General features: G+C 42.3%; 107 protein-coding genes and 1 tRNA gene (2 of these 108 only partly in view). 62 read left to right on the forward strand and 46 right to left on the reverse strand.

The genetic code is table 11. The features are described from left to right. Positions 1-122, forward strand: the 3' end of a protein-coding gene (locus tag EGC80_RS06970; RefSeq protein WP_101033905.1) for a hypothetical protein. The gene continues 394 nt to the left of window position 1, outside the view; the window shows 122 of its 516 coding nt (coding positions 395-516); its start codon lies beyond the left edge, outside the window; it ends in the stop codon at positions 120-122. 137 nt (positions 123-259) lie between these two features. Here EGC80_RS06970 and EGC80_RS06975 read toward each other — a convergent pair whose 3' ends face one another. Further along, positions 260-1,141 (reverse strand): EamA family transporter, encoded by an 882-nt coding sequence (locus EGC80_RS06975; RefSeq protein WP_124012624.1) that lies wholly within the window; start codon positions 1,139-1,141, stop codon positions 260-262. Positions 1,142-1,287: 146 nt separating this feature from the next. Between EGC80_RS06975 and EGC80_RS06980 the strand changes: the two genes are divergently transcribed. After that, positions 1,288-1,779 carry a MarR family winged helix-turn-helix transcriptional regulator gene (locus EGC80_RS06980; RefSeq protein WP_124012623.1) on the forward strand — a complete coding sequence of 164 codons (492 nt, stop codon included), beginning with the start codon at positions 1,288-1,290 and terminating at the stop codon, positions 1,777-1,779. Positions 1,780-1,932: 153 nt separating this feature from the next. Here EGC80_RS06980 and EGC80_RS06985 read toward each other — a convergent pair whose 3' ends face one another. The 3 genes from EGC80_RS06985 to EGC80_RS06995 form a co-directional block, all read right to left on the reverse strand. After that, positions 1,933-2,184, reverse strand: a complete 252-nt coding sequence (locus tag EGC80_RS06985; RefSeq protein ID WP_101033909.1) for a DUF2999 family protein — start codon at positions 2,182-2,184, stop codon at positions 1,933-1,935. A gap of 154 nt (positions 2,185-2,338) precedes the next feature. Next, positions 2,339-2,722: a hypothetical protein gene (locus tag EGC80_RS06990; protein ID WP_124012622.1), complete on the reverse strand. Its 384-nt coding sequence runs from the start codon at positions 2,720-2,722 to the stop codon at positions 2,339-2,341. Beyond that, a complete protein-coding gene (locus tag EGC80_RS06995) occupies positions 2,722-4,290 on the reverse strand; it encodes a S41 family peptidase (protein WP_124012694.1) in 1,569 nt (522 codons plus the stop codon). Before EGC80_RS06995 ends, EGC80_RS06990 begins: the two co-directional genes overlap by 1 nt. A gap of 247 nt (positions 4,291-4,537) precedes the next feature. Between EGC80_RS06995 and EGC80_RS07000 the strand changes: the two genes are divergently transcribed. After that, a complete protein-coding gene (locus EGC80_RS07000) occupies positions 4,538-5,263 on the forward strand; it encodes an arginine N-succinyltransferase (protein WP_124012621.1) in 726 nt (241 codons plus the stop codon). Between the two features lie 175 nt (positions 5,264-5,438). Here the strand turns inward: EGC80_RS07000 and EGC80_RS07005 are convergent, their stop codons facing one another. Beyond that, positions 5,439-5,717, reverse strand: coding sequence for a peptidylprolyl isomerase (locus tag EGC80_RS07005; RefSeq protein ID WP_011639051.1), 279 nt, complete (start codon positions 5,715-5,717; stop codon positions 5,439-5,441). A gap of 160 nt (positions 5,718-5,877) precedes the next feature. Beyond that, positions 5,878-6,141 (reverse strand): hypothetical protein, encoded by a 264-nt coding sequence (locus tag EGC80_RS07010; protein WP_124012620.1) that lies wholly within the window; start codon positions 6,139-6,141, stop codon positions 5,878-5,880. 343 nt (positions 6,142-6,484) lie between these two features. Here EGC80_RS07010 and EGC80_RS07015 point away from each other — a divergent pair, with 343 nt between their 5' ends. Then, positions 6,485-8,578 (forward strand): prolyl oligopeptidase family serine peptidase, encoded by a 2,094-nt coding sequence (locus EGC80_RS07015; RefSeq protein ID WP_124012619.1) that lies wholly within the window; start codon positions 6,485-6,487, stop codon positions 8,576-8,578. Positions 8,579-8,823: 245 nt separating this feature from the next. On the opposite strand, the gene EGC80_RS07020 is transcribed toward EGC80_RS07015, so the two are convergent. Continuing rightward, the gene (locus EGC80_RS07020) at positions 8,824-9,396 is read right to left on the reverse strand and encodes a hypothetical protein (RefSeq protein WP_233768612.1); all 573 of its coding nucleotides are present in this window, start codon (positions 9,394-9,396) and stop codon (positions 8,824-8,826) included. Positions 9,397-9,403: 7 nt separating this feature from the next. Beyond that, positions 9,404-10,225 carry a cytochrome c3 family protein gene (locus tag EGC80_RS07025; RefSeq protein ID WP_124012617.1) on the reverse strand — a complete coding sequence of 274 codons (822 nt, stop codon included), beginning with the start codon at positions 10,223-10,225 and terminating at the stop codon, positions 9,404-9,406. A gap of 463 nt (positions 10,226-10,688) precedes the next feature. Between EGC80_RS07025 and EGC80_RS07030 the strand changes: the two genes are divergently transcribed. Together EGC80_RS07030 and EGC80_RS07035 are read left to right on the forward strand one after the other, a co-directional pair. After that, complete coding sequence (locus tag EGC80_RS07030) at positions 10,689-11,477, forward strand: winged helix-turn-helix domain-containing protein (RefSeq protein WP_124012615.1); 789 nt, start codon at positions 10,689-10,691, stop codon at positions 11,475-11,477. Positions 11,478-11,484: 7 nt separating this feature from the next. Then, a complete protein-coding gene (locus EGC80_RS07035) occupies positions 11,485-12,003 on the forward strand; it encodes a hypothetical protein (protein WP_101033919.1) in 519 nt (172 codons plus the stop codon). A gap of 329 nt (positions 12,004-12,332) precedes the next feature. Here EGC80_RS07035 and EGC80_RS07040 read toward each other — a convergent pair whose 3' ends face one another. Continuing rightward, the gene (locus tag EGC80_RS07040; protein WP_124012613.1) at positions 12,333-12,929 is read right to left on the reverse strand and encodes an acetate uptake transporter; all 597 of its coding nucleotides are present in this window, start codon (positions 12,927-12,929) and stop codon (positions 12,333-12,335) included. A gap of 881 nt (positions 12,930-13,810) precedes the next feature. Between EGC80_RS07040 and EGC80_RS07045 the strand changes: the two genes are divergently transcribed. Next, positions 13,811-14,317 carry a glycine cleavage system protein R gene (locus EGC80_RS07045; protein ID WP_101033921.1) on the forward strand — a complete coding sequence of 169 codons (507 nt, stop codon included), beginning with the start codon at positions 13,811-13,813 and terminating at the stop codon, positions 14,315-14,317. A gap of 313 nt (positions 14,318-14,630) precedes the next feature. On the opposite strand, the gene EGC80_RS07050 is transcribed toward EGC80_RS07045, so the two are convergent. Beyond that, entirely contained in the window at positions 14,631-15,620 is a 990-nt protein-coding gene (locus EGC80_RS07050; RefSeq protein ID WP_101033922.1) for a phosphotransferase, read from the reverse strand. Positions 15,621-15,875: 255 nt separating this feature from the next. After that, positions 15,876-16,505, reverse strand: a complete 630-nt coding sequence (locus EGC80_RS07055) for a flavin reductase family protein (protein WP_101033923.1) — start codon at positions 16,503-16,505, stop codon at positions 15,876-15,878. A gap of 131 nt (positions 16,506-16,636) precedes the next feature. On the opposite strand from EGC80_RS07055, the gene EGC80_RS07060 reads away from it, so the two are divergent. After that, complete coding sequence (locus EGC80_RS07060) at positions 16,637-16,843, forward strand: hypothetical protein (protein WP_124012611.1); 207 nt, start codon at positions 16,637-16,639, stop codon at positions 16,841-16,843. Positions 16,844-16,849: 6 nt separating this feature from the next. Here EGC80_RS07060 and EGC80_RS07065 read toward each other — a convergent pair whose 3' ends face one another. Continuing rightward, positions 16,850-17,593, reverse strand: coding sequence for a sulfite exporter TauE/SafE family protein (locus tag EGC80_RS07065; RefSeq protein ID WP_124012609.1), 744 nt, complete (start codon positions 17,591-17,593; stop codon positions 16,850-16,852). Between the two features lie 197 nt (positions 17,594-17,790). Here EGC80_RS07065 and EGC80_RS07070 point away from each other — a divergent pair, with 197 nt between their 5' ends. The 5 genes from EGC80_RS07070 to EGC80_RS07090 all read left to right on the forward strand — a co-directional run bounded on the left by EGC80_RS07070 (position 17,791) and on the right by EGC80_RS07090 (position 22,408). Continuing rightward, positions 17,791-18,663, forward strand: coding sequence for an alpha/beta fold hydrolase (locus tag EGC80_RS07070; protein ID WP_124012607.1), 873 nt, complete (start codon positions 17,791-17,793; stop codon positions 18,661-18,663). A gap of 170 nt (positions 18,664-18,833) precedes the next feature. Continuing rightward, a complete protein-coding gene (locus EGC80_RS07075; protein WP_164839433.1) occupies positions 18,834-19,883 on the forward strand; it encodes an alkaline phosphatase family protein in 1,050 nt (349 codons plus the stop codon). Positions 19,884-19,930: 47 nt separating this feature from the next. Continuing rightward, positions 19,931-20,962, forward strand: a complete 1,032-nt coding sequence (locus tag EGC80_RS07080) for an IS630 family transposase (RefSeq protein WP_124012034.1) — start codon at positions 19,931-19,933, stop codon at positions 20,960-20,962. A 6-nt stretch (positions 20,963-20,968) separates the two neighbouring features. Continuing rightward, a complete protein-coding gene (locus EGC80_RS22400; RefSeq protein ID WP_164839434.1) occupies positions 20,969-21,127 on the forward strand; it encodes a hypothetical protein in 159 nt (52 codons plus the stop codon). A 684-nt stretch (positions 21,128-21,811) separates the two neighbouring features. Beyond that, positions 21,812-22,408, forward strand: coding sequence for a 2-hydroxychromene-2-carboxylate isomerase (locus EGC80_RS07090; RefSeq protein ID WP_124012604.1), 597 nt, complete (start codon positions 21,812-21,814; stop codon positions 22,406-22,408). A 267-nt stretch (positions 22,409-22,675) separates the two neighbouring features. On the opposite strand, the gene EGC80_RS07095 is transcribed toward EGC80_RS07090, so the two are convergent. The 6 genes from EGC80_RS07095 to EGC80_RS07120 all read right to left on the reverse strand — a co-directional run bounded on the left by EGC80_RS07095 (position 22,676) and on the right by EGC80_RS07120 (position 28,553). Then, positions 22,676-22,867: a DUF3185 family protein gene (locus EGC80_RS07095; RefSeq protein WP_124012603.1), complete on the reverse strand. Its 192-nt coding sequence runs from the start codon at positions 22,865-22,867 to the stop codon at positions 22,676-22,678. 224 nt (positions 22,868-23,091) lie between these two features. Continuing rightward, positions 23,092-23,550, reverse strand: a complete 459-nt coding sequence (locus EGC80_RS07100) for a DUF1499 domain-containing protein (protein WP_101033927.1) — start codon at positions 23,548-23,550, stop codon at positions 23,092-23,094. Between the two features lie 263 nt (positions 23,551-23,813). After that, positions 23,814-24,812, reverse strand: coding sequence for an endonuclease/exonuclease/phosphatase family protein (locus EGC80_RS07105; protein ID WP_308199799.1), 999 nt, complete (start codon positions 24,810-24,812; stop codon positions 23,814-23,816). A 586-nt stretch (positions 24,813-25,398) separates the two neighbouring features. Continuing rightward, entirely contained in the window at positions 25,399-25,614 is a 216-nt protein-coding gene (locus EGC80_RS07110; protein ID WP_124012600.1) for a hypothetical protein, read from the reverse strand. Positions 25,615-26,106: 492 nt separating this feature from the next. After that, a tRNA-Ser gene (locus tag EGC80_RS07115) sits at positions 26,107-26,196 on the reverse strand. 200 nt (positions 26,197-26,396) lie between these two features. Next, the gene (locus tag EGC80_RS07120) at positions 26,397-28,553 is read right to left on the reverse strand and encodes a M3 family metallopeptidase (RefSeq protein ID WP_124012599.1); all 2,157 of its coding nucleotides are present in this window, start codon (positions 28,551-28,553) and stop codon (positions 26,397-26,399) included. Between the two features lie 287 nt (positions 28,554-28,840). On the opposite strand from EGC80_RS07120, the gene EGC80_RS07125 reads away from it, so the two are divergent. Continuing rightward, positions 28,841-29,101 carry a DUF5062 family protein gene (locus EGC80_RS07125; RefSeq protein WP_101033932.1) on the forward strand — a complete coding sequence of 87 codons (261 nt, stop codon included), beginning with the start codon at positions 28,841-28,843 and terminating at the stop codon, positions 29,099-29,101. 128 nt (positions 29,102-29,229) lie between these two features. Here the strand turns inward: EGC80_RS07125 and EGC80_RS07130 are convergent, their stop codons facing one another. Then, positions 29,230-29,919: a DUF3157 family protein gene (locus EGC80_RS07130; RefSeq protein WP_124012598.1), complete on the reverse strand. Its 690-nt coding sequence runs from the start codon at positions 29,917-29,919 to the stop codon at positions 29,230-29,232. Positions 29,920-30,234: 315 nt separating this feature from the next. On the opposite strand from EGC80_RS07130, the gene hcp reads away from it, so the two are divergent. Then, positions 30,235-31,893 (forward strand): hydroxylamine reductase, encoded by a 1,659-nt coding sequence (hcp, locus tag EGC80_RS07135; RefSeq protein ID WP_124012597.1) that lies wholly within the window; start codon positions 30,235-30,237, stop codon positions 31,891-31,893. Between the two features lie 115 nt (positions 31,894-32,008). After that, positions 32,009-33,205 (forward strand): hybrid-cluster NAD(P)-dependent oxidoreductase, encoded by a 1,197-nt coding sequence (locus EGC80_RS07140; RefSeq protein ID WP_124012596.1) that lies wholly within the window; start codon positions 32,009-32,011, stop codon positions 33,203-33,205. Between the two features lie 90 nt (positions 33,206-33,295). Here EGC80_RS07140 and EGC80_RS07145 read toward each other — a convergent pair whose 3' ends face one another. Together EGC80_RS07145 and EGC80_RS07150 are read right to left on the reverse strand one after the other, a co-directional pair. Continuing rightward, entirely contained in the window at positions 33,296-35,194 is a 1,899-nt protein-coding gene (locus tag EGC80_RS07145) for a sensor domain-containing phosphodiesterase (protein WP_124012595.1), read from the reverse strand. 988 nt (positions 35,195-36,182) lie between these two features. Continuing rightward, positions 36,183-36,701: a GNAT family N-acetyltransferase gene (locus tag EGC80_RS07150; RefSeq protein ID WP_124012594.1), complete on the reverse strand. Its 519-nt coding sequence runs from the start codon at positions 36,699-36,701 to the stop codon at positions 36,183-36,185. 162 nt (positions 36,702-36,863) lie between these two features. On the opposite strand from EGC80_RS07150, the gene EGC80_RS07155 reads away from it, so the two are divergent. Together EGC80_RS07155 and EGC80_RS07160 are read left to right on the forward strand one after the other, a co-directional pair. Further along, on the forward strand, positions 36,864-38,204 hold the full coding sequence (locus EGC80_RS07155; protein ID WP_124012593.1) for a M20 metallopeptidase family protein: 1,341 nt from the start codon (positions 36,864-36,866) through the stop codon (positions 38,202-38,204). A 108-nt stretch (positions 38,205-38,312) separates the two neighbouring features. Then, the gene (locus tag EGC80_RS07160; RefSeq protein WP_124012592.1) at positions 38,313-38,822 is read left to right on the forward strand and encodes a peptidylprolyl isomerase; all 510 of its coding nucleotides are present in this window, start codon (positions 38,313-38,315) and stop codon (positions 38,820-38,822) included. Between the two features lie 237 nt (positions 38,823-39,059). On the opposite strand, the gene EGC80_RS07165 is transcribed toward EGC80_RS07160, so the two are convergent. Beyond that, entirely contained in the window at positions 39,060-40,268 is a 1,209-nt protein-coding gene (locus EGC80_RS07165) for a porin (protein WP_124012591.1), read from the reverse strand. A gap of 369 nt (positions 40,269-40,637) precedes the next feature. Here EGC80_RS07165 and EGC80_RS07170 point away from each other — a divergent pair, with 369 nt between their 5' ends. Further along, on the forward strand, positions 40,638-42,098 hold the full coding sequence (locus EGC80_RS07170) for an MBL fold metallo-hydrolase RNA specificity domain-containing protein (RefSeq protein ID WP_124012590.1): 1,461 nt from the start codon (positions 40,638-40,640) through the stop codon (positions 42,096-42,098). A 45-nt stretch (positions 42,099-42,143) separates the two neighbouring features. Here the strand turns inward: EGC80_RS07170 and EGC80_RS07175 are convergent, their stop codons facing one another. Beyond that, positions 42,144-42,479 carry a winged helix-turn-helix transcriptional regulator gene (locus EGC80_RS07175; RefSeq protein WP_101033942.1) on the reverse strand — a complete coding sequence of 112 codons (336 nt, stop codon included), beginning with the start codon at positions 42,477-42,479 and terminating at the stop codon, positions 42,144-42,146. Positions 42,480-42,584: 105 nt separating this feature from the next. Between EGC80_RS07175 and EGC80_RS07180 the strand changes: the two genes are divergently transcribed. From EGC80_RS07180 to EGC80_RS07190, 3 genes are all read left to right on the forward strand, one after another. Next, positions 42,585-43,352 (forward strand): SDR family NAD(P)-dependent oxidoreductase, encoded by a 768-nt coding sequence (locus EGC80_RS07180; RefSeq protein ID WP_124012589.1) that lies wholly within the window; start codon positions 42,585-42,587, stop codon positions 43,350-43,352. A gap of 295 nt (positions 43,353-43,647) precedes the next feature. Continuing rightward, on the forward strand, positions 43,648-44,172 hold the full coding sequence (locus tag EGC80_RS07185) for a DUF3087 domain-containing protein (RefSeq protein WP_101033944.1): 525 nt from the start codon (positions 43,648-43,650) through the stop codon (positions 44,170-44,172). Positions 44,173-44,264: 92 nt separating this feature from the next. Then, positions 44,265-45,275 carry an LLM class flavin-dependent oxidoreductase gene (locus tag EGC80_RS07190; RefSeq protein WP_124012692.1) on the forward strand — a complete coding sequence of 337 codons (1,011 nt, stop codon included), beginning with the start codon at positions 44,265-44,267 and terminating at the stop codon, positions 45,273-45,275. Between the two features lie 114 nt (positions 45,276-45,389). On the opposite strand, the gene EGC80_RS07195 is transcribed toward EGC80_RS07190, so the two are convergent. Continuing rightward, the gene (locus EGC80_RS07195; RefSeq protein WP_124012588.1) at positions 45,390-45,812 is read right to left on the reverse strand and encodes an organic hydroperoxide resistance protein; all 423 of its coding nucleotides are present in this window, start codon (positions 45,810-45,812) and stop codon (positions 45,390-45,392) included. 390 nt (positions 45,813-46,202) lie between these two features. Here EGC80_RS07195 and EGC80_RS07200 point away from each other — a divergent pair, with 390 nt between their 5' ends. After that, positions 46,203-47,963 (forward strand): alkaline phosphatase D family protein, encoded by a 1,761-nt coding sequence (locus tag EGC80_RS07200; RefSeq protein ID WP_124012587.1) that lies wholly within the window; start codon positions 46,203-46,205, stop codon positions 47,961-47,963. A gap of 94 nt (positions 47,964-48,057) precedes the next feature. Here EGC80_RS07200 and EGC80_RS07205 read toward each other — a convergent pair whose 3' ends face one another. From EGC80_RS07205 to arfB, 4 genes are all read right to left on the reverse strand, one after another. Continuing rightward, positions 48,058-49,065, reverse strand: coding sequence for a class I SAM-dependent rRNA methyltransferase (locus tag EGC80_RS07205; protein ID WP_124012586.1), 1,008 nt, complete (start codon positions 49,063-49,065; stop codon positions 48,058-48,060). 75 nt (positions 49,066-49,140) lie between these two features. Next, the gene (locus tag EGC80_RS07210) at positions 49,141-49,536 is read right to left on the reverse strand and encodes a DUF3859 domain-containing protein (protein WP_124012585.1); all 396 of its coding nucleotides are present in this window, start codon (positions 49,534-49,536) and stop codon (positions 49,141-49,143) included. A 96-nt stretch (positions 49,537-49,632) separates the two neighbouring features. After that, entirely contained in the window at positions 49,633-50,079 is a 447-nt protein-coding gene (gene aroQ / locus EGC80_RS07215) for a type II 3-dehydroquinate dehydratase (RefSeq protein WP_101033950.1), read from the reverse strand. A gap of 158 nt (positions 50,080-50,237) precedes the next feature. After that, positions 50,238-50,654, reverse strand: a complete 417-nt coding sequence (gene arfB, locus EGC80_RS07220; protein ID WP_101033951.1) for an alternative ribosome rescue aminoacyl-tRNA hydrolase ArfB — start codon at positions 50,652-50,654, stop codon at positions 50,238-50,240. 373 nt (positions 50,655-51,027) lie between these two features. Between arfB and EGC80_RS07225 the strand changes: the two genes are divergently transcribed. From EGC80_RS07225 to EGC80_RS07275, 11 genes are all read left to right on the forward strand, one after another. Continuing rightward, complete coding sequence (locus tag EGC80_RS07225; RefSeq protein ID WP_101033952.1) at positions 51,028-51,393, forward strand: SpoIIAA family protein; 366 nt, start codon at positions 51,028-51,030, stop codon at positions 51,391-51,393. Positions 51,394-51,426: 33 nt separating this feature from the next. Next, the gene (locus tag EGC80_RS07230; RefSeq protein ID WP_124012584.1) at positions 51,427-51,603 is read left to right on the forward strand and encodes a DUF3012 domain-containing protein; all 177 of its coding nucleotides are present in this window, start codon (positions 51,427-51,429) and stop codon (positions 51,601-51,603) included. 520 nt (positions 51,604-52,123) lie between these two features. After that, positions 52,124-53,197 carry a CsgG/HfaB family protein gene (locus EGC80_RS07235; RefSeq protein ID WP_124012583.1) on the forward strand — a complete coding sequence of 358 codons (1,074 nt, stop codon included), beginning with the start codon at positions 52,124-52,126 and terminating at the stop codon, positions 53,195-53,197. A 227-nt stretch (positions 53,198-53,424) separates the two neighbouring features. Beyond that, on the forward strand, positions 53,425-54,051 hold the full coding sequence (locus EGC80_RS07240; protein ID WP_124012582.1) for a hypothetical protein: 627 nt from the start codon (positions 53,425-53,427) through the stop codon (positions 54,049-54,051). Continuing rightward, a complete protein-coding gene (locus tag EGC80_RS07245) occupies positions 54,048-54,857 on the forward strand; it encodes an ETEC_3214 domain-containing protein (protein WP_124693464.1) in 810 nt (269 codons plus the stop codon). Before EGC80_RS07240 ends, EGC80_RS07245 begins: the two co-directional genes overlap by 4 nt. Before the next feature lie 22 nt (positions 54,858-54,879). Continuing rightward, the gene (locus tag EGC80_RS07250; protein ID WP_124012580.1) at positions 54,880-56,238 is read left to right on the forward strand and encodes a transglycosylase SLT domain-containing protein; all 1,359 of its coding nucleotides are present in this window, start codon (positions 54,880-54,882) and stop codon (positions 56,236-56,238) included. 7 nt (positions 56,239-56,245) lie between these two features. Further along, a complete protein-coding gene (locus EGC80_RS07255) occupies positions 56,246-56,824 on the forward strand; it encodes a hypothetical protein (protein ID WP_233768613.1) in 579 nt (192 codons plus the stop codon). 266 nt (positions 56,825-57,090) lie between these two features. Beyond that, entirely contained in the window at positions 57,091-57,345 is a 255-nt protein-coding gene (locus EGC80_RS07260) for a transposase (RefSeq protein ID WP_206191830.1), read from the forward strand. Between the two features lie 179 nt (positions 57,346-57,524). Next, complete coding sequence (locus tag EGC80_RS07265) at positions 57,525-57,935, forward strand: hypothetical protein (RefSeq protein ID WP_124012691.1); 411 nt, start codon at positions 57,525-57,527, stop codon at positions 57,933-57,935. Between the two features lie 180 nt (positions 57,936-58,115). After that, positions 58,116-59,414, forward strand: a complete 1,299-nt coding sequence (locus tag EGC80_RS07270; RefSeq protein WP_233768615.1) for an efflux RND transporter periplasmic adaptor subunit — start codon at positions 58,116-58,118, stop codon at positions 59,412-59,414. 16 nt (positions 59,415-59,430) lie between these two features. Continuing rightward, complete coding sequence (locus EGC80_RS07275; RefSeq protein ID WP_124012578.1) at positions 59,431-62,622, forward strand: efflux RND transporter permease subunit; 3,192 nt, start codon at positions 59,431-59,433, stop codon at positions 62,620-62,622. A gap of 86 nt (positions 62,623-62,708) precedes the next feature. On the opposite strand, the gene EGC80_RS07280 is transcribed toward EGC80_RS07275, so the two are convergent. Continuing rightward, positions 62,709-63,935 carry a potassium/proton antiporter gene (locus EGC80_RS07280; protein ID WP_124012577.1) on the reverse strand — a complete coding sequence of 409 codons (1,227 nt, stop codon included), beginning with the start codon at positions 63,933-63,935 and terminating at the stop codon, positions 62,709-62,711. Positions 63,936-64,231: 296 nt separating this feature from the next. On the opposite strand from EGC80_RS07280, the gene EGC80_RS07285 reads away from it, so the two are divergent. From EGC80_RS07285 to EGC80_RS07310, 6 genes are all read left to right on the forward strand, one after another. Then, complete coding sequence (locus EGC80_RS07285) at positions 64,232-64,615, forward strand: hypothetical protein (protein ID WP_124012576.1); 384 nt, start codon at positions 64,232-64,234, stop codon at positions 64,613-64,615. 228 nt (positions 64,616-64,843) lie between these two features. Further along, positions 64,844-67,678 carry a hypothetical protein gene (locus EGC80_RS07290; protein WP_124012575.1) on the forward strand — a complete coding sequence of 945 codons (2,835 nt, stop codon included), beginning with the start codon at positions 64,844-64,846 and terminating at the stop codon, positions 67,676-67,678. Between the two features lie 84 nt (positions 67,679-67,762). Next, positions 67,763-70,447: a TonB-dependent receptor domain-containing protein gene (locus EGC80_RS07295; RefSeq protein ID WP_124012574.1), complete on the forward strand. Its 2,685-nt coding sequence runs from the start codon at positions 67,763-67,765 to the stop codon at positions 70,445-70,447. A 271-nt stretch (positions 70,448-70,718) separates the two neighbouring features. Further along, positions 70,719-71,129, forward strand: coding sequence for a hypothetical protein (locus tag EGC80_RS07300; protein ID WP_124012573.1), 411 nt, complete (start codon positions 70,719-70,721; stop codon positions 71,127-71,129). Beyond that, entirely contained in the window at positions 71,093-71,626 is a 534-nt protein-coding gene (locus tag EGC80_RS07305) for a hypothetical protein (protein ID WP_124012572.1), read from the forward strand. Before EGC80_RS07300 ends, EGC80_RS07305 begins: the two co-directional genes overlap by 37 nt. A gap of 194 nt (positions 71,627-71,820) precedes the next feature. Next, positions 71,821-72,714: a hypothetical protein gene (locus tag EGC80_RS07310; protein WP_124012571.1), complete on the forward strand. Its 894-nt coding sequence runs from the start codon at positions 71,821-71,823 to the stop codon at positions 72,712-72,714. Between the two features lie 601 nt (positions 72,715-73,315). On the opposite strand, the gene EGC80_RS07315 is transcribed toward EGC80_RS07310, so the two are convergent. Next, positions 73,316-73,954 carry a protein tyrosine phosphatase family protein gene (locus EGC80_RS07315; protein WP_124012570.1) on the reverse strand — a complete coding sequence of 213 codons (639 nt, stop codon included), beginning with the start codon at positions 73,952-73,954 and terminating at the stop codon, positions 73,316-73,318. A 723-nt stretch (positions 73,955-74,677) separates the two neighbouring features. On the opposite strand from EGC80_RS07315, the gene EGC80_RS07320 reads away from it, so the two are divergent. After that, complete coding sequence (locus EGC80_RS07320) at positions 74,678-75,472, forward strand: hypothetical protein (protein ID WP_124012569.1); 795 nt, start codon at positions 74,678-74,680, stop codon at positions 75,470-75,472. Between the two features lie 78 nt (positions 75,473-75,550). Here EGC80_RS07320 and EGC80_RS07325 read toward each other — a convergent pair whose 3' ends face one another. From EGC80_RS07325 to EGC80_RS07335, 3 genes are all read right to left on the reverse strand, one after another. Further along, positions 75,551-77,485 carry a B12-binding domain-containing radical SAM protein gene (locus EGC80_RS07325; protein WP_124693465.1) on the reverse strand — a complete coding sequence of 645 codons (1,935 nt, stop codon included), beginning with the start codon at positions 77,483-77,485 and terminating at the stop codon, positions 75,551-75,553. Between the two features lie 316 nt (positions 77,486-77,801). Then, the gene (gene mtgA, locus EGC80_RS07330; protein ID WP_124012568.1) at positions 77,802-78,479 is read right to left on the reverse strand and encodes a monofunctional biosynthetic peptidoglycan transglycosylase; all 678 of its coding nucleotides are present in this window, start codon (positions 78,477-78,479) and stop codon (positions 77,802-77,804) included. A 441-nt stretch (positions 78,480-78,920) separates the two neighbouring features. Next, positions 78,921-79,562 carry a DsbA family protein gene (locus EGC80_RS07335; protein WP_124012567.1) on the reverse strand — a complete coding sequence of 214 codons (642 nt, stop codon included), beginning with the start codon at positions 79,560-79,562 and terminating at the stop codon, positions 78,921-78,923. Positions 79,563-79,740: 178 nt separating this feature from the next. Between EGC80_RS07335 and EGC80_RS07340 the strand changes: the two genes are divergently transcribed. The 4 genes from EGC80_RS07340 (at position 79,741) to EGC80_RS07355 (ending at position 84,866) form a co-directional block, all read left to right on the forward strand. Beyond that, complete coding sequence (locus tag EGC80_RS07340) at positions 79,741-81,018, forward strand: glycerophosphodiester phosphodiesterase family protein (RefSeq protein WP_124012566.1); 1,278 nt, start codon at positions 79,741-79,743, stop codon at positions 81,016-81,018. Positions 81,019-81,350: 332 nt separating this feature from the next. After that, positions 81,351-82,304, forward strand: a complete 954-nt coding sequence (locus tag EGC80_RS07345; protein ID WP_101033967.1) for a TAXI family TRAP transporter solute-binding subunit — start codon at positions 81,351-81,353, stop codon at positions 82,302-82,304. Positions 82,305-82,407: 103 nt separating this feature from the next. Then, on the forward strand, positions 82,408-84,465 hold the full coding sequence (locus tag EGC80_RS07350; protein WP_206191829.1) for a TRAP transporter permease: 2,058 nt from the start codon (positions 82,408-82,410) through the stop codon (positions 84,463-84,465). Next, positions 84,465-84,866, forward strand: a complete 402-nt coding sequence (locus EGC80_RS07355; RefSeq protein WP_101033968.1) for a DUF1850 domain-containing protein — start codon at positions 84,465-84,467, stop codon at positions 84,864-84,866. The genes EGC80_RS07350 and EGC80_RS07355 overlap by 1 nt, the downstream gene beginning before the upstream one ends. 113 nt (positions 84,867-84,979) lie before the next feature. Here the strand turns inward: EGC80_RS07355 and EGC80_RS07360 are convergent, their stop codons facing one another. Continuing rightward, positions 84,980-85,903, reverse strand: a complete 924-nt coding sequence (locus EGC80_RS07360) for a manganese-dependent inorganic pyrophosphatase (RefSeq protein ID WP_101033969.1) — start codon at positions 85,901-85,903, stop codon at positions 84,980-84,982. A gap of 359 nt (positions 85,904-86,262) precedes the next feature. Then, positions 86,263-86,724: a YhcH/YjgK/YiaL family protein gene (locus EGC80_RS07365; protein ID WP_124012565.1), complete on the reverse strand. Its 462-nt coding sequence runs from the start codon at positions 86,722-86,724 to the stop codon at positions 86,263-86,265. A gap of 624 nt (positions 86,725-87,348) precedes the next feature. On the opposite strand from EGC80_RS07365, the gene EGC80_RS07370 reads away from it, so the two are divergent. Both EGC80_RS07370 and EGC80_RS07375 read left to right on the forward strand, forming a co-directional pair. Next, a complete protein-coding gene (locus EGC80_RS07370) occupies positions 87,349-87,927 on the forward strand; it encodes an LON peptidase substrate-binding domain-containing protein (protein WP_101033971.1) in 579 nt (192 codons plus the stop codon). Between the two features lie 114 nt (positions 87,928-88,041). Beyond that, positions 88,042-89,022 carry a pseudouridine synthase gene (locus tag EGC80_RS07375; protein ID WP_124012564.1) on the forward strand — a complete coding sequence of 327 codons (981 nt, stop codon included), beginning with the start codon at positions 88,042-88,044 and terminating at the stop codon, positions 89,020-89,022. An 84-nt stretch (positions 89,023-89,106) separates the two neighbouring features. Here EGC80_RS07375 and EGC80_RS07380 read toward each other — a convergent pair whose 3' ends face one another. The 5 genes from EGC80_RS07380 to metJ all read right to left on the reverse strand — a co-directional run bounded on the left by EGC80_RS07380 (position 89,107) and on the right by metJ (position 94,204). Next, positions 89,107-90,501: a tetrathionate reductase family octaheme c-type cytochrome gene (locus tag EGC80_RS07380; RefSeq protein ID WP_124012563.1), complete on the reverse strand. Its 1,395-nt coding sequence runs from the start codon at positions 90,499-90,501 to the stop codon at positions 89,107-89,109. A gap of 56 nt (positions 90,502-90,557) precedes the next feature. After that, the gene (locus EGC80_RS07385) at positions 90,558-92,270 is read right to left on the reverse strand and encodes a DUF3373 domain-containing protein (RefSeq protein WP_124012562.1); all 1,713 of its coding nucleotides are present in this window, start codon (positions 92,268-92,270) and stop codon (positions 90,558-90,560) included. Positions 92,271-92,420: 150 nt separating this feature from the next. Further along, positions 92,421-92,750 (reverse strand): c-type cytochrome, encoded by a 330-nt coding sequence (locus EGC80_RS07390; protein ID WP_124012561.1) that lies wholly within the window; start codon positions 92,748-92,750, stop codon positions 92,421-92,423. A gap of 317 nt (positions 92,751-93,067) precedes the next feature. Then, positions 93,068-93,814 carry a sulfite exporter TauE/SafE family protein gene (locus EGC80_RS07395; RefSeq protein WP_124693466.1) on the reverse strand — a complete coding sequence of 249 codons (747 nt, stop codon included), beginning with the start codon at positions 93,812-93,814 and terminating at the stop codon, positions 93,068-93,070. Between the two features lie 75 nt (positions 93,815-93,889). After that, positions 93,890-94,204, reverse strand: coding sequence for a met regulon transcriptional regulator MetJ (gene metJ, locus EGC80_RS07400; RefSeq protein WP_101033977.1), 315 nt, complete (start codon positions 94,202-94,204; stop codon positions 93,890-93,892). Positions 94,205-94,413: 209 nt separating this feature from the next. On the opposite strand from metJ, the gene metB reads away from it, so the two are divergent. The 13 genes from metB to EGC80_RS07465 all read left to right on the forward strand — a co-directional run bounded on the left by metB (position 94,414) and on the right by EGC80_RS07465 (position 108,523). Then, positions 94,414-95,583: a cystathionine gamma-synthase gene (gene metB, locus EGC80_RS07405; protein WP_124012559.1), complete on the forward strand. Its 1,170-nt coding sequence runs from the start codon at positions 94,414-94,416 to the stop codon at positions 95,581-95,583. Positions 95,584-95,735: 152 nt separating this feature from the next. Beyond that, on the forward strand, positions 95,736-98,129 hold the full coding sequence (locus EGC80_RS07410; RefSeq protein ID WP_124012558.1) for a bifunctional aspartate kinase/homoserine dehydrogenase II: 2,394 nt from the start codon (positions 95,736-95,738) through the stop codon (positions 98,127-98,129). A 538-nt stretch (positions 98,130-98,667) separates the two neighbouring features. Further along, a complete protein-coding gene (locus tag EGC80_RS07415) occupies positions 98,668-99,255 on the forward strand; it encodes a 3'-5' exonuclease (RefSeq protein WP_124012557.1) in 588 nt (195 codons plus the stop codon). A 389-nt stretch (positions 99,256-99,644) separates the two neighbouring features. Beyond that, the gene (locus tag EGC80_RS07420; protein WP_101033981.1) at positions 99,645-100,130 is read left to right on the forward strand and encodes a VOC family protein; all 486 of its coding nucleotides are present in this window, start codon (positions 99,645-99,647) and stop codon (positions 100,128-100,130) included. Positions 100,131-100,253: 123 nt separating this feature from the next. Beyond that, positions 100,254-101,573 (forward strand): IS4 family transposase, encoded by a 1,320-nt coding sequence (locus EGC80_RS07425; protein ID WP_124012472.1) that lies wholly within the window; start codon positions 100,254-100,256, stop codon positions 101,571-101,573. Positions 101,574-102,058: 485 nt separating this feature from the next. Next, positions 102,059-102,943 carry a methylenetetrahydrofolate reductase gene (gene metF, locus EGC80_RS07430; RefSeq protein ID WP_101033982.1) on the forward strand — a complete coding sequence of 295 codons (885 nt, stop codon included), beginning with the start codon at positions 102,059-102,061 and terminating at the stop codon, positions 102,941-102,943. Positions 102,944-103,157: 214 nt separating this feature from the next. After that, positions 103,158-103,745, forward strand: a complete 588-nt coding sequence (locus EGC80_RS07435) for a c-type cytochrome (RefSeq protein WP_164839541.1) — start codon at positions 103,158-103,160, stop codon at positions 103,743-103,745. A 10-nt stretch (positions 103,746-103,755) separates the two neighbouring features. Beyond that, complete coding sequence (locus EGC80_RS07440) at positions 103,756-104,874, forward strand: c-type cytochrome (protein ID WP_124012556.1); 1,119 nt, start codon at positions 103,756-103,758, stop codon at positions 104,872-104,874. Between the two features lie 252 nt (positions 104,875-105,126). Further along, positions 105,127-105,405 (forward strand): cysteine-rich CWC family protein, encoded by a 279-nt coding sequence (locus EGC80_RS07445; protein ID WP_206191828.1) that lies wholly within the window; start codon positions 105,127-105,129, stop codon positions 105,403-105,405. Between the two features lie 19 nt (positions 105,406-105,424). Next, complete coding sequence (locus tag EGC80_RS07450; RefSeq protein WP_101033985.1) at positions 105,425-105,790, forward strand: cupin domain-containing protein; 366 nt, start codon at positions 105,425-105,427, stop codon at positions 105,788-105,790. 221 nt (positions 105,791-106,011) lie between these two features. Beyond that, positions 106,012-106,185, forward strand: a complete 174-nt coding sequence (locus EGC80_RS22660; RefSeq protein WP_233768616.1) for a hypothetical protein — start codon at positions 106,012-106,014, stop codon at positions 106,183-106,185. 562 nt (positions 106,186-106,747) lie between these two features. Continuing rightward, positions 106,748-108,112, forward strand: coding sequence for an alanine/glycine:cation symporter family protein (locus EGC80_RS07460; RefSeq protein WP_101033986.1), 1,365 nt, complete (start codon positions 106,748-106,750; stop codon positions 108,110-108,112). A 120-nt stretch (positions 108,113-108,232) separates the two neighbouring features. Continuing rightward, a complete protein-coding gene (locus EGC80_RS07465) occupies positions 108,233-108,523 on the forward strand; it encodes a hypothetical protein (RefSeq protein ID WP_124012554.1) in 291 nt (96 codons plus the stop codon). A 235-nt stretch (positions 108,524-108,758) separates the two neighbouring features. Here the strand turns inward: EGC80_RS07465 and EGC80_RS07470 are convergent, their stop codons facing one another. Next, a complete protein-coding gene (locus EGC80_RS07470; RefSeq protein ID WP_101033988.1) occupies positions 108,759-110,111 on the reverse strand; it encodes a flavohemoglobin expression-modulating QEGLA motif protein in 1,353 nt (450 codons plus the stop codon). Positions 110,112-110,346: 235 nt separating this feature from the next. Here EGC80_RS07470 and EGC80_RS07475 point away from each other — a divergent pair, with 235 nt between their 5' ends. Continuing rightward, positions 110,347-111,324, forward strand: coding sequence for a PDC sensor domain-containing protein (locus EGC80_RS07475; RefSeq protein ID WP_124012553.1), 978 nt, complete (start codon positions 110,347-110,349; stop codon positions 111,322-111,324). A 92-nt stretch (positions 111,325-111,416) separates the two neighbouring features. Here the strand turns inward: EGC80_RS07475 and EGC80_RS22405 are convergent, their stop codons facing one another. The 5 genes from EGC80_RS22405 to EGC80_RS07495 all read right to left on the reverse strand — a co-directional run bounded on the left by EGC80_RS22405 (position 111,417) and on the right by EGC80_RS07495 (position 114,796). Next, positions 111,417-111,593, reverse strand: coding sequence for a PA3496 family putative envelope integrity protein (locus EGC80_RS22405; RefSeq protein WP_164839435.1), 177 nt, complete (start codon positions 111,591-111,593; stop codon positions 111,417-111,419). A 363-nt stretch (positions 111,594-111,956) separates the two neighbouring features. Next, positions 111,957-112,643, reverse strand: coding sequence for a TorF family putative porin (locus EGC80_RS07480; protein ID WP_124012552.1), 687 nt, complete (start codon positions 112,641-112,643; stop codon positions 111,957-111,959). 388 nt (positions 112,644-113,031) lie between these two features. Then, positions 113,032-113,304, reverse strand: coding sequence for an HU family DNA-binding protein (locus EGC80_RS07485; protein ID WP_101033991.1), 273 nt, complete (start codon positions 113,302-113,304; stop codon positions 113,032-113,034). 157 nt (positions 113,305-113,461) lie between these two features. After that, the gene (locus EGC80_RS07490; RefSeq protein WP_124012551.1) at positions 113,462-114,259 is read right to left on the reverse strand and encodes a response regulator; all 798 of its coding nucleotides are present in this window, start codon (positions 114,257-114,259) and stop codon (positions 113,462-113,464) included. A 138-nt stretch (positions 114,260-114,397) separates the two neighbouring features. After that, on the reverse strand, positions 114,398-114,796 hold the full coding sequence (locus tag EGC80_RS07495) for a hypothetical protein (protein ID WP_232772135.1): 399 nt from the start codon (positions 114,794-114,796) through the stop codon (positions 114,398-114,400). Positions 114,797-114,862: 66 nt separating this feature from the next. Here EGC80_RS07495 and EGC80_RS07500 point away from each other — a divergent pair, with 66 nt between their 5' ends. Further along, positions 114,863-115,343 carry the 5' portion of a DUF4240 domain-containing protein gene (locus tag EGC80_RS07500; protein WP_124012550.1) on the forward strand. The gene runs 29 nt beyond the window's last position, so the window shows 481 of its 510 coding nt (coding positions 1-481); its start codon is at positions 114,863-114,865; its stop codon lies beyond the right edge, outside the window.

Genomic DNA, 115,343 nt, shown 5'->3' on the forward strand with positions numbered 1-115,343 from the left:
CCGGTAATGAAAAACCAAACAATACTCGAGTGGTGCTATTAAATGCACAAGGTAAAGTGATTTACTTTTATGACCAAGGCTTTTCAGTTGATGCACTCAATCAGTTAAGAGCAATGCTGTAATTGCCAGCTAAGTAACTAGTCTAGTCACTCGCTTAATTTTTAGTCTATTAGTCACTAAGTTACTCGCTTAAAGGCTAGAGCGACTAGCTTAGTTACAAATCTAGTTACTCGCTAAGCGACTAATTTTAATCGCTAGCCTAAGTGCTGGGTATTCTTTGGCGTAACAACTGAATTAATGTTGGCGCGATAGAGGCTAAAATCATCCCGCTCATCAACAGATATTGCTGTGGTGTGTATGACTCACCCATTAATACCAGGCCGCAGACGATACCTGCTACTGGGTTGGCAATGCCGCCAAAAGTGAAGTCGACCACTGACATGCGTTGTAATAACCACACATACATACTGTAACCGAGTACGGTGTTGAGTAAGATTATCCAGCTGATGCCTAAACCATTAGTTAGACTAAATTGGTTTACCACATTGAGGTATTGCTCAGGTGAAAACAGTGCCTGAATACCTGCTGCAACCAATAAGAATGCACCGCCGATAACGAGTTGCCAGGTTAATATTGTCCACCAATGAATCCGCGAACCTAACGATTTAGTTACCGTGCTGCCGATAATAATACAGCTGATAGCCGCCAGCATCGCCACTAATCCGATCGGATTTAAGCTGATCGAATTTGGATCAAACAGCATCCAAGCTAAGGCCATTAAGATAGCGCCAGAAAAGGCTTGCTGCAGATTCGGGCGCTTTTTACTGCTAACCCAATGAAATAACATCGCGAAAACCGGCACTGAAATCATACCAATACCAGAAATGGCCGACGGAAGTGTGAGTGCCATAATAAAAATCAAACTGAAAAATACCGCAATATTGATTGCGCCGAGTTTAATCAAAATGGGCCAGTCTGCCTTTAGAGGTCGGCTAGGTTTTATTGCCAATAATATCAGTCCAGCAGGCAACGCACGTAGGGCACCGAGTAATAATGGTGGCCAGTCGGGCAAGGTGAACTGGGTCATCGCATAAGTGGTACCCCAAAAAAATGCTGGGATCATGGCCAGTAAAATATTCATTAACTACCTTTGTATTAAATATCTTCACGTAAAGATAAGTATCAATTCTGAACCGTTAAGTTATTTTTGTAAAGTACCTTTTTATGAAGTATCTTTACATTAAGTTTTTAACTTGTGTTTTGAGTGGCAAATGATAAGGGTGAGGTATGGAGGATATTGATAGAGTGGTAGCACAATGGGGCGAACAAAAGCCGCATTTAGATACGCTACCAATGGCGTTACTTGGGCGCTTTTTGCGTTTGCAAAAACACATTGAAGCCGAAATATCCGCTTGCCATAAACAGTTTGGCTTGACCATGGGTGAGTTTGATGTGCTGGCGACATTAAGACGTGCAGGTAAGCCTTATATCTTAACCCCTTCAGGGTTATTATCGTCAATGATGTTAACCTCTGGCGCGATGACAAATCGTTTAGATAAGCTTGAATATAAAGACTTAATTGCACGTGTACACAGCACTGAAGACAGGCGCAGTGTCTCGGTTGGCTTGACTGAAAAAGGTCTTGTCACCATAGATGAAGTGATTGAACAGCACGTGAAAATTCAGCACAAACTGGTCCAAAGCCTGTCTGATGCTGAAGTGCCCGAATTGAACCAACTACTCAAAAATTGGTTAACTGCTTTTGAGGGACGCCAATAGTGGGTCTATTGTAAGTCAATAACACGCAGTTATCAGGTCAAAGTGCTGTTTAATAAACGTTTATTATCCCGAGTTAAGATATGCTATAAAAAACGGCCAGTGTCTTTAAGACCCTAGCCGTTTTTGTTATTGCAGGTTGAAAAGGCTTTGCGCTTATGGCTGTAGCTGCGCTTTTGCTGCTTCAACTTTTGAAAAGTCTAAACCCAGTTCATCGACTGCTTCTTTGATTAAGGTTGGGTTTTGCATAACCATGCCCATCAATTGTTGTAGCTTATCCGCAGGGATCCCTAACTGGCCAATAGTCGCCATTGCGGCAAATGGGTTTTCAGTCAACGTCTGGAACAGCTCATTAATTTGCGCGTCACTGATATTGTGTTCTTTGAAGATGGCAAGAATAGGGTTCATTACGATACCTTGTGTGATCGTTGATGTTAAACATAGGCTAATTCTACCACATAACTGCGGTAGTAAGTTTTCATGGCGCTGGATACCAAGCCGTTAAGCTTGATCTGTATAAATGGCCCGACCGCAAGTGATATGCGCTCGGGCCATTTATCCGTTATTTTTCAGCGGCGCAACGTGCTTGCGACAACGAGGTGGTATTGCCGCTTTGCACATGACGCAATAGGCAATTATCGCCTTGTTTAAGCAGTTGCACAGTGACTGGCATCTCAGTACTGCGCCCCATTATGAGCAAACCATTAGCATCCTTGTGCTGCGCACGTTCAATCACTTCTTGGCTCAACTGTGTGAAGGCATCGTCTGCGATTAATACATTACTTGCCCCTAACAAAGTTGCCAATGCTTGTTGTAACTCAGCATGGATTTGGCTGCTTGGGTTGGTCAGTGTTGCACGTTGCATTTGGGCTGGCGACTCGTTTGCCGTTGCACCACAGCCGCCCACCGCCAATATCGCCAGTATGCCAATTAATTGCTTTAGCATTATTGCTCCAAAGCCAATGGCGTGAGAATACGGTTATTTTTAAGCACATTTTGATTACGTGTGTCTTGCAGCATAAAGCCTGGGTCGACAAAGGGATCTTGTGCTGGTGCGCGTGCGACTGCAGTTGCTGTCGATGGGCAGCGGTTGTTGTCGCGATAAAATAAGGCTGCACTCAATAATCTTTCGTTGGTATCACCTAATGCGTGCCCAAGGTCGTCGGCTAGCTCGCAACCTGGTACTTCGCTGTCTACGGTTGGATTGGTTGATGGCATAAAACCGTCAGAATACTCGCCAAAGCCTTTATCATTTACCCCTTTAAACTGGATGGTAAAATATGTTGTGTCGCAGTTATTGGTGGGGTAAAAGCCGTATGGTTTTCCACAGGTGGTCTCGCCGAGTTGAATTACCTCAACATCAATACCGCGAAGGGCATTCATTAAGGCTTCACTGGCAGAACAGGTACCTGGCGTTGTTAGTACAAATACCCGCTTAAGATTTAACGAAGGCAGTGGGACTCCGCTGCTAAGCAATGAAGTATTAAATCCAATTGATTCAGGAATAAACGGCATCGGCGTTAAGGCTTCGCGGGTAACGGGATTAACGGTAGGGTATTTGTCATTAAAGCTGGTGCGTTCAAATACTCGGTTGGCTGTAGCATTATCGCCGGCAATCATGTAGCCCATTTGGCTGGCGAGGGCTAACAATCCGCCGCCGTTATAGCGAATATCCACGACTAAATCGTCAACTTGCGCGTTGCTGAGCAAAGTCATGGCATCGTATAAACCTTTTTCAGCGGTTGCGATGTGGGCGTTAAATTGTAAATAACCCACTTTGCCACTAGCCGTTTGAATGATTTTGGTGTTTTGTACTGGTGTTGATACCACAGTGCTAGCAGAGAGTGTCACGGTGCGGTCTGTTTGTGCATCTAAATCACGAAGCGTAAACACGGTTTGCTTGCCACTGGTGCTGGGGAATAAACCTGCATTTATGGTGTCGATACTGCCGCTGTCATTGGCATCTGCGACGCTTACGCCGTCAACAGTGACAATAATAGCGCCACGGCTAATGTCTGCATCACTCGCTGGCGAGTTGGGTTCGTTGTAAGCCACAGTGACTTGTCGTGAAATACCTGCTGAAGCGTTACGCAAATTTAGCGTCATGCCATAACCAACCGAGGCGCCGGATCCATTGAGTAATTCCCATTCTGCTGTCGACATGGAAAAGTGAAAGTTATCTTTGAGGTTACCAGTGTCAGACAATTCTTCTGTTTTAAGCAGTTCAAAATATTCTGCTACGTTATAGGGCGCCGGATCGCGATCAATAATTTCGTTGTACCACAGGTAGGTGTCATTACTCCATGAGCGGAGCCACAGCTTTTGGGTTAATGGCGCGCTGCACTGATTTGCTAAGGTCGAATCGTCAGCAAATTGGCCTGCAACCCACTGAGGTGAGGTAGACCCTGTATTGGTGCTGTCATCGCCGCCAGATGAACCGCCACAAGCGGTTAATAGCAGCAAGCTGGCGCTGATAATCAATGGGGCTAATATGTGTCTAGGGAGTAACTTCATCATAATCCTTTAATATACTCAGATGTCATGGTTAATTTGAGTCTTTTATTATTTACAACTTTATTACAATTGACTTGATTTGTAACTCGGTTTATTGAACAAAGATAAGATTTAACAACCATGCTATCTGCGGTGTAATGATACTTTTATACGAGGGCATCCGTTGCAATGTTCAGTTTATAGTTGCTGTTTAACTAAAGAGAGCATTACCATGATAGGCCAACATAGAATAAAAAAAGGCGAGTCAATGCGAGCTTCATTAATCAATATCTCGGCGCTATGCCGTCGGCAAGGTGGCGCGTCTGGGGTTAAACTACTGCTGATTATTTTAGCGACCATGTTGGTGACTGTGGGATTAACATTTTTTATTATCCGCACTTATATCTTCCCGTCGCCGTTAACCCCCGTCACCTTAACGGCCAAAGAAACTCAACAGCTAGACCATAAACTGGCACAATTGGGCTGGCAAGCTGAGCCTAGCACTCAAGTGAGTCAATCGTCAGATCCCAACAAGCGAAGCAATCGTGGCAATAATAACAGCGCAGAGTTAACCCCACAGGCCTATCGAGAATTTGACGCCGACCGTCAGGTGACCTTTAGTGAAAAAGAAGTTAATTCAATGATTGGCCGCAATCCTGATTTTGCGCAGCGTGTCGCGATTGATTTTTCCAATAATTTAGCCAGCGCCAAAATGCTGATCCCCATCCCAGAAGATTTCCCGATTATGGCAGGGGAGATTTTACGAGTGAATACAGGGCTAGATATTCATTTAGACGCTAATCGTCGCCCGGTGGTCGCTCTGGTTGGCGTGAGCTTAATGGGCGTACCTATCCCGAATGCCTGGCTTGGGAATATGAAAAACGTCAATTTGGTGGGTGAGTTTGGCGATCGCGGCTTTTGGAATGCGTTTGCCGATGGTGTGGATGATATTCAAATTCGTGACGGTGAGCTGTCGATCAAACTGCGAGAGTAAATTTTGTAAACCGAGGGTGTTTTGAAAAGTGGGCATTGATATCAAGCCCACTATTTACCATTTACTTATCACAAGATTGTTCTGGACTGATTTATTCTAAGAGCGACTCATGCTAAGAACGACTATTCTAGGTGCGACTCATTCTAAGATCGACCATTTCTAGGTACGAGTATTTCTAGGTGCGATAAAGTACCTTCACCACATGCCAACCAAATTTGGTTTTGACTAAGTGTGGGGTAATTAATTCACCGTTGAAACACACTTTGTCAAATGGTGGCACCATCTGACCTTTTTTGAACTCACCTAAGTTACCACCACTTTTAGCTGAAGGGCAGCTAGAATGCTTTTTGGCTAACACGTCAAACTTGGCGCCATTATTAAGCTGCTTGATGATGTCTTCAGCTTGAGTTTGGTGTTTAACTAATATATGTAATGCTGCTGCGGTTTTGGCCATGATGTCGGTCTTAGTGTCGCTGTAGTTAGCGCATTATTATACCTGCTTTGTCAGCTAAATTGGCAGTAGATCCTTACCCGAATAATATATTCAATCCCATAAGGTCAAAGATGGTGAGCATTGAGTGATGTTTACACCATTATGTTGCCGGGTGACCAAGTCAATCTCTCGCCAAAAAAATCAATTGTAAACACAGCACGAGAGTAAAGAGGATTACGCCAACAATAACGATTGCCAGCACGAATAATAAGCTTGAAAACTGAATACACGGTGAATCAAAATGCGCTAAACAGAATTGCGTAAATTGACTGAAAACTGCCAAAGTCTCATAGGTAAACATCAATAATAGTGTTGCAATAATGATCACTGGCAGGTAAAAACCATATTGAGGTTTAGTCCAGCGTTGCCGCTTAGCTTTGCTCACAAAAAACGCATTCAAGAGTGTGTTTGACATGGGTATTTAGGCAGTCCAATGACGCGCTTACTATGGCGCACTTTAGCGTAAGACAACCGTGTTGAGATTTGCATCGTTCATGCTTTTCTTAGGCTGAATACGCTTACAAGCTCAGTTAGCTATGGCATATTATCTCATTGGGACTGGCCATTTTCGTGCCGTTGTCAGTGATATTCATTACGCTAACCAGTCAATCCGCTAGGCATAACTTGCTATCGTTTGCGCAAGTTTAGTGATTAAACACTGTTTAAATGGATTACAGTATTGGCAAGTTTATAAAATACCGCGAGCAGATAATGAAAAGGAAATTTTAATGCTTAAGCGAATCATACCATTATGTATAGCGAGTGCGATGACTATGGCAACACCTGTTCATGCAGAAGAAGACAAATATATTTGGCTAGAAGATGTTGAAGGCGCAAAGCCAATGGAATGGGTTAAGCAGCAAAATGCCCTGTCTGCGGCCCACATTAAGGCGTACCCAGGTTTTGATAATCTGGTGGCAAACAGCCTAGAGATCTTAAACGATAAAGCGCGTATCCCTTATGCCAGCCGCATTGGCGATTATTTGTATAATTTTTGGAAAGATGAAACCCACCAGCGTGGCATTTATCGCCGTACCACGTTAGCTGAATTCGCCAAAGCGCAACCTAACTGGGAAACAGTGCTTGATATTGATGCCCTCGGTAAAGCCGAGGGGGTTAATTGGGTATTTAAGGGCATTGAATGCCAATATCCACAAAACGAGCGCTGCTTGGTGTCCTTGTCTCGCGGGGGTGCAGATGCTGCTGAAGTACGCGAATTTAATTTAACCACTAAATCTTTTGTCGACAGTACTCAGCAGCCGTTTGTGTTGGCTGAGGCGAAGTCAATGCTAAGCTGGATTGATAAAGATAGCGTGTTTGTTGGTACTGATTTTGGTGATGGGCAAAGCATGACCGATTCAGGCTACCCAAGTGTGGTTAAATTGTGGCAACGCGGTACGCCATTGTCTGCCGCTAAATTAGTGTTTAGAGGCGATAAAACATCCGTTGCGGTGTCGGGTTATGTGATGTTTGATGATAAAACACCACTGAATATTGTCACCGAAAGCTTAACTTTTTACACTGCGAAACATTATGTTTATCAAAATAAAAAGCTGGTCTCGCTGCCTATTCCTGAGGATGCAGATTTAAAAGGCTACTTTAAGGGGCAGCTGTATATTGAGTTAAAAAGTGATTTAGTCACTAAAAAAGGTACTTTTAAACAAGGTGCCATCGTCTACACCCCAGTCGATAAGCTGATTGCGCAAAAACCAGCGTTTAGTGAATTGGTATCGCCAACGAAGCACGCCTCTATTTCGCAAGTGTCATTTAGCCAGAATGCTATTTTTGTCACTTGGTTAGATGATGTAAAAAGCCAACTTGTACGCTACATGCAAAATGATAAAGGTGATTGGCAAAGCAAGCCGGTACCCTTTGAAGCCAATGGCACCTTAAGTGTGTTTGATGTTGAACGTGATAGTGATGACTTTTTTGTTAACTACACCAGTTTTTTAGAGCCTGCCAGTTTATATCGCTTAAATGGCGCAAGCTTAAAAACAGATAAAATTAAAGCGATGCCACAGCAATTTGGCGCCGATAAGTTTGTCACCCAGCAGTATTTTGTCGAATCAAAAGACGGCACTAAAGTGCCTTATTTTGTGGTGATGGCTAAAGACATCAAACTCGATAACAGCAACCCTACGTTACTTTACGGTTATGGCGGTTTTGAAGTGTCTCGCTTGCCGGCCTATTCGGCCACTATTGGCAAAAACTGGTTAGAGCAGGGCGGTGTATACGTGCTTGCCAATATTCGTGGTGGTGGCGAATACGGCCCCGCTTGGCATCAAGCGGCGTTAAAACAACATCGTCATAAAGCGTATGAAGATTTTGAAGCCATTGCAGAAGACTTAATTGCCCGTAAAATCACCTCAAGCAAACATCTTGGCATTCAAGGTGGCAGTAATGGTGGCTTGCTAGTGGGCGCTGCATTTACTCGTCGCCCTGAGCTATATAACGCCGTAGTGTGTCAAGTGCCGTTATTGGATATGAAACGCTACAATAAGTTATTAGCAGGTGCCAGCTGGATGGGTGAATACGGTAATCCTGATATTGCACAAGAGTGGGCGTATATTAAAACCTACTCGCCGTATCATAATTTAACACCAGGGGTTACATACCCTAAAGTGTTTTTTACTACCTCAACACGTGATGATCGGGTTCATCCTGCACACGCGCGTAAAATGGTGGCTAAAATGGCAGATATGGGCATTGATGTGTTGTATTTTGAGAACATCGAAGGCGGCCATGCTGGCGCGGCAGATAACACTCAAGCTGCCGAGTTAAGCTCAATGGTTTACGCTTACTTAATGCAGCAGCTGCGTTAAAAAACTTGGTTAGTGATTAATAAAGAAAGGGTTTCAGTGCTGCTGAAGCCCTTTTTTATATTTTAGAATTCAACGTTGATTTTTACGCTAATTCTCACAGTGATGTTCACATTAGTGCATCGATGTTTAACCTACCCAATAATGAAAAAATTGCCGCAGTGAAGTACTGCGGCAAAATAGCCTGAAGCAAATGAGCGCGAGTGATCTTTTCGCGCCATTAGCTAGGGGGGTAGGCTCAATGACGATTAATTAGTGGCGCTAATTAACTCAATATCATTACTTGCCAGTGTGCCATTGATTTTAATGGCGACCTGGTAAAGCAGCGTCGCATTATCCGATGCTTTGCTTTGTAAGTCGAGGTCATGGACATTAAACGTATATGTACCGGTTGTGTCGGTGGCTTCCAATGTTCCAGTGCACTCATCGCTAGTTGAACTGTCGCATTGATAGCTTTGGGTGACATGCCAACGTTTCCAAGCCTTGGGTTTGGTTGACGCTGAGGCTGGGTCGGGAAAGCCAAAATACACAATATCGTAATCGGCTACGTTAGTGAGTGCTTCGCCGTCACTATTGGCAACGGTGAATGATAGTGCGCCAGTGGTGGCATCAAATGTGTCGAGTTTAACCACTACGCTGCTGGCATCATCGATACTAACGCCATCAATTACTGGCGGCACAACAACTGGCGGTACAACAACTGGAGGTACAACAACTACTGGTGGATCAATAACAGCCACGTCGTCATCGTTATCACTATTACAGCCAAACATTAGCAATGAACTGGCTAATATGGCGCTGAGATATTTAACTTTCATCATGCGCTCCTTAATTGTAATGGCCGGTATGACAAGTGGTGCATTCCATATCACTTTTCACGCTGGCGGCAGAACCCATGGTTTCGGTCACGCCATGACAAGACTGACACGCTTGCGCTTCTACAGACGGTTTAGCTTCTGGTAATACTGAAATATCTTCGCCGCCATAAGCGCGGTTTAGCAGATCAACAATATGATAAGCCATGCTGGCAGAAAGGCGTTTGCAGCGCTCACCTTTGAGTGCAAACACTTTACCTGATGCTGCAGACCAATTACTAATAGATGAATGGCATAGTGGGCTATTAGCGATTGAGGTTGCACCGACTTCTAATGATTTCTCTTCCGTAGAACCAATACCGGCAACGAACTCAGCAGAGGATAAAGGTAAATCTGTCGTTTCATAGTAGCGGAATGAAGCACCAATAATGGCACTGTTTTGGCCATTAATGTCATCTAGGAAATTGATTAACATACCCGATGCATTCAAGTTGCCACAAAGTGTTCCTTGACCCACAACCCCTGCCCAACCATAACCGGCTAATGCGGTTGGTATGGTGGCAAATTTGCTGGCATCAGCACTACTAGATGCTGCAAGCATAGTGATAATGGCATGGAAAACTTGGTGCATACAGCCGCCGCCAGTTTCATAGGCTAATTTAGCGGTTGCCATTGCATCTAAAGGTACATATTTGAGTTTTTCACCTAACTCTAAGCGGTAGTTACCGGCTTCATCGGTGGCGGCAAATGCCGATGTACCTAATAGTGTTGCCCCAGCAGCTGCGGTGCTTAATCCAATAATTTTTGTTAATGCTTGGCGTCTATTTATGCTCATTGTGGTTACCCTCTATATCATTGTTGTTATATTCAAGCGCTAATATTTGTTATGGCTTAGGCTTGTTTTGACATTCGTTGCTGGCCTGAATATCGACAGCAACGCGATGACCTAACAATAATCAATAGGGTTATTAATGGTGTGATTTATGCCCGATAAAACTGTTTTTAAAAAACCATTAAATTTAGCTAATAAACACTGACTATGACGGTCAAAAATAAATACCAAAAGCGCTTTTTTTGTGACAGTAGTCTTATTATTTATAAGATTTATGCATATTTATCTGTGTATTTATTGAAATTAACATCATGAAATTATGTGATTAACGTCTCAATTACATCATTGTTAGTCATTACACCTTACAAAATGTAAGGAATAATAGTGTGAAGATATCGGGATCACAGATTTCATAAGATTTTCTGCATACACTTTATCAATTATTAACAGTATTGAGGCAGTTGATATGCAATTGGGCCATTGCAGGTTTGATATCGACAAAGGTGCTCTGATCAATCAGGAAAGTGGCGTGGTGTGGCATCTTCCCCGAGCAGAGCTACATGTGCTGACATTATTGGTCGAGTATCAAGGCAAAGTCGTTGCTAAACCCTTATTAGAATCTGGCTATGGTGATAAATCGCATTTAAGCAGTGCTTCGGTGGCGCGAGCCGTATTTACATTGCGGTCTTTTTTTGGGCCACAGCAGGAATCTCTTATTGAAACGGTTAAAGGTCAGGGCTACTTACTGCGGCATCATCGTCCTCGTAAGCAAACCGCAAGTGTATTACCGTCGATTATTCGCCGTCATTCTGGATTACTAATCGTAACGGCAACAATACTAATCGTTTGTAGCATTGCTGCAGTGAAACTGATGCAGCCTATTGTTACACCAACCCCGCCTTTGAGTGTCAATACCGTTAAACTCTTATCTGGAAGTACCGTTGATGTGATGCTCTATGCCCCATCAAGAACCAACAATGAGCAGTTGATTGAACTTGGGCAACAAATACAGCAAAGCTTTGCCGATTGTGACGTGAGCAGTTGGGAAAGAGTTTATTTATCATTGTCTCACGACAAGCAAGTATTGAACATTACCTTGCGGGGAGATCTCTTAGGGCAGTCTCTTATTCGTAATTTAAAAATCAGTGATTTAAGGCAGCCTAAACAGTTTGTTAATCGTGATTGGCTCAAGCAGGTGAATATTTGTGACACGATTAACGCACAGCCAGCCCAAACAAGTCAGCATTTGGAGTAATAATAGTATGACTAGAAGTAGATTGTGGGCTATTAATATTATGATCTTAGTGTTATTGCTGGCCAGTATGGGAATTATTTATAGGCTTACTACACGTGTGCCAAGTTTTATGCTCAGTTGCAGTTCAGAATTATTTCATCGTAAGAGCGCGGCACAAGACCAACGTCATTATTTATTAGTCGATTTAGTCTCCAATGAAGGCCAAGCTCAGATTAATTATCGTTATTTTGACTACGAGGGTAATTTGGCGGGTACATTATCAATGAAAGGAACTGTGGATAGAATTGATACCGAAAATCAAATCTACGATATTTCAGTGACCACCAAAAAAGAATTCCTGGCGAGTCACAACTCAAAAGTGCCACAGCATTTAGCGTACTTGTCTTATGTCAGTAGTTTAAATTTAAATAAAAAAGGGCTGCATTCGTTATCGCTTCAAGTTATTGAGCGAGACGAAGCAAAAGATTATGCGGTGGTCCTGTTTCAACCTAGCAATACCGTGTGTGGTTGTCGCTTAGTGCATTAATCAAACCCAATAAAAAGGTCGATGCAAATGCATCGACCTTCTAGTGTCTAGGGCTTGTTGACCTTTCGTGTTCAAAGGGCTAAACGGTTTAGCGCTTTGAATAAAAATGCGGCGCCTAGCATTGTACGCTAATACCTTGCACAAACTCTTCGCTTACAAATAAGGACGACCGTTTAGCCGAACCCTTAGGGCTGCGTTTGTGGCTTCTTTGTACTGCGTTATCGCTTATTAATGTATAACAACATGTCATAAGCTCTGCCTTGGATAAAACTGCCACAAAATGCTGCAGCATTCACCTTCAAAGATCTACCGGCCCTAGTGACTACCCGTTATATTTTTATTGAGTTGAGCGAGACTTGTTTGGTCTGAGTGACTTCACCCACGGGCAAAATAGTACGGCCGTATTCGGCATTCAGTAACTGCGCCATAGCAAAATAAATGGCACTTGCTCCGCAGAAAATACCTTCAAATCCAGCGATAGTGCCAAGCAGGGCATTATCGGTAAAGTCGTGTGCAGCCAGTAAGAAAAACAACACCGTCAATGAACCAAATATCACTTGTTTTGCTCGTGGATAACGTAAAGACCCGACAAACATAAAGGCGGTAAATATGCCCCATAAGGTTAAATACCAGCCCATAAAATGAGCGGGACTGGCGGCAACACCCATGTTTGGCATTAATATTAGCCCAACTAAAGTCAACCAAAACAAACCGTAGGAAGTAAATGCTGTTGTGCCAAAGGTATCGCCGCGCATAAAGCACATGATGCCCACAATCACTTGGCCAATGCCACCGTAAAAAATCCCCATTGCAAGGATCATCGAATCAATTGGAAAGTAACCCGCATTGTGAATATTCAGCAAAATGGTGGTCATGCCAAAGCCCATTAATCCCAGTGGCGCTGGGTTGGCCAGTTTTGTAGACATTAAGTTCCCCTAGTGTAAAGGTCACTGAATCCTGTCGATTCAGTGAGCGTTAATCTGTATCTTTATAGCGTAAGGCGCGCATTCTAGAGAAAGGGGGCCGGGGTCGCAATATGCCTGAAGAGGTAGCAGCATTGTAAAATGTAATAATTAATTATCATTAAAAACAAATACTTAAGCTCATTGTGAGTAATTGACATATTTGAATGAAAATTAATATTGTAGGAAGTTATTTGAATTCAATTAGATAGACAGACATCTTACAATGAGGGTGATGGTATTCACCGTTTGAGTGGTAAGCGTGACCCCCATAATGTATCGCCTAAATAATCGCCAATTCGCCGCAGCAATAATGGGTTAAAGCCGCAGATATTTGTGATCATGCTTGGGTTAATGAGCTAAACTTGCTTAAGGCTACAAAACGTTAATAAAGTTTCTTTTAATGCTAAAAAGTGTGTCGTGACAGAGGTTGTTGTCAGTTAATGTCAGTTAATGTTAATTGATGCCAGCGCCGTTTTCGGTGTCTATCGGCTTATGATTCACTCAATATCACCTTATTTCGGGCGCTAATTTTGGACTGAAGCAATCCGGCATCCGCAAGATCGATTGCTTACTCTATCGGTATGTCTTGGTCGCTGAGTTCAACTACCCCAAAATTGGTGATAATGTTAATTTGCTGTCCGCAATTGTCATTGGCATGAGTCGGACAATGACCGAGTATATTGAGGGCTCTTTAAGGTATTGTTGGGCGAATTCAAATTATCTAATTTGTTTCCTAGGTCATAGATTAGCTTTCTAATGATAGTTAATCTGTGGTTAGCTCTTAACTAAAACCACATTAAATAGGTCAAAATCATTTTGGTTTATTTATCATCGGAGGTTATATGCAACATAAGTTTATCACTACGGTATTAGGCACTTTACAGCCCAATCTTCTGCAATCACTTGCTCAAGTCAGCCGTGAAATAGGCGCAAGTTGGGAAACCAGTAAAGTCATCAAACTCGACGGGCAATTTGTTGCAATGATGCGGGTTATGATAGATGTCGATAAGGAAGCTTCCTTAAAACAAGCATTAGAGCAGCAGTTTTCGCAATTGACTTTTGTCTATGCTGAGTTTGAACATCAATCTATACATTTATCTACAGAGTGTAAACTCACTTTAGATTGCAATGATCGTTCAGGTTTAACCCATGATATCAATGAAATTTTATCAGACCTTGATGTGAGTGTTGATCACCAAGAATGTTATCGTGTGCAAGTAAGCAGTTTAGGTAAAACGGTATATAGCGCGAAGATGACGTTAAGATTACCGGAGAACGTGACCAAAGCGCTGTTAGTATCTCAACTTGAAACCTTAAGCGATAATATTCGTATCGATGTTACTAAGTAAACTCTGCTTAAGACAAGAAACGATTATCAGACAGCCATTTGTTATGCTATCTGAGTTGCATTGACTTGCAATAGGTTAACTATTGACCCCGCGGTTAACACGTGAAAACGGCTTGTTAGCTAAACAAATGGCAAGTTTGATATGAAATAGATGAACTATGCTAATTTTTACCTATTTACCCCATGCTTAACCCGAGTTGAGGTTAAGTTGAGGTAGGGCAACCATTACGACTGTGTTTGTAAGCTGTCGACGGCAATAGTCGCCTTAGCCAATCGTGACAAATAGGTGGTTAATTAATTTACACTTATTGGTATTACACCATAGTAAGTTGCTTAATCGCCTGCTCGGTTAGCGATTCGGTATAAGGGTTAATTTTGCAATGCTCAACACTCCAACCTTTGACAAAACGCTGAAAATCAGCCCAAGCCACGCAATATAAAGGCCGCCATTGCTGTTGTACATCAAGCGGATTTATTTGAGGGTGAAACGCTATGAGTCCTTGCGTTAAAGCGGCAAAGTAATGATTAAGATGGTCATTAATTAAGGCTTCTGGCTCTCGATAGTTCAGCACACTGCTTAACAGCATGATCACGTCTTTCATGCCACAGCCCTGACCAATATATTGAAAGTCTACCGCAGCGGCGCGATCATCTGGGCTAAAGCAAAAATTAGCTAATTTTGCATCACCGTGTACCAAGGTTTGGTACTTAGATTGCCTCAGCGCTTGGTCGATAAGGTGAGCCGCTGACTTAAGCGGGCTGTCGGGTAGGGCGGCTAATTCATCCGGTCGGGTGCCTAGATGCCAGTAAGTGCCTATAGGCCAAAGCCCATTAGGCTCGACATGCATGTATTTAGCATGAAAATGTCCCAACCAGGTTAAACACTCGCGCACAGTCGCGGGTGTGGCAGTTTTTCTTACTTGGGTAAAACCGATGTTATATAAATCTTGTAATATTAATAGGGTTTCATCGGCTTGTTGGTCGACATGTATGCAACGGGGCAACGGGCACATTGAGTGCTCTGCATGGGCATTAGCATAGTGTTGATACCAATTAACTTCTACTTGATACGACCGCAATTTACGTTGATGCGACAGCGGCGTGTTCCAACCTTTAGGATGTGATTCTGGTTGAGGGAAACAGATATATTTTACAATCACAGACGGGTATGGCTTGCCAGTGACATAGGCTCGAAATAGCTGACCATACCCTCCCCAAAGCGGCTGTATTTTCTCGATATGATCTAGCGAAGTTGCACCTAGGGCATGGGTAATTCGCGTTAGTATATTAGGTGGAATACTCAAGGTGTTCTCGTGTTAGTGATGTTATCGATATGATTTTTTAATCGCGACCTTAGTCTTGTAATAATAGTAACAAATTTTGTTGGTTCAATTAAATATTCGCTAACATGCTAGCCAAGACTGGTTGAGGATATAGTCAATTTGATATTATTTTACTAAAAAATCATGATATTAAAGGTAGTGAAGAGACTATTTTATTCTTTTCAACAACAAGGCTGCCAATGGCAACTTTGTTGTTAAGTCATATTTATGAGTGGCTTACACCGTTGGGCGGTGTAAATCAAAGCGTAACTGGTCTGAAATACCATAATAGGCAGATGGACCGCCAGCACGTAATACCGGTTCAGCTAATGCCGTTTGATAAATCCCTTCGGCGCTGAGTAAGTGCTTTTCAATATGCACCGCCACGACTTCACCTAACACTAGCCAGCTATCAATTTTGTCACCATTTGCTGCCGTTAGCTGGATGCATTGCGACAGTTTGCATTCGAAGCTAACAGGGCTTTGTGCAATACGATCAGCCTTAACTATGTTGCCTGCTATTGGGGTTAATCCTGCAAATTCAAATTCATCGGTGCCATGAGGTAATGCCGCAGAGGTTTGATTCATTTGCTCGGCTAAACTGCGGGTGGTTAAGTTCCACACAAACTCGCCGGTTTCAACAATATTGGCGACGCTGTCTTTCCAGCCGGTACTGGCAAAACCGATAATGGGCGGATCGTAATTAAAGCAGTTAAAGAAACTATAAGGCGCGAGGTTTCGCTGGCCTTGGGCATTACGAGAGGCAATCCAACCAATTGGGCGCGGGCCTATAATGGCATTTAGTGGGTTATGTGGTAGACCATGGCCTTTGCTTGGTTCATAAAAATAGCGATTATCAGCACTCATATCTTCCCTTCTTTATATTGGTAAACTTAAATGACGTTATTAGGCATGACGATGTCATCAATATTTTGAAATCAATACGGTAAAATTAATATCATATCATCAATATCATGGCATTCATTATAGGGACAGATATGGCCATCGTTATGGCATTCATTATAGGGACTGATATGGCCATCGTTATGGCATTCATTATAGGAACCGATATGGCCATCGTTATGGCATTCATTATAGGGACTGATATGACCATCGTTATGGCATTCATTATAGGAACCGATATGGCCATCGTTATGGCATTTATTATAGGGACTGATATGACCATAGTTATGGCTTCATTATAAGGACAGTTATGCCATTAATGCAGTCCACAGCAATCGTAAACCGACTATTATCATTAAACTGAGAATGATTTTCTTAAACTGTTTGTCGTTAAATTTATCTTGAATACGCAGCCCCAGTTTTACCCCAATCCAAGCGATAGGCGCCAACGATACAGATATCAATAAATTGCTACCATTGATTTGTCCCAGCATGCTGTAGGGAATTAACTTGACCATATTTACCACTGCAAAAAAGACTACCGCAGTGCCCAAGTATTCTGTTTTGGCTAAACGCAGTGGAATTAAATAGGCATTTAATGGTGGCCCGCCGGCATGGGCTACAAAGCTAGTAAAGCCTGCAATAGTGCCGCAAACTTGGCCAATGAACGAGGACAGTTTACCTTGTGACCATTCACCTAAAGTGAGGCCATAAATACCAAACCCTAACGAAATCTCTCCTAATATACCGCGTAAATATTGCTCGTTAAGTTGATCAAATAACAGATAAGCCACCACGATACCGACAATGGCAGCAGGCAATAAAATCCACAGTTGCGCGGTATTGTGTTTTCCCCACCAAGAACGCACACTTAAAAAATCCATGTAAACTAATAACGGTAACATCACCGCTGCCGCGGTTGCTGGGCTAATCGCTAATGCCAACAACGGGACGGTTAATCCGCCTGCACCGCCAGCAAAACCTGATTTTGATATACCAGTGATTAACACTGCCGGAATAGCCACTAACCAAAATAACGGATCTGTTAACACCGATGCTCCCGCGCCAATCATTGCTATTGGCTATTGATATTAGATAATTGGAATTGGCTATTTGATATTGTTAGTCAGAGATAATATCACTGCCTTTTAGTATAGAGTCAGTTAATTAACACAATATATAACCTCAACTCCAGATAAGAGATATAACTCTACGGCACATAAACTATCAATGAAGGGATAACGAAACGATGATCCAATTGAGCGAGTGGCAGCAGCAGGGACAATACCTTCTCATTAACGGTCAGCAAATTTTTACCCGTCAAGCGGGGGATTGTAAGGCGCCTGCATTATTGCTCATTCATGGTTTTCCTAGCGCCAGTTGGGATTGGGAAGGCATGTGGTATGAATTAACCCAGCACTATTATGTGATCACTCTGGATATGTTGGGTTTTGGCTTATCAGATAAACCCAAAAATTCGGCATATTTAATAAGCGACCAAGCCGATATTTATCAGGCATGCTTATACAAGCTAGGTGTCAGTGAATATCATATTTTAGCTCATGATTACGGTGACACTGTCGCGCAAGAGTTGTTAGCGAGGCAAATTGACGGCTGTAGTCCATTGACCATCGAGAGTGTGTGCTTTTTAAATGGTGGTTTGTTTCCTGAAACCCATAAACCGCTATTCATTCAGAAGTTGTTGTTGTCGCCGTTAGGGGTTTTGGTGTCTAAACTGATCAACAAACAAAAGTTTGCCAATAATCTACAACACATATTTGGGCCGTCGACACCACCTTCGCCAGAAGCGATCGACACTCTATGGCAATTATTAACCCACAATGACGGTTTGTCGGTGATGCATAAATTGATTCACTACATTACTCAGCGACAACAATACCGTGAGCGTTGGGTGGGTGCCATTATCAACAGTAAGATACCGATAAAGCTGATCGCCGGAGCGCTCGATCCGATCTCGGGTCAGCATATGATCGATCATTATCGAGATTTGATCCCCAATGCCAATGTCACTGAAATGCTAACCTTAGGCCACTACCCGCACATCGAAGATGCACAAGCCATTACCACGGCCTATTTACAATTTAGACATAGCATTGAGTGAGGCTCAAAATATTGAAAAAAGACAGCATAAAGATGAATAAAGCTGTCATGTTTAATTGATATTATTAGCCGATATTCTTTAGATTTATTGAGTAAATCACAATGCGTGTAATTGCCATCATAAGTGTAGTTATTAGCTGCATATTTTTCAGTGTGAGTAGCTTTTTTTTATTGGCTCAGCCAATTGAAGCCGCAATAGCACAGCCCGAGAAACCCTATGTTTTGCTGATTTCTATTGATGGCTATCGATACGATTACAACCGTCTGCATAAACCCAAACATCTGAGCGAATTTGCTCGCCATGCAGCGCAAGTGACTCGCTTTAAGCCATCGTTTCCCACGGTAACGTTTCCTAACCACATTACCTTAGTCACAGGTTTGTATCCCGCCCATCACGGCATAGTGTCAAACCGTTTTTATAACCATACTCTGCAGCAGCCCTATGGGTTGAATATTAAACAAGCTTTGACCGATGGCCGCTTTTACCATGGGGTTCCATTATGGTCATTAGCGGGTCAACAAGGGTTAAAAAGTGCCAGCTATTTTTGGCCAGGTTCAGAAGCCAAAATTGCGGGTCACCGTCCAGATTATTGGCTGCCTTACAAAGATGATGCGGCAAATAATCAACGAGTACAGCAGGTGTTACAGTGGTTTAATTTGGCCGAAGATCAGCGTCCACAATTTGTGACCTTGTATTTTTCAGACGTTGATACTGCCGGGCATCTCTATGGTCCAACATCAGATAACACCTACCAAGCAGTGCAGAACGTTGACCAAGCCATAGGGCAATTACTGACTGGAATAAAAGCCTTACCCTTTAAAGTGAATGTAATTATCACCTCCGACCATGGCATGACTAAGGTTGACGGATTTGAACGTGTATATACCGACAAACTGTTTGCTGGCAATGAAACGTTAAAAGATAAATTTAGCTTTAACAACGATGCCGCATTTTCGTTAGTGACTGCGACAGGGCAAAACAAACAGCAAGACTTAGCCGCGTTAGAAGCATTAACCCAAAAGGTACCCGGTTTACAGTTTTATCGTCAGCAAGATATACCGGCCAATTTACACTTTAGCGCGAATCCCTCTATTGAAGATGCGGTACTGATCAGTAATCAACACTACATTACTAGTAGCGATGCACGGGCAGGGCGCATTGGTAAGCACGGCTACGATGCCAATGTGATTACCGACATGAATACTGTGTTATACCCGTGATCATTGAAAATGCTTGATTTTGTCCCAAATGGGATCATCATAGCCCCATGAAACAAATTACACTCTCGCCAGAACAAAAAGTAGCATTGGAAACTCGACATAAAAGCTCGAGTGATAGGCGTGAGTGTGATCGCATTAAAGCCATTTTACTACGCGATGAAAATTGGCCAACGCCAATGATTGCCCAAGCGTTACGTATTCACGAAACGACCGTAGTTCGATACATTGATGCCTATGCTCACGACCAAAAACTCACGTGTAATAGTGGCGGCTCCTTAAGTTATCTGAGTCAAGAGCAAACTGAACTATTGATTGCACACCTGTGTGAGGTGACCTACTTGCATAGCCATCAAATAGTCGCTTATATCTCAGAACAATTTCAGATTAAGTACACAGTGTCAGGCCTCAATAAATGGCTGCATAAACATCAGTTCAGCTATAAAAACCCTAAAGGGGTTCCTCACAAATTTGATGAAGACAAACAAACGGCTTTCATTGAATATTATGAGCAACTAAAATCCTCGTTAACCCCTGATGAACCGTTATTATTTATGGATGCGGTTCATCCGACCCAAGCCACAAAAATCACCGCTGGCTGGATAAAAAAAGGCGTTGATAAACCGATAGAAACGACGGGAAGCCGAACCCGTATTAACGTGGTTGGTGCAATCCGACTTGGTCACTTAACAGAAGCGGTCATTGAGCAATATAGCAAAACGGTTAACGGTGCATCCATCATCGATTTTTTAAACCAAATTAGAGCGCGTTACTCAACAAGTGGTGTTATCCATTTGGTGCTTGATGGCGCTGGATACCATCGAAATGCCTTAGTGGTTAAAGAGGCTGAACATCTGAATATAACATTGCATTACCTGCCACCTTATAGTCCAAATTTAAACCCAATAGAACGATTGTGGAAGGTAATGAATAAGCATGCGAGGAATGGGCAATACTTCGCAACGACAAAAGAATTCCGACGAAAAATCACTGACTTTTTTAGCATCACCCTCCCCGATATTGCCGATACACTCGGTGATACAATTAATGATAACTTTCAGAAATTAAAAACTGCAGTTTGAATTCACTTGAGTATATATGCTCAAGGACCCGCGTTTAATCAAGTCACCATAGCCAATGCTGAAAACATCCATTTATATCCTCTTATCGCCCATATTTTAGGCTTAACCATAACAGAACCCATAGATGGCCAGTTAACCGTGTTAGCGCCTTTATTAGGCAAATGATTACAGATAACACTCGTCGACGTGTGCCATGATTCATGCTTGTTTATCTCAATCAACATGGGATAAAAAAAGCTAAATAGACATTACGTCCAGTTGCAATATAAGATGATATTGTACAAATGAGTGGTGTTTTGGTGTTACGTTAAGCTTAGTTATTGCAATAACGTCAGCAGATATAACTGTACTACTCGCGTTTTTTTTATGGGCCTAATAGGGCCTGTTGATCTTTCAAGGTTGTTTTTGCAGCGAATTGTTGCTCATTACTTAAACATGAGCTATGAAGCAGAGGCTGTGTGGTGTAGTTATTCTACATAAAAAGCCAATAACGCAGTAGAAATGACCAACAAAAGCTGCCCGAAGGGTTCGGCTAAAAACGTTTTACTCTTTGTTGAGCGAATTTTGCTTAGATTGCTAGGCAGCAATCCACTCGCCTCGATTAAAACGTTTTTATCTCGAACAAAATTTAACCAGCAAAGATCAACAGGCCCTAGCTTTCAATGCAATATTTCTATTGGTGTAAAGCGTGACTATCTTCTGATGTCATCTGAGTTATTAAACCTGCCAACACCTGCTATAGTTTGAGTAGCGATTACCCAGCACCGAATACAGTATGTTCAAGATGAATTTAAAATGAAATCATGGGGTCGTGTTAATTATCCCATTAACATAAAGGTAGTGCCAACCATGACAACAGCAATAGATTATTACTTTACTAGCCTCTCTCCTTATACTTATTTAGGCCACAACACCTTTATCTCGTTGGCAAATAAGTACCACTTAGGGATAAACTATAAGCCCATTAAACTGTCAAAATTATTTGCGGTATTAGGTGTGCTGCCTGTAAAACAGCGCCCACAAGCTCGACAAGACTATCGCTTAATAGAGCTAGCTCGCTGGGCAAAAAAGCGCCAATTACCGCTTAGTCTACATCCGGTTTTTTTCCCTGCAGACCCTAGTTTGGCAGATAAGTGCACGATTGTATTACAGCAAGCTGGGCAAGAGGTCAGCGAGTTTGTCGGCAATGTGCTGGCAGCATGTTGGGCTGCAGATCAAAACATTGCTGATGAGGCAGTTATTAGACAAATATTAACCTCGGTTAATATCGATGCAGACAGTGTTTTACAGCAAGCGCTATTAGCCGATATCGATGCAATATACGAAGCCAACACCTTAGACGCTATCGAGAAAGGTTTGTTGGGTGTGCCAGCTTATGTGTATGAAAAAGAGCAATTTTGGGGACAAGATAGATTAGATTTACTTGATGATAAGCTGAGTGAGTAATGTTATTTAGATGACAGCCTAAAGCAAGATTGCAGTGACTATTTACTGCAGCCTGCATCGATCCCAATAGTTACAGAATGAGCATTGGTTATTTAACAACTTGTTTTAAAAGATAAGTTTAGCTGTATGCTCGACGTTAATGTGCAGTTCTTGCAACAAATAACCTTGCATATAAATAGGCATAATAAGGCGTTAACAATAAATAATATTTATTGTTAACGCCTTATTATCGTCAAATACTTTGCTAAGTGTTTAACCACAACAAATTTACTTTAATTTTGTGATACCAATTAACACGCAAATGATACCCCCCACCATTCCTGCCCAAGCTTCAATAGGCGCATCACCACTTAACGCTCGGCTAAATTGAGAGCCCGCTGAATCATAAATATTGTAGCCCCACATAGCTAAAAAAATACCCGCAATAACAAGCACGATCCCAATAATTTTATTATTCATTCTTACTCCTGACTTTTAAGAGGTCACAGTTGATGAGGTTACAGATAATGGACCTGAAACTAATGGCACTTACGAAATCAATAACGTTTCGTTATTGGGGATCCCCGATAAATTTTCTGTCAATTTCCAGAGAAATGATAGCTTCCATCGAGTCCATTTTAGCTAAAATTGGACTGACAAAAGCTAAACCACTATTACCTATATAAATTACGTTTGTAAATTTTTTATTGTTGTTCATATGCGTTAAATTTATTTCTAATTTGTTCTATTCGCTCCCGATTAACACCAAAGTCAGAGTGTCCGATACGTGAAGCTGATCTGACATGTATGGATATTTTATCGGATATTGTAGATGGGAAATAAAACTCAACATCGTCAACAAACTGCAATACCTGAGAGGTAAACTCAACTCGAATATAATTTTCCTCAACCACGACGATATTTGTTCGCTCCGAGGCCTTTAATATGTGTAAAAGGCGCACTTTCGCTTGTTGCTGCGTTCCGATGAAATCGATCGGTGCTATAAAATGTTCTTCATCTGCTGCTTGTTGACTATTGACACAGTTTGGCGAGTCAGGGCATGGCATTAATTGGCCATCATTTAAGCCCAATGTAGGTACAGTGCCAGAGCAACCCATTAACAGCATCATGCTGAGTGTAATAATTGAAATCTGTTTGTACATTGTTGTCATCCTCTAGTGTTGTCGTATTGTCTTTATGAGTTACGCTGTGTGCGAGGCATAAATCGTTTGTTAGGCTTGGTCGATACCTAGTCAATACTATTTAGTATTATTTAAAGATAGAAATTTGCTTTTTAAGGGGAGGTTAGTAATAGCTCACTCATTATTGGCCACCAAATTCGAGGTGATATTATTACCTCATAAGTGAGATTAGGCAATAAACAGTTATTTTTTAAGTATATGTTCATCAATATCGCTATTGTTGCTTAGGGTGCTTCTCCAGGCTTCGGCACATCATTCTTACTCACTTTCTGCTCTGCTGATACTGCTTTGGCCCACTCATGCTCACAAGCACCGGCTTTAATACCTTCCTGGTTGGTACTTTGCGACGGAGTAAATGAGAGCCTAGTCAGTAGAGGGAAATGATCCGAACCAATCGAAGGTAAGCGTTGAATGTTTTGCAAAGTAAAATGCCGACTGTGAAACAAATGATCCAAAGGCCAACGCAAGAGCGAGTAATCCACGTGAAAAGTGTTAAATGCTCCACGCCCCACGCGCGGATCAAGCAGGCCACTAATTTTACGAAAAAGACGAGTTGTGGCAGACCAAGCCACATCGTTAAGATCACCGGTTACAATCACAGGTTGGTCACTCTCGGCTACACTTCGAGCCACTATCACCAATTCAGCATCTCGCTCCGCCGATTCAGCGTTTTCTGTTGGGCTTGGGGGCGCTGGATGGAGAAAGTGCACGCGAATGTGATCTCCCGTACGTAACGTTAATGTTGCATGTATCGATGGAACATCCTTCTCAACCAAATAGCAGATTTCTTGCTCGCCTAACGGCAAGCGTGAAAACACATGCATACCATAAAGGTTATCCAGAGGACATTTGATGCTGTAGGGCATGTCAGTTTCTAATATCTTAAGTTTGTTTTCCCACCATTGGTCGGATTCCAGTGTGACTAGTACATCAGGCTTATGCTTGTTAACCAGCTGGATCAACGCTTCTGCATTGCGATTTGGTGTGAGTACATTCGATGTGATAATGCTGAGTTGATTGTCGGCATTGAATTCAGTGGAGGTTTTGACCTCCTTGGGAAATAAAAAAGTATAAGGCAATATCCAGCACAACTGCCAGATTAAACACAGCATAGTGACCAAAATCAGTGCCTGTGTATTGATCATTTGAGTGTCGAGAAAAACAACATCAGCGATCAACAGCACCGTTGCCAATATCGTCAACTGCAATCGAGGGAAATCCATGCCCCTGATAATCCAATGCGGATGTCGCGACAAAGGCAACAAAGTAGCTAGTAGGATCAATAGCGTACAAAATGTCAGTATCGTTAACATAGAGAGCCTAGTTTTGTATGGATAATTTTAAGATAACACGACTCGCCAGATCCTCGTGGTTGATATTTTCGCCCAACGCTGGCGCGCGGTGCAGCCTTTGCTCGTTAGTGTTTGTCCAACGTCGGCATAAGTAACCTCAATTCTGGATAATAAAGCTTATCAAACAACCCTATATTTTGCTATCTGCCTTGTTAGCAAAACACATGGCTAATTTGATATTACAGAGTTGAAGTAAACCCGTTTTTAACGATTTATCCCATCTATTATCCAGCGTCGAGGTGAGTAACAAAAGCTCCTTAATCACCCATTCTGGTTCATCAAACTGTACCTAGTGTTCGCAGTTTTGCGCCAATACAGTTTTCTGTGTGGGAAAACGTGCGTCCAACCTTGCCATAGTTCGCCCCATATTTTGGATCTTTATTCGCGAAAAAACAGATACGCAGGCTTATTAGTGATTTTCTATGGAAGCAATCACAGATAGTGGTATATCGTTAATTTACGGATAATCAGGTAAGGGTTGTTTACTCCAAAAATTAACAAACTGACTCGACATGCTATTTTCCTTATCGGCAAGTTTGATCTGTGTTATCTCATGATGACCTTGCTTCAGGTCTATTACGCGTAGCATATCAACATCATGCTCTGACGATGGCTCAAGTTCGTTTACGTTATTAAATGTGGTTTCCGTATAAACAGCAAAGGATAAAGCCATACAAGCTATTAAAAGGTATTCAAAATGAATCCTTAACGCACTAACTTTTATTGAATGGATCGAATAATAAATTAGGCCGCATAAGTAATTGATTTATTTCATATTTTATTGCTATGCCTTTGATGTGAATCTTCTAATCTTTTCTGTTTTACAGCAACAAAACGAGCCAGCACGATTAAAGTATTGAACAAACCTTGAATTAATGTGCATTTCATTTGAAATCAATAGTCTAAATGTCTATATAAAAAAGTGCATGGGTTGATATTTTTGGTAGTCAAATGTGGCGGAGGGATAGCTTGCTTGTAATAAAGAGGAACCCGTGGGTTTAAATGCTACAGACACAAAAAAGCCCTATCATTTCTGATAAGGCTTTTTCATTGAATGTGGCGGAGGGATAGCTTGCTTGTAATAAATAGGAACCCTGGGTTTAAAGTCCTATCTTTCGCCCAATAAAAAGGCCCGCTATAAATAGCAGGCCTTTTTATTTAAATGTGGCGGAGGGATAGGGATTTGAACCCTAGAACGGGATAAACCGTTGCCGGTTTTCAAGACCGGTGCATTCGACCACTCTGCCATCCCTCCGAACAGGGTGGATAATAAGGGTATTGGCGAAAATGTAAAGCCTTGAGGTGTTTAATGGCACAACAAATGTGCAAAATGACACAAATAAGCTCACGGTTGCGCAATATTTATCCTGTATTACCCTGGTGACACTTTTATTATTAGTTAGCCTCTCGACGGGGTGAGTTACCAAAGTCGAGAGGCTAATGACTTTTTCGTGATTAGTTAACCAAACCACGGCGCTTTAATAAGGCGTCGGTAGTGGGTTTTTTACCGGTAAAGTCGATGTAGTCTTGCATCAGATCTTGGCTGTTACCTTTTGACAACACTGTGTCACGGTACTTTTGGCCATTCTCTAGGGTTAATCCACCATTTGACATCATGTAAGAGAATGAGTCAGCAGCAAACACTTCAGTCCATAGGTACGCATAGTAACCTGCTGAATAGCCGCCAGCGAAGCTGTGGCTAAAGTAGGTTGTTTTGTAGCGAGGTGGTACAGGCGTGTAATCTAAACCGTGTTTAGCCAGTGCTTGTTGTTCAAAGGCCGTAACGTCGGTGATTTCAGTTCCAGCAGCAATAGAGTGCCATTCCATATCAAGTAGCGCAGCGGCTAGGTATTCAACCGTATTAAAGCCTTGGTTAAAGGTGTGTGACTTTAATACTTTTGCGAGTAACTCTGCTGGGATTGGTTCGCCCGTTTGGTAGTGCTTAGCGTAATTGGCAAGCACTTGTGGGTCGACGCTCCAGTCTTCATTAGCTTGTGATGGAAACTCAACAAAGTCACGCGCGGTTGCGGTGCCCGCTAGGCTAGGGTAGTTAACTTGTGAGAACAATCCATGGATAGCATGGCCAAATTCGTGGAACATGGTGTTAACTTCGTCGAATGTCATCAGTGTTGGCTGACCTTCGGCTGGCTTAGGAATATTCAGCGCGTTATAGACCACAGGCTTAGTGTTTTGCAAGAATGACTGGGTGACAAGTTCGTCCATCCAGGCGCCGCCACGTTTACCTTGGCGAGCGTATGGGTCTAGATAGAATAAGCCAATTGAGCTACCGTCTTTGTTAAAGACTTCATAAGCTGACACGTCTTTGTGCCATACCGGTAAGTCATTGCGTGGTTTAATCGTGATGCCGTACAGTTTGTTCATGGCGAAGAACAAGCCATCGTTTAGTACGGTATTCATTTCAAAATACGGCTTAACTTGGTTGTCGTCTAAGTCATATTTGGCTTTACGTACTTTTTCTGCGTAGTACGCCCAGTCCCATGGCTGAAGTTTGAAATCTTTGCCATCTTTAACGATTTCGGCTTGGATGTCAGCGGCTTCGACTTTGGCCTTAATCAGTGCTTTTGGTGCTAGGTCGTCAAGTATTCCATAAACCGCTTCTGGGTTTTTGGCCATTTGGTCGCCTAAGGAGTATGCCGCCCAAGTTGGGTAACCTAATAGTGTGGCTTTTTGTGCCCGCAGTTGAGCTATTTTGATGTTTAACGGCGCGTTAGTGTCCATGGCGCGATAGGCTGAGGTTTCCCACAGTTGTTTGCGAACATCACGGTTTTTAAGGCTAGACAGTAGCGGCTGAGTGGTGGTGTTCACTAGCGTGATCATGTAACCCGTTTTGCCAGCATCTTTTGCTGCAGCAGCTAATGATGCGATGTCGCTGTCTGACAAACCATCAAGTTGAGCTTTGTCTTCGATGACGATAACGTCAGCTGTAAATGATTTTAAAACGTTTTGTGAAAAACTGGTTTCAAGTTTGGCTAACTCACCGTTTAGCTCACGCATTTTCGTTTTGTCTGCGACAGATAATTCAGCACCTGCGCGCACAAAACGGTCGTAATACACTTCAACCAAGCGTAAATCTTCGCCTGTTAATGCGGCTTTGTTTTTATATATGACTTGGACGCGAGCAAACAGTTTTTCATCAAGGTAGATGTTGTCTTGGTGTGCGGTTAACTTAGGCACAATCTGTTCTTCAACGCTGATGAAGTTGTCGTCTGAAATAAGTCCTGAAAGATTGAAAAAAACACGTTGAGTTCGGTCTAGTGTGGCTCCGGTTTTTTCTAACGCGACAATGGTGTTGTCAAACGTGGCTGGTTCGCTGTTATTGGTGATAGTTGCGATTTCAGTTTTGTGCTCTAGCATTCCTTGCTTAAATGCAGGCAAGTAGTCGCTGGCTGTAAACTTGTCGAACTGCGGCGCCATGTATTGTAAAGGGCTGGGTGTTAACAGTACGTTGTTGGCAGTTGCAGGAGCTTTAGTCATTGTTTTTGTTGCCTCTGCGGCGGTTTTGTCTGCCATGGCAGTATCTACTGATGGCTCTGAACAGGCGCTGAGCATCAGTGCAGCACTCACTGCAGTGGTAATAAGTGTTTTGCGCATTGAAATATCCTTGGGTCTTTGCCCTTTTAGGTGTTTTTATGCCTATTCGAAATGTAGCTGTGGCGAACAATAGTGACAATAAAAACGTAATGAAATAACTACAATACAATAACAAGACTGCGTCTTGCAGCATAGGTTAAAGGGATAAACTATGAATAATTATTGTAACGAAACTTACCAATAGTGATGTTTGTTAGGTTTTGGGGCATTCTTGGCGCAATTGTAGTGGCAATTTGTGGATATTCGCGTAGCTTAATAGTGATAAATAAGCACGATGAGGCTGATAGATGAAAGTTGGTAAGCACGATACAAAACTGCTCAAGCTCGCGATGGAGATTGGCATGGGATACGCGCAAAAGCGTGGTTTTGATGATTTTGGTAAAGGCATTTCGCCAAAAGATAAAGTCGAATGTATTTATCGATTATTGGTTCAAGACAACTTAATCCAACCCTTAGCCGAAGATAAAGATGATGGTCCAAATCGCAAACATAAATTGATATTGTGGATTAGTAAGCAGCTGCCTAAAGAGCATGAATTGTTAAACTAATCAGTGTCCCTATGCGGAGGGTGTGTTAACACTTTGGCGCGCAAAGACTAAGCCTAAATGAAATATTGATTTCGCTTAGGCTTTTTTATGTCAATTTTTAGTCGCTATTTGTTGAACTGGATGCAGAGTTAGCGCGACTCAATTTCGACAATTTTTAAACTTATCAACTGCTTTTGCCATTGCTGCTTATTAACACCTTCTACCCATATAGTATCACTTTGGCGATGCTGACCATTACGTAGGTAAGTTTCTGGCATCCTGGGAATAGCTTCCCACGCTTGTAGGTTTTCTTGTTTGATCAGTTCACCTTGGTCGTTATAAAAGCTGGCTTCAACTTCAACCAGGGTGACATGCTCGTTACTGGTGCTGTCAAAATCAAACACTAAGCCGACGTTATCATCCTTCCATTTTGTGTCTACAAGGGTGATTTTAATGCCATCTTTGGCCGTGCTGCCTAACAGTTCTGGTTGTGCTAATGCCGCTGCCGTTAAGCGTGTGGTTGATACCTGAGTATTAATTGCTGCGGCAGTGGGCATGGTAACCGTTGGTGCTGCAACAGGTGTGGTCACTGCTGCTATTGACGCTGCAGATGCAATGGTAGGCTGTGTTACTACGTTTGCTTGCTTTGTGATGCCTGCTTTAGCGGCTTGCACTGGTTGACTGACGGTTTCGGTAATGATGTATTCCCAGGTAAAGTCATCTTTTAGGCGAACATTAGCGCCATTGTCTAAAGTGATGACTGCAACATCGGCGGCCATTGCTGCAGGGGCAAGCACCAACAATAGGGTCGATGCGATAACATTAAGCTTGGTTTTCATCTGTTCATCCTGATTGAAAATCTTTAATTAATTCTACTTGTTTTCATTGGGTAAATGGAACGTTTTTTAAAGACCGACTGTTACTATCATATCGACTTATACTGACATTGATAATAGGCCTTGTTGTGGTACCTATCGGTGTTCATGCTTGAACAAGCTAGAAAAAAAGCTAATTACATTAGCGATCGCTGAAGGTGACGTAGCTCGTAAAATACAACATTGGTCTTAAAAATGGGTTTTGCTTTACGGTGTAAAGAGTAAACTCATTTATAACATGTAAACTTTATACATGAATAATATTTGAGGAGTAGAGTTATGTTTTGTGTGCAATGTGAGCAAACCATTAGAACACCAGAAGGTAATGGCTGTAGTTACTCGCAAGGAATGTGCGGCAAGTTGGCGTCGACGTCTGATATTCAAGACTTATTAATTTATATGCTGCAAGGCGTGTCTGCTTACGCAATTAAAGCCCGCGAGTTCGGCATTGTAGACAACGACATTGATGTCTTTGTTCCTAAGGCCTTTTTTGCCACACTCACTAACGTAAACTTTGACGATGAACGGTTAATTGATTATGCCTATCAGGCTCAAACCTATCGTGACCAATTAAAAGCCGCTTATATAGCTGCTTGTAAAGACAAAGGCATAGAGCCTGAAATAGTCAGCGCCCAAGGTGAGATATTACTTGGTGCATCTAAGCCTGAAATTTTAGCTCAAGCGCCAATAGCACTGCCTAATCGTGGTGACGTGCATGAAGATATTCTTGGCTTACGCTTATTATGCTTATACGGCTTAAAAGGCGCGGCTGCTTATATGGAGCATGCTCGCGTATTAGACCAAACTGATGTTGATGTGGCTGCTGAGTTCCATAAAATCATGGCATTTTTAGGTGAAGACTCAGTTGATGCTGACAAGTTATTTGCTACCTCAATGGAAATTGGCCAATTAAACTATCGCATTATGGCGATGTTAGATTTAGGCGAAACCACCTCATTTGGCCACCCTGAGCCAACGCAAGTGAATACAAAATCTGTTAAAGGCAAGGCGATTTTAGTGTCTGGCCACGACATGAAAGATTTAGAGCTTATTTTGCAACAAACCGAAGGCAAGGGCATTAATGTCTTTACTCACGGCGAAATGTTACCGGCTCTGGCTTACCCAGCCTTTAAAAAGTACCCGCATTTAGTCGGTAACTACGGCGGCGCTTGGCAGAATCAGCAAAAAGAATTTGCCACTTTCCCTGGTGCAGTGGTGATGACCTCAAACTGTATTATCGACCCTACTGTGGGTGAATACTCTGACCGTATTTATACTCGTAGTATTGTCGGTTGGCCTGGTGTGACCCATGTTGAAGGTGATGACTTTAGCGAAGTGATTAATAAAGCACTCGCGCTTGAAGGCTTTATCTATGATGAAATCCCCCACATGATCACCATTGGTTTTGCTCGCAATGCATTAATGGCTGCAGCACCAACAGTGGTTGAAAACGTTAAGAATGGTTCTATTAAGCACTTCTTCTTAATTGGTGGTTGTGATGGCGACAAATTAGAGCGCAATTACTTTACAGACTTAGCTAAGTCTGTGCCTGATGATTCAATTATTTTGACCTTAGGTTGCGGTAAGTACAAATTCAATAAACTGGAATTTGGCGACATTAACGGTGTGCCACGCTTGCTAGATATTGGCCAGTGTAATGATGCATATTCTGCTATTCAGTTGGCGTTAGCGTTAAAGGACATTTTTGAATGTGACCTTAACGACTTACCGTTAAGCATAGTGTTGTCGTGGTTTGAGCAAAAAGCGATTGTAGTGTTGTTAACCTTGTTGTCTCTTGGGGTGAAAAACATTCGTACTGGCCCAAGTGCACCAGGATTCTTAACCGAAAACCTAGCAAACATTTTAGAGCAACAGTTTGGTTTACGCACCACTATCGATGTTGAAACAGACTTAAAAGCCATGATCAACGTGGCGTAATCTTGTTATAACAATAGTGCATCTAAGCCCAGCTTATTTGCACTATTGCGATTAATGGCACTATGGGATTATCCATATTGCCACCTCTCTTTTTTACTGCGTTAAAGGCATCAAAATGAGTAGTACTCCCTCCGTTGGTTTTTCATTTTCACAAGCGCTTTCTGCCCAAACGGCTAAAAAGGTTACCCCAGTTAGTGATGCTCCACCTGTGGTTGAACCTGCTGTACTGGCAACTCCGAAAGCACTTTTGGCTGCCGATAACTGGCAACGAGGTGAAGTACAGCTTTGCTGTGTTGAAAAATGGAATGAAACCCACGATGTGGTCAGTTTTCGCTTTCAGGGACTTACACCGGTTAAATTTAATTTTAAACCGGGACAGTTTATTACCTTTAAATTAGCGATTAATGGCGACAAGGTTTACCGCAGTTACACTATTTCATCGTCACCTTCACGACCATTTTCATTAGTTGTCACGATTAAAAAAATCACTGGTGGCGTGGTGTCTAATTACTTAACTGAGTCGCTGAACGTAGGCGATGAAGTGACTGTTACTGGCCCTGATGGGATATTTAACTTAGTCGATATTGAGGCCGATAAGTACTTATTTTTAAGTGCCGGTTGCGGCGTGACGCCAATGCATTCTATGTCGCGCTGGCTTTGCGATACCACCACCGACAGCGATATTGCCTTTGTACACAGTGCCAAAACGGTTGATGACATTATGTTTGCCAATTCAATGGCGTCGATGGCATCACGAAGCCCAAAATTCAATCTTAATTATATGCTTAAGTCGGATGACAATAGCCAAATTCTCATTGATAAACATGAGGATACAGGCTTTGGTATTGGTCGATTAAACTTAGCAAGCCTAATCAAATTAGTACCAGATTATCAGCAGCGTACCGTATTTGTGTGTGGTCCTGAATCTTATATGAGCGACGTGAAATTAATGCTTGAAGCTGCCGAATTTGATATGAGCCAGTTCAATCAAGAAAGCTTTGGTGCAAGTAGTGCTATGGGGTTGAAAGCCGCGATGGAAAGTAATCCATCTACCGAGCAGTTTATGTTGAGCATTGGCGATAAACAGATCCCATTAACGGGCAATCAAACGCTATTAGATGGTATTGAGTCTGCAAAGTTACCGATTATTGCTGCTTGTCGTTCTGGCGTATGCGGGGCGTGTAAATGTCAGGTTGTTTCGGGCACCACTGAGTCGTCTAGTAAGATGGCATTAACGGCTGAAGAAATTGCGGCAGGTTTTGTGTTGGCATGTTCGACCAAAATAACCTCAAATGTGCGCTTACAAATGTAATGGGTATGATCCAAGGGTGCGTCAGTTGACGTATCCGCCCTTAATGATGGTACATACTCTAATCCTGCTTTGTGTCCTAACTGGCGAAGGTTAAAACAGTGGTGTCATTGAGGGAATGAGGTATTGCTGGGCAAAAGCATTGGCATCTACCGGTTTTCCCAGATAATAACCCTGCCATATATTGGCTCCTTGCTTGGCAACAAAATCGGCTTGAAATTGATTTTCGACCCCTTCTGCCACTAATGACAACTGTAAGTTATTGGCCATGGCGATAATGGTGTTCACCAACTGTCGGCTCTGTTCTGAGGTTTCAAGATTGTGAATAAAACTGCGATCAATTTTAATTGAGTTAAAAGGGTAATACTGCAAATAACTGAGTGATGAATAGCCAGTACCAAAATCATCTAACGACAAACGGATCCCCTTCCGATGTAACTTGCTCAGTACTTCTTGGGCATATGCGGCATCATGTATTAACGCATTTTCTGTTAGCTCAATCTCAAGCAAATGGCCGGGTATTTTGTATAACTCAAGCAAGTTAACAATTTTATCGACCAAGTAGCTGTCTTTGAGTTGTACTGGAGACAAATTGATCGCCAGATAAAAATCTTGATTGTATATTTCGCGCCAATAAGCTAACTGTTTCAGAGCGCTTCTTAATACAAAATAACCGATTTCAATGATTTGCCCTGAATGTTCTGCAATTTCAATAAAGTCGACCGGTGAAACTTGGCCTAAAATTGGGTTATGCCATCTTATAAGTACTTCGGCGCCGACAACACTTTGGCTTTGGGTGTTTACAAAAGGTTGATAATGCAATGACAACTCATCGCGCTGCAGTGCCGCCCTTAATAATGATTCCATTTTTATACGACTAGACAGTTCAGATTCCATTTTTGGGTTAAAAAACTTATAGCTATTGTTATTACCCATTTCACAATTTGATAGCGCGGCGCTGGATTTTCTTGATAGGTCCATAAATCCACTACCATCATTGGGGTAAAATGCGACTCCCATTGCTGTGGTAATGGAGAGTGATAATTCATCAACATAAATATCTTGGCTAAATTGCTGACATAAGCGGCTGCAAAAAACCGCCATCTTGTTGGCATACTGCTGTTTTTTGGTCGGGATAATGATGCAGAATGTGGTTTCACTGAAAATGGCAAGATAGGTACTATTATTAGTAAAGAGTTGCAGTTTTTGGACAACGGTATTGCGCACTTTGTCACTTATGTCATAACCAAATCCGTCTTGAATTCTCTTTAGGTTAGTGATGCTGAAATGAATTATCGAAATACTAGTCAACTCATTTTTTGCAATAAGTTTGTTAAACACTTTTTCGAGCTGGTTAAATTTAGGCAAACCAGTGACGGAGTCGAAACGTTGCTGGATATCTAATAGTTTTTCCGCCGCGATGCGTGAATCGATTTCTTGCATTAAATCGCTGTTAAGCTTCTCTAATTCAAAGGTGCGCTGTGCAATACTGGTTTCTAAATGTAAATTGGCTTGTGCAAGTTTTTCCTTTTGCGCTAACATTTCTAGATTACCTTCAATACAGCGACGAAAACACTCCATCAACATCATAAGGTCGCCTGAGTAACTATTTGCTTTTATGTCTAGCATGCAAATGGTGCCAAAAGGCTCCCCATCGGGCCAATTGAGGGGTAAGCCATAATAAGACATCATACCTACTGCAAGCGCAGGGTTTGTGCACCATTTGGGATCTTCTAGGGCATTTTCGACATGTAATTTAGTTTGTTGAACAATCACTGATTCGCAATATAAACCATGACCCAGCGAGTCCTTCATCCCAGCCGCAAATGGACTGTTAGTATTATTGTTGGCAACAAAGACTTCTAATTCATGAGTATGAAGTTTCATGATTAATGATGCTGGCACTTTAGCGACCTTGGCGATGAGGTCTACTGTGGTTTGCCAAGACGTTAGCATTTCTGCTGGTATCGCAATAGTGTTGTTTTTCAACATCGTATTATCCCTACTTTCATTGTCTTGTTACTCAATAAACAGACCGTTTGTATATTAAAAAACGTTAACAGCTTGCCATTTTGTAAGGTGCGCACATTCGAGTTAATCACTAACAGCTATATTGTTAGCTCTATATATACCTATATAAAGGTATATAAAGGTATATAAAGGTATATAAACCTATATATTATTTTAATCACATATCAACATGCTATTACATAATGTGAGGCCATGAATGAAGGGGAAATACTGATCAGGTAATTTCTAAAGAGTCCATTCTGTTGCTACATAACAGGTCTAGCAATGTTAAGTGCAGTAGTTGCTCTTCTTCCATGAATCTCATATCGCTCTTTTACACCGTACGCTTACACAGCACTCTTACAACCTAAGATAAATGCTCTATAACAGTGTTAGTCATAAATATCGTTTGTACGCTTCAATCTATACGGTTTTTATTTAACTTTAACGCTCAATCAGCGACAGGATAAATAGATAAAAACCACTTTGATAACCGACTATTACCCCGAGCTGGGGTTATTTATCAGCTTACTCAAATAAGTTGTGTTATGCAAACATTAATTAAACTTATATTAGGTGATCCGAATTCACTCTGTGGCAGAGCGAATACGGATATACAACTGAGTCGTCAGCGAGCCGTTAAATCTGTCCTCGATCGAGTATAGGCGGGTTAAGGGGTTGTTGTGACATTTATGTTGTTTAATTTATTTAGTTAACATTTCATGGAACAATAATTTTCATGTTCTTTGTTATAACGGCTTATATCATCACCAGCTTAGGCCATTTTATAAAGTGGATTTGTTTGTGGGAGGCTAGCTTGGGACAAAAATAAGCCAGCAGCACCGAGTGTGTTCTGATGGCAAAGCCGGTTATCCTCTTGCGGCTTGCGATCTTTTTTAGTGACTAGATTTAGTACTTAGATTTAGTACTTAGATTTAGAGCTTAGCGTTAGTACTTAGATAAGTACTCGTTAGTTGCCGTTCAATAACATGACATAACGATTAAAAGTAAATTCATCTCGTTGGAATTGAGAATGAAATGTCATGCCTAACTTAGTGGCCACGTTGATCGAGCCGCTATTGGCATCAACAACATCGGCATAAACAAGGTCTAGTGACATGTGCTCTTTAGCGTATGCAATGCAGGCGAGATTGGCTTCTGTGGCTAAGCCAATACCCCAGTAGTCAGGGTGTAGGCGATAACCAATATCGATGGCATTAATACGAGTTTCATTTTTAAAACCGCAAAAACCAATCACAGTATTGGTTTCTTTAAATACCACAGCCCAACGGCCAAAACCGTATTGCTGATATTCAACTAACCAAATATTGGCAATGATATTTTCGGCGTCGGTTAATGTTGTGCACATTCCTGCGTCACCGGTATAGAGGCTGACTTGTTCTGGAGTATTGAAGTGTAATACGGCTGGCGCGTCATCAAGGGTAAATTGTCGAATAATTAGCCTGGGTGTTTCAGTAATGACTGTCATTGGTTTCCCTTACTATTATTTTTATGTCCGCAATGACTTAATCACTATGCCACTACAAACCTTATCCCTTAATTGGCTTGGGGTTAACGAAAACCCATTATAAAGTAGCTTAAGCTTATGCTAGATTAACATACTCAATTCCCGACAATTAAGAATAATAATATGACCTGCTTACGTGTTGCATATCCCTTATTGGCGTTAGTGTTTTCAGTTTCGTTGTTGTCATTTACGGTTAGCGCGAGCGATCTTGATCTCTCTGTAACTAAAGCATTACCTAAACTGGAGCAGCTTTATTTACACCTTCATCAACACCCTGAGTTGTCATATCAAGAAAAAGCCACTAGCCAACGCATGGCGCAAGAACTGAAACAATTAGGATTTGAGGTGACTGCTAATTTTGGCGGTTATGGTGTGGTCGGCATCGTTAAAAATGGTAAAGGACCAGTGGTGATGATCCGTGCTGATATTGATGGATTGCCTATTATTGAGCAAACCGGTAAACAATATGCCTCAACGGTTACCACGCAAGATGCGAACAATAATACGGTTGGGATTATGCATGGTTGTGGCCACGATATTCACATGACCAGTTTAATTGGCACTGCACAACAATTAATGCTTCACAAAGCTGATTGGCAAGGCACGTTAATGATGGTGGCTCAACCTGCAGAAGAGGTTGGCGGCGGCGCCAAAGCCATGCTCAAACAGGGTTTGTTTAGCCAATTCCCGACACCAGACAGCATTATTGGTTTGCATGTGAGTGCGTCAATCCCAGCGGGTAAAGTAGGTACCGTAAGTGGTTATGCCTTGGCGAATGTTGATTCGGTTGATATTACCATTAAGGGTAAAGGTGGCCATGGGGCTTATCCGCACGCCACCATCGATCCGGTAGTACTTGCTGCGCGCACCGTACTTGCACTGCAAACTATTGTGAGCCGCGAGGTGTCGCCGTTAGAGCCTAATGTGGTGACTGTGGGCTCGATTCATGGAGGCTCAAAACACAATATTATTTCCGATGAAGTGAAGCTTCAGCTGACCTTGCGCTCGTATAATCCTAAGGTGCGTGAGCAGCAAATGGCGGCGATTAAACGTATTACTACAGGTATTGCATTGAGCGCAGGCTTAGCAGATGAGTTAATGCCTGTGGTGTATGTGCATGATGATGAAACCATTCCGTCAACCTATAATCATCCAGCGTTAGCCGCTAAGGTTAAAGCCAGTATCGAAGCCGAATTAGGCAGCGATAATGTACTGGTGGCGCCACCGGTAATGGCTGGCGAAGATTTTGGTTTATATGGACTGACACCAGAGAAACGCCCTATTACTTTATTTTGGCTTGGCGCGGTAGAACCTAGCCAGTATCAAGCAAGTGTTGAGTCGGGCGATACCTTGCCGTCTTTGCATTCTAGCCAGTTTGCGCCAGATTATCCGTTAACCATCCGAACAGGCGTTCGGGCAATGACGCGCACCGCGATGGATTTATTTAATCAGCCCGCCCAATAAGTGGAAAATGTAAAGGGCAGGGATTTCATTCAAGGATAAGCGTAATAGCCGCCTTCGGTACTATAGAATATACTGGCGGCTATTCTCATTTTTGGAACATGGCAGTATATGATTATCTTTAGCACCAACCTTGGCGATTTTACCGTAGAGCTTGAAATGGAACGTGCACCGGTTTCTTCAAAAAACTTTCTAAAATACTGCCAAGACGGTTTTTATCAAGGCACTATTTTTCATCGGGTTATTAAAGGTTTTATGGTGCAGGGTGGTGGCTTAACCGCCAAAATGACAGAAAAACCAACTCGCGACCCTATTGCCAATGAAGCCAATAAAGGCTTGAAAAACGTGTTGGGCACGTTAGCCATGGCGCGAACGGATTCGCCGCATTCTGCTACTGGGCAGTTTTTTATTAATGTCGCTGACAATGATTTTCTAGACCACGTTGCGACAACTAATGCAGGGTGGGGTTATGCGGTGTTTGCTAAAGTGACCGCGGGTATGGATGTTATCCAACAAATGGAGCGGGTTAACACCACGACTATTGCGGGCCATGATGATGTGCCGCGTGAGCCGATTGTGGTTGAGAAAGTAACGATAATTGACGAGAAACCCGTTGCTTAAGCGCGGTGGTTTAAAGGGTTTGGTTTAAATGCTTGTTTAACTGCTTGTTTAAATGTGTTGTTCAGCATTTGTCTTTTAAGCCTTGCGGCTTAGGTGTGCTAATTCAAGCGCGCGTTTTTGTCAGCTTAACAACAGCCATAAAAAAAGGTTCGACATCACTGTCGAACCTTTTTTGATCTGCTATTAATTTAATGTGCTATTTAGCAATAGCACAGAGATATAGCACAGAGGTTCAGATTAAAGCGTGTAGCGAAGACCGATGGCGATACCGTCATCTTCAGACACTTCCATTCTGGCTTGTTGTACTTTGTCTGCACTGGTAAAGTCACTGAAGTCACTACGAGTTTCAATGTATATCACCGTTTGAGGGTCAAATAAATAGTGCAAACCTACTACCACAAATTGGCGCTTAAAGACGTCGTTAGGGTCTGCATTGTAGTTAGGTTGGATCACATAGTTAGATCCCGCATCCAGTACGTTGTATGACACAAAAGCACGAATGTCATTATCGAACTTGTATGAGAACAATGACTCAAGACCCACAGCGTCGTTAATTAACCGGCCGATGTTGTCGGTGTCGTGATTTTCGTTTTTATTCACGTTGGCAGCGGCATAAAAACCGTTTTGATCAAAGTTGCCCCACGTGATCCCCATACCGTAAATAAGATCAACCGCAGTGGATGAGCCACCATCAGCAAAGTTCACATCAAACTCACCCCGGTTAACCCCAGCGGTTAACACTAACTTGTCGGTTGCTTGGTAAGTGACAGCACCGCCATAAGTATAATTGAATTCAACTTGTTGTGCTGCCGTTGAGCCAGAGTCCCACAATTCTTCACAGGCACTTTCGGTAATGTTTTCGACATCACAGGTATAAAAAGCAGAGTTTTTTAACTGGGCTTGCACTGCAAAACTGACGTCGCCAAAGCTGTTGCGATACTGAACTGTTTTGTCGCCACGACCGACACCATTTACGGCGCCGTCATCTTTGTTATAAGTGTAAACACCAGCAGTGTTACCGTCCCACACAAAACCATAGTTTGTGCTATAAACCACGTCATACCAAGCACCCCATTGCTTGCCAATTGTGATGCTACCGTAGGTGTCATGTGCGATACCGACATAACCTAAACGGTTATAAAAAAACTCTTCTTGGATTGATTCAAAGCGATTGTTGTAAACAATGTCTGTGCTACCTACCGGATTTACACCCCATTCAAGCAAGGCGTAGGCTTTCCAGTCATTTTGTAGCTGACGATTAAAACCAAAATTAATGCGTGAAGCACCGTTAACAACTTCTGTTTCACCTTGAGTATTGATCACGCGCGCATCGATAAAGCCGCCAATTTTAACCGCATTGACATCATCTTTATAAATTTCGATTGCCGACGCTGAGGGTGCGATAAGAATGGTTGAAATTAATGCTGCAATTAATGTTCTGTTCATTTTAATCTCTTGTCTTGTTGTTTGAGTAAGCACAGCTTAGTCCGTTAAGATATCTTTCCATTAAGACGACGGAGAATATCAAACCTATGAGTGACTCACAAAGTGAAATATGCTCAAAAAAGGCGATATATCTCTTAAAATACATTGTTCAATGACTTAGCAAAATTGAGTGTTAACACTGGGTTGTAGTATGGTTAATAATTGTAAGGAGATGTTATATTGCGGTTGCTTATGCATTTAATATGAATTTTTATTTGCTTTATAACTAGTGTGTTTTTTAAGCGTTTATTTGATGTAGATCGCGACTTTATTTCACCAATGGCATACGCTTAATTTAGCACTGTTATCGATTTTATCGGGGGCGACATTATGGACATGACTTTGCAGTTTCACGGCGCAACTCAAGAGGTCACTGGATCTTGCCATTTACTCACAGTCAAAGGGCAGCAAGTGCTGCTTGATTGTGGATTAATTCAAGGGAGTAAAGCTGACTGGTTACGTAATCACGATCCTTTTCCATTCAAAGCGCAAGATATCCATGCTGTGGTATTAAGCCATGCACATATTGATCATTCCGGTCGTCTACCTTATCTGATTAATCAGGGGTTTACTGGGCCTATTTATACTCAAAAAGCCACCGCGCAGTTATGTGATGTGATGTTGCGTGACGCGGCTATGCTGCAAGAAAGAGACACCGACAGACAAAATAAAAAACGTGCAAAACATGATTTAGAACCGCTCGAGCCGCTATTTACCGAGGAGGATGTTGAGCAAGTTATGGCGCAGTTTGTGATGGTAGATTACGGTCAACGCGTCCAGGTTGCCGATGGGGTAGAGGTTTGTTTGTCCGATGCGGGACATATTCTGGGTTCTGCGGTGGTTGAGTTGTGGTTAGGCAATAAACCTCAACAGAAAAAACTGGTTTTTAGTGGTGATTTAGGTCGTGCAGGTATGCCGGTTTTGGATGACCCAACGTTTATTGAACAAGCTGATTTAGTGCTAATGGAAAGTACTTACGGCGATAGGTTGCATCGCAGTTGGCAAGATACCTTGGTTGAACTGAAATCAATTTTCAAACGAACTATTCATGAAAGTAGGGGCAATATTTTGATCCCAGCATTTTCGGTGGGACGTGCTCAAGAGCTTCTTTATCTATTTCATTTATATGCCAAAGAGTGGGACTTATCACGTTGGCGTATTTGTTTAGACAGTCCAATGGCGATAAAAGCAACCGAGGTATATGTTAACAATTATCCATTGATGGACGATGACTTTAAGCGTTTTACCCGCTTATCTTCTGGGCAACATCCCTTGTTATCCAGTGCTGAATTTGTCTGTAGCACTGAAGAGTCGATAGAGCTGAACGATATTCATAAAGGATTAATCATTATTGCGGGCAGTGGTATGTGTAATGGCGGCCGCATTCGTAATCATTTTGTGCATAACCTATGGCGTAAAGAAGCCGATATTATTATTTGTGGTTTTCAGGCAATGGGAACGCCAGGCCGAATACTCGTCGACGGTGCTGAAGAACTGACGATTCATGGCCAGAGTATTAAGGTTGCTGCAAGTATCCATACGGTAGGTGGGTTATCAGCCCATGCCGACCAAGCCGAGTTATTGTCTTGGTATCGCCATTTTGAGCAATCTCCCGCAGTGATATTGGTACATGGTGAACTAGAAGCACAGCAAGTATTGATTGAAGCGCTTAATCAAGACAGTGCCAATAAACCGAAAAATAGCGCCATTGCTGAGCGAGGAGATTGCCTAGACTTAAACGCTTTACCTGAGTTCGTGTGGCTGAATAAGGCAAGTGGATCAAAAACTTAATTCAAATAAATGTGTTATGAGGTGAACGATTGCTTAGCCTGCGGGCTAAGCATCAATTTCGTGTTGCAGCTTTTCGATGTCATCTAAAATGCGCATAAATTTTTGCCCAAATTCGGTCACTTGGTATTCCACTCTGGGTGGAATTTCAGGGTAATTAATTTTATTCAAAATGCCAAATTCGATGTTTTTCTTCAAACATTGATTAAGCACTTTAGTGCTGAGTCCTTCTACTGACTTTACCATTTCACCGGGACGGTTAATGTTATTGGCTAATAACTGATACACAGTTAAAGACCATTTACAGCCGTAAATGGTTTCGACCATACGGGCACTTTTTTCTGGGGCAGATTTTCGAGGGAATATTTTTTCTTTTGTATTCATCAATATGTACCTAAAAGTACCTATGTCACCGATTTGTACTTACTATTCAATCGGATAGTTTACCCATAAGCTTAACACACTTACTCTTACATTAGGTGTGAACACATGACGAATTTACCCCAAGAAACAGCGCTAATTATTGGCGGCACAAGTGGTATTGGCTTTGAAACAGCAAAGCAATTAGTGGCTCAAGGTATCGATACTATTATTGTTGGTAACAAAGTCGATAAGCTCAATACCGCAGTGGCGCAACTCTCATCATTAGGCAGTGTAAGCGGGCTTCAAGCTAATTTATATGACTCACAAGACCTTGCCCGTTTGATCAATATGATCAACTCAACAGACAAGAAGATTGCTTATTTGGTTAACGCAGCAGGGTCTTTTAATCCTAAGCCATTTTTAGACCATCAAGTAAGTGATTACGATACTTACATGGATCTTAACAAAGCGATTTTTGTTATTTCGCAAGCGGTTAGCAACAACATGATTAAATATGGCGGTGGCAGCATTGTGAATATTGGCTCTATGTGGGCTAAACAAGCCATTAAAGCCACCCCATCAAGTGCCTATTCTATGGCTAAAGCGGGTTTGCATGCCTTAATGCAACACATGGCAATGGAACTGGCAGAGCACCATATTCGAGTTAATGCGGTATCACCCGCCGTGGTGAGTACACCTATTTATGAAGCCTTTATTGAACCTGAAGATATGGCTAGTGTGCTTGGAAGCTTCAATGCATTTCATCCTATCGGCCGAGTGGGTAGTCCGGCCGATGTCGCTAATAGCATAGTGTTTTTGCTATCAGAGCAAGCATCTTGGGTCACGGGCGCCGTATGGGATGTTGATGGCGGCGTGATGGCAGGACGTAATTAATCTACACCTGTTCACCGCAACACCGCGAGCCATGGTATTGACGGTTTAACCATTGCTCAAATAATACAACAGGGTGTTTAACATCGGCTGCTTAGGGGGCGATCCGCTAAGGCGCTGTTTGAGGTATTTTTGTTTGAGGGGTTCTGTTTGGGGCGATCTTCGTCGCCCGGTCTTATCAGTCGGCCTATTTTGAGCGCCATTAGATTAAATCACACTTAATAAGCGTTAATATTTCATTCTATAAATAGGCGTGACACGTTAAGCTATGCACAAAATAAGAGATGTGAGTGGCGTGATGAAGTTAGTCAACATAAATAAGAGCCAATATCGTTCGGCCAACAATTTAGTGCAGATAGGATTGCTGGCGACATTAGCCATTTTGTCGCTGATATTTGGTCAGTTGCTGATCTACTTTTTCGGTGTGAAACCATTACCAGGTGCAGAGTCGACCGGTAATTTTCATTTGAATTTAACCGGGGTTATTTTGGCATTGATGGTGTGCAGTTTATTGGTGCGAAACCTACGTCAAAAACCGAAGTTTTATGAAGTGTATTATGTGTGGCAATTGAAACAGCTACAGAATAAAATTTTTCGTAAACTAAAATCGATTCAACAAGCCGCGAAAGATAATAATCGCGATGCATTGCTGATACTGTGTTTTTATTATCAAAGCTTAGCGTTAGTTTATAATTTAGATAACAACACCTTAACCATGTCAAACGTGAACAATGAGTTAGATAAACTCCAAAAGTCTATTGACGCTGCTGGTTTTTCTATTGATGTGGATGAGTTTACTCCCGAAATGCTAAAAGACTTTTAGATCTATCATCTGCTGATAACCTTTTTTGCTGGCTCGACAGCTTGATTTTTTCAGTAGATGCCATCAATTCTTACCTTAAATAAGGAGCCATGATGTCAATATTGGCAGATATTCCTTTCTCATTACTTGAACTCGCGCCGATGCGTGAAGATTCCACTGTGTCAGAGACCTTACAAGACAGTTTACGTTATGCCCAGTACGCCGAACGCCTTGATGTGAACCGTTTTTGGTTAGCCGAACACCACAATATGCCGGGCATTATTTGCTCTGCCACCTCAATTTTAATCGGTTACATTGCCGGTGGTACTGAGCGCATTCGTGTTGGTGCTGGTGGGATTATGTTACCTAACCATCCACCGCTCGTGGTGGCAGAGCAGTTTGGCACCTTGGCCAGTCTGTATCCTGGACGAATTGATTTAGGCTTAGGCCGTGCACCAGGCAGCGATCCGGTCACAAGTTTAGCGTTCAATCGTGATAACCAACGGGCAGAACATTTTCCTGATGAGGTGCGCGAGTTGCAATCGTTACTCGGCCCACATGAACTGCGTCAACACAGTAACGGCAAAGCGGTGCGAGCGATCCCTGGTGAAGACACCAATGTGCCTATTTGGTTATTAGGCTCTAGCTTATTCAGTGCGCAATTAGCGGCAGAGCGAGGCTTGCCTTATGTGTTTGCTGGCCACTTTGCGCCGCGTTTTCTGTCTGAAGCCCTTGCGCTTTATCGACGTAAATTTACTCCTTCAGCTGTGCTGGATAAACCTTATGTGATGGTCGGCCTGCCTTTAGTTGCCGCGCCAACCGATGCCGAGGCAGAGCATCTTAGCACTACCTCTAAACAGCGTATTTTAGCGTTAATTCGTGGCCAAGAAATGTGGCTTAAACCGCCAATAGACAGCATGAATGGCCTGTGGAGCGAGCAAGAAAAAAACTATGTTGATAGCTTTTTAAGTTTGTCTATCTGCGGCGGCCCAGTAACGATTAAGCATCAATTAGAGATGTTTGTAGAGCAATTTGGGGTAGATGAGTTGATGTTTACCAATGACTTGTATGACAGCGAGCACCGTTTACGCGCCTTAGATATTTTAATGAGCGTGAAGCAATAGCATACCCATTTGCTGCACAATTGCTTAGTTGATGGTGGCTAAAAGCATAAAAAAACCAAGACACATGTCTTGGTTTTTTTGTCTGTCAGATCTAAACTGGTCAGCTCAAAAAGGCTAAATAGCTTGACCATTTACAGTCAGTTTTACATCAATGTTGCCACGTACTGCGTTTGAGTATGGGCAAACTTGGTGAGCTGTTTTAACTAACTGTTCAGCTTCTGCTTGGTCCAGATCAAGTTCAACGGCTAGCGCAACTATTAATGCAAAACCACCACTATCATTGGCGCCTATACCCACAGTAGACGTGGTTGGAGCCGATTTGATCGCCACTTTAGTTTGACTCGCAACGTGCAGAATCGCGTTAGAAAAACACGCGGCATAACCTGCAGCAAATAACTGTTCTGGATTAGTAAACTCACCGCTGCCACCCATTTCTTTTGGGTAACTTAACTGTAAATCAACTTTTTTGTCGTCAGTAGAAACTTGGCCATTACGACCTGCTAGTGCTGTAGCTGAAGTTGTGTATAACGCTTTCATAATAGACCTCATAAAGTATGTTAAAAATATTGGTGGTAAAAATTCTGTTGATTGCTTTGGCTCATATCGACATCTTGTTGATGTTACTAAGTGATGATCATATCAAGTGATTAACGATATTAAGTTGCGCACAATCTAATTGTGTTTACTATAACGCGAGGATTTAACTTTTGCAACTACATTGTGCACAATTTAATTTTTTATTGTATCTACTTACCGTTATTTTATTGCCCCAATTCGTATCTGCACCTCGATATCAATATGATTAGTTTGTCATTATTTTGTCACCTTTATGTCATCATTTGCTTTCACAATAGCGTCTCATTAGATCCCTTAGGCAGTGCTAAGCATCGCCGTATAAACAGCTAACGATAAAAATAAGGATAGGCTATGAAACGGTTTGTGACTCGTCGTGATTTTCTGGCAATGTCAGCTAAAGGCGTAGGCGCGGTAGTCGTGTCGTATGGATTAATGGGCTGCAGTAGTGACGATGCTATTTCAGGGCAGTTTTTACAAGGTGTTGCCAGTGGCGATCCCGCAACCGATGCCGTCATTTTATGGACCCGGGTCACGCCCGATGTTGAAGGTGATATTACGGTTTCATGGCAAGTCGCCACCGACAGTAACTTTACTCAGCTAGTCACTAACGGCCAAATGGTGACGACTAAAGATCGTGACTATACCGTTAAAGTGGACGCGGTCGGTCTGGAGGCGGGTCAGCAGTATTTTTATCGTTTTACAGCCGGCGATACAGTGTCAGAAATTGGCCAAACGCGCACGTTACCCGAGGGCAGTGTTGCATCGGTAACATTAGCGGTAATGTCATGTGCTAATTTTCCCGCGGGTTACTTTAATGTATACGAAATGGCGGCGCAGCAAGATGATATAGATGCTGTGGTGCATTTGGGTGATTATTTATATGAGTATGCCCGCGGTGAATATGCCAGTGAGCATGCCATTGAGCTGGATCGTGAAGTGTTGCCAGCCGGCGAGCTATTTCTATTAGACGACTATCGGACTCGTTACAGTCAGTATCGTAGTGACGCCAGTTTACAAAAACTGCATGCCAAAGTGGCGTTCATTACCGTGTGGGACGACCATGAAGTGGCCAACGATACTTGGAAAGACGGTGCCGAAAATCATAACGATAGTGAAGGCGATTTTGATCAGCGCAAAGAGGCGGCACTGCAAGCTTACTTTGAATGGCTGCCAATTCGCCCATGGAGCGAAGGTAATCATGAGGAAATCTACCGAAGCTTTAATTTTGGTAATTTGGTTGATTTGCATATGCTCGATACTCGGGTATTGGCTCGCGATAAGCAGTTAGAATATAGCCAATACATTGATGCGACGACGGGGGCATTTAACAACGTAACCTTTCTAGCCGATGTGACCGATACCAACCGCACTATGCTAGGCCAGACACAATTATTGTGGTTACAGCAAACCTTATTGCAGTCTACTGCTAAGTGGCAAGTGTTGGGTCAACAAGTGTTAATGGGTAAAATGTTAATGCCAGCGGCTATTGCCACCCAACAAATGAGTATTCCGCAGTTTGCAGAGCTCGCCGGATTAGCGCAATTAGCCGGTCGCGCCCAAGCGGGCGACCCGACATTAACCACACAAGAGTTGGCTTACCTACAAGCTAATCAAGACAAATTAACCCCTGAGGTTATTGCACTGCTACAACTACCAGCCATTCCATACAACTTAGATGCTTGGGACGGTTATGCTTACGAGCGTGAAGTTATTTTAGCGACGGCAAAATCGTTAAATCATAACTTGGTGGTTATTGCCGGTGATACTCATAATGCATGGGCGAGTGATTTAACCGACAGTGGCGGGGAGATCGTGGGGATAGAATTTGCCACCAGTTCAGTATCGTCTCCTGGGCTGGAATACTATTTAGGATTGTCTGATGCTGAAATGCCAGCAACAGAAGCGGCGATCGTTGATTTGATCGCCGATCTTAACTACGCCAACTTAAAAGACCGCGGTTACTTGCTACTGACATTTACTCAAGATGAAGTGCGCAGTGATTGGCAATATGTAGACACGATTTTAAATAAGACGTTTGCTCCGTTAGATGGGCGTGGTTACAGTGCCACTAGCGCGGCGGGTAGCCCTAAAGTGATGCCCGTTTCGTCATAGGTAGTGTCATTTTAATCTACATTGGATGTAAAAAAGCCACCTTCAGGTGGCTTTTTTATTGCTAAAGCTGTTGGAAACAAGATCCGGATCGAGGTTAATTAATGGTCAGAGCGACAATTTTTAACGGATGATTATCATCAAATGACGGAAAATCTTCATAACAGTCGAGCCATTGATTATAAATAACTTTACGCCCTTGTTTTTCAACGCAGCGCACTAAACTGTCATACCATGCTTGGCGGTCCACTTTGGCGACATTATTACAGCATACTAAAGTGCCGCCGACTTTTGTCGCCAGAACAGCAGGTTTAAATAGGCCTTGGTAATCATTGACGAGATCGACAATACCGAAGGCACTTTTGGCAAAACGTGGCGGGTCTAAAAAGACTAAATCAAATTGTGTTGCGCGCAGCTTGGGGTATTTTGGCAGTTTTTGATTGCGACGTCCGCCTATCGGTAAACCCGCCAATTGGCGCAGCGCCGGAAAGGCATCACTTTGGACAAATTCACACACATCAGTGACATTGTTTAACTCGGCATTTGTTTGCCCAGCGGCCAATGCAAATGATGAAAAGTCGACATTCATCACTCTACGAGCGCCGCCCATAGCGGCGGCAATTCCAATCCCACAAGTGTATGAAAACAGGTTTAACACCGTCTTGCCTTGGCTATTATTACGAACATATTCGCGGCCAATACGCATGTCTAAAAATAATAATGGATCTTGACCTTCATGGCGCAGTTTTGACGTGAACAGAATGCCATTTTCTTGGATAACTTGGGTCGATTGCGCGTAGTCTTGGGCTTCATTTTCGGGATGATTTACCACCCGAGAATGACTGCCAGAGCGGTCGTTGTAAACAATATGGTAGTCAGCATGGGCGGTAAGTAGGCTTGATATGTCTTCAAGTTGCTGCGCGGATAATGTTTGATGAAAGGTTTGGATTAGCCATGCATCACCGTAACGATCGATATTCAGGCCATTCTCACCTTCAACAGTGCCATGGAAAACGCGATAACAATCAGTATTATTGTGGGCCGCTTGCTCAAAAAAAGTGGCTCGTTTGGCTAACGCATCGGCTAAAACAGCTTGAATGGACATGGGAGCTCGTTAAATGGAGTGGCAATTGGCGCGGATTATAGCAAACATTCCGATTTAGTGAAGTTGCGGCAGAGACTATTCATCTGGCAGATGCACTTTAAAGGTTTTGTTGGCAATGATTTTACCGTTTAGCTCTAGCGTCATTCGCCAGTTACCGACTTTATTGGTGATGGGTGCCCAAATACAATCACCCAGATAAAAGCGCCAATCGTTTTGTTTAATAAACACTTCACCATCGAATGGCGGACGAATATTGCCATTGTTATCAGTAATATCCGGGTGGTAAATACAGTAGGTTAGCACTTGATTTTTGGCTTTACGGATGCGAGTGATAAAGCCAAATTCGGTATCGATAATAGCGGGCACATGAACCGTTGCCTGTAACAAGCGTGGCAGGTCGTCGTTCTGATTGTCCCATTGACTGAATATGCCACTGTAAATAATGCTCACATCCGCTGTTAACTTACTCAAGCGCTATCCTTTTGTTGATTTAGCAACAATTGCGACCCAATTGTGTTCGACGTAAATACCCAATGAGGCGGATCAATGGCGATTAAATCGTCGTTATTAGTGTTGATCTGTTAAGTGTTTAATTGCCGCTTGCAACGCAAAGTCGTAGCCTTGGGCACCTAAGCCACAAATCACCCCTAGGGCTTTATCTGAAAAGTACGAATGGTGCCTAAATGGCTCACGGGCATGTACGTTAGATAAATGCACTTCAATAAACGGGATCGAGACACCGAGTATGGCATCACGCAAGGCGACACTGGTGTGGGTAAAAGCGGCAGGATTGATAATAATAAACTGCGCATCAGTCCCATGGATGGCATCAATCAGCTGGTACTCAGCATTAGACTGAATATGTTCCAGTTGAACCCCTGCTTGGACCGCACTTTTACTTAACGCTTCAACAATAGTGGTGAGCGTTTGGTGACCGTAATGTCCGGGTTCACGACGGCCGAGCAGGTTTAAATTGGGGCCGTTGATCAATAAAATTTTTGTTGTTTGGCTCATGACGGTTCCTGTAAAAATCGCAACGTAAGTCGATTTAATCTGCAGCATAAATAGGTTTTTAACAAGCATTCTTACCGAAGATGGTTATCAGGTAAACCAAAAAATGCTCAACTAGCGTGTAACCTTATTGATTGAGCGATGGCGGGCTCACTTTTTTATTAATAGTCAGATTTATTTTGGCGCATCGCTTTGGTGGCACCGCGTTGTTTTTTGGTTTCAATGCGTCGCGTTTGGCTGCCTTTTGTTGCTCTAGTCGGGATACGTTTTTTTTGAACAATACCAACACCTTTTACCAGCTCAATAAATTGTTCCAGTGCCGTTTGACGGTTAAAGTCTTGGCTGCGTGATTGCTGACATTTTATAATGACTTTGCCGCTTTTAGTAATGCGATGATCGGCTTTTTCAAGCAGCTTTTGTTGATAAAATTCGGGTAACGATGATGAGGCAATATCAAAGCTGAGTTGAGCGGCGGTCGACACTTTATTGATATGTTGGCCACCCGCACCACTTGAGCGGACAAAGTGCCATTCAATTTCATTGTCTTGCAATATGACTCGTTGAGTAATTTGTATCATTGGGTTGTGATAGCCCCCTTCATTGACTGTCGATAAACCTATCGTTGTGCTTAAATGTCGCTAAGGCATGAGTGTTGATGTTGGGTGATGTAGGTCTATTCTACCGCAGACGCGGAAAATTTTCAGAGTTGTCTTATGGTGATATCTGTGTTGATGTTTCAATGACCCGTTAGCCTTTAGCCGCGGGGGCGTTAACCCTTGGTCTTTAACTATGGGCTTTGAACTAAAAAGCCTGACTGGCCTCTGAGTTATTACATATTTAATGAAATGAATAGAATAGTTTTGCTATCATAAGCGCCATTGTCGCTTTACACGATAACATCACCGTATAAAGTCTGTTCTATGGCCTGATTATAAGGCTGGAGTTGCCGTTATGTTATGTCAAATCCCCGATATTACCAAGGGTGTCATTAGTTTATTTGTCAGCGGCCGTTTATCGGCCCAAGATTACCGAAGCCGTTTACAGCCCGCCATTAAGAGTTATCGTAAAGACTGGGATCAAGTGTGTCTTTACATTGAAGCGGATGTGTTATTAGAAGGCTGGGAATTTGCTTCATTAACCGGCAGTGGTGAAGTACAGTTACCTGCGTTTGATGCCTTAGTGTTTGTGGGCGGCCCTGATTGGGTCGGTAATGCTGTTAGGTTAATGGGGCCGTTTATGCAAGGTGAAGTCGCCTGGTTTCCATTAGAACGTAAACAAGATGCGGTTACTTGGATCACCAAACGATCGCAATGTTAGTATTGATGTTATTACTTTAGAACAGGATAGCTTATGTCATTATCAAAATTATTTGCCGTATCAAGTGCGTTATTGTTAACCCTTAGTTTAACGGCATGTGCACCAGAAGTCGGTAGCGAAGCATGGTGTAAGCAGATGAAAGAAAAACAAAGTGGTGATTGGACTGCCAATGAAGCAGCCGATTATGCCAAATACTGCGTCTTTAAATAAATTTATATCTGGTTTTATTTAAAACAGGGGCATTTGTTATTAAAATGCCCTATTTTAATTTTCAGTTTTTTGCAATAGTACTAAATTAATATAAAGAAAAATAATCCTTAAAGTATACACCCTCTCGAGATTTTCCTTTGTTAGCACTTGTACATAACCCTTCTAATTAATTTAATGTTCATCTTTAAATATGATAAGCAGTACATTCTGGCTATTTAAGCTATTTAAGCTATTTAAATGAATATTATTATTATTCTAATAACTTTTTGGTTGTTATTTATTGATTTTAATATTTTTAAGTAATATAAACACAAAAAATTGAATAAACATTGATCAGTTTGTTTGATATTTATTCTATTTTTTAGTGCCACCAAATTCATTGGATAATAAGTGATGTTAATGTGAGCCAAACCACTTCTCATTAATAATAATTAATGTATATTGAGCGAATCGCTAGAAACAAATCTCTGTTATATCTTTATGTATTTTAAAGGTTTATAAACTATTTAGGATGGAATTTATGAAGAAAGGACTCTTTGCGGCAACTGTCGCATGTGCAATATTATCTGGTTGCGTTAGTATCGAAAAAACCATTAATGATAGCATGAAGACTTTAACTAACGCATTTAGTACACCTCAAATTCCAGTATCTGAATTAAAACCAGCACGAGAATCTAGCGCAAAAAACATGAAGCGTATTGCGGTGATTCATGATCAACGCAGGCCTACGGGTGGTTCAATTCTAGAGACCAACCTTACCAACATTAAACTTAATAACTCCCCATACTTCACTTTAGTCGAGCGTTCTCAAATTGATGCTATTGTTAAAGAACAAAAGTTGAATGATGGCATATTAACTAATTCAGCGACTCGTATTAAATTAGGTAAGTTAACGGGTGCTGATACATTAATCAATGCAGGTTACTCTACTACAGTTGATTCATCTCGTTATTCAGAAAAAAGAAGTGAATGTACGGAAAAAGGTGATAATTGGTATAAGTGTAAAAAAAGTCGAAAATATACCGTTAGTTGTACCAAAAAAACTGCTGTTGTTATCTTGGAACCGAAAGCGGTTTCTGTAGAGTCTGGTCAAATTATATTTTCAAACCATTATAGCGAAATTGCTGAGAGTAAGGTGTGTAATGATTCTAACGATGCACAACCAACAGATGAAGAATTAGTTGGCAGAGCTTTGGCTCGAGTTACTCATGAATTAAAAATTGATTTAGCGCCATTTACATTAACAACTGATGTCGACCTTATGGATGACGACAATTCTGACATGCCTGATGATGCTGAAAAAATGTTTGATATGGGCATTGAATTTACACAAGAAGGTATGTATAAAAATGCCTGTCAAATGTTTGCTAAAGCACAAACTAAATATTCATCATCTATTGCAATCACCTATAACAATGCAGTTTGTGCAGAGTTTCTAGCGGATGTTGAAATGGCTGACGCTTTCTATTCTAAAGCAACAACTATGACTGATGAAATTGATGAATTGAAATTAGTTATGGAAGGTGAAACCCGTATTAAACAACGCTTAATTGATACGGAAGTGTTGAATAAGATAATCACAGAGCGTTTGTAATAATGGTTTCCTTTATTAATAAAGCACGACATCGTCGTGCTTTAAGTCTATCTATATTAACATTGGTTTTGGTTTGGCCGACGTCAGTAGTCGCTTGCAGCTGTGCTCAATATTATGCAGAACGCCCTCAGCCTGATTGGGTTACCTCCCAAACAGCTGATGGAATAACCTATATTGCAGCTGGGTCATCATTGTGTACGGGCCTCAAAAATTTAGATGAACGAAGAGTGGATAATGACGCTAGAGCGTCACTGACCAAAATGTTAAACACTTCGGTATCTACTCGCGAGAAAACATCTATTGGTGCAGTTGGTGATGCGGGTTACTCACGATATAAATCAAATACTGAATTAACAAGTGAACACATCTTAAAAAATGCCACTATTTTTGAGCGTTGGACTGATAATCAAAACTGTATTGTTTATGCAGGGATTATGTTAAAACAAGCTGATCTCGATAAAGGTAAAACTGAACAACTAGAGGCACAGCAACAGCAGTTGGTGGCCCAAAATGCTTGTGTTGAAAGTTCTGGTGAGAATCGAGTCCATGTTAAAGAATGGATGATTGAACGCTTGTTACAGCAAGGGTTCGCATTTAATCCAGACAAAACTTGTCAGGTAAAATATAGGCTTACGAGTAAGATTGTCAGTGCGCGTATCGATATGGTTAAAAATAATCTTATCGTTAAAGTGAGCAGAAATAATCAACCTATTTGGCATAAGACCTATTCAGGTAAAGCCATGAGTTACAGTCAAAGAAGCCGAAGTGAATTAACTCAATTAGCAATAAGCGACAGTTTAGATAGTTTCTTTGTTGATTTATCTTCGCTAAAACATAAAAAAATTACTCCATGACCAAGATGAAAAAAGCGGTAGCGCAGTTACTTACGGGTTCGACCATAGAAGAAGATGAAGGCCAAGTTGGTTTTTTTGCCAAAATGTCTCGTTTATTTATCTATATTGCATTTATTTTAATGGGGTTAGGTAATTGGTCTGATACTAAAGAGTTAATCACCGAAGGTTATCAAGGGTTTATTACTCATTTTACTGACAGAGTAGAACAAAAATCGCTTAATACCATCAGAGTGGGTAATTATCTAGCACATGTTGAAGCCAACATTGGTATGCCAACGATAATAAAAAGCTCAAGCATCAATAGCGCTTTAAAGTATCGATACTATAAACAAGATAAGTACTTACTAACTTTAATTACAGAGCAGCAAAGAGTCTCTGGCGTTGTGGTTCATAGTTTATTTAATGACAGCGTAATATTAGATCGCTTTGCGCCGCAAATCCCCTTTACGGACTTACATTTGCTAACCGATAGTATTGAATCAATTACGCAGCGAAGTAATGACTTTTTCTTTGATAGTAATAATTTAATTTACTTTATGACCACCACAGGTCTTGGTGCTGCTGGGATGCAGTTACAACTAACGGCTGGTTTTACAGAGTATGACGGACAACAAGATCATTTCAAATCTACTTTAGATGAATTAGGCCAGGTGTTGATGTTAGATGAAACTGAAAAGGTAGCACCGTTAGCTAAAAAACTCACAGTACAAGCCGCTAATTTTTATGCTGTATATGAGATAGATGAGCAAATTATTGCCGACAGTTTATTAACTCGCTATGAATTTAATGCTTATTTCAAGGATTGATGTTTTCAAAGGATGAAGAAACATGGGCAAACGTGTGATATTAAATAAAGCCAAACCGATTCTAATAAGCCTTTGCTTTATTGGTGTTGGCTTATCTGTCGGCTCACTGGTTGATGCTGCAGATAGTGATTTTGAGAAATTTAAACAACAGCGTAAAGCTGAGGTTTCACAATTTAATCAATCTAAAAAAGCGGAATTTAAAAAATTCCGTGATGAGTACTTAGCTGAGTATGACGCCTACCGTGGTGAATTGCTGAAATTTTGGAGTGTACCAGAACAAAGCTCTTCCGAAGTAGAAGTTATTTATACACAAGATAAACAGACGCGCGTTAAAATTGATGCGTTAACTCAACAAGTGGTCATCGAAAATCTAACTGATGAAGTTATAGATCAAGACGTTATTATTAGTAAGTTGAAAGCCGACCCTAATACTCGCGTTTTATTAACCAATATAAATAACCAAGCTTCGCTAACAGATGAAAAAAATATTGTTAATACGTTAATTGACCAACCTTCAGAAGTCGTGGCAGAAAAAGTCATTAACGAACAAATTGATACGCAACAGCAACAAATGCTGTCACAGCTTGATGTGCAACAAAGTATTGAAGAAATAGAGATAGAAATTGCGGCTAAAGTTACCCCTAGCAAGGCTAAATCTCTTGAGATAAAAAGTAAACTCAAGCAAGTTAACGAGATTAATAAGCAATCTCAAAAACGTAAAAAAATAGCCGATAAGCAAGTTGAGGCATTAGTTAAAATCAATCCTACGTATAAAAAAACTCAAGTAAATACCATGCGTTTACCTGAAGATTATTTGTACAAATTATCCAAGGATTATTTAAGTTTCTATCAAAAGCAATCTTCAGAAATGAATATTCCCTTATCGTTATTACTTGCTATTTCATATGCTGAATCAACTTTTGACCCAAAAGCAAAATCTCATATTCCTGCATTTGGATTAATGCAAATTGTGCCAAGATCTGCAGGTATGGATGTTGCTAGAAAGTTTTATCGTAAAAATCAAGCTCCAACTTCGATAGAGCTGTATCAGCCTAATATTAACATTCGTTACGGCGCGGGTTATTTGTCCATTTTAAATGAACAATACCTTGATGGTATTGACGATCCAACAAGCAGGCAATATTGCGTTATAGCCGCTTACAATACTGGCGCAGGTAATATTGCAAAAACCTTTAATGGTGGAAATAATCGCTCTATAAAGCAGGCTTATAGCAAGATTAATGCGTTATCGCCCGATCAAGTCTATAGCAAATTAATGAAGCGTTTACCTTACCCCGAAACTCAAAAGTATTTAGCCAAAGTGTCTAAACTTGAAGCTAAATATCAACATCAAATTAATCAATGGAATTTATCCGAATAAGGGAATAATGATGAAAAAAGTGCTACTAATTTCTGCATCTGTTTTAATGCTAGCGGCTTGTAACAGTACGCCTCAATCACAATCTACATCTCTTGCGGACAATGATTCAGTGCCAAGTTGGGTATTTATGCCAACAAGTGAAAAAGGCTTAGCTTCTTCAAGTTGTGTTGCTTGGGGTGGGAATATGTCGGCAGCAAGAGCTCAAGCCATTGCCAATGCTAAAGCGGACCTTGCGCTACAAATTGAAACTCGTGCAAAAGTCATGGATAAAACCATGAACTCACAATCTCAACAAGGTACTGAAGTTCAGAATAAATCGACGTTTAGTCAAGTGAGTAAACAAGTAGCCGAGCAAAGTTTAATTGGTGCCATTCCAAAAGAAGTGGCTTTTGCCTTAATCGATAATCAGAAACAACTTTGTGCATTGGTTGAGATGGAAAATACCCAACCCTTATTTGATAACTTATTGGCTTCCGCTGGTGTGTCGCTAGACCCGTCTTTAGAAGCGAATTTATACAAAGATTTTCGCACTACAAAAATTACTGAAGAGCTACAGGCTGAGTTGTCTGGAAAAGAATTTGACTAAAATTATCTGTTAAATAGGCCTGTAAATCAGTTAATTTATTGTTTTATACCTTTATAAATTAGGGGGCTGTTGATCTTTGTTTGAATTTTGTGCGAAGAAGGTAATCTCGTATAGTTCACTTCGCCAAAAACAAATACAACGAGATTACCATGCCCCGATTAATGCTTGCTGATGAGATGTGGTCGAAGCTAAAAGCTATTCTGCTTGACGATAGCGTTTATAACAAGCGAGAGCATAGATATACGATGGAAGGGAGCCTCTATTGATTGCGTGTCGGCTGTCCTTGGCGCGATTTACCTGAATATTTTGGCTTATGGAATACGGTTTACCGTCGTTTTTTACTGTGGTCAAGAAAAGGTATTTTACTCAGATTGTTCAAGGCATTATCGACTGATAGCGATACAGCGTGGGAATGTCTTGAGGGGAGATATATTAAAGCACATCAACACAGTGTCGACGTGGCAATAACAGACCTATTGCAAGTCAATACAACACAGATAGCAGAACAACGAGCAGTTTGATAAACGTTTATTATTTCAAGTTGAGGTTTCTTAGCAAAGAATAGGTTACAGGGGCAAAATCTTGTGTAAACTATTCTAGATTTTAATAAAAAGTGTGTATCATTACACTTTGTTGTTGTGGATTTCTCGTTGCTCAGGATTCTTTTATATTGTTGTCCAATTTACTTTCTCGCTTTTCAATGGCTGGGATATCAAGATTACTAATTGCTATTGTGTTACTGCAATTTATGGGCGCCAATATGGGGGCGCATCAACTGCATGTGGGCAACAGCAACGAAGAGCAAAATAATCATTCACATCTGCAATTTACTACCGAAGTGATTACCCTTGCTGAATGTGTAGACTGTGCTTGTGCGCTAGACGGTTCACGTATTCATTCAGCTAATGATGATCATCAGCATGCTAATAACATCACCGAGATTGAGCAAGTTGATATCTGCTTAGATTGTCAGTGTCATGGTGGCCATGTGGCACTGGTGACGCTTGGTGATAATGTTATCCGTGAACATTTTCATGATGCTTATGGCAATGTTAGCTTGCACTATATGGCGCCAGCGCCTTTCCCTGCTTATCGTCCTCCTACCGTTTAATCCTTTTAAACACTTTTTTACTGTTTAGAACCCCCTCTTGATCCGCTCACATTGCGCCAATGAGTGCTGCTTTTGCATTCTATTATGACGTTATGTGAAGCTTTTAATGGCGGTGGCTAAACTTATTACCGTTGATGTCATATGTGGCTATCGACGGTCTAGATTGTTTTAGGATTAACCATGAACACCAAATTAGTACCGCCTCTGTCTTTGCTGGCAGCATTAAATGCCAAATCTCTTGTGAATAATGCCGTGAGTCGTGTCGTGAGTAATACAGACACTCATGCTCAGTTAACAAGCCTGTTAAATCCCCTATTAAATGCTCGTAGCAATGCTCGTAGAAATAACCAAAGTAACTTAACTGTTTCTCGAGGATTATTGTTCGGCTCAGCGTTACTCGGTTCATTATTAATGTTATCTAGTTTGCCTGCTCAGGCAAGTAGTCAGCCAGCCGAAACTGACCACCAACAGTCGTTACTAAGCTTAAATACTGAGCAGCGCCAATTAGCGGGGATAGAGGTGTCACAATTGAGTCTGCAAGCTTTTAATTTACAGGCTGTCGCTACCGCGCAATTAATCGTTGATAAAGATAAAACCATTACCATTGCACCGCAATTAGATATGCAGGTACTTAAGCGTCATGTGGTGCCTGGAGAGCAGGTGACAAAAGGCCAACCTTTGTTAACCATAGGCGGAGCGGAGATTGCTGCCGCCCAAGCGAACTACATTAATGCGGCGACGGAATGGGACCGAATAAAGCGCATGAGTCCTGGCACCATCAGTGCTAGCCAACGCATGCAAATCGAAGTGAATGCTGAGTTAAAACGGGCCATTTTAGAATCAATCATGATGACCCCAGCGCAAATTGCTGCGTTAGCCAAATCGCCGAGTTCGATTGGCCAGTTTCAGTTATTAGCTTCCATTAATGGCCGGGTACAACAAGATGTCGCGACCTTAGGCCAAGTGCTAATAGCGGGTACGCCTTTGATGCAACTGACAGATGAATCGTATTTATGGGTGGAGGCTGAGGTTACGCCTATGCAAGCGGATCAAGTCAATATGGGCAGCAATGTGTTGGTTCATGTTGGCAGTCGTACTCGTAATGGGGTCATTATTAGCCGCTCTCATGAAATTAATCCGCAAACCCGCACAGAACAAGTATTGGTGAGGATGGCTAATCCAGGCCATGAATTACATGCAGGTGAGTTTGCCGAATTATACCTAGCAGACGATCAGCAGGCGAAGTCTGCTGGTTTTATTGTGCCTGATGCGGCCTTAACTCGCGGTGGTGATGGCGACTGGCAAGTGTTTGTTGAGCAAGAGGGTGGATTTAGCGCAGTAGAGGTCACTGTGGTTGAACGCCAACGTGGGTTGAGCTTTATTCGCGGTTTAGCTCCCCAAACACGAGTGGTTATTTCTGGGGCTTTTTTCTTAGCCTCAGAGCAAGCCAAAGCTGGTTTTGACATCCATAACCACTAAGCGCTAGGACATCATCATGTTATATAAATTAATTGAGATTGCCGTTGAAAAGCGGTTATTGGTTTTACTTGGCTTACTCGCGACAGTGGTGGCTTCAATATTAATGCTGCCAAAGCTAAACTTAGATGCGTTTCCAGATGTGACTAACGTGCAGGTGAGCATCAACACAGAAGCCGAGGGCTTGGCGGCTGAAGAGGTTGAGAAGCTGATCAGTTATCCGGTTGAATCAGCCATGTATGCCTTGCCTGCTGTGACTGAAGTGCGTTCATTATCGCGCACGGGTTTGTCGTTGGTGACCGTAGTGTTTGCCGAAGGTACCGACATTTACTTTGCTCGCCAGCAAGTATTTGAACAACTACAAGCGGCAAAAGAGTCTATTCCCGCAGGTGTTGGTACGCCTGAAATTGGCCCGAATACCTCTGGTTTAGGGCAAATTTATCAATACATTTTGCGCGCCGATCCCGAAACCAATATCAGTGCTTCTGAACTGCGTAGCTTAAATGACTACTTGGTGAAGTTGATATTAATGCCGGTGAGCGGCGTGACTGAGGTGTTGTCATTTGGCGGCGAAGTGTTGCAGTACCAAGTGCAAGTCGACCCCAATAAACTGCGCAGTTATGGCTTGTCGATGACCCAGGTTAGCCAAGCACTGGAAAGTAATAACCGCAATGCGGGCGGCTGGTTTATGGACCAAGGCCAAGAACAATTAGTGGTCCGTGGTTACGGTTTATTGCCAGCAGGTGACGCTGGCTTGCAAGCCATTGCCGACATTCCGTTAACCGAAATCAATGGCACGCCAATCCGCGTGGCCGATATTGCTAACGTGGTATTTGGTAGCGAAATAAGAGTGGGCGCGGTGACCATGTCTCGCAGGCAGGCATCTGCTGATACTGACTCATCATCCGATGTACAAGCATTGGGTGAGGTCGTTGCCGGCGTGGTGCTTAAGCGCATGGGCGCTAATACCAAAGCCACCATTGATGACATCAATTCACGAGTGAGTTTAATTGAACAATCCTTGCCAAAAGGCGTGTCATTTGAAGTGTTTTACGACCAGGCGGAGTTAGTTGAAAAAGCCGTGACCACGGTCATTGATGCGTTATTAATGGCATTTGGTTTTATTGTAATTATTCTGGCGCTGTTTTTGGTCAATATACGGGCGACATTGTTGGTATTGTTGTCGATCCCGGTGTCGATCGGTTTGGCGTTATTGATCATGTCTTACTATGGTATGTCGGCTAATTTAATGTCGTTGGGTGGTCTTGCGGTTGCGATTGGTATGTTGGTTGATGGCTCGGTGGTGATGGTTGAAAACATCTTTAAGCATGTCAGCGGGCAATCTGTGGCAAGTCAGCAGCAAGATGTCAACGCTAGCGATACGAGTGAGCCCAGCAGCATTGCGATTAGGATCATGCTGGCGGCAAAAGAAGTTTGCAACCCGATCTTTTTTGCCACGGCGATTATTATCGTGGTGTTTATGCCGTTATTTGCCCTTGAAGGCGTAGAAGGCAAGTTATTTCAGCCAATGGCGATCAGTATTATTTTAGCCATGATGGCGGCATTGGTGGTGGCGTTATTTGCGGTACCTGCATTAGCGGTATTCTTATTTAAACGCGGTATTGTGGTACGTCAAAGCAAAGTGCTAGCGCCCATTGATGCGGTTTATCGACGTATTCTTACGCTGGCGTTATCAAGCCCAAAATGGGTGATGATAGCCGCGGTGTGTTTGTTTGGGTTAAGCATGTTATTGCTGCCCAAGTTAGGTACTGAATTTGTGCCGGAACTCGAAGAAGGCACCATCAATTTGCGAGTCACTCTTGCGCCCACGGCAAGCTTGGCTACTTCTATCAGCATTGCGCCTAAAATTGAAGCCATGTTGCTGGAGTTTCCTGAAGTGGAATATGCCTTAAGCCGAATTGGCGCGCCAGAGCTTGGCGGCGATCCTGAACCTGTGAGTAATATTGAAATCTATATAGGTCTTAAACCGATAGAACAATGGACGTCGGCAAGTTCGCGTTATGAACTACAACGCTTGATGGAGCAACGTTTAGCAATATTCCCAGGACTGTTGCTGACTTTCTCACAGCCCATTGCCACCCGTGTCGATGAACTGTTATCAGGGGTTAAGGCGCAGTTAGCGATTAAGATATTTGGTCCAGATCTGACGATATTGTCTGAAAAAGGTCAGCGGTTAACGGACTTAGTCGCTGCCATCCCCGGGGCGGTTGATGTGTCGTTAGAGCAAGTCAGCGGTGAGGCACAATTAGTGGTTCGGCCTAAGCGCGAGGTGCTTGCTCGTTATGGCATCAGCGTCGATGAAGTGATGAGTTTAGTCACCCAAGGTATTGGGGGTGCCAGTGCAGGCCAAGTGATTGATGGTAACGCCCGTTATGACATCAACCTGCGATTAGCGAAGCAGTATCGTAATGCCCCAGATGCGATTGAAGACTTGTTACTCAGTGGTGCTAATGGCGCGATTGTGAGGCTGGGGGATCTCGCCGATGTGGTGACCGAAATGGCGCCGCCGAATATTCGCCGTGATGACGTGCAACGCCGAGTCGTGGTGCAAGCTAACGTGGCGGGGCGCGATATGGGTTCGGTCGTCAGCGATATTTATGCCATAGTGCCGCAAGCTGAATTGCCCCCTGGATATACCGTGGTGGTGGGCGGTCAGTATGAAAATCAACAACGGGCACAACAAAAACTCATGTTGGTGGTGCCAATTTCCATCGCACTGATTGCGTTATTGCTGTATTTCTCGTTTGGTTCAATCAAACAAGTTACCTTGATTATGGCTAATGTGCCGTTAGCATTAATTGGCGGCGTGGTGGCCTTGTATGCCACTGGCACTTATTTGTCGGTACCCAGTTCAATTGGTTTTATTACCTTATTTGGCGTTGCTGTGCTCAATGGTGTGGTGCTGGTGGACTCGATTAATCAGCGCAGACAATCAATGGATGAAAGCCTATATAACAGTGTGTATGAAGGCACTGTTGGGCGATTACGTCCGGTGTTAATGACCGCGTTAACCTCTGCATTAGGGTTAATTCCAATCTTGATATCGTCCGGCGTTGGCAGTGAAATCCAACAACCATTAGCGATAGTGATCATCGGCGGCTTATTTAGCTCAACAGCCTTGACCTTACTGGTGTTGCCGACGGTGTATCAATGGTTGTATCGAGACAAGGTTTTAGTTAACCCGAGTTGAGGCTAACGAAATAAAACCTCATTAGCTCAATAAACCCAAAAGCCTAATCATCTGATTAGGCTTTTTTAAACCTTAAACCTTAAACCTTAAACCTTAGGCAGTTTAGGCGGTTTAGGTGGTTTAGGCTTTAAGTTGAGCTTGAGTTTATTGGCTAACGGCTCGATAGCTGCACCTTGAACTATGACCGAAATCAGTACAATGAAAAATACCATGTGGATCATTTCACGTGATCCCTCAACGCCGGCAGCGGCTGGAATAAGCGCAAACACGATTGGGGTGGCGCCTTTGAGGCCGATCATCGACACAAACAAGCGCTTGCGCCAATTAACTTGTTTAAAAGGCAGGTAACACAACTGTACTGCTAAAGGGCGTGCCACTAAAATCAACAAGATTGCGGGCAATAAAGACACCATCAACACAGGCAATAATTTTTGTGGGAATATCTGTAAGCCTAAAATGATAAACATCAACGATTGTGCTAACCAAGATATGCCATTGAAGAAATGTTTACTGACTTCAGCGCCTTTCTTCAAATAGTTGCCTATTATTACCCCTGCAATATACACAGCAATCAGTTCATTACCGCCCAAGATTTCGGTACTCGATACTGTGATGGCAAAGGTTGCCAAAATAAATACCGGAATAAGCCCAAATTCTGGCAACTTGATGCGATTAAGTGCCCAAACGGCCATCTTACCCATTATTAGTCCTACTACCACCCCAACACCAATTTGCTGAACTAGGCTAGAGAGTATTGACAATGTAGTGGGTGCACCGTTGGCACTATTGATAATATAGTCGGTTAACATGACAACCATCAGTAGGGCGACGGGGTCATTGGTAGCAGATTCGAATTCTAAAATAGTGCCAGTGCCATGTTTTAATTTAAGCTTTTTGGATTCTAAAATAGAAAATACTGCCGCAGCATCAGTCGATGACACTACCGCTGCAAACAGCATGCAAGTGATGAGGTTAAAATCGAGTAACGCATTCAAGATAAAGCCAAAAATAACCGTTGTAAAGATCACTCCAGCGGTGGATAACATGCCGCCTTCTTTCCAAGAAAATTGAATGTGTTTCATTGGGGTATTCAGCCCACCCACAAACACTATGGTGTTTAACGCTAGGGTACCGATAAGCGAGGTAAGCTTCAGGTCGTCGTATACAAAACCAAATTCACCATTACCAAAAGCAAGGCCTACGCCCATGAAAATGAGAAGCGAGGGTAAGCCTAATGTTTTAGAAGGATGATGGAGCAAAATGCCAATAGCAATAAGAATGGAGATCCCTAAAATAATAATATCAGATGGCATATAGGCACTCCTTGGCTAGTTTAAATTGCACTAAATGGCTATTTTAGCATTAAATTAGCCTAAACTCGTTTTATGAGTATTTATTAATATTAATTCATATCCCATCAGTGGGTTGCAATAAAGACCATGCATTATTGGCTTGTGGAAATAGAGATATAAACAGGATGAGTCTGTTTGTTTTAGCTTTAATCATAATGGATAGATCGTTTACTCGCGCAATAATAGCAGTCTAACAACATTTTTATTACATTTTAAACTGCTAATATCAGTTCATAAAAGTACATAGTGGAAACATCATGGCCATATTCATTAGTGTTTGGGGCGTTATTACCTGTGGTGTTGGGCTGTTTATGCTGCTTAAGCTGCTTAAGCCCCAAGGTTTTGCTGATGCTATTGTTCTATTTAGTCGCCAAGATTATTTTCATTATGTCGAAATCATTTCTCGGTTAGTGATTGGCGCAGCATTGTTACTCGATGCGCGTAATACCTTATATCCGTTAGTGTTTGAAGTAATAGCTAAGATTTTGTTTGTAGTCGCTATTATTTTAGTTTTTATGACTGAAAAACACCATAAAACATTTGCGTTATGGGCTGTAAAACATTGCCTTAGTTGGTTTAGACCAGCAGGATTTTGCGCCTTAATATTGGGTCTTTGGACGTTATACGTCAGTATCGATTAAAGACTCAGCTTTGTTGTATAGGCAGTGAAACCGTTATTTTGGCTAATTTGTTAAAATTTTATGTCAAGCTAAACTCCCCTTAAGCCGCAGCACCATTGGACTTGCATATTTCTGTAATGTTAATGAAATGTGAGTGTCATGTTTACGCAGTCTTTTTGTCATTTTTGCAGGTTAGTTTGTAATCCAACCAACTTACTCACACGCTTACATCCGTCTTCGGAGATGACAATGGAACTGAAAAACATTTTTAAACTTACTGCACTTGCTACCGCCCTTGCTGCAACATTAGGGCTTGCTGGTTGTGGTGGTGATATTAATATCAATGCGGGTAGCGATACCGTTACCCCTACTACGCCAACAACTCCAACAACGCCAACTCAGACAGATCAAGAAAAATCATACAGTGGCTTTGCAACTAAAAGCACCACAATGACAGCCGTTGATGGTAAAGAAGTTTGGGTATTAAAAGGTACGTTAGCCCCTTCAACAGCAGCATCAACCATTACCACCGGTGGCCAAGATGGCGACAAAATAGTGTTAGGTAATGATGTTGTATGGCAGCTTGATGGCGCGGTGATTGCCGGTGGCGATAATGCCAATGCAGTTGAGTTATCGATATTACCTGGCACCAAAATCTTAGGTGGCAGCGATTCTTATTTAGTGATTAGCCGTGGTTCAACAATTATGGCTGATGGTACTGCAGCTGCACCTATCGTATTTACGTCTGTTGAGACGGCTTTAGGCCAAGAAGGTAAAGCGGGTCAGTGGGGTGGTTTAGTGTTATTGGGTAATGCGCCAGTAAACACCTGCCCAGATTTAACCAATTGTTCAGCGTCTTTTGAAGTGGGTAACCACAGCTATGGCGGTAATGACACCGAAGACAATTCAGGTTCAATCAAGTATGTACGCGTTGAGTTTGGTGGTTTCAAAATCAATGACACCCAAGAAATGAACGGTATTAGTTTTGCCGGTGTGGGTGCGGGTACTGAAATTGACCACGTACAAGTTCACATGAATAACGATGACGGTTTTGAATTCTGGGGCGGTAATGTTTCAGTAACAAATATCGTACTAACAGAAAACTTTGATGACTCGTTAGATTGGACTAACGGTTGGCAAGGTAGCGCGCAGCACGTTTATATCCGTCAAGCTGACAATGCTTCTAACCGTGGTATTGAAGCTGACAGTAACAGTGATGCCAGCGCTGTACCTATGTCAAAACCAGTGTTAGCCAACTTTACTATTCAGGTTGCTAATGGCACCAACAGTGGTGGTGACGATGCGGAAGGTATTTTATTCCGTAAAGGCACTGGCGTGAATACTTATAACATTCTTGTTAAAGGTGACGTTGATTCTGGCGAATGTTTAGAGGTTAACGACGACAATACCGTTAACAACGCCAACACCGCTGAATTGACCATGCAAAACAGCTTAATTGACTGTGTTGAACCGTTTAAAAATGCTAAGGCAGATGCTGCTGAAGGCCGTACTTTAGCGCTAGATGTTGAAGCCTGGTACACAGGGCAAGACGATAACTTAGTTGCCGCAGCTGATTTAACCGATTACATGCCTAATTCATCATCTGTTGCCTTAACGGCTGGTAAGGCTGATTTGGCTAACCTTGATGCGCGTTTAGTTAATGCTAACTATATTGGCGCGTTTGATGGATCTAATGATTGGACTAAAGGCTGGACTACAGCTATTCATGACGATGTGACGCCAACGCCAACAGCATTACCAGTATTAACCTCTTGTCCAGTAGGCACAACAGCTTCAGCAGCGGCAACAGGGTTATATAAAGATGCATCAATCACGTTAATTTGTACCCTTGAAGGCAATGTTTTAAGCAACACGACGCTTCTCGCTGGCCAAAACGTAATGTACAAAATTGATGGCGGTGCGGTAGTCGTCGGTGGTGATAACACCACGCCTGCAACATTGGCTATTCAAGCGGGTACTAAGCTATTCGCGACATCTAACAGCTTTATCGCAGTGAGTCGTGGCTCAAAAATTATGGCTCAAGGTAGTGCAACTCACCCAATTGAAATGACCTCTGAAGAAGATGTTATTGCGGGTGCAAGTGGCGAACGTGGTCAATGGGGTGGTTTGGTTATTCTAGGTAATGGTTTAACCAATACCTGTCCTGATCATAATGCTTGTTCAGCGTCGTTTGAAGTCGGTGACTTTCCATACGGTGGTAACAACAACGCTGATAACAGCGGTCAAATCAGCTACGTAGTGATTAAGTATGCTGGCTTTAAAGTGAATGATACTCAAGAAATGAACGGTATCTCATTTGCAGCAGTGGGCAGCGGAACTCAAGTAGACCATATTCAAATTCACGCTAACGGCGACGACGGTGTTGAGTTTTGGGGTGGTGCAGTTAACTTGAAATATGTGTACTTAACAGCCAACTTCGATGACAGCTTAGATTGGACTAACGGTTGGACAGGTAAAGCACAGTTTGTGTATATCACTCACGAAGACGGTAATGCTAACCGTGGTATCGAAGGTGATAGCCATAAAGGTGCTACGGATACTCCAGTGTCAGCGCCTAAATTAGCTAACTTCACTATTTTACCGGGTACAGATATTGCTAACGCAAGTGGCGATAAAGGTGAAGGTATCTTACTACGTGTGGCTACTGCTGGTGAGTTATACAACGTGTTAGTTCAAGGTCGTAAAGGCAGCACTGCTGAAACTGAGTCTGGCGAATGTTTAGAGTTAGATGGCTCTTACGCTGGTTTAGTCGACAACGTAAACAGCAAAACGCTGACGATGTCTCATTCAATTATCGACTGTAACGAGCCCTTTAAGTACAGCTCTGATAATGCAGCAACAGCAGACGCTGTCAATGTTGAAACCTGGTTCATGGGCCAAGAAGGTAACTCAACAGCTGCAGTGACTCTCACCGACGGTATGCCAGCAGCTATAGATACAACGCTACTTGGCAAAGGTAAAGACTTAAGCACAGATGATAGCTTCTTCGAATCAACCAACTTTATTGGTGCATTCGATGGCCAGAATGACTGGCGTCAAGGTTGGGCTTACTTTCCACAGTAATCACCTCGATAACATTAATCTGTGACCTATTAATAGCCGCCCGCAAGGGCGGTTATCTCTGAACCGCATACAGGATAGTTAAGTATGAAAACCAAGCCGAGTTTTACCGTTAATAAGTTAAGTCTTGCCATTATCTCTGTGATTTCTGCGGCGGCACTATTAACAGCTACCCCCGTATACTCGCAAGAACCAGCGCCTGCGCGCGATCCTGGTGAAGTGATCCCAATTGAACCGATAGAAGTGATTTCAGTTACCGGGCGTTTACGCAGCTCTGCATCAGAAGCAACTGAAGAACGTCGTGAACAAATTGCTGTAGCTGATATTATGGGCTCAGAACAAATTTCAAGAACCGGTGACAGTGATGCAGCCGCAGCGCTTCGTCGTGTGACAGGTTTAACCTTAAAAGATGGCAAATTCATTTATGTTCGTGGTTTAGGTGAGCGTTATTCAAGTACCTCACTGAATGGCGCGACAGTGCCGTCACCGGATCCAACCCGTAACGTGGTGCCTTTAGATATGTTTCCTGCATCGATCATTGAATCGTTATCGGTGCAAAAGTCAGCCTCTGCCAATTCTCCAGCCGCATTTGGTGGCGGACATGTGGATATTCGGACTAAATCTATTCCAGCAGATTTCTTTTTTAAAGCCTCTGTGGGCGGTCGTTATAACACCAATGATTCAGATGACAGCTTCACCTATAATGGTGGTGGCGATGATTGGACCGGCCAAGACGATGGCACTCGCAGCATGCCAAGCAACATTAATAACACCATTAATCAATATGGTGGAATTAGCCCAATTGATATCGTCAGCAATTCTAATGGCGCTATAAGTTACCCCGCAGCACAACAAGTTAACCGCGAATTGGCACTAGACATGTATCGCGATATGACGGTACAAAGTCAAAGTACTGATCCTGCAATGCGCGGTGATATCGCCATTGGTGATCGTTGGGACATTACTGACGACATCATCTTTGGTGCATTATCAGCGGTGTCGTACAAGCAGCAAGCCGAAAACTACACTAAACGCGAAGTTGAACTGGATGGTGATAGCAGCCAAGTACAAGTTGAAAACCAAAAAGACATCGTCGGCACCGACTCGATTGTGCAAGTGTCTGGCATGCTGAACTTAGGCTTAGAAATTGGTTACAACCATAAAATCGAAACCTTCACCACTTATCTGCAAGACACCTCTGATGATGTGTCTATAGGGCTTGAAGAAACCATCGATACTCTGGGTGAGCCTAATGCATTGCAAGTTTATGCTATTGATTACGAGGAACGTTCGTTAATCAGTAACCAAATAAAAGGTCATCATTTTATTGAGCTGTTAAATGATGCTGAAGTGAACTGGAAGTTTTCTGATGCCCGCTCAGAGCGTTATGCTCCTAATGAAGTGTCGTACACCTATAATGTGATTTTAGATGAAAACAACCAGTTATTGTCACGTAACCTCAACACTCAAGATGCGCCAAAGTATGTCTACAGCCGCTTAGAAGATGACAGCCAAAACTATGCCTGGGACTTTACTTACCCAATCAATTTAGACGGCGCATTGGTTAAACTGACAACCGGTTATGAATACTTTGAGCGTACCCGTGAAAGCTATGCCACCCGTTTAGGTTTTGATGTCGATTTAAGTCCAACTGATGCTAACGGTGGCATTTTAGCGAGTGACTTTAATGATATTTTTTCGGATAAAAACATTACCGACAATACCTTAGGACTAGAGCTGAAAGACGCGTCAACCGACACTGAAGACTACATTGCTGCAGAGAAAAACGATGCCGCCTTTGTGAGCATGGACATCGACTTTGATGATGTTTGGCGCGTATATGCTGGTATTCGCTACGAAGATTTTCGCCGCGTGACTTTACCTATCGACCCTGATGGTGAAATTTCAGATGAAGGCGGGCGTTACGACTTGACTGATTATGTGATTGCTGAAGATGGTTGGTTCCCGTCGTTGTCATTAACCTGGAAACAAACCGATACTACCCAATGGCGTTTAGGCGCGAGCAAAACCATAGTACGACCAGATCTGCGTGAAGTGTCGCCCGTTCGATTCCAAGATCCCGTTACCGGTTTTGATTTCTTCGGTAATCCAGAACTTAAAAGCTCCGACATTGTTAACCTCGACTTACGTTGGGAATACTACTCAGATCCGGGCAATAATTTCAGTATGGGCGCATTCTATAAGGATGTAGACGCACCGATTGAACCTATTCAACGTATTTCAGAAGCGGGGCGTCAGCTTAAATTTTATAACGCCGAGTCGGGTTATGTGTACGGTCTTGAAACCGAGTTTTTGCAAGAGCTTGAGTTTTTGGGTAGCGATGGCAGTATTTGGGAGGACTTCTTTGTCGCAGGTAACTTAACCCTAGGCGACTCAGAAATCGATATCGCTGCTAACGGCGAAATCGACCCAACCAATAACACGCGCCGCATGACCGGACATTCACAATGGGTGGCTAACTTACAGTTAAGTTACGACTCGCCAGACAGTTATCACAGTGCCACATTAGTTTATAACGTGTTTGGTGAACGCATTGCCTATGGTGGCCGTGGTGGTTTAGATGACGTATTTGAAAAGCCATTTCATAGCCTTGATTTTACCTATAGTTTCTTCCCGACCGATAGCGTTACCGTAAAAGTAAAAGCGAAGAATATCTTAGGTGAAACAACGGAATACGAGCAGCAAGATATCCAAGTGTATGCCAAAGACCCTGGCACAGAATACACCTTGCAGCTTAGCTATGAGTATTAATACGCCTTAATTTCAAGAGTTAAAAGAGTACTGGTTTTTAGCGATTTTTACTCATCATTTCAATCGCTAAAAACGTGCACGGCCACTTTCTTCGGAACAAAGAAAGTGGCCTTTTTTTGTTTTGGCTTATTATTTGGGTTAGGTTATTAGGTGAAAAGGCATGTTGTTTACATTATAAGTAATAGTGTGAATTGTATAAGTATGTTTTTTATGTTTTTTATGTTTTTTTTGTTATTTTATAATTCAAAATTAAATTAAGGGATTAATTATTATGGATAGGAAAGTTTGTCCAACAATTGTAGATTTACAGCTTGATACAAAGAGTATTGAAGCTATAAATTCGATAAATGATATTTTAAAAAATAAAGAAACAGGTATGTGGGTTACATTAATTGGCCAATTGGTTCTTATTTTTGGCGGTTTAGGCGTTAATGCCAAAGCTTCAAATAATATAATTGAAAAGAATTTAGTCTTTAAGTCTGTTTCTAGTGATTCAAGTCAAACTTCGTATAGTATTTTTTCTACAAATTGGGAGTATTTTTTTAAGACTTTCTCTTCGCTTGATAGGTTTGCTAACAATCAAATAGAAACTATTGCTGGTATGCAAATGTTAAGATCTGAAATTTCATCAAAGGAGAGAGTTTTTTGGAAATCCGTCCATTATGGTTGCAACGTAAAATGAAGATATTAACGATTTTATTTTTTATTTTAACTATTTCGCCTTCAAAAGTTTTTGCTGACGAGTACTTAGATTTCGGTATGGATTTACTGAGTGATAAATTTACTGCATTTGAGGTCAAACATGATAAATGTTTAACCATGTCAAAAATGAATCAATTATCTGATAGCAGTATAGTCACTCTAAAACAGTTACCCATTTCAGTCGGGGAGGCTTTAGGTTATTTGCATCTTAAAGCGATGCGAATGTGTGTGGGTGATGAATACACTGAGTTACTCCAAGTGCTTTTAGATTTAGAAAATGAAAATAAGACAAAACAGAATACTTTTGTTACGCAAGAAATAGACAAAATTAAATTGTTAATCTTTTCCACTTCTGAGTTAAGAGCTCAGAAGCAATATGATTCTTTACCTGTTGAGTATAAAAATAAACTACAGCGAGTGGAAGGTATTCATCAGCCATTTGATATGATCAATGCATTTGAGCGAGCATGGTTATAACAAATCAGTAATCTTTATAAAATCGATTAATATGAATTAATCGATTTTTTTATCTTTTTAGTAATAGTCTCGGATATTGTTGTTAGAATACATCTACTTTTTGCAAGCTGCAGTCCGAGTTAATAACCATTATGTTTAACCGTCTTTCTTTGTTTTTATACTTAATCTTAGCTATATCGATCAGCGCATGCGCCATGCCACTGGGGATGACACAAGCGGGTAGCATTACCGCCCCGTCTATTGACGAAGCCAGCGGTTTGGCGGTATCGAGGCTCAATGACAAGATATTGTGGGTACATAACGACAGTGGTGATTCGGCAAGGATTTTTGCCATTGATACCCAAGGTCATCAACTCGCGACAGTAAACATTACTGGTGTAAAGAACATTGATTGGGAAGACATAGCCTCGTTTGTTTACCAAGGTGAAGCGTACTTATTGATCGCCGATGTGGGTGATAACCAAGCGAAGCGATCGCAGTATCAATTACACCTGATCAAAGAGCCAGATTTAAGCCAACTGAATGGACAAAAAACACTGTCGGTTAAACCCAGTTGGAGCATGACATTTACCTACCCAGATGGCGCACACGATTGTGAATCCGTAGCCGTTGATGTGGCTAAGCAAAAAATACTGTTACTGACTAAACGCGATAAGCTGCCGATATTATACGAGTTACCATTAATCGCTCCTTCGGCGCAAAGCGTATCAAAGAATGTATCGGTTCAAATGATTAACAAACAAGCCAAAAGGTTGGGCGAAATAGCGCCATTACCAACCGCGATGCTCGATTATGCCAGTATCTATACTTGGGCCGGTTTTGCCGGAAAGCCCACCGCAATTGATATCTCCGCGGATGGTTTATCGGCTGTAGTATTAACCTACACTCACGCGTTCTATTTTACCCAATCACAGCCTGGCGATTGGTTAACGCTGTTTTCTACAGCGCCACAAGAGATTGCTCTGCCAGCGATAAAACAAGCTGAAGCGGTTAGTTTTAGCCAAGAGGGTAGCAGCATTTTTATTACATCAGAGATGCTGCCAGCGCCTTTGTATAAAATGGATTTGAAGGGTTTTCATACTCAATAGTAGGTTTTTTTCTTTATTTTTTAGATATGGCCTGCGGCCACTAAGGTCGTGGCGCTTCACCCACACCAGACCAAGAGGAAACCAACGGCTGTTTCCTCTTTACTTTTTATTCAAAGAATTGGCCCAGCCGCCACATCAACATTATCCCAATGTGATTTAAGCAATAGAAGCGATAATTTCGCGACGTGGTACGATCCAGCTTGTGACTTCGTTTGTAGACTGCTTCGGCCCATCTTGCAGTAAAGAGTGAAAATGCTAACGCTTCCTATGGGGATCTGATGTGAATGGATTCACGAATGTTGTGGTGGCATGGTCAATAATGTTCCCGACATCAAATGACATTCCCCATGTCCATATGGGTCAGATGCCAAAGAACGACCTTTCCCCGCGAAAGCTAGCTGGCATCTGATAGGCAGGATGCCTGAATGCCTTGGAGTATATGGATATACGTGAAAGGCCATGGTCAGCTCACGCATTCTTTTATAAAGAGTCTTCAACGGCCTCAATTTATTGGATACTGAAGGTTTCAAAGTAAAATACGCAAAAGTCGCAAACAAAAAAATTGTTAGTTTCAGCTAATGCGATAGCTGTATTTACATTACTATTGCTTGGTTTGATATTGCAGTTTTGTGTCTTCTATCAGTTGTTGCCACTGAGGGTATTCAGCAAAGCTTTGTTGTAAGTCGCCCCAAGGGGTGAGTGCTTCGGCCATCGTCGGTGCTTTGTTTTGGCGGGTTTGGTATAAATAATAAAAGGCTGACGCTCGATAATTAGCCGCGCAATGGACTAGCACAGGGGCATCGCCATTCTGGTCCATCAGGCTAAAAAATTGCTGTAGATTTTCTGGTGTAGGCTGCTGCCAGTCCACGCTAATATTGTGATAGTTCATACCGAGTTGAGTGACGATTTGCTGCTCATTTTGTAAGGCGTTTGGGTTGTCATTGGGAATGAGATTAATCACCGTTTTGATACCAGCTTGAGCGAGTTGTGCAAATTGTTGCTCTGTGGGTAAACCTGCAGTAATCACTTGCTGGTTATTAAATTTAACTGCTTTTATGTCGCCAAGTGTGTTGGTGTCAATATTCGCCATGCTGCCTGTACTGTTCACATCGGCACTATTCACTTCCGAGCTATTCACTTCCGAACTATTCACACCCGAACTAAATACTCCCGCACTAAAAAAGAAACAACACATTAATATGCTGGTGGACAGCAGGTTATAACGTTGCAGTATATTCATGTAATCCCCTTGGTTTGTGTGATACCTAATAACGTATGACGTATTTTCGCTAAGCTCAAGTTAAGCATACTATTGTTAAGTTTTCATATAAAAGTTACGTGTTGAAAGTTACATTCCGCACAGGCCAAACCCACCGTCGTTCAGGTAATGTTGTTGAGCCGGAATCCAGCGCTATTCTTTGTATTTATGGCCTGCGGCCACTAACGTCGTGGCGCGTCGCCCACACCAGACCAAGAGGAAACCAACGGCTGTTCCCTCTTGGATCTCCCAGCCGCCCCGCAACATTTTCAAACAGCGAAAAGGTCGCCATGGGGTCAAGTTTAACTTTGACCTGCATTTGTGTCTGCTTCAGCCTTATTCGAAAATGCTATCGCTTCCGATGGTACATCCTGTACCGCGAAAGCTAGCCAGACATCCATGTCTGGACCCACGTCATTTTCTTCAACGACCTCAATTCATGGAACCCTGAAAATGTTAAACCAAGCATCATAATGAGATTCTGTGATGAATGGTAAAAATCGGCTGAATGACTAAAAAATACATCTTAAAAGGTGTAATTAGAACAATCGATTAGCAGAAAGATTGTACAAAAAATAACTACCGCAAAAAAGAAAATTCCGATAGCATGTTATGTTAATAGTTACCGATTAATATGGATGTGGCATCGGCCAAGTCCAACAAGCAATTTATACTTTGCAAATAGTGCAACTTATTAGAGGTTTTATGTTTAGTTTCAATCCCCGAGGAGAAAATCTCAGAGCCTTAGAGCAAAACATATTAAAGTTTAGAGCTTTTGAAATGGTAATGATTTTATTCTATGTTGAAGAAATAAAATCTATTGCATTAAGGACTATCAAGGTTACTGATAAGTGGAATAATTTACTGTCAAATAAGGAAGAACGATTTCCTGATAACACAAAAAAAATATATAAAAAACTTTGGAAGTTATTAGTTACAGAGAATATTTTATCTACAGAAGAAAAAGATGATATTGAAAGTATTATTGATTACAGAAATGATATAGCACATTCAATTGAAGAGCTTGTTTTTGATCTGAATGTAGACTCATATTCAAAAAGTCATGTTAAATTCGCGGGTAAAAAATATGAGCATGGTGTACTTGAACGTTTAAAAAAATATAAAGAGTTAATGTATAAAAGATTCTCTGGCAAATATGTTTTTGAAATTAATATGAAGAGCGTATTGTTCGCTCAAGCAGAGCGAACTTATCTAATTGAATTAGCAAAAATAGATAAAAAAATACGTCGATTACTTGAGTTAAGAAAAGTGGAAAATAAAAAAATAGAGTGTGAAGTAAAGCAGTTGAATGAGTTAGATATAACTAAGCTTCAACCATGGCATCCAAAAAACTTCAGACCTAACAGACAGTTATCACCTCAAGGTATAAAGTGTATGCATATGCTTTTTAGTTTAAATGTAAGTAATATTACAGTGAGTTATTTGATGCGTATTTCACTAAAATCAATTAGTAAAAGAAAGAGGATTTGGCTAAAATAAAATACAAGCTTTCAAATAACCTAATCTGCAATCCACTTGTCCAAAACAGCTCTCATTGAGCTGTTTTGGTTGCATCAATTATTCTTCACTGCTCAAAATAAAATTGCTAATCGCTTTTGAGATCAGGTCTTTCTTCATCGTAGTGCGTGCGAGAGGCTGGTTAAACCAAAAGCTCATTGGTTGGTCAAAGCCGATACCGTGCATATAATTGTAGAGCGCCTTACGCAGTCCTTCGCCCAGCATGTCATGATCGGTGCCGGTTGGGTCGGTGAAATCCACATCGTTTTCAGCGAATAAGATCTCTGGGCGTTCAGCAAGGGTGATACCAAACTGCTCTGGGTTCAAGCCAATAGGGCTGTGGATGGTGGCCACAAAACGATGCCAGTAGGCGGACTGGAAACAGCCTTGCTGCATCAATTGGCGCACCATTTCCAGCGAATCGATAGTCTCTTGTTCGGTTTGTGTTGGAAAGCCATACATTAAATAGGCATGCACCAAGATACCGGCATCACTAAAGGCTTTGGTGACATGGGCGACGCGCTCAACACTCACGCCTTTTTTCATTAGTTTCAATAGTCTGTCTGAAGCCACTTCAAGGCCGCCACTGACTGCGATACAACCCGAGTCTGCCAGTAACTGGCAACGCGCTGGGCTAAACGTTCTTTCAAAGCGGATATTACCCCACCAGCTGATCACTACGTTGCGTTCAATGAGGCGTTTTGCAAACGCAAATAAGGTTTTTGGCGGTAGGGCTTCATCGACAAAATGGAAACCTGTTTGTCCGGTTTCTTCAATAAGCGCTTCGATGCGGTCCACCAGAATATCCGCGCCAGCAGTATCGTAGCGGTCGATGTAGTCCAAACTGACATCACAAAAGCTGCATTTACGCCAGTAACAGCCATGGGCTATGGTGAGTTTATTCCAGCGGCCATCACTCCAAATACGGTGCATAGGATTGAGCATTTCACATAAAGACAGGTATTCGCCCAATGGCAAGCCATCGTAAATGGGCGCGCCAACGTCGACCTGTGGAATGTCGTGTAGCAGTTCGTTTTGATTTAAGTGGACGTAGGCTTGACCATTTTCATCTTCTGCGAGGAAATAGGTTCGCACTAACTCGTCTATCTCGCGTTTGCCTTCAAAGTATTCCAGCAGGGTGATAAGTGGGCGTTCGCCGTCGTCAAGACAGATAAAGTCGACAAACTCAAATACGCGAGGGTCTTTGAGTGCGCGCAGCTCAGTATTGACAAAACCACCGCCCATGACGATGGGAAGCTCAGGATTGATGGCTTTACAGGTTTGCGCAATACGCAAAGCGCCGAGCATGTTACCGGGAAAAGGCACGGTTAACGCGACCACGCTAGGCTGAGTTTCTTCTAGATACTGCTCGACCAACTGTTCCAAAATTTCCGAGCTGAAACTAGGGTCTCCCATCAAGGTGTCGTAGAGGTTGTCAAAGCTTGGGTTGGCCGACGCTAATTTTTCGCCATAGCGGCTGACTTCAAAGTAGGGATCAACCCCCTGAGTAATCACGTTCGACAGATCATTAATAAACAGGGTGGCGAGATATTTGGCTTTATCTTGTACGCCTAAATTGCCAAAGGCCGCTTGCAACACATCGCCAGATATTTCTTCCATCTGGGCTATAGTGTCAAATGCTGGGCCTTCTGGTAAAAAACGCCGTGAGTTAATCCGCATTGCTAGGCTTGGATCTTTACCCTGCAAAAAGCGAATGGCAGGCTCAACGGCTAGATGGTAACGATCGTATTCGGCTAGAAAATTAAAGATCACATCAGGTAGTTCATTGTCTTCAAAATGCTCGAAGTTTTCTTCCACATGCTGACGGATAATCTCCAGCGCAGGCGCCGTAATCATCTCAAGGAAAAGCTCAATAGCAGGATCTCGCTGAACCGCCTCATAGCCTCGCGAGCGTAAAAAACCAGTCAAATACGCTGTTGCCGGATACGGCGTATTCAGCTGGGTCATAGGTGGAGTCATTAGAAGAACGGTCATAACCTGCCTTTAAATAGTAAAACCTGAATGCTTATTGCGAAACAGAATAATGGCAGCAAATGCCGCTGCCATAAAATAATAATGAATTCTAACAAATGACCTGTAAAAAATCCCAGTAGATTAGAAAATGGTTGATTGATCACCGGTTGATTGCGCCGTCTGGATTGATCATATGCTTCGCCATTTGAGGCGGAATAGTCGTCAGTGTCGACTTTATGCTTTTTTAACAGTGCGATCAGGACTGCGAGGCACGCTGATTAAGCGGTCGAGTAAGTCGAGTCAGATGGACTGAATTTTCATCTGACCCTGCTAATGCTTAATTAAGGATGGGCGCTAGATAACCAGTGCCAAGTTGTTGCATTTGCTGTTCAACCCAGACTACTCTCTGGCGAAAATAAGGGCTTAAATTACGAGGATCGCGATTGCGAGGGCTGGGCAATAGCACGGCTAGGCGCGCGGCTTCATTACGGGTTAGATAGCGAGCCGATTTATTAAAATAATGCTGGCTAGCCGCTTCTACGCCGTAAATCCCTTTACCAAACTCTGCCACGTTGACATACACTTCTAAGATACGTCTTTTGCCCCAAATCGCTTCAAGGCTGACGGCCAACATGGCTTCCAGACCTTTACGAACAAAGCTTTGCCCCGGCCATAGTAAGAGGTTTTTTGCGGTTTGTTGGCTGATGGTGCTGGCACCACGAAGACCTTCACCGTCGTCGTACTGGTTAAGGGCTTTACTGATGGCGGCAAAATCGACACCGAAATGCTCTGGAAACAGCTGATCTTCTGAGGCAACCATGGCTAGCGGTATCTGCGACGGCAACTCATCAATACTTATCCAGTGTTGGGTAACCGGATAAGGGCTTTGCAGCATAAATGACGTAGTCGGTGGCGCCACAAATCGAAACACCAGTAACAATAGCGCCAGTAATAGCAACAACCGCCACATAACAAACCATGTCCAACCCAAAAAACCTCGTTTACGATTTGCCATTCACTGCCTCTGGTTATGTCAGCCTTTGAGGCTTTGTCGTCTTCGATGTGCAAGAGTATAGGATATTGAGCATCAAGACCAAACGCTAATAAACGTCGTTCAAACTTTATTTCTCAAGGGAAGTTTACCTCATATCGGTATACAGATTCATTAAGCCGCAATAATGCCTAAGGTGGTCACAATGTGATACTCATTTTTCAACGCGTTAGGGTTATCATTAAGGGTTAAGTTGATTACAGTCATGCCCCCCAGGTTTGGCGATTATTTTAAATGGGCAATCCTGCGGTTATCACTTGCTCATTATTAAACGTTAATGGCGTTAATCTCGGCAAGTTTGCCACTATCTATATTGGCCATATGATTACTACTTCAGGTTAAGTTAACCAACAATAAGCTGCTCAACAGTAATCCATAGCGATAAAATCTTTTCATATAAGTTCCTCAACAAGGTTTGATATTTGACAAGATAGTGCGGATGTCTGCCAAGCTGGTTTGCCATTGATGATAATCAAGCCTAATAGAATAGGCGTTGTTATCGACCATCAATACCAATGATGGAAACCCTTGAATAGGAAGTTGACCAGCAAGGTTAATTTCTTGCAACAGTTGTTTGTCTATGTCATTAGCGGTTAATTGTTCAACGAAAGGTGCTTCAGGGATGCCAACTTGAATCGCGATAGCCACTAAAGTATCGAGATCCGATGGGTTTTTCGCATTCAAGTAATACGCCTGTTGAATCGCATTAATCATTTGTTTTTCAAGCCCATATTGACGAGCAATGATACTGGCTCGACATGCTGGATAAGTCGATCGCCTGGGTTGGCAGAGATGCCAAAAGTCATGATTAAATTTAGTGCCCAGTTGTTGAGTAATTTTTTGCCACGTTTGTTGTAACATTTGCTGCATGGGTCGTGGCATTGGGAGATCTGAATCTGGCGCCAACCCCCCGACCAAGTATTTGATGGTTAACTGTTGGCCCAATTGCTGCTGCAGTTGAGCTTGCAGCGTGTCCCATGTGGGGCGATATCCCCAACACCAACTGCACATAGGGTCGTGAACATAATAGAGTGTTGTGTTAGGCATTATGGACCTCGTTGTTAAGCGTTAAAACGCTACTGCTGTTATTCGTTTTATCTATTTAGGGTTATTATTGTCATATTAATTCTATATTTTAGTCATATTCATTGCGTAAGCTGGTGGCGATAATGAGTCAATCAACCCTGCATTACAACAGGCATGCATGACAATATGGAGCAAAAAGATGACAAGGAAAAACAGTGTCACACTGGGTATTATTTCGATTTTGACCAGTATGTTATGGGTCTCAGGCTGTAACAGTAACGATAATAATACCAGCGTAGCAACAGAATTGAATAAAAGTGTCAGCGCTCAAGTGGGCCCTAGACCGCTATTTTTAGTCGGTCAAATGCAAGACAGTGAGTTAAAAGATCAATTAGCGCAATGTGCTTCAAATTCATTTTACCGGACTGATTTCTCGATTGGCCACCGTGGTGCATCGATGCAATTCCCTGAACACACCAAAGAAGCCTATCAAGCAGCCATCGATTCCGGTGCTGGTATTGTTGAATGTGATGTGACCTTTACCGCAGATAAAGCGCTCGTGTGTCGTCATTCACAGTGTGATTTAGCCACTACCACCAATATTCTGTCCATTCCAGCCCTAGCCAATAAATGTTCAGTGCCATTTTTACCCGCCGATGCTGTTAACGGTGTCAGCGCTACGGCGACTTGTTGTACTAGCGATATCAGTTTAGCTGAATTTAACACCTTAAAAGGCAAAATGGACGGCTTTAACCCCAATGCCACCACAGTCGAAGAGTTTATGGACGGCACGCCAAATTGGCGCACCGATTTATATGCCGGTAATGGCACTTTAATGACTCATGCTGAAAGTATTGCCTTATTCAAAGCTGCTGGAGTAAAGATGACTCCAGAGCTTAAGTCGGCTAGTGTCAGCATGCCCTATGATGGCTTTACCCAACAAGATTACGCTCAGAAAATGCTAGATGAATATGCCGCAGCAGGTGTTGATGCATCGCAAGTATTTCCGCAGTCGTTTAATTTAGACGATATAAAATATTGGATAGCCAATGCGCCTGAATTTGCCGATCAAGCGGTATACCTCGATGGCCGTGACGAGCAGGCTGGATTTGACCCGCAAAATAGCGCGACTTGGTCACCGAGTATGGATACCTTGGCCGCTGATGGCGTAAAAATTATCGCGCCACCGTTATGGATGTTAGTCACTTTAGATAATAACAAGGCCATCGTACCTTCTGAATATGCTAAAGCGGCTAATGCAGCTGGCTTAAAAATTATTGCATGGTCACTTGAGCGTTCAGGCCCACTGAGCCAAGGTGGTGGCGGTTGGTACTATCAAAGTATTGCCGACGTGGTTGATAACGAAGGTGACACTTTTGAGCTGTTAGATGTACTGGCAAAAGATGTTGGCGTAATCGGTGTGTTTTCCGACTGGCCCGCTACCGTGACCTATTATGCTAACTGCATGGATATGTAACGATTAACAGTATTATTGTCCCTTATTTAGCTGGGATAAACTGAACTTATCAAGAAGGTGCTGACATTGTTGGCACCTTTTTTTATTCTATTCACTATACTCGTTGTGATAGAAGACTAATTGCTCACGGCTCAACCAAGCTTCGAGCGAGTGGGCGATGATAAACGCTAATGTCACTTGTTGATGTATTATCGAAGCGACCGAAATAGTGACATAAATGAGGTTTATAGCGATGTGGCTAGCCTTTAGTCTATATAGCTCGCAGAGGATGTCAGTGGTAGTGTTATAGCACAACAAGACCTATAACCATATATAAAATAAGGATATTTAGGATGAAGTTAACCAAACGTTTTTGCATGATTGGCGCGGCAGCCGCGCTGTCTATTAGTACGGCTGTTATGGCGGCACCGACATTTATTAATATTCTTACTGGCGGCACCAGTGGTGTGTATTATCCTATCGGTGTTGCTCTTTCACAACTGTATAGTAATGGTATTGAAGGCTCTAAAACCTCTGTTCAAGCGACTAAAGCGTCTGTTGAAAACCTTAATTTATTACAAGCTGGACGTGGCGAATTAGCACTTGCGTTAGGTGATTCGGTATCGGCTGCATGGGCGGGTGATGCTGAAGCAGGTTTTAAGACACCGTTGAACAAATTACGTGTCATTGCCGCAACATATCCTAATTTTATCCAAATTGTCGCCAATAAAGATGCAGGGATTAATAGCCTTGCCGATTTAAAAGGCAAACGTATTTCTGTGGGGGCGCCTAAATCTGGTACTGAGCTAAACGCTCGCGCTATTTTTAGTGCTGCAGGCTTAAGCTATGACGATATGGGGAAAGTGGAATTTCTGCCTTATGCCGAATCAGTTGAGCTAATTAAAAACCGTCAATTGGATGCGACCTTACAATCGTCTGGCCTAGGTATGGCGGCCATTCGTGATTTAGCCGCCACCATGGCGATTAACTTTGTCGAGATCCCCGCAGATATCGTGGCTAAAATTAATAATCCCGCTTATCAAGTAGGGGTGATTACTGCCAATACCTATGAAGGTCAAACTACCGATATTAGTACGGTGTCGATTCAGAATTTATTGGTAAGCCATAGTAAGGTCTCTGATGAAATCGCCTATCAAATGACTAAACTTATGTTTGAAAACTTGGATCGTTTAGGTACGGCACACTCTGCCGCTAAGGCTATCAGTTTAGACACAGCGACCAAAAATCTGCCTATTCCAATGCATCCAGGTGCAGAGCGTTACTACAAAGAGGTGAATGCATTGTAATCTCATTTTTACTTTGCGAGCGCTTGCTTAACCTAAGCAAGCGCTTATGTGTTTTTGTCTTTCGGCATACCATTTTTAGCTGTAGTAAGGGTAGAGGTATACCATGAGCGAGCCATCCAATAACCAGACTATTATGTCGCAACAAGGCTTAAGTGCTGATACCCGAGATTGGCCAAAAGCCCTATTTTTCGTGGCACTCATTTTTTCTATTTTCCAAATTACCACCGCAGCATTTCATCCTGTTTCAACCCAAGTGTTACGCGCTGTGCACGTGGGTTTTTTATTATTAGTGGTATTTATTAGCTATCCAGGTATCGGCAAAAGCCAGCCATGGCAACCCTTAGCCTGGATACTCGGCTTAGCGGGTATGGCTACCGCGGCTTATCAATGGGTATTTGAAGCTGACTTAATTCAACGTTCCGGTGACTTAACCCAAAATGACATGATTATTGGTGTGGTATTAGTCGCTCTAGTGTTTGAAGCGGCAAGGCGAGTGATGGGCATTGCCCTGCCGATCATTTGTGGTTTATTTCTGGCTTATGGTTTGTTTGGTGAGTATTTGCCCGGAGAACTGATGCACAGAGGGTATGGTTTTGATCAAATTATTAACCAGTTAGCCTTTGGCACAGAAGGCTTATATGGCACGCCAACCTATGTATCAGCGACGTATATTTTCTTGTTTATTCTGTTTGGGGCCTTTTTAGAGCAAGCTGGGATGATCCGCTTATTTACCGATTTTGCCATGGGATTATTTGGCCATAAAGTCGGTGGACCCGCAAAAGTATCTGTGGTGTCATCGGCACTAATGGGCACCATTACTGGATCCGGTGTGGCTAATGTGGTGACCACTGGCCAGTTTACGATTCCGTTAATGAAGCGTTTTGGTTATCGATCTGCTTTTGCGGGCGGGGTTGAGGCCACGTCCAGTATGGGCAGCCAAATTATGCCGCCGATTATGGGCGCAGTAGCCTTTATTATGGCTGAAACCATTAACGTGCAATTTATTGAAATTGCAAAAGCAGCGATGATCCCCGCTGTACTGTATTTTTGCTCGGTGTTCTGGATGGTGCATTTAGAAGCTAAACGCGCCAATTTATCGGGCTTACCCAAAGATCAGTGTCCTGATCCGTGGGCAGCGATTAAGCTACGTTGGTACTTACTCATCCCGTTATTTATTTTGATTGGCTTGTTGTTCTCTGGTCGCACGCCACTGTTTTCTGGGATGGTGGGGTTAGCACTGACTGCTATTGTGATTTTAGGTTCGGCCATTATTCTCAATCTATCATCAGCTGCGATGCGGTTTGTTTTTTGGATAGCGCTAGGGGTGTTATGTGCTGGTTTCTTTCAATTAGGCATCGGGGTGATGTTTGGGGTTATTGCGCTGCTGGTGGTTATTTGTTGGTTTGTTAAAGGCGGTAAAGAAACCCTTCAACTGTGCTTACATGCCTTGGTAGAAGGTGCTCGTCATGCAGTACCCGTTGGAATAGCGTGTGCATTGGTTGGAGTGATTATTGGCATTGTGTCACTTACGGGTATTGCCTCTACCTTTGCCGGTTATATTTTGGCGGTTGGCCAAGATAACCTGTTTTTATCGTTAATACTGACCATGGTAACGTGTCTCATTTTAGGCATGGGGATCCCAACTATTCCTAACTACATTATTACCAGCTCAATTGCTGCGCCAGCGTTACTGGATTTAGGCGTGCCGTTAATTGTGTCGCATATGTTTGTGTTTTACTTTGGCATCATGGCAGACCTTACCCCGCCGGTTGCGCTAGCGTGTTTTGCGGCAGCGCCAATAGCGAAAGAGAAAGGCTTAAAAATCAGCTTGTGGGCTATTCGTATTGCTATCGCTGGGTTTATTATTCCCTTTATGGCGGTATACGAACCAGCGTTAATGCTCCAAAGTGGTGGCGTGTTGGATACCCTTTTTGTGGTGCTTAAAGCGACGGTTGCAATTGGGATTTGGGGAATTATCTTTACTGGGTATTTATTCCAAAACCTTTATTGGTGGGAGCGTATTTTAGGCTTTATTGCCGGTGGTTGTTTAATTATGGCGACGCCATTAAGTGATGAGTTAGGTTTTGGTTTGGCACTGGCGTTTATGTTACAGCACCTGTGGCGTGCACGTAAGTTACAACGTTTAGCACAGGACAAATAATGCTAGGATTATGTTTAGGCCTAGCGGGCACAATATGGGCTCAAGTACCTGCTGAGAAAATGACTTTATCGTGGACCCACACGATTGAAAAAATTCGTTGGGCAGAAGATTATCGCTTGCAGCCTGACGGGTTTATCTTAGAGCAAGCAAGGGTAAAAGGCAGTGGTGCAGGGATGGAGATACCGTTGGATGCCGTGTTAAACAATGGCAGCTGGCATTACACCCCCCATTTACCTATCTTGCCGATGCTAAAACTTGGTCGTACCCCAGAAGCAGGTGATTACCAGCTGTGTGTTTCATCTGCTCAGCGCGAGCAACAATGTCACCCAATGAGTTTTTGGGTCGGAGAGCCGACAGTTGAACAGCCATTGATAGAGTTATGGGGTTGCGATATAGGGTAGTGACATTGTGACGTCAGTTCGCATAATGCATCATGTTGTTTGCCTCGTTTTAGACATAAAAAAAGCTGAATCAAGGATCCAGCTTTTTCTTTATGAAGCGTTTTGACAAAGACTTACTTTGAAAAAATATCTTGCAGTGCGGGTACTACTTGTTTCTTACGGCTTAATACGCCGTCTAACCACACTTTACCATCGACGGTAGGCTTACCGTAAGCGCGCTCAGTTAAGTCTGCTAAGTCAGAAATTACCAACATTTCTGAGCCTTCTTTCATGATATCGGTTAGCAGTAATAATACGCTGTGACGATTACCTTCGGCTTTCAGTTTAACGATATCCGCGGCTAAATCCGCTTTGATTGAGTCAAATACAGATAAGTCGATCACTTCTAACTGACCAATACCGACCAAGTTACCGTTCATGTTAAAGTCTTTAAAATCACGCATAACTAAGTCGCGCGCCGGCGTGCCTTCAACCGCTGATTTGACTTTAAACATGTCCATGCCGAGTGCTTTAAAGTCTTCAATACCGGCGATTTTAGCTAAGGCTTCAACACAACGAATGTCTGCGGTGGTGCAGGTGGGTGATTTAAAAATGACCGTGTCACTTAAAATGGCGCACATCATAATACCAGCGATGTTGGCAGGGATTTCTACTTGGTAAAAATCGTACATCATTTTAATCACTGTGTTACTGCAACCCACGGGGCGGATCCAACACTCTAGCGGAGTCGAAGTGGTTAGGTCGCCTAATTTATGGTGATCAACAATCCCCACAATAGTCGCTTGAGCGATATCATCTGGTGCTTGAGTAACTTCTGAATGGTCAACAATATAGACTTCTTCGCCAGCATAACTGGTTTTATATTCTGGCGCTTCAAAACCAAATTTCTCTAGAATAAATGCGGTTTCTGGTGATAACTCGCCTAAACGGGCCGCAATGGCCGGTTCATCGATTTGGTTTTTTAAATATGCTAATGCGATAGCACCACAAATTGAATCTGAATCAGGGATCTTGTGACCCACTACATACATTGCCATTGAAACACTCTCCTATAAAGTTGTGATGATTTTAACAAGGATTAATCTTCATCGCATTAAAAAACAACACTTGATTGATTCAACTTACCAGATCAAGCTTATCGTTGATGATATGAGCTATCAATGGCTCAAAAAAAAGCCCCAAGCGGAGAGTCTCGGGGCCTTTCTATCTTACCAAGGGTAAATGCACATTCGTCATTAGCTCAGGTATGACACATTTGTCTCTAGCTCATATATGACAGGGATGTTGAGAGATATGGTGTGCATGGATTAACTTTAGCAGACTTTGGTTAGATAGAGATTTTGCCATAATATCCATAGTTGGACTGAGCTGAGGCTATCTTGCTCTCGCTATTTTGTTATAGCCGAACTTTAATCACCACTTTACGGACTTTTTGTGGTGTTGCACTGGTGCCTGGCATATGTATGTCGCCGGGGAAAAACAGCGCGAACATGCCCGCTTTTAGAGGAATAAATGCCGCGTCATCTTTGTTAGATTGATAATCGTATTCAGCATAGTCATGTTTGTCAAAATAGGGCTTAGAAGGCGTTTGATTGGCCAAGGGTAAATAACCAAATTCTTCTTCACCGCTGACCACATATTGCACATCAATGTATTGTTGATGAACTTCAAACGGCTCTATTTCTTTGGGTTTGGTTTCATAATCATTGACGATAACGAAAATATTTTTGCCTTCAAGCGGGTAGGTTCCCACTTCAAGCTGACTAAAGTCTGTGTCGGCGAGATGGGTTAACGCTATGGCTAATCTCGGGTTGAGCGGTGTATAAAGGTGACGATTGGCTAAAGTATCAACAATCATAAAAAATTCCGTAAAGTAAAAGCCACAAAAACATCATAGCGTGTTAGCGCTAAAGCATACTGTTTTACAAACACAACAGCATTAAAAATATAATAAGAATTGTAAATTACCTGCACGACAGAGCTGAGTTAATATCCTCATTTTATCCATACATGAGCCTTGATTGGTTTTATACATCCCTGTTATGGCGAAAAGCCTAAGCCAACCTCAGCGCGGCAATAAGGGGTGAGTAGACTCGACAAATTAGCTTGGGAGTGAGTCTTTCAAATCAAGCTTGCTCTATGCCTTGATAGCGGGGTGAATTCATGGGTTAACAGCCGTATTGTTTATTGGCTGCAATGTGCAATAAAGCCAGATATTGTTACCTTTGGCACCATAATGGATCGTATCGAGCGTTTATAGCGCCTTAGCATATTGGATGTTTTTTGTTCTTTTTTTGTTCTTTTTTGAAATACAGTCGTATTGAACAAGGTCTATTGGAGTAGAGCGTAGCGAGTTTAGTGGTGATGTCGTTAGTTCGCATTATTTAACCCGCTTAAGTTGTTGAATTATTAACCACTGCTACACTTATTTTATTGATTCGACTTTGGTTCAGTAACGTCACCTATGGTGTTGGAGGCTGTTATGCAAACAAAAGAAGTGGCATTACTCATCCAAGATGCAGTGCTGTTGCCCGGTGGGCGACTTGAAATTCGAGTCGTGACACCTAGCGATTTATGTATGGTTGCAGATGTATTAAAAGGCCACTATGACCTAGCATTTGCGCCATTGAAAGTGAATAGCGAACTGCCTTGTTATATTGCGGCAACCCAATGCAATATTATTGACTTCAATCAGTTGGAGGATAGTTCGTTAAGCATTGTTATTGAAGGTTCACAACGTCTTAAAATCTTATCCGCCGCCAAAAAACGTGATGGTTGCTGGATTGCTCGTGCGCTACCTTGCGCTAATTGGTGCGATGAGCCCATCGCGGGTGAGTTTGAAATTATCAGCGCCGCACTTGAACAATTTTATCAAGTGAATCCGGATTTGCTTGAGTTGTACTCACAAGTACATTTAGAAGATGCCACTTGGGTTAGTCAACGTTGGTTAGAAGTTTTACCTATGTATAACCGGGATAAGTTGATTTTAGTTGAACAACCTAATTGCCATAAGACCATGGATTTTGTGCTGCAATTACTCAAGTCGCATGTGGATGTATAACGCTTATATTGTGTTATTTTCCTAGCGATAATTAAGATACAATCTAGATTCGGCCTGATAAGATAACACTAACATTTTGTCTTTTATCGTTATCTTTATATAGCCAAGTTATTTATGCCTAATTCATCAAATTATATCGCGGGTCACGTTCTGTCTTCTTGCCAAACATCAAGCGCTGCCATTGCTGCTCAGCCATCCTATATTGTGTTGCCACGTACTAATGAGTTAGCAGGCAAGCAATACCACACTGTGATTGATTTTTTGATCGATCATTTTAAACAAATTGATCCCAGTGTGTGGCAACAAAGGATCGAAGCAGGCAAAGTACATTGGCAGCATGGCGGGTTAATTGGTATTAATACTGCCTATCAAGCGACCCAAAGAGTGTATTACTATCGGGAAGTGGTGGCTGAAACTAAAGTGCCGTTTGTTGAGCAAGTGCTGTATCAAGACAGCAACACTATTATTGTCTATAAACCGCATTTTTTACCTGTGACCCCAGGCGGTAATTACGTTAACGAATGCTTGGTGCATCGATTACGTATCGCCACGCAAATTGACACTGTAGCACCCGCCCACCGGCTAGATAAAGATACGGCAGGGGTGATGTTAATGACGCTGGATCCGCAAACGCGGCATGCATATCACCAGTTGTTTTTAGATAACAAGATTACCAAAGATTATCAGGCCATCGCCAAGTTAACTCCACAGCTATTAGCACAGTTAGCCGATAATACTTGCACCTTGCCCATGCATTGGACCGTTAAAAATCGTATCGTTGCGGCTACCCCCAGCTTTACCATGCAGGTGGTTGAAGGTGAGGCTAACAGCCATTCTGAAATCAGTTTAGTGGCGGTAATGGGTGATTTAGGCTTGTTTACATTAAGCCCAATCACAGGTAAAACTCACCAATTACGAGTGCATATGCAGAGTTTAGGTATGCCGATTTTAAACGACCGCTTTTATCCGATATTACAGCCTAAAGGGCCTGATAATTTTGGCAAGCCGTTGCAACTATTAGCGAAACGGTTACGGTTCACCGATCCTATTAGTGGTATTGAACAAGACTTTGAGTGCCAAGGATTGGATTTTTAGCTGACTTTTTAGCTAATAAAAAACCGCCATCGTAAAAGTCGATGGCGGTTTTTTTGTTTCAGCTTATCGCATTTCTAGTCTGTTCTAGTCTGCTTTAGTGTGTTTAATACCTTTGCGGTTTTTCATTGGGTCGCCATCATAACCAAGGGCTTTCCAGTCTAAACGCTCGCCTTTGTTATGACAGTCATTACATTGTAATGCCTTGTCTTTTGGTGACACCATGTGGTTGACACGCCACCACATTACGGTTTCAACAAAACCATGATTACCACTGTACTTGAGTCCTTTCTCTATCATGGTTGGGTTAGCTTCCATTCCCAGTTTTGCGGCTAAGTCCCAATCAAATTCACTCCAGTAGCCACCTTCACCGTAAATTTTAGGCGTCAGTAAGATGTTGAGTTCAGTGTCATAAATTTGTTTGCCTGTATGCACTTTAAATGGGTAGATTTTGGCTTTAGGATCGTTAATATCACCTAATGGATAAGCTAATTTAAGCACTTTAGCTGGGTCCATTTTGTCGCCAGGCATGTAAGCATCGGCGTAGCCATTAAACCAAGCATATTGTGGTTTCACGTCTTTTTGCCAAATAAAGCTACCTTTCTTTTTCATATAGGTGTGCTTGCCGTATTGATCTGTCGTTACAGGAATATCTTGACCTGCGGTTGACCAATCCCAACGCATTTTGGTGGTTAGATTTTTAGCAAATGATGGAATATGACATGTCTGACACGCCACGGCTGCTGTATGAGTGTTCAGTCTTTTATTTTGATGTGGAGCTGCATCATGGCAGTTTTCACAACCAATATGATTTTCACCACCTGGCGATACTCCCATCGCATTACCGGTAATTTGATGATTTTCGGTGACATGACAAGTTTGGCATTGGAAATCGTTACCATCGGTGTCCATGTGCACATCGGTGGCTTTGTCTGGGTAAGACATGGAGGAGTCTAAATCGCCATGTTTAACACCATCACCGCCGCCGCCGTAAAAGTGGCAACTGCCGCAATTATCGCGCACTGGTGCACCCACATTTTGTGCTACGCGGGCTAAATTGACTCTTGCTAAGGCCTCGCCGGCACCAACAGGGTCTTTTATGTAAGTACCAGTCGTGTCGTGACAGACTAAGCAGTCCACTTTGCTCATGTCTTTAAAGTCGAATGTAGAATCTTTCCAACCATAACCCGCATGACAACTGGTGCAGCGCGGTTCATTACCCGCTATCGACACACAAAAATTGTTGATGCTGTTTTTCTTTCCTCTCTTAACGGTGCGACCAGGTAATTCTTGTTCCAATTCCCAAGTCCAATGTGAAGACTTCATAAACTCTTCAGCATGTTCTTTATGGCATGTTAAGCATTGTGTCGTCACTTCAGGGCCATTGGCAAAAGGCCCTTTCAGCGCCTCTTTATGGTCAAATGCAGCCTGCGCGCTACTGCTTAATAACAGTAATACAGCCAGTGCTGATAATAGTTTCATGATGTTTATCCTTACCCCTGAGCTTGTGCTCAGGGGGGCCAAGTTAGAGATTTAAGTTAGAAGTTAATCGTTAGTGAAGCATTAACGTCATAGGCGGTGTCGACCACTGGCAGCATGGAGTAAGCGTTACCGGCAATCACATCGTCAACTTTCAGAGGTGAACCTACTGGTGAGCCACTTCCGGTATATTCATAGTCGTAATACAAACCGGCTAACTTGATAAACATTTTTGGATTAATATCAAAGATATAATAGGCTTCGGCAACATGACCACGGGTGGCTAACTTACTGCCAATAGGGTCATCTTGAGCTTGGGTGAAGGGACTCCAGTATTTAGAACCGTAGTTATACTCCAAGCCGAATTTACCGTATGGTGCAGGTATTTGCATACCCACATAAATGCCATAGCCATCTTTGGTGTCACTATCAACCGTTTCTTTTGGTACCATAATAATTTCTGTACCCGTGCTGTTAAGTTCTGCTTCAAATACTGCATCGCTTAACATGCCACCGAACAAACCTGCATTACCGTTAGGTTCTGCACGAGTCCAACCGAGTGAAGCAAACACTTTCATGTCGTCATCGGATTCATAGGCATAACCTAATCCACCTAAATATATATCTCCAATTACACCACTAGGCTGTACTCGGGTGACGAAGTTAAAGTTGTCAAACTTTTGCATGTCTTGATACATGGTTGGGGCAAAGATACCCGCGAGTTGAGTTGGGAATGCCATGGTGCCTGTGAAGCCATCATTGACATCTTTAGCGCCGAATAAAGTGAACTGCAAGAAGTGGTTACCGTCGTTGATAACGTCGATATTAAAACCACCGAGGTGAGTGTCTTTGGTGATGATGTCACCAAACAATTCGCCATTGCCGTATTGCGACTCAAAGCCTTGACCATAGCAAAAACGCACGGTTTGGCCTTCAATGCCGGTGATATCACCCAGATTGTAACCTAAGGTTAGGCCATCGAAGTTGAAATTGACTAAGTGACCTGATGGCGTGCCGCCTCTGAGTTCATTTTCACGATAATGACTTGGTGGGCCGTACGTTGAGGGGCGACGTCCGATAGAAAGGTACGTGCCGCTACCGTTAATGTCTTTCCAGTTAAAATAGGCGCGTTCTACTTTTAATTCATCACCACTGGTGCTGCCGCTACTGGTGCCGTCCATGGTGAATGAGTTCCACGAGTCAAACACTTTAACCCCGCTAGAGTCTCCCCAGCTCTTAAACATGGTCAAGCGTCCGGCAAAGCTGACGTTATCCCATACTTTGGCATTAATGTTTAGGCGCAACCGCGTGGTATAAAATATATCGTTATCAATATCTTGTTGAGTTTTTTGACCTAACAGCATTGGCATAACGCCATTTAGCGCACCGCTTTGAAACGCGCTGGCTAAATCAGGGTTAGCCATCATCATTTGGCCTAATGGTGAAGTGGCACTATTAGGATCGCCAAATACTCCTGACATGGCTTTAGCGCCAAAGTCAGAAAAATTGACATTCATGGCTGGGTTCCAAGTGACATTTTGATAATGTAATGAATGTGCTTTGGTTCTAAAATCACCTGTGATTGCGACTCTATCTAAGGCAGTATGACGCTCGGTTTTGTCAACCCGCGAGCTTAAGTAGTCAAGATCATCGGTAACGCTAGCAAGCTGTTGTTTCAGGTCGGCAATTTTTTGTGAATCAGTGTCTGCCGCTAGACTTGCACTACTCATAAAAAGAGCGTTGGCAACTAATATTGAGATGAGAGTTCTCATGGTATTTCTCCCCGTTAATTGCCAAATGGTCAGTTCAATTTGGCAATTTTTTGGTGTAAGTTTCCCTGAGGCTAAGCCCCACTATTTTTTTCGGTTTGTTTATTGGCTGATATTTTCGCTTAGGACGAAAAGGTGCTCAGCATTGATGATTTAACCGCAGGTTGCTGGTTGGTCTGAATCAGCTGCGTGATCATACAAAAACTGTTGAATGTCTTTCAGGTCTTTTTCTGATAAGGCTTCAAAAATGGCGGGTTTAGCTTTGTGCATATCACGGGTAAAAAATCGATCCCACTGGCTCATGGTTTTTGTCATTGGAGTGAGTTCTACGCCTTCACTATTGACACTGTGGCACGCTTTACATTCTTTTTTGTACAGGTGTTTGCCTTTTTTAGGGTTACCACCATCGGCTGCCATTACTTGGCTACCGAGTGATAATGCAATGGCGATTGCGATACCAACTTTAACGTATGTGTTCATCATTTTATCCTCTATAGAGCTTTTTTATGGTTGAAGCATTAGCAACATGTGATCATTTCTTTGCTGTAAAGAATGTTACCTAAAAATAGGTATTGTTAATTTGAAGTAGATCATATTCATGAGAAAAATCTAATTGAAAAAAAGTTAATTGAAAGAAATCTAATGAACAACTGTGATGCAGATCTATTGTGCAGAGGATAAAATTTTGTTAGGTAACATGGTACTAGGTAGTGATAGATGTTCGGCCACATATAAGAATGTGTTGTTGTTTATGTCTGAATCGTATGCGATAAAAAAAAGGGGCTGTTAATAGGCAGAGATTAATTAGCAGAGATTAATGTGTTGACCGACATGATGACCAATATTGTTGCGCTAATGCTACATAATATTAATGTCGCCATACGGGTTTTTTCTTTATCGATGCGGCCAATTAATCGGCCAGCGACAAGGTAGCCCGCAATCACTGAAGGCAATAACAACAGTGATAACCATAAGTGCTTGAGCTCAACTAAGCCAACAACAGCTAGAATAGCTAGCGCAATTAATGAGCTAAAGACAAAGAAGGCTGATAATGCGGCTCGAAATTGACTGGCATCTTTGTCTGCAAGCAATATAGCCATTGGTGGACCTCCAATGGCAGCGATATTAGCAAATATGCCCGAAAATACCCCGGCGATAAATAAACTGCTGCGATTTATTGGTGCGGTAACGCGATAGGTACTCAGGATCACGGCAATAAACACAATAGCCGCAATAATTAAGCCTAATATGGGTTGGGGCGCAAACAATAATAATCCAGCACCTAAGAATCCCCCAGGAATACGGCCTAATAGCGCATATTGCAGACCATTAAACTGTAAGTGTCCGCGCTCTCGAAAAAGTGTCATGGCAGAGATAGCAAAACCCATGGCAATAATGGGCACTGGGACTAATTGAGGATTAACAATGTACAGCAGCGGGCTGGCAACAACGGCTAACCCAAAACCAATTAAGCTTTGGGTTAGTGCGCCAAAAAACACGATAACTGATGCCAGTATCAAGGTTGTTGGATCGATAAATGGCATCATAAATTCTCGTTAACAACATCACTGCTTCTTAAAAGGGCAGTTTAACAGTTTGTGAGGTAATCACTAACCAGTGAATTATTCGAGCTCTTCCCACTCGATCCCCATATCATCCATTAATTTTTTCGCTTCACTTGGAATGCTGTCAGGTTGATCTTTTGATAAATCAATATCATAAGGCAAAGGTTGACCTGTGTACGCATGCAAAAATGCTTCGCACAGCAGTTCACTGTTGGTTGCATGACGCAGATTGTTTATCTGGCGTCTGGTACGCTCATCTGTCAGTATTTTTAGTACTTTTAGAGGTATAGAAACTGTTATCTTTTTTACTTGTTCACTTTTTTTGCCGTGTTCGGCATATGGGCTGATATATTCGCCATTCCATTCAGTCATTAACTTACCCTTAACGATAAATACGGTGCAGATTTTAAACCGTTACACTCTCTAGTCAAATTATTGCGAATATTTAATCTCGATGCAAATAGATTTCTTGATGTTTAGACGTCTAAGCGTCTATTTTTGTTGACGGATGAAGATCTCTTCGGTAGATTTAGACGTCTAGACATCTCTTTGTGTGTTTGTGACATTTTTAGGAGTCAATTATGACTAAGCATCAAAGCGCCACATTGGCCGTTCGCCAGGGTATTGAAACAGACACACAGCATGGCGCCATAGTGCCCCCAATTTATTTATCAACCAATTATTCCTTCGATGGTCACAACAATCCGCGCGAGTTTGATTACAGCCGATCGGGTAATCCGACCCGCTGTATTTTAGGTGAAGCGCTGGCCAAACTTGAGCAAGGCGCTACAGGTGTAGTGACCTGTACTGGCATGGCCGCCATTACCTTAGTGACTAGCTTACTTGGTCCAGATGATTTATTAGTGGTGCCGCATGATTGTTATGGTGGTAGTTATCGCCTATTTACGCATTTGGCTAAAAAAGGTCAATTTAAGTTGTTGGTTGTTGATCAAACTGATGCACAAGCATTGAACCAAGCCATTGCCCAAAAACCGAAAATGGTCTGGTTAGAAACGCCATCGAATCCACTGCTGCGGGTGGTCGATATTAGTGCTATTAGCCGAGCCTGCCATGACGTCGGTGCGTTAGTGGCGGTAGATAACACCTTTTTATCGCCAATATTACAACAACCCTTGTTATTGGGTGCTGACATCGTTATTCACTCAACCACTAAATACATTAATGGTCACAGTGATGTGGTGGGTGGCGCTGTGGTGGCTAAAGATGCTGAAGTGGGTGAATTATTGCATTGGTGGTCAAATACGTTAGGGTTAACGGGATCTGCTTTTGACAGTTACTTAACCTTGCGTGGCTTGCGCACTTTAGCGGTGCGAATTCGTGAGCATCAGCGTAATGCGCAAAAAATTGTTGCGTTATTGAGTGCCAGTGCTGTGGTGTCCAAGGTGTATTATCCGGGATTAAAAGACCATCCTGGTCACGACATTGCGGCAAAACAACAACAAGGCTTTGGCGCGATGTTAAGCTTTGAGTTGTTCGGTGGTGAAGCTGAAGTGGAGGCATTTTTACAGGCATTATCCCTGTTTAGTATTGCGGAAAGTTTAGGCGGAGTGGAAAGCTTAGTCGCTGTTCCGGCCACGATGACCCACAGAGCTATGGACCCACAAGCAAGGAAAGAGGCTGGTATTAAAGAGACTTTATTGAGATTATCGGTTGGCATTGAAGATGCTGAGGACCTTGTGGCCGACATTAAAGCTGGCTTAGCTGCTGTTAACGCGATTAAATCAGCTTAATTTGGCTTAAATTAGCTTAATTCGAGTTTAAGTTAGCTGTGGTTTTGCCCAAATTAAGTAAAATAGTAAAAATATGCACTTGCAACACTATTCATTTCAAAATAGAAGTCTAGCAGTCGCAACACAAGTCGTAGTTGTTTAAGGAGTCAGTAATGGCGCGAAGTCATTTACACAAGTTTGGTGGTTCAAGTTTAGCGGATGCAGATTGCTATCGCCGTGTTGCACATATTCTTCTTACACATGGTCAAAGTGATGATTTAGTGGTGGTATCCGCCGCCGGAAAAACGACTAACTTTTTATACAAATTACTCAGCCTGCGTGACAGTAGTCAATTGTGGCAAGAGCAACTACAAATTCTGATTAGCTATCAACAAACGTTAATTGAACAATTATTATCCAATGAACAAGCGCGAGACTTGCGCGAACGTTTGTCTTCTGACCAATCTCAGTTAGTCAGTCTGTTATCCTTAGAGCAACGCAATGATTACCAATTTAATCAAGTGGTGAGTTTTGGTGAACGTTGGTCCGCGCGCCTGATGGCGGCTTTGTTACGAGAAATGGGGGTGGCAGCCAATCATGTTGATGCTTGCTCTATTCTTGTCGCTGAGGAAGGGGCTGTACCTAATATTTTAGTGCCGCAGTCGCGTCAGAAAGTTCAAGCCTTATTGGCGCAGCATCCACAACAACGTTTAGTTATTACCGGTTTTATATGTGCTAATCGTCAGGGTGATACCTTATTATTAGGCCGTAATGGTTCAGACTTTAGTGCGACCTTGATTGCCAGTTTAGCCGACATAGAAAGAGTGACAATTTGGACTGATGTTGAAGGGGTATTTAATGCTGACCCGAACAAAATTAATGACGCAAAATTACTAAAGAGTATGTCATTAGCGGAAGCGGATCGCTTAGCGCGATTAGGTTCGCCAGTATTGCATTCTCGTACCTTACAGCCATTGTTTAATACGGCAGTGAGTTTAGCTGTACGCTCTAGTTATGCCTCACACACAGATTTTACCTTAATTGCGCCACTGAGTTCATCAGCGAGCGCACCGGTAATCACCAATTTAAATGAAGTGCTGTTGTTTAGTTTTAAAATGAACTCAGATATTGAGCCATTACTGACGATTTTAGATAAAGCAGGCATCACGCCGTTAGCTTATTGGTCGTTGGCACAGCATAAGTTTGAACTCGCCCTTACTCTTGAAAGCCAGAAACAAGTGCAATCTTTGCTTACTCGGTACCGCAGTGAATTTGCGATTGAAGAATTGAGTACCCAAACTGATTTAGGCCTAGTGGCGTTAGTCAGTGCTGATGCTCACCACTTTAGACGCAGTTTTGCCCGACTACTGAGTCGTGATGCGAAACCTATTTATCAAGATGCGTTAAGTTTAGTGACCTTAGTGCCGCAAGCTCAAGTGAGTTTATTAACCCAGAAAATACATCGCCGTTGTGCCGGTCCAAGAATGCGCATTGGGGTGTTATTGCTTGGGGTGGGTAATATCGGTGAGGCGTGGATTGATTTATTTAAACGGGCTAGCCCAACATTAAATAGTGAACTTGAAGCCTCTGTTGAGTTAGTGGGTCTAGTGGGCTCGAAAAAAGCGTTAATCTCCAATGACGGTATTAACCTTGAACGGTGGCAACTCGATTATCAACAGCAAGGCATTGAATGGGATTATGACAAACTGTTTGAGCAGTTAGCACTATTATCATGCGATGAAATTGTTGCATTAGATATCAGTGCTAGTGCCGCCTTAACCTTACAATATCCACAGCTGTTTGCCCATGGTATCCATGTGGTGAGTGCCAATAAATTAGCCGGTTCTGGGCCATTGCCATTTTATCGTGAATTAAAGCAGCAATTAAGTAATCGTCGATTATTTTGGCGTTATAACGCCAGTTGTGGTGCAGGTTTACCTATTCAGCATGCGTTAAATGACTTACGCAATAGTGGCGACACTGTTGAGGCCGTTGGTGGTATCTTTTCTGGCACCTTGTGTTGGTTGTTTGAAAATTATGATGGCACTAAACCCTTTTCTGAATTAGTGCTTCAAGCTCGCAGTTTAGGGATTACCGAGCCGGATCCCCGTGATGACTTATCGGGCCGTGACATGCAACGGAAACTGCTTATTTTGGCCCGAGAAATAGGCTTGGCGGTAGAGTTAGACTACATTAGCCTTAGTTCTTTGGTGCCTAAAGCATTAGCTGAGTTGTCACTTGAGGATTTTTTGGATCGTATCAGCGAGTTAGATGATGATTTATTGCAACAATATGTAGCCGCTGCCGAGCAAAACAAGGTACTGCGTTATGTGGCTTCACTGGATAAGGTCGAAGGCAAACTACAAGCGGAAGTAGGCTTACAATGGGTTGATAGCAATCATCCTTACGCTAACTTAACCCCAGGTGATAATGTGTTTGTTATTCGCAGTGCATTTTATCAAGGTAACCCTTTGATTATCCGCGGTCCAGGGGCTGGGCGTGAGGTGACTGCAGCGGCGGTACAGTCGGATTTGGTGCATATTTGCAAAGACCTTTTGCAAGAGTAGGTTTGTTGAGGAAGACCATTGTTAATGGTCTTTTTTTGTCATTCTTTATGATTTAGCTTTGATGGCCTGCGGCCACTAACGTCGTGGCCCTTCGCCCTATCTTATTACAAAGAGTGAAAATGCTAACGCTTCTGATAGGCAAAATGCCTGAATGCCTTGAAGCACATGGTCAATGATGTTCCCGACATCATAATGACATTTCCAATATCCATATAGGTCAGATGTGCGAGAAAGGCCTGTCAGGCTCACGCATTCCTTTATAAAGAGTCTTCAACGGCCTCAATGTTATTGAGTCCTGCAACCTTTAGATAAAACACCTCAAAACCAGCCTTAAAAGCTCTAATCATAACAAGCAATTAGCATAAATATTGTACAAAAAAATAACTACCTTAAAAAAGTGAATTCCTATAGCATCTTAGGTTAAGTAAAGCGTTACCTAATCATTTGGATGTGGCATCGGGCAAATCCAAGAAGCGATTTATGCCTTGCAAACAGCGCAATGGATGAATACTGACTCTGTGGAAAAGAAGGATACTCAATGGAAAGGCCAACAAAGGAGAAAATTCGAGATTTACCCATTTATGAAGGTATTAGTCTAGAGAATATAATCGTTGTCACAAACAAAGCAGACTCGATAAGTGCAATAGCGGAGTTGAGATCACACTCTTGTTTAGGGTTTGATACAGAGAGCAAACCTTGTTTTATAAAAGGTGAGGTAAGTGATGGACCTCATCTAATTCAGCTAGCCACAAAATCTAAAGTATTCTTATTTCCTACAAAATTTTATGAAAATTTTACTGCAATCTCAGAAATATTATCTGATCCAACAATAAGGAAGGTAGGTTTTGGATTGAAAGAAGATAAAAAAATTCTTTTTAGAAAATTTGGAATTAAATTAGTAAATACAGAAGAACTATCTTCAAAAGTGATGCGTTTTGCGCATGTGAAACAACGCGTTGGCGCTAGAGTTGCAGTTGCAATGTTTTTTAATCAACGGCTATCGAAGAGTGCACAACAATCAAATTGGTCAATATTTCCTCTACACGATCATCAGAAAAGATACGCAGCAAATGATGCACATACAGCACTATTAATAGAACTAGAAATAGAAAGACAGAGCCATTAATCTCCCTAAAGCATATGAGCCTCTCACCAATCAAGAGACAACATTAGCTTATTTGACCAAGTAAATATGCCTGCTGACAATTAGTTAGGTTCATCAAACTCCCTGCACTGCCTCTGCACTTACCAGCCATTTATAAAACCCGTTACTGCATTTCTACCTGATTGATCTCAAGCTTTATTGCTGTGCTGGACTTGTCTAATTGTCTCAGGCTGAGCCATTGCTTGATTAACTTCTATTTTTTCAACTAACCAAAAAATCATAAATTAAAATCATAAGTTAAAATTATTAATTTAATAATATTTGATAATTTTTATTTATGCCTCGTTCGCCGTAAGATTACTCCATCGAAACAAATGACGAATTAATAAATAGTTTTTTAGGAGTAAGTTATGAAAATGAATCACGTAGGTTTGATGGTTGGCGACATGGATAAAGCGGTTGAGTTTTACACTAAAGCGCTGGGTCTAAAAGTGGTAATGGGTAACACTAAGGTTCAAGAAGAACGTGAAACTGCGATTGGCAGAATGTGTGTGGCCGTTTTTGGTGAAGGCTTTAAAGGCTTTAACATTGCACACTTAGTCACGACTGACGGTATTGGTGTTGAGATGTTTGAAATGAAAGATCGTCAAGAACGTCATGAAGTTGATTTCACCCGTATTGGTATCTTCCACTTTTGTTTGCAAACAGATGACTTTGAAGGTGCAATTGCACGTACTGTGCAATATGGCGGTAAAGCACGTATGGATATCACGCGCTACCACCCAGAAGACGACAACAATCTAACCCAAATGGTGTACTTAGAAGACCCGTTTGGCAACTTGTTTGAACTTTACTCGCACACCTATGAAGAAACTTACTCCACTGATTACGAGTAATTTCTTAAGGTTATCCGCACTGCTTAAAAGCTACCTAAAGGGTCAATGCCGATCGTTTAAGAGCACTTGACCGATCCTGCAGATGAAAGATAATCCCTACCAGTATTCTGGTGGGGATTTTTTATGTTTGTGCAAGAGCTTGAGTTAGTTCATGAGTCTGTTGAAGAAAGCGGGTCTTACGGTTCTGTAATGGAGGCGATTGATTCAGATTGGATCGAACAATCACTCCTTTCAGCTAACAAGGCGAGTATCCGTAATCGCCGTCTGCCTGCCCAGCAGGCAGTCTGGCTAGTACTCTGGATGGGGTTAATTCGTAACCAGTCCATCAAAGAAGTCTGTAGCTCGATGGATATTGCACTTCAATCTGGAGACTCAACTTGGTCTCGCGTAGCGCCGAGTGTATTGACGGATTGCCGACGACGCTTAGGTGAAGCGCCTATGTCGTACTTATTTAAATCCACTGTCTCAGCCTGGCTTGAGCAAGCGTTGGGGGAGAATAACGCGCTAGGGCTTACCACCCTTGCCGTTGATGGAACCGTGTTTCGTTGCCAAGATTCTGAAGAAAATGCCAATGAGTTTGGTTTTATTTCAAACACACACAAACCCTATCCTCAACTTCGATTAGTCAGCCTTATATCGACTGAAACCAGAATGGTATTAGGTGCTGCCTTTGATGGCTGCCACGTAGGAGAGGTCACGCTCGCACAGCGTTTAGTTCAAGATACCCCTGATAATTCCTTAACCCTATTTGACCGTTGTTATTTCTCTGCTGACTTATTAGTAAACTGGCAAAGCTCTGGAGTACAGCGACATTGGCTGACACCCGTAAAGTCAAAGATGCGCTACGAGGTAGTCGAAGAGTTTGCGAATAATGACTTGCTCATTGATATGCCCGTCTCCCCACAGGCGAGAAAGAAAAATCCGGAGCTCCCTGAAACATGGCGCGCCCGTTTTATCGCTTATCAAGAGCCAAAAGGTGAAATAAAAGGATTTGTCACCTCATTGATTGACCCTGTTCAGTATCCGCTGGACAAGCTGCTAAATATCTACTGGCAACGCTGGGAAATAGAAGAAGGATATGGCGAACTTAAGCAAACCCAGCTGCAAAGCAAGGTGACGTTACGGAGCAAATTTGTTGAAGGTGTTAAGCAAGAATTGTGGGGAGTGCTTATCGCTTATAATCTGGTTCGTTTAGAAATGACAGCGATAGCAAAGGAAGCTAAGGTCGCGCCAACCCGTATCAGTTTTACCGCTGCAATAAGCTTGATAGATACACAATTAAGGTGGCTTGCTTTATCACCAGATGGAAAGCTGCCAGCGAAACTGAAGCAAATGCGAGCCGATATAAAACACTTTATCCTGCCAGATAAAAGAAAGCACCGAACGTATCCACGCTCAGTGCTCTACATACCCAGTCGCTATCCACTTAGATATAAACAATAGTGCTTATCCGAATAGCATTAACCTAAAGGGTGGCTTTTTTATGCCTGACGATAAATTTTCTCGGCTGCGTTGGTTCATTGTCAACTTACAAACTCAGTTCATGTTAACCCATCAAACAAGTGGTAAAGCTTGATCAAGGTAATGCTTAGCTTCTCATCAATCGCATACGAAACTTCCTTGATGTTAGCCCCTTAGTATTAGTCCCTTAGTATTAGTCCCATGGTATTAGTCCCATGGTAGTTCTTCATGGTGTCATAAAGACTTGCCGACACACACCGATGTCTGCGTAACCCACTTAGTTAGCGCTATCTGTATTGCCTGCAATTTAGGCGTAGACTTAAATTGACCGCATTGATGGTTTTTTAGCTTGACTTAGAATACAGTTAAACTAGTATATGGACATACAGACGTCCAAACGGCTAAATAATGTAAGTTTGCTGATTGGTATAGACTCCGAAGTTTTACAGAAGTTGAAGGAACACATTATGGCTTTTCATCATGCACAACATGCCCAATCGTTAAACCAGAGCTTGTCTGAGCTAAATGATATTAATGTGTCTTTTGAGTTTTTTCCGCCTTCAACGCCAGCGATGGAAGAGATCTTGTGGAACTCTATTCGTCGCTTAGAACCGTTAAACCCTAAATTTGTGTCAGTAACTTATGGTGCCAATTCAGGCGTCCGCGACCGAACTCATAGCGTGATTGAGCGTATCCAGAAAGAAACCAACTTAGTTGCCGCGCCGCATTTAACTTTGGTTGATGCCAGTGATGAAGAGTTAGTTGAATTGGCGAAACATTATTGGAAATCTGGCATTAAAGATATTGTTGCCTTGCGGGGGGACTTACCTGATGGCAGTCCAAAACCAACGCGTTTTGCTAATGATTTAGTGCGCTTATTACGCTCTGTTGCAGACTTTGATATTTCGGTTGCTGCTTATCCAGAAGTGCATCCCGATGCGCGTAATGCTCAAGCTGATTTAATCCACTTAAAAAAGAAAATTGATGCTGGCGCCAACCGTGCGATTACCCAGTTTTTCTTCGATGTTGAATCTTATTTGCGTTTTCGCGATCGCTGCGTCACGGCTGGCATTGATGTGGAGATTATCCCGGGGATATTACCTGTGACTAACTTTAAGCAGACCAAGCGTTTTGCTGATATGACTAACGTGGCCATTCCGCATTGGTTACACCGCCAGTTTGAAGGCCTCGATGACGATGCTGCAACGCGTCAGCTTGTCGGGGCTAATGTTGCGATTGATATGGTGAAAGTGTTGTCTCGTGAAGGGGTTAAAGATTTTCATTTTTACACCCTAAACCGCGCTGAGTTAACTTATGCTATTTGCCATACCTTGGGTGTGCGTCCGAAGTAACAGAGTGTAGCGTTTACTCAAATTACCCCCCGTTAATGGTCTCATTAGCGGGTTTTTTGTTTAATATTAACGGTTTTTTGTTTAAATATTAGACGTTTGCCGTATTCTTTTTTCAATTTTTTTGGCCTATGGTGGTATGACAATAATTAATGACTAAAGAGGTGTGATGATGAAAACATCCTTTTACGTGCTCAGTGTGTTGGCTGGCATAACGATGGTTAATGTTATGCAAGCTCAAGCCGCAGAAACATCTTCCCCACAACAAGCTATTCCGGCAGTCGCGCAGTTGTGTGCATCCTGCCATGGCGCTCAAGGTCAAGGCATCGATATTATCGGCCCTCGTTTAGCGGGGTTGTCGGCTGAATATATTAGCAATCAACTGAAGTTATTCCACGCAAATAAACGTCAAAATCCGATCATGTTAGCCATGGCTGCGACGGTGCAGGGCGACAATATCGCCGTGGTAGCAGATTATTTTAGTCACCAGCCAGTGGATGAGATCCAGCTGCAATTTCGTGGTGATAAGGTGGCCATTAGCGATCCTTTTGAAGCAATAGCCTTTCAAGGTGATTGGTCGCGGACTATTCCGGCTTGTACCAGTTGTCATGGTCCATCGGGAGTGGGTGGCGGGCAATTCCCTCGCTTAGCCGGTCAGCAAGCCAGTTACCTTAAAACCCAGCTATTAGCCTGGCAAGATGGCACTCGCAGTGGCGATGTAGACAATATGATGGGCAATATTGCCTTGAAATTAACCGCAGCCGAAATTGATGGTTTATCTCAATATTTTGCCAATTTAAAATAAGGACATGGCTATGAAATTATTATTGCTAATGACCGTTGGTGTCCTGTTTAGTGTGCCTTTACAGGCCAATGAGCTGTCTACCGATCCTGCGCCCAAGCTGACAGTAAAAGCTACTGAGGCCACAACCACATTGCCCGATCGTCAAACTGCCTTGCCATCGGTAGACAAAAAATCGGCTGATATCTATCTACAACCTGCGCCATTAACTGATATTCCTGCAGGTGATTTTGGTGACAAAGTTCGACTGGGTTACCAATTGTTTGTTAATACTCAGCAACTGCGCGATAAGTACGTTGGCAATCAACTTAATTGTGTTAATTGTCATATGAATGCAGGGCAACAAGCTAATTCATCGCCATTATGGGCGGCCTATTTTGCGTATCCTGCTTATCGTAAGAAAAATGATAAGGTAAACAGTTTTCAAGAACGTATTCAAGGCTGTTTTACTTACTCGATGAATGGTAAAGCGCCAGCATCTGGTTCGCCCGAATTAGTGGCAATATCTGCTTATTCGTACTGGCTCGGTATGAGTGGATTAATGCAACAATATAACCTCAGTGGCCCTGTGCCTGAATTGTCTGATGCTGAGCTGGTTAAAGGCGCTAAGCGGGATGATTTTCCTATGCCAGCCTCCATCACTAAACATCTAGATATCACAGCGTTAAGCCAGCTACCTGGGCGTGGTTTTCCTAAAGCACCTCAACCAGAATTAGCTTATTCTCCAGAACGCGGCGTGGCAGTATATCAAGCACATTGCCAAGCATGTCATGGTGGCGATGGCCAAGGACAAATAATTGCAGGTGTTGCAGCATTACCACCATTATGGGGCCCTCAAAGTTTTAATTGGGGGGCCGGCATGCATAGGGTCAATACCGCTGCTGATTTTATTTATGAAAATATGCCTTTGGGTAAAAGTGTGCAACTCACTGTTCAGCAAGCTTGGGATGTAGCCGCCTATGTTAATTCGTTTGATCGGCCACAAGATCCTCGTTTTGACGGCGATGTGAGCAAAACGCAAGCTACTTACCATAAGCATCAGGGGTTTTACGGTCAATCCGTTGCAGGTAAGCCTGTTTTGGGGACTGAGTCGTATCCTGTTTTTCCGCTTAAAAAGAGTCTTACACCTTGATATTAGTTGTTCGTAAGCTTTGAGCTATATAGGCTTTAATTTATATAAGCTTTGATTTATATAAACTTTGATTTACAAACAATGAATCGCTGTAAATGATGCCCATTGAGTTAACGCTTGGTGGGTATTTTTGTAGGTATTCAATTTATTTACTCTAATGTCATGCCCATAGCGCTTATTGAGCATAATGATGCTAAATGTCATTATAGTCACTCTACCTACTCATTTATTCTCACCATCATAGGCAGGGCGATGACATTACTAATACCCACAGCGCAGACTTGTCCATTATGCCAGCAAACCAATGGCTGTGCGATGGAGCAAGGATTAGACATCAATGCTTGTTGGTGTGCTAAGCAAGCGCAGCATGTGCCATCTGTCATTGCGCAGTATAAAGCAACATCCACTTTGCCTACTTTAGCGGATAACCAATGTATTTGTCAGTCATGTATGGCTAAGCTGGTGCAACAATTCAATATCGATCCCGTCGAAACTTACTTGCCATCGCAATCGCCAGAACCAGAATCATAACTCATTAGGGGAAGCCGCTATGCAAGCAAAAGTCATCAACTTCAACGATAAGTTTAACCAGTTTAGCCAACATTGGTCGCCACGTGTTATTGCACAATTGAATGATTATCAATTTAAATTAGTCAAGGTGGCGGGTGAGTTTGTTTGGCATAAACATCTTGATACTGACGAAGTATTTATAGTGATTGAGGGGACCTTGCATATTGCTTTTCGTGACAAGGATATTACGCTTCAGGCAGGTGAGATGGTGGTTGTTCCCAAAGGTGTTGAGCATAAACCTATGGCGAATGATGAATGTAAAATCATGATTATTGAACCTCAAGGTGTGGTCAATACGGGCGAGGTTGAAAGCGATCTTACTGGGTTAAATGATCAGTGGATATAGTGGTGGCTGGCGCGGATCATTTAAGACGCTTCTTAGCCAATACAATCGCACTTTTAGTATTACTCGTTGCAGGAACTTAAGCGGCTTGTTTAATGATATAGTACTGTTAAATCGGTGTTAATTTTTGTTGTTAGCCTGCTGTTAGTCGGTATACTGAGATTATTAGTTTTTGGCGAAGCCTTAAAGACTGACCTATATCTTATGTACACCAGTGGATATTAATGCTGAGAAAAACGCTCGTTATCGCCGCGGCTATTATTGCGATACCTTTTGTTGTCGCGCTATTTATTCAAAAAGATTATTTAGTCACCCGCACTCTTACCATAGATAGGCCGATTGCTGAGGTTTTTGATTATGTTAACTATCTAAAAAACCAAGATAACGTTAGCAAGTAGGCGCAAAAGGATCTCGATATGGTGAAAAGCTATCGTGGTACGGATGCGACAGTGGTTTTTGTATCAGCCTAGGCAAGTGAAAATCCCAATGTAGGTTTGGGCGAGCAACAAATTATCGCCATAGATGAAGGTAAACGTATCGACTTTGAATGACGGTTTTTTTCACCCTTTGAAGCGACTAAACCTGCTTATATGACCACCGAAGCCGTTAACACTAATCAAACAAAAGTTAATTGGGGTTTTAGTGGTCATTGTGCTTATTCAACAAAGGTAATGTTTTTATTTGTCGACGTTGACACCTTGATAAGTGCTGATGTAAAGCAAGGTCTGGATACGTTAAACGTCGTTCTAGAACAATAAACTATTTATGTTGATCATAGCCAGATGTCGCTACAGCGTTGTTAAGTTAACGATGATTACTACCTGTGCATGCACAGTTGCTATGGTTAACTAATATAGGGGTCATCTAAAGGTTATTATATTCCAACGCAATTGAGCCGTTTAAAAAACAATAATAATGACAACTTTCGACATAAGTCGTTACTCAATAAGAGGTTTTTACATGGAAGCAGTTACACAATTTGTCAGTATGATTAATAGTATCGTATGGGGTGTTCCCATGCTGGTTATGATTTTAGGCGTCGGGTTGTTTTTGTCGATTGGGCTAAAGTTTATGCCTATTTTGAAGCTAAACCGAGGCTTTAAATTATTATGGTCGGGTCGTCAGGTCACTGATGAAACTGAAAAAGGGGATGTTAGCCCGTTTAACGCGTTAATGACGTCTTTATCTGCGACCATCGGAACCGGTAATATTGCCGGTGTGGCCACGGCCATTTTTATTGGTGGTCCAGGGGCATTATTTTGGATGTGGTGTACAGCGCTTGTCGGGATGGCGACCAAGTTTTCGGAAGCGGTACTGGCGGTGAAATTTCGTGAGACAGACGCTAATGGTAACCACGTTGGCGGTCCGATGTACTACATTAAAAATGGCTTAGGCAGTAAGTGGGCTTGGTTAGGTACTGCATTTGCCATTTTTGGATCTATTGCTGGTTTTGGTATTGGTAATACCGTACAAGCTAACTCTGTTGCCGATGCCATGAGCAGCAACTTTGGCGTACCTAATTGGGTCACAGGCGTGGTGTTGATGGTGCTGGTTGGTGCGGTGTTAATGGGCGGTATTAAGCGCATTGCTGAAGTGGCCGGTAAGCTGGTGCCCTTGATGACAGTGTTTTATATCACCGCGGGTTTAGCGGTATTGATTGTGAATGCTGATCAAGTACCGGCGGCATTTTTATTAATTATACACAGTGCGTTTAATCCAGTCGCGGCTCAAGGTGGTTTTGCGGGGGCGGCTGTGTGGGCTGCGATCCGTTTTGGTGTGGCTCGAGGCGTGTTTTCAAATGAGGCAGGCTTGGGTAGTGCGCCAATTGCTCATGCCGCTGCACAAACCAATAACCCAGTAAAGCAAGGCTTAGTGGCGATGTTAGGCACCTTTATTGACACGCTTATTGTGTGTTCAATTACCGGTTTGGCAATTATAGTCTCTGGTGCGTGGACCTCTGGTGAAAACGGCGCGGCATTGACTTCACTTGCTTTTTCTCATGCATTGCCCATGGGTAATTACATTGTGGCAATCGCATTGGCTGTGTTTGCTTTTACCACTATTCTAGGGTGGAGTTTTTACAGCGAAAAGTGTGTTCAGTACCTTTTAGGTGATAAAGCGATAAAACCATTTCGTCTTCTTTGGACCTTAGTTGTGCCATTAGGCGCCGTCAGCTCATTAGAGTTTATTTGGCTACTAGCCGATACATTGAATGCGATGATGGCGATCCCCAACTTAATTGCGCTAGTGTTATTAAGCCCGGTCGTGTTTGGCTTAACCCGTGAGTATTTTATTAAGCAACGTGGATTAAAAGCCAAAGCCTAGATGTTGAAAATAGTTCGGCAAAATAGCTGCGCTATCTAGTTCGTTAATCTAGTTTAACAATAGTGACTATGAGCATGTTCATCAGCACATTGATGAGTATGCTTTTTAAAAAGGATTTTTATGAGGCAGATTGTTTTTACGGTATCAAGTGCTGCAATGTTGATCGCGGTGCTAGTGTCGGGTTGCTCTAACCTGTCACTGCGAACCAATGCGGGTACACTTGCTTTAGGCAACGCTACGATAGCAGGGGTTGATACCTATACCTCTACAGGAATATCCAGGTTCAAAGCGCAGTTTCTTGGCGATGTGACCACTTCATATTGTGAAATTTCATCGAATCCTGAGAAGTTAGATGATCTCCCAAGTACGTCTTCAATGATTAAGTCACTCAAATTACAAGTGACCCAATGAGGCGGTAATGCCATTGTGTTGAAGCAATGCGGCAAAGTTAATTACCCATCTTGTGCTGTTTATTTAGAGTGTAACGGCGAGGCGTATGTCATCGACCGTGGTTTTTAGCGCGATGAGTTTTTAACGTTTATTACAGCCATGCAATAGGCGTTAGTTCAACCTTTACTAAGTGCTCTTTGTTTAACAGGCTAAGTGCGACTATGTCACATTTAGCCTGTTAGATTTCCAGTGTGGTTTATTCGAAGTTGTTGTCAAACTCTGAATCTTCAAATAAGTCGACCGCGGAGGTTGGCGTAACATTTTTGAATTGGCGGGCAAAATGACGCTGGACCCCTTTTAAATCGATGTTGCCAATACCCGAGGAAAAACCAAACCAAGCATAAAGGCCACTAATATCTGCAAACATACGCGGTAAATATTTCGGTTGAGCAATAATGCCTTCTTGGTAGGCCTGATACAGTACCGGAATATCTTCGATGGCGAGTTTACCTAAAAATAGCATTGGGATTAACTCAGGTAATCCGGTGCTAATCGCACTTCGAATAAAGTTAATGTTTTCAACATAACCGCGCACATAAGAAATATCTTTGGTGAAAAAACTACCGCCGCTGACCATGCCACCACGAAACACCCGTTGAGTAACCCGATAGCTGTCTTTTGAGCTTAGATTAAGGTTTCTAAAGTAGCGATAGACCTCAATAAAGTCAGCTCCTTGTTCAGCCATGTCGACGGCGGATACGCGGTCACTGATACGCCGAGCACGTCCAGGATTTGAGCTAAGCGTTAGCATCTCCATTAATACTGCTAAACCTTCTTGCGACGCTGTCACACGTGGCGAGCCGACACTGAGCCAAGTTGCATGGGGTTGAGCGCGACCGTTAAGTGTGGTGCCCACATGAACCCAGCCTTCATGTACCTCATATACATTAAGATCCGACTCACTAAACATGGCGCGAGTGTTCAGCTTTACGGTATCGCCACCCACCGACGCATCAGACACAATACCATCACTCAATTGAACGTGAATCTCGTCGTCGTGAAAATACTTTACTAAGCGTTCGCTCAATACATTTACCGCTTCTGGGGCGGTAACAATCTTAGGATGACGGCTACTCATGTGGCGCGCGGCTGGCAACGAAAAGATATGGCTTAAGCGATCGCCAAGTTGGCGTAAAGTGTGACGATCGCCATGTAACTTGTGGCTCGCACTGCCGTATAGCTCTTGGCTAAGTTTACCAAACATGGGGTTTCCACGATTGTGGAGCATGTCTATCACGATCCGATATTGATCAATGTTTGCCAGTAGAATTTTAGCTAATTTATCGCGTTTACCTAAACCACGCTCAACGGCACTTTTTAAGCCTTGCAGGTCGGTTTGGGTTTGATCTGCATTAAATGCCAGAGGAATAGACTGATAGAAATCATTGCTGACATTGGGCAACGTTTTACTTTGTTTCGCTAAAAAATCATCTTCAATTTGTCTTGGCCATTTTATCGAGTCTAAAATTTTAATGGGTGCTTGGATGCGAATCAATTCATCAGAAAAACGACGAATATCTTGTTGATAACGCAATAAAGAGTCAGACATTGTCTTTTCCTAATCTAGATAAGGTTGTAAGCAGTATTAGCACCCATATTAGCAGATGTTGATCACAAAACGGCAATGATAAAAGACAGCATATTCAGCACTGTTTTAGTGCAATTTATCACTGTATTTCGCCTTTTCTCGCTGATAGTTTTTTTAAGTGTCTGAAAATAATAGTTTATTATTTATGGCATTAAAACTGCTTTGTCTAAAGTAATCATAATTAAAAGGAATATTTATGGCAGCGATGAGCTATTTAAGTGTGATTGAGCGTTATCATGAATATGAAAATTTGGTACACGAATTATTAGAGTCTATTTTGATCGGTGTGGGAGATATTAATTTATTCGAACAACCCATATCGGCTAAAATTTTTGAAGATATGGCAATAAGCTATCCCTTCGTGGATCTTATCTATTTACTTGATAAAAAAGGGATACAAATGTGTCCTAATATCAGCGTCATTAATCAGCAAGTTAAGTTAATGACCTGCGGTCATCATGCTGATCGAAGTCAGCGACCTTATTTTACTCAATTAGCTGCCATCGACACAGTCCATATTACCCGGCCCTATTTATCTAATTCCGGTGCGGGATTGTGTTTGTCGGCATCGCAAATGATTAAATCGACCTCTGGGCAAGTGGTTATTGTGGTTATTGATGTTAACTTAACACGATTGATCGAGTTTATGATGGGTGACAGCGCTAGGCGCAAAATGTCGCCCTTTTTTAAAAGTATTTATACTGCGATTGTACTGTGCCTTTTTGTATTGGTTAGTGTACTCATGTGGACAGTGATCCGTGATATTTACACGTTATTTAGTCAAATATCTGCAACTCATGACCCGCTAGAGCCTTTTGGTATTATCATTTTTCTTACGTTGGCATTAGCGATTTTTGATTTGGGTAAAACCATTTTAGAAGAAGAGGTGCTGATGCATAAAGATATCTTCCGCCACAGCTCCACCCGAAGAACGATTACTCGATTTATTTCAACCATTCTGATTGCGATTTCAATTGAAGCCTTATTGACCATGTTTAAAGCGTCTCTGGGAGAACAACAATATATTGAGCCGGCAATTTTAATGATGTTGGCGGTGGTGGGATTATTGGTGGGCTTGGGTATATATGTGTATTTAGGCGCAAAAGCTGAGTTGTTGCTCACGCAAACACAAGTTGGTAAACATACGCGCAGGATACAGGCTAATAATGAATAAGGTCTTACGAGTGCATTAAGATTGCTACTCACTGACTTAGTTACTCATTTAAATAGACAGGGATAAACGATACGAGCGTTTATCCCTATTTTTTAGAAGAAGTCGTCATCGCCAATTGCTTTACGTAATTGAGCTTGTTCGAGGAAATCTTCTAATCTTCGTTTTACTTGGCGTTTATGTTGTAATGCTTCAGCGGATTTAACGTTTCTAGGCGTTGTCATCGCGTCCATCTCTGTGTCATCAGGCACTCTTTCAGTAAGATTAGCCATAACAAAAACCTCAGGTTGAATAAAAGCGTGGTATTAATTCAATGAGCATTTTCTAACTAAAAAAACGTAAATAGGGAAGTAAAATATTTTTCCTCAATTGGACAGCTATTTTTACCTTTCTCTCTGAGCTTAGCAGTAAATGTATTTCTTGCTAGTAAAATATATAACCTTGTAGGTGCAGTGTATTTATCGCTAAATATTTTTGATGTTGTGATGTGATGTGATGTTGTGATGTGATGTTGTGATGTGATGTTGTGATGTCCTGAGATAATGACTCCAGATCAATACAGATAAAAAAACGCCACCTTTCAAGTAGGTGGCGTCGATATACGCAAAAAAGTGAGTGTGGGAGAGTGTTACTCGTTATAGCGTAAACCCGTACGAGTAGCCTAGAACTACTTTTGCATCATTGTCTGGTAAGTCAGTGTCAGACGCCATAAACGATACTATACCGATATCGGTTTCAGCACTTAATGTGACGTTGTAATCTGCATAAGTGTCACCGAATAAATCTTCAACCACATCGCCTTGTGAATAACCGTAGTGGAATGCGACGCTGAGTTTTTCTGTTAACGGAAAACTGGCATTGGCTTGAATATAGTTCCAGTCAGTTTCGTCATCTGCACCTGACACACCATTATCAGCATTGATCACTTGAGAATAGCCGACATCTAACCATTTCCAACCTAATACCAGAGAGACTTCACCAAAGTCAATGCTGCCACCGGCATCTGGATAGGCATAATAAAGGTAGCTGATGTCGTAAGTTAGGTCTTCAGTAAAGTTACCACCATAACCGCCGTAAAGATCTAACTCGTAGCTGGTTTCATCACCGAAATCGACATTAGATGCCCAAGTACCAGCATAAAATCCAGAGTCATGAGCATAGTCAATGCCACCTTGAATGGCTGCTTCATTATTGGTTTGCGTGGTGCCACGCCATAAATAGTTTGATGTTGCGCCAATATTGCCAGTGACTTCAGCAAGGGCAGAGCCGCTTAGTAATAAGCCAGTTGATAATGCAATTGCTTGATATAGTGATTTTTTCATCTTCATCCCTTAACGTTTTATTATCACAGAGGCATTTATTTTTATTAAATGAACTCAATGTTGGTTTATCTGAAGATTAAATAGCGAATCGCGTGCCAACTCTGTTTTTTTAAATTAATCATAAACTTATATATTTATGGATCATTTTGTTGCATCTTTGTTGCGGCTTAATGATGCAGGGTTGCACTTTTTTTGTGCAACAATACCTTGAGGTGTAGCTATTTGCTTATGTTGTGTAGGTTCGTTTTTTTCTCGATACGATAGGGTTAAGGATGGGATCTTTTATAGTGTGTAGCTCAGGCTCTCGCAGATAATCAACCTTGGGAAATGGGCAATAAAAAACCTCCATTGAGGAGGCTTCTATCAAAAAAAGTACTACACGTAAAAATTAATTAACGCTGTCTTTTAAGGTTTTGCCAGCTTTAAACTTAGGTACTGTAGCGGCTGCAATTTGAATTTCTTTACCCGTTTGTGGGTTACGGCCAGTACGAGCAGCACGTTGAGTGGTTTCAAAAGAGCCAAAACCAACAATAGAAATCTTGTCACCATTTTTCATCGCTTCAGTAACCGCTTGTTCGAAAGATTTTAGAGCGCGGCCAGCTTCAGCTTTAGTTAACTCAGCATTTTCAGCAATTTTTGCAATTAATTCACTTTTGTTCATATTGATATTCTCTGCTTTCCATAGAAGTGATTTTGTAAAACATTATTAACATGCCACAAGCTATGCTGGTTTAAAAGCACTTTATCCCATAAATTCAGTATCTGTAATAGTTTTAAAGCAAATTATGTTGAAATAATGGCTTTATTTACGCTGTCAGTTACTCATCCAGTAGTTCGTAAAGTATTTTCTTGACTAACTTTGGTTCAAAAGGCTTATCACATAAGGCGTTAACTCCTGCACTAAAGACATTACTTAAGTGAGTTTCATTGGCTTCAGACGATACCATTAGGATCGGGATATGTGATTGATGACTTTGATTGCGGATATATTGGGTTAATGCCAGTCCGTCTACTGAGGGCATGTTGTAGTCGGTTATCACTAAATCATACATATTATCTTGCATTAGGCTGATGGCTTGTTCACCGTCGACCGCTTCGGTGATCAGTTGCATCCCTAAGTTGCCTATGGTGCGTTTGATGACATTGCGCGCCATACGGCTATCGTCGACCACTAACACCCTGATGTTATGCACATCAAAATGGCTTAAATCTAGCTCGTCGTGGCTAAGTAAATCAATGGTTGAATTAAGCGCCGTCGCTAAATGTTCGGCATTAAATGGCTTAGGCAAAATAGCGACAACGCCTGACTGCCTAAATATGTCGAGTTGTTCACGTCGACACTCACTGGAAACGAGCATAAATTGAATGTCATTTAATGCTGGGGTGCTGTTGATGTACTGCAGTAGTTCAGTTGCTTCACCATCGACAAAATGCAGCGCGCTAGCAATTAGGTCGGGTTTATGGCGTTGGATAATCTCTTTGGCTTCGGTAATCGTTGCGGCAGTTTGAATACTGGTCACACCCTCTTGCTGAAGACGAGTAATAATAATTTTGCGTTGAGTCTCTGAAGGTTCAAGTAATAGGATGGATAACTCACTCGGGGATAAACTGGTCATATTTTACGTTCCAAAAATATATTTATTATTATATTTATTATTATTCTAATGTAGCATTTATGGGTAATTTATACCCTCAAAATACTTTAAGGAGGACAATCAAACCTGAGTAATATCGTCTTATATTTATGTTTGTATTTACTTTTTAATAAGATAGTCTCGAGTCACATTCGACAGCCCTACCCACCATTGAAATACCACTAGGCTCAACAGTAATAACCATAGAGGGATCAGTGGAATGTTATAACCTTGAAAGACAAGTTTTACGTCATCAGGGGTGATTTGATAGGCAATCACCGCTGTCGTTGTCATGGCGGCAAGCCCGAGTGTTTGTAAGCTGACATAGCTGAGTAACAATATCTTTGTCCATGCCGCACGTTGCACTATACCGATTAACATCGGGATCACGCCCAGTGTTAATAAATCAAATGCTTGAAAGGTTATCGCCCGCCAAATTGCAATAAGGGTGAGTACAACATACAGTGAGATGAGGAGCATGACTCTAATTGGCATACGTGGGGCAGTGTTTTGGTTCATATTAGTCATCGAGTGGGACAATTTGAGGTAGAATATCGCACAAAATAGAGTGATGGGTACATTTAGATGACAGAAACACATTTTTGGGCGCTAGTGACCCGTGATCATGCTGAGCAGTCTTCTGCTGAACTCGAGCTGCGTTTACGCCAACAATTACAAACGTTAGACGATGAAGCGCTCAAATCATTCGATAAAATGTTAGGCCAACAGTTACGTCGTAGTTACTTATGGTCAGTCTGGGGCGCGGCATACATTGTTACTGGTTGCGATTCTGATTATGGCTTTGCTGAATTTAGGTGTTTTGTATTATCACTAGGTCAACAATGGTATGAAAAAATACTGGTTAATCCTGATAGTTTGGGTGAGCTTGAACAGTGGCCTCTAGTGGATCATTATGCCTATCCGTTTGTGGAAGATTATGACCTAATCCCAGGGCAGATTTATGAAGACCGCACGGGTCATGAATTACCGTTTGTCCCTTCAGGACAAAACTCGCCTGTAGGCAAAAAGTTTAGTACCAAACCTAAAGTGATGCGCCAAACCTATC

Source organism: Shewanella psychromarinicola (genome assembly GCF_003855155.1).
GTDB classification, from domain to species: domain Bacteria; phylum Pseudomonadota; class Gammaproteobacteria; order Enterobacterales; family Shewanellaceae; genus Shewanella; species Shewanella psychromarinicola.

What these genes read in the sequence shown, in the direction of transcription:
- EGC80_RS07325 (WP_124693465.1), bottom strand. Translation starts at nt 77,485, where the DNA reads ATGACCGTTCTTCTAATGACTCCACCTATGACCCAGCTGAATACGCCG.
- EGC80_RS07385 (WP_124012562.1), bottom strand. Translation starts at nt 92,270, where the DNA reads ATGAGAACTCTCATCTCAATATTAGTTGCCAACGCTCTTTTTATGAGT.
- EGC80_RS07315 (WP_124012570.1), bottom strand. Translation starts at nt 73,954, where the DNA reads ATGAATATACTGCAACGTTATAACCTGCTGTCCACCAGCATATTAATG.
- metF (WP_101033982.1), top strand. Translation starts at nt 102,059, where the DNA reads ATGGCTTTTCATCATGCACAACATGCCCAATCGTTAAACCAGAGCTTG.
- EGC80_RS07370 (WP_101033971.1), top strand. Translation starts at nt 87,349, where the DNA reads ATGCAAACAAAAGAAGTGGCATTACTCATCCAAGATGCAGTGCTGTTG.
- EGC80_RS07095 (WP_124012603.1), bottom strand. Translation starts at nt 22,867, where the DNA reads ATGAATAATAAAATTATTGGGATCGTGCTTGTTATTGCGGGTATTTTT.
- EGC80_RS07365 (WP_124012565.1), bottom strand. Translation starts at nt 86,724, where the DNA reads ATGATTGTTGATACTTTAGCCAATCGTCACCTTTATACACCGCTCAAC.
- EGC80_RS07000 (WP_124012621.1), top strand. Translation starts at nt 4,538, where the DNA reads ATGCGAGCTTCATTAATCAATATCTCGGCGCTATGCCGTCGGCAAGGT.
- EGC80_RS07395 (WP_124693466.1), bottom strand. Translation starts at nt 93,814, where the DNA reads ATGATGCCATTTATCGATCCAACAACCTTGATACTGGCATCAGTTATC.
- EGC80_RS07090 (WP_124012604.1), top strand. Translation starts at nt 21,812, where the DNA reads ATGACAACAGCAATAGATTATTACTTTACTAGCCTCTCTCCTTATACT.
- EGC80_RS06975 (WP_124012624.1), bottom strand. Translation starts at nt 1,141, where the DNA reads ATGAATATTTTACTGGCCATGATCCCAGCATTTTTTTGGGGTACCACT.
- EGC80_RS07380 (WP_124012563.1), bottom strand. Translation starts at nt 90,501, where the DNA reads ATGAAACTATTATCAGCACTGGCTGTATTACTGTTATTAAGCAGTAGC.
- EGC80_RS07275 (WP_124012578.1), top strand. Translation starts at nt 59,431, where the DNA reads ATGTTATATAAATTAATTGAGATTGCCGTTGAAAAGCGGTTATTGGTT.
- EGC80_RS07055 (WP_101033923.1), bottom strand. Translation starts at nt 16,505, where the DNA reads ATGAGTGCTGATAATCGCTATTTTTATGAACCAAGCAAAGGCCATGGT.
- EGC80_RS07130 (WP_124012598.1), bottom strand. Translation starts at nt 29,919, where the DNA reads ATGAAAACCAAGCTTAATGTTATCGCATCGACCCTATTGTTGGTGCTT.
- metB (WP_124012559.1), top strand. Translation starts at nt 94,414, where the DNA reads ATGACTAAGCATCAAAGCGCCACATTGGCCGTTCGCCAGGGTATTGAA.
- EGC80_RS07170 (WP_124012590.1), top strand. Translation starts at nt 40,638, where the DNA reads ATGGACATGACTTTGCAGTTTCACGGCGCAACTCAAGAGGTCACTGGA.
- EGC80_RS06985 (WP_101033909.1), bottom strand. Translation starts at nt 2,184, where the DNA reads ATGAACCCTATTCTTGCCATCTTCAAAGAACACAATATCAGTGACGCG.
- EGC80_RS07390 (WP_124012561.1), bottom strand. Translation starts at nt 92,750, where the DNA reads ATGATGAACACATACGTTAAAGTTGGTATCGCAATCGCCATTGCATTA.
- EGC80_RS07270 (WP_233768615.1), top strand. Translation starts at nt 58,116, where the DNA reads ATGAACACCAAATTAGTACCGCCTCTGTCTTTGCTGGCAGCATTAAAT.
- EGC80_RS06995 (WP_124012694.1), bottom strand. Translation starts at nt 4,290, where the DNA reads ATGAAGTTACTCCCTAGACACATATTAGCCCCATTGATTATCAGCGCC.
- EGC80_RS07410 (WP_124012558.1), top strand. Translation starts at nt 95,736, where the DNA reads ATGGCGCGAAGTCATTTACACAAGTTTGGTGGTTCAAGTTTAGCGGAT.
- EGC80_RS07150 (WP_124012594.1), bottom strand. Translation starts at nt 36,701, where the DNA reads ATGACAGTCATTACTGAAACACCCAGGCTAATTATTCGACAATTTACC.
- EGC80_RS07225 (WP_101033952.1), top strand. Translation starts at nt 51,028, where the DNA reads ATGTTATGTCAAATCCCCGATATTACCAAGGGTGTCATTAGTTTATTT.
- EGC80_RS07040 (WP_124012613.1), bottom strand. Translation starts at nt 12,929, where the DNA reads ATGTCTACAAAACTGGCCAACCCAGCGCCACTGGGATTAATGGGCTTT.
- metJ (WP_101033977.1), bottom strand. Translation starts at nt 94,204, where the DNA reads ATGACTGAATGGAATGGCGAATATATCAGCCCATATGCCGAACACGGC.
- EGC80_RS07060 (WP_124012611.1), top strand. Translation starts at nt 16,637, where the DNA reads ATGGCCATCGTTATGGCATTCATTATAGGGACTGATATGGCCATCGTT.
- EGC80_RS07290 (WP_124012575.1), top strand. Translation starts at nt 64,844, where the DNA reads ATGGAACTGAAAAACATTTTTAAACTTACTGCACTTGCTACCGCCCTT.
- EGC80_RS07025 (WP_124012617.1), bottom strand. Translation starts at nt 10,225, where the DNA reads ATGAGCATAAATAGACGCCAAGCATTAACAAAAATTATTGGATTAAGC.
- EGC80_RS07335 (WP_124012567.1), bottom strand. Translation starts at nt 79,562, where the DNA reads ATGCCTAACACAACACTCTATTATGTTCACGACCCTATGTGCAGTTGG.
- EGC80_RS07360 (WP_101033969.1), bottom strand. Translation starts at nt 85,903, where the DNA reads ATGGCAATGTATGTAGTGGGTCACAAGATCCCTGATTCAGATTCAATT.
- EGC80_RS07460 (WP_101033986.1), top strand. Translation starts at nt 106,748, where the DNA reads ATGGAAGCAGTTACACAATTTGTCAGTATGATTAATAGTATCGTATGG.
- EGC80_RS06980 (WP_124012623.1), top strand. Translation starts at nt 1,288, where the DNA reads ATGGAGGATATTGATAGAGTGGTAGCACAATGGGGCGAACAAAAGCCG.
- EGC80_RS07435 (WP_164839541.1), top strand. Translation starts at nt 103,158, where the DNA reads ATGGTTAATGTTATGCAAGCTCAAGCCGCAGAAACATCTTCCCCACAA.
- EGC80_RS07165 (WP_124012591.1), bottom strand. Translation starts at nt 40,268, where the DNA reads ATGAACAGAACATTAATTGCAGCATTAATTTCAACCATTCTTATCGCA.
- EGC80_RS07035 (WP_101033919.1), top strand. Translation starts at nt 11,485, where the DNA reads ATGACTAGAAGTAGATTGTGGGCTATTAATATTATGATCTTAGTGTTA.
- EGC80_RS07475 (WP_124012553.1), top strand. Translation starts at nt 110,347, where the DNA reads ATGGCAGCGATGAGCTATTTAAGTGTGATTGAGCGTTATCATGAATAT.
- EGC80_RS07045 (WP_101033921.1), top strand. Translation starts at nt 13,811, where the DNA reads ATGCAACATAAGTTTATCACTACGGTATTAGGCACTTTACAGCCCAAT.
- EGC80_RS07205 (WP_124012586.1), bottom strand. Translation starts at nt 49,065, where the DNA reads ATGTCCATTCAAGCTGTTTTAGCCGATGCGTTAGCCAAACGAGCCACT.
- EGC80_RS07140 (WP_124012596.1), top strand. Translation starts at nt 32,009, where the DNA reads ATGAGTAGTACTCCCTCCGTTGGTTTTTCATTTTCACAAGCGCTTTCT.
- EGC80_RS07280 (WP_124012577.1), bottom strand. Translation starts at nt 63,935, where the DNA reads ATGCCATCTGATATTATTATTTTAGGGATCTCCATTCTTATTGCTATT.
- EGC80_RS07070 (WP_124012607.1), top strand. Translation starts at nt 17,791, where the DNA reads ATGATCCAATTGAGCGAGTGGCAGCAGCAGGGACAATACCTTCTCATT.
- mtgA (WP_124012568.1), bottom strand. Translation starts at nt 78,479, where the DNA reads ATGGCAAATCGTAAACGAGGTTTTTTGGGTTGGACATGGTTTGTTATG.
- EGC80_RS07300 (WP_124012573.1), top strand. Translation starts at nt 70,719, where the DNA reads ATGGATAGGAAAGTTTGTCCAACAATTGTAGATTTACAGCTTGATACA.
- EGC80_RS07480 (WP_124012552.1), bottom strand. Translation starts at nt 112,643, where the DNA reads ATGAAAAAATCACTATATCAAGCAATTGCATTATCAACTGGCTTATTA.
- EGC80_RS07020 (WP_233768612.1), bottom strand. Translation starts at nt 9,396, where the DNA reads ATGATGAAAGTTAAATATCTCAGCGCCATATTAGCCAGTTCATTGCTA.
- EGC80_RS07495 (WP_232772135.1), bottom strand. Translation starts at nt 114,796, where the DNA reads ATGAACCAAAACACTGCCCCACGTATGCCAATTAGAGTCATGCTCCTC.
- EGC80_RS07190 (WP_124012692.1), top strand. Translation starts at nt 44,265, where the DNA reads ATGTCAATATTGGCAGATATTCCTTTCTCATTACTTGAACTCGCGCCG.
- EGC80_RS07200 (WP_124012587.1), top strand. Translation starts at nt 46,203, where the DNA reads ATGAAACGGTTTGTGACTCGTCGTGATTTTCTGGCAATGTCAGCTAAA.
- EGC80_RS07320 (WP_124012569.1), top strand. Translation starts at nt 74,678, where the DNA reads ATGTTTAGTTTCAATCCCCGAGGAGAAAATCTCAGAGCCTTAGAGCAA.
- EGC80_RS07015 (WP_124012619.1), top strand. Translation starts at nt 6,485, where the DNA reads ATGCTTAAGCGAATCATACCATTATGTATAGCGAGTGCGATGACTATG.
- EGC80_RS07185 (WP_101033944.1), top strand. Translation starts at nt 43,648, where the DNA reads ATGAAGTTAGTCAACATAAATAAGAGCCAATATCGTTCGGCCAACAAT.
- EGC80_RS07340 (WP_124012566.1), top strand. Translation starts at nt 79,741, where the DNA reads ATGACAAGGAAAAACAGTGTCACACTGGGTATTATTTCGATTTTGACC.
- EGC80_RS07345 (WP_101033967.1), top strand. Translation starts at nt 81,351, where the DNA reads ATGAAGTTAACCAAACGTTTTTGCATGATTGGCGCGGCAGCCGCGCTG.
- EGC80_RS07100 (WP_101033927.1), bottom strand. Translation starts at nt 23,550, where the DNA reads ATGTACAAACAGATTTCAATTATTACACTCAGCATGATGCTGTTAATG.
- EGC80_RS07155 (WP_124012593.1), top strand. Translation starts at nt 36,864, where the DNA reads ATGACCTGCTTACGTGTTGCATATCCCTTATTGGCGTTAGTGTTTTCA.
- EGC80_RS07465 (WP_124012554.1), top strand. Translation starts at nt 108,233, where the DNA reads ATGAGGCAGATTGTTTTTACGGTATCAAGTGCTGCAATGTTGATCGCG.
- EGC80_RS07440 (WP_124012556.1), top strand. Translation starts at nt 103,756, where the DNA reads ATGAAATTATTATTGCTAATGACCGTTGGTGTCCTGTTTAGTGTGCCT.
- EGC80_RS06990 (WP_124012622.1), bottom strand. Translation starts at nt 2,722, where the DNA reads ATGCTAAAGCAATTAATTGGCATACTGGCGATATTGGCGGTGGGCGGC.
- EGC80_RS07235 (WP_124012583.1), top strand. Translation starts at nt 52,124, where the DNA reads ATGAAGAAAGGACTCTTTGCGGCAACTGTCGCATGTGCAATATTATCT.
- EGC80_RS07255 (WP_233768613.1), top strand. Translation starts at nt 56,246, where the DNA reads ATGATGAAAAAAGTGCTACTAATTTCTGCATCTGTTTTAATGCTAGCG.
- EGC80_RS07105 (WP_308199799.1), bottom strand. Translation starts at nt 24,812, where the DNA reads ATGGATTTCCCTCGATTGCAGTTGACGATATTGGCAACGGTGCTGTTG.
- EGC80_RS07265 (WP_124012691.1), top strand. Translation starts at nt 57,525, where the DNA reads ATGGCTGGGATATCAAGATTACTAATTGCTATTGTGTTACTGCAATTT.
- EGC80_RS07415 (WP_124012557.1), top strand. Translation starts at nt 98,668, where the DNA reads ATGGAAAGGCCAACAAAGGAGAAAATTCGAGATTTACCCATTTATGAA.
- EGC80_RS07250 (WP_124012580.1), top strand. Translation starts at nt 54,880, where the DNA reads ATGGGCAAACGTGTGATATTAAATAAAGCCAAACCGATTCTAATAAGC.
- EGC80_RS07030 (WP_124012615.1), top strand. Translation starts at nt 10,689, where the DNA reads ATGCAATTGGGCCATTGCAGGTTTGATATCGACAAAGGTGCTCTGATC.
- EGC80_RS07445 (WP_206191828.1), top strand. Translation starts at nt 105,127, where the DNA reads ATGACATTACTAATACCCACAGCGCAGACTTGTCCATTATGCCAGCAA.
- EGC80_RS07485 (WP_101033991.1), bottom strand. Translation starts at nt 113,304, where the DNA reads ATGAACAAAAGTGAATTAATTGCAAAAATTGCTGAAAATGCTGAGTTA.
- EGC80_RS07490 (WP_124012551.1), bottom strand. Translation starts at nt 114,259, where the DNA reads ATGACCAGTTTATCCCCGAGTGAGTTATCCATCCTATTACTTGAACCT.
- EGC80_RS07285 (WP_124012576.1), top strand. Translation starts at nt 64,232, where the DNA reads ATGGCCATATTCATTAGTGTTTGGGGCGTTATTACCTGTGGTGTTGGG.
- EGC80_RS07450 (WP_101033985.1), top strand. Translation starts at nt 105,425, where the DNA reads ATGCAAGCAAAAGTCATCAACTTCAACGATAAGTTTAACCAGTTTAGC.
- EGC80_RS07175 (WP_101033942.1), bottom strand. Translation starts at nt 42,479, where the DNA reads ATGAATACAAAAGAAAAAATATTCCCTCGAAAATCTGCCCCAGAAAAA.
- EGC80_RS07230 (WP_124012584.1), top strand. Translation starts at nt 51,427, where the DNA reads ATGTCATTATCAAAATTATTTGCCGTATCAAGTGCGTTATTGTTAACC.
- EGC80_RS07420 (WP_101033981.1), top strand. Translation starts at nt 99,645, where the DNA reads ATGAAAATGAATCACGTAGGTTTGATGGTTGGCGACATGGATAAAGCG.
- EGC80_RS07120 (WP_124012599.1), bottom strand. Translation starts at nt 28,553, where the DNA reads ATGCGCAAAACACTTATTACCACTGCAGTGAGTGCTGCACTGATGCTC.
- arfB (WP_101033951.1), bottom strand. Translation starts at nt 50,654, where the DNA reads ATGATACAAATTACTCAACGAGTCATATTGCAAGACAATGAAATTGAA.
- aroQ (WP_101033950.1), bottom strand. Translation starts at nt 50,079, where the DNA reads ATGAGCCAAACAACAAAAATTTTATTGATCAACGGCCCCAATTTAAAC.
- EGC80_RS07180 (WP_124012589.1), top strand. Translation starts at nt 42,585, where the DNA reads ATGACGAATTTACCCCAAGAAACAGCGCTAATTATTGGCGGCACAAGT.
- EGC80_RS07310 (WP_124012571.1), top strand. Translation starts at nt 71,821, where the DNA reads ATGCCACTGGGGATGACACAAGCGGGTAGCATTACCGCCCCGTCTATT.
- EGC80_RS07080 (WP_124012034.1), top strand. Translation starts at nt 19,931, where the DNA reads ATGAAACAAATTACACTCTCGCCAGAACAAAAAGTAGCATTGGAAACT.
- EGC80_RS07125 (WP_101033932.1), top strand. Translation starts at nt 28,841, where the DNA reads ATGAAAGTTGGTAAGCACGATACAAAACTGCTCAAGCTCGCGATGGAG.
- EGC80_RS07110 (WP_124012600.1), bottom strand. Translation starts at nt 25,614, where the DNA reads ATGGCTTTATCCTTTGCTGTTTATACGGAAACCACATTTAATAACGTA.
- EGC80_RS07375 (WP_124012564.1), top strand. Translation starts at nt 88,042, where the DNA reads ATGCCTAATTCATCAAATTATATCGCGGGTCACGTTCTGTCTTCTTGC.
- EGC80_RS07355 (WP_101033968.1), top strand. Translation starts at nt 84,465, where the DNA reads ATGCTAGGATTATGTTTAGGCCTAGCGGGCACAATATGGGCTCAAGTA.
- EGC80_RS07245 (WP_124693464.1), top strand. Translation starts at nt 54,048, where the DNA reads ATGACCAAGATGAAAAAAGCGGTAGCGCAGTTACTTACGGGTTCGACC.
- EGC80_RS22660 (WP_233768616.1), top strand. Translation starts at nt 106,012, where the DNA reads ATGCTGAGAAAAACGCTCGTTATCGCCGCGGCTATTATTGCGATACCT.
- EGC80_RS07470 (WP_101033988.1), bottom strand. Translation starts at nt 110,111, where the DNA reads ATGTCTGACTCTTTATTGCGTTATCAACAAGATATTCGTCGTTTTTCT.
- EGC80_RS07195 (WP_124012588.1), bottom strand. Translation starts at nt 45,812, where the DNA reads ATGAAAGCGTTATACACAACTTCAGCTACAGCACTAGCAGGTCGTAAT.
- EGC80_RS22405 (WP_164839435.1), bottom strand. Translation starts at nt 111,593, where the DNA reads ATGGCTAATCTTACTGAAAGAGTGCCTGATGACACAGAGATGGACGCG.
- EGC80_RS07425 (WP_124012472.1), top strand. Translation starts at nt 100,254, where the DNA reads ATGTTTGTGCAAGAGCTTGAGTTAGTTCATGAGTCTGTTGAAGAAAGC.
- EGC80_RS07350 (WP_206191829.1), top strand. Translation starts at nt 82,408, where the DNA reads ATGAGCGAGCCATCCAATAACCAGACTATTATGTCGCAACAAGGCTTA.
- EGC80_RS07145 (WP_124012595.1), bottom strand. Translation starts at nt 35,194, where the DNA reads ATGTTGAAAAACAACACTATTGCGATACCAGCAGAAATGCTAACGTCT.
- EGC80_RS07005 (WP_011639051.1), bottom strand. Translation starts at nt 5,717, where the DNA reads ATGGCCAAAACCGCAGCAGCATTACATATATTAGTTAAACACCAAACT.
- hcp (WP_124012597.1), top strand. Translation starts at nt 30,235, where the DNA reads ATGTTTTGTGTGCAATGTGAGCAAACCATTAGAACACCAGAAGGTAAT.
- EGC80_RS07295 (WP_124012574.1), top strand. Translation starts at nt 67,763, where the DNA reads ATGAAAACCAAGCCGAGTTTTACCGTTAATAAGTTAAGTCTTGCCATT.
- EGC80_RS07160 (WP_124012592.1), top strand. Translation starts at nt 38,313, where the DNA reads ATGATTATCTTTAGCACCAACCTTGGCGATTTTACCGTAGAGCTTGAA.